112 protein-coding genes (2 of these 112 cut by a window edge) are annotated in these 113843 nt (G+C 59.3%); 54 read left to right on the top strand and 58 right to left on the bottom strand.

The annotated features are described in order from the left end of the window. Both carB and TRM7615_RS09310 read left to right on the top strand, forming a co-directional pair. Positions 1-643, top strand: partial view of a carbamoyl-phosphate synthase large subunit gene (carB, locus tag TRM7615_RS09315; RefSeq protein WP_108786769.1) — the 3' portion only. 2702 nt of this gene lie to the left of the window's left edge; the window shows 643 of its 3345 coding nt (coding positions 2703-3345); the start codon falls outside the window, past its left edge; the stop codon is at positions 641-643. 132 nt (positions 644-775) lie between these two features. Beyond that, positions 776-2521: a tetratricopeptide repeat-containing sulfotransferase family protein gene (locus tag TRM7615_RS09310; RefSeq protein WP_108786767.1), complete on the top strand. Its 1746-nt coding sequence runs from the start codon at positions 776-778 to the stop codon at positions 2519-2521. Positions 2522-2636: 115 nt separating this feature from the next. Here the strand turns inward: TRM7615_RS09310 and TRM7615_RS09305 are convergent, their stop codons facing one another. From TRM7615_RS09305 to TRM7615_RS09295, 3 genes are read right to left on the bottom strand one after another with little or no spacing between them, the layout of a single operon-like run. After that, positions 2637-5678 (bottom strand): efflux RND transporter permease subunit, encoded by a 3042-nt coding sequence (locus TRM7615_RS09305; protein ID WP_108786765.1) that lies wholly within the window; start codon positions 5676-5678, stop codon positions 2637-2639. Between the two features lie 12 nt (positions 5679-5690). After that, on the bottom strand, positions 5691-6728 hold the full coding sequence (locus tag TRM7615_RS09300) for an efflux RND transporter periplasmic adaptor subunit (protein ID WP_108786763.1): 1038 nt from the start codon (positions 6726-6728) through the stop codon (positions 5691-5693). After that, positions 6725-7195: a MarR family winged helix-turn-helix transcriptional regulator gene (locus TRM7615_RS09295; RefSeq protein WP_306417723.1), complete on the bottom strand. Its 471-nt coding sequence runs from the start codon at positions 7193-7195 to the stop codon at positions 6725-6727. Before TRM7615_RS09295 ends, TRM7615_RS09300 begins: the two co-directional genes overlap by 4 nt. A 164-nt stretch (positions 7196-7359) precedes the next feature. On the opposite strand from TRM7615_RS09295, the gene TRM7615_RS09290 reads away from it, so the two are divergent. Then, positions 7360-8484, top strand: coding sequence for a beta-ketoacyl-ACP synthase III (locus tag TRM7615_RS09290; RefSeq protein WP_108787265.1), 1125 nt, complete (start codon positions 7360-7362; stop codon positions 8482-8484). Between the two features lie 141 nt (positions 8485-8625). On the opposite strand, the gene arsH is transcribed toward TRM7615_RS09290, so the two are convergent. Genes arsH through TRM7615_RS09275 form a run of 3 tightly spaced genes read right to left on the bottom strand, consistent with a single transcriptional unit; the run spans position 8626 to position 10142 of the window. Then, positions 8626-9342, bottom strand: coding sequence for an arsenical resistance protein ArsH (arsH, locus tag TRM7615_RS09285; RefSeq protein WP_268877552.1), 717 nt, complete (start codon positions 9340-9342; stop codon positions 8626-8628). 4 nt (positions 9343-9346) lie between these two features. After that, on the bottom strand, positions 9347-9805 hold the full coding sequence (locus TRM7615_RS09280; protein WP_108786759.1) for a hypothetical protein: 459 nt from the start codon (positions 9803-9805) through the stop codon (positions 9347-9349). Between the two features lie 40 nt (positions 9806-9845). Continuing rightward, positions 9846-10142: a hypothetical protein gene (locus TRM7615_RS09275; RefSeq protein ID WP_125133663.1), complete on the bottom strand. Its 297-nt coding sequence runs from the start codon at positions 10140-10142 to the stop codon at positions 9846-9848. 37 nt (positions 10143-10179) lie between these two features. On the opposite strand from TRM7615_RS09275, the gene TRM7615_RS09270 reads away from it, so the two are divergent. Further along, positions 10180-10785 (top strand): thymidine kinase, encoded by a 606-nt coding sequence (locus TRM7615_RS09270; RefSeq protein ID WP_108786755.1) that lies wholly within the window; start codon positions 10180-10182, stop codon positions 10783-10785. A gap of 110 nt (positions 10786-10895) precedes the next feature. On the opposite strand, the gene TRM7615_RS09265 is transcribed toward TRM7615_RS09270, so the two are convergent. The 5 genes from TRM7615_RS09265 to TRM7615_RS09245 all read right to left on the bottom strand — a co-directional run bounded on the left by TRM7615_RS09265 (position 10896) and on the right by TRM7615_RS09245 (position 14120). Beyond that, complete coding sequence (locus TRM7615_RS09265; RefSeq protein ID WP_108786753.1) at positions 10896-11849, bottom strand: 2-hydroxyacid dehydrogenase; 954 nt, start codon at positions 11847-11849, stop codon at positions 10896-10898. Beyond that, positions 11849-12187, bottom strand: a complete 339-nt coding sequence (locus tag TRM7615_RS09260; protein WP_108786751.1) for a tRNA-binding protein — start codon at positions 12185-12187, stop codon at positions 11849-11851. The genes TRM7615_RS09265 and TRM7615_RS09260 overlap by 1 nt, the downstream gene beginning before the upstream one ends. Beyond that, positions 12180-12995 (bottom strand): pyrroline-5-carboxylate reductase, encoded by an 816-nt coding sequence (gene proC / locus TRM7615_RS09255; RefSeq protein WP_108786749.1) that lies wholly within the window; start codon positions 12993-12995, stop codon positions 12180-12182. Before proC ends, TRM7615_RS09260 begins: the two co-directional genes overlap by 8 nt. A gap of 40 nt (positions 12996-13035) precedes the next feature. Next, the gene (locus TRM7615_RS09250; RefSeq protein WP_108786747.1) at positions 13036-13536 is read right to left on the bottom strand and encodes a type III secretion system chaperone family protein; all 501 of its coding nucleotides are present in this window, start codon (positions 13534-13536) and stop codon (positions 13036-13038) included. Between the two features lie 335 nt (positions 13537-13871). Beyond that, positions 13872-14120 carry an accessory factor UbiK family protein gene (locus TRM7615_RS09245; RefSeq protein WP_108786745.1) on the bottom strand — a complete coding sequence of 83 codons (249 nt, stop codon included), beginning with the start codon at positions 14118-14120 and terminating at the stop codon, positions 13872-13874. Between the two features lie 96 nt (positions 14121-14216). On the opposite strand from TRM7615_RS09245, the gene lgt reads away from it, so the two are divergent. From lgt to TRM7615_RS09225, 5 genes are all read left to right on the top strand, one after another. Continuing rightward, positions 14217-15119, top strand: a complete 903-nt coding sequence (gene lgt, locus TRM7615_RS09240; RefSeq protein ID WP_108786743.1) for a prolipoprotein diacylglyceryl transferase — start codon at positions 14217-14219, stop codon at positions 15117-15119. Beyond that, on the top strand, positions 15116-16186 hold the full coding sequence (locus TRM7615_RS09235) for a class I SAM-dependent methyltransferase (RefSeq protein WP_108786741.1): 1071 nt from the start codon (positions 15116-15118) through the stop codon (positions 16184-16186). The genes lgt and TRM7615_RS09235 overlap by 4 nt, the downstream gene beginning before the upstream one ends. Beyond that, positions 16183-16938 (top strand): peptidoglycan editing factor PgeF, encoded by a 756-nt coding sequence (gene pgeF, locus TRM7615_RS09230; RefSeq protein ID WP_108786739.1) that lies wholly within the window; start codon positions 16183-16185, stop codon positions 16936-16938. Before TRM7615_RS09235 ends, pgeF begins: the two co-directional genes overlap by 4 nt. A gap of 280 nt (positions 16939-17218) precedes the next feature. Next, entirely contained in the window at positions 17219-17368 is a 150-nt protein-coding gene (locus TRM7615_RS25530) for a hypothetical protein (RefSeq protein ID WP_165821402.1), read from the top strand. Positions 17369-17685: 317 nt separating this feature from the next. Beyond that, a complete protein-coding gene (locus TRM7615_RS09225) occupies positions 17686-18468 on the top strand; it encodes a Hint domain-containing protein (RefSeq protein WP_108786737.1) in 783 nt (260 codons plus the stop codon). Between the two features lie 97 nt (positions 18469-18565). On the opposite strand, the gene TRM7615_RS09220 is transcribed toward TRM7615_RS09225, so the two are convergent. Further along, on the bottom strand, positions 18566-19066 hold the full coding sequence (locus TRM7615_RS09220; protein ID WP_108786735.1) for an Lrp/AsnC family transcriptional regulator: 501 nt from the start codon (positions 19064-19066) through the stop codon (positions 18566-18568). 249 nt (positions 19067-19315) lie between these two features. On the opposite strand from TRM7615_RS09220, the gene trxB reads away from it, so the two are divergent. The 5 genes from trxB to TRM7615_RS09195 all read left to right on the top strand — a co-directional run bounded on the left by trxB (position 19316) and on the right by TRM7615_RS09195 (position 24879). Further along, positions 19316-20257, top strand: a complete 942-nt coding sequence (gene trxB, locus TRM7615_RS09215; RefSeq protein WP_085796263.1) for a thioredoxin-disulfide reductase — start codon at positions 19316-19318, stop codon at positions 20255-20257. Continuing rightward, positions 20254-20769, top strand: a complete 516-nt coding sequence (locus tag TRM7615_RS26210) for an RES family NAD+ phosphorylase (protein ID WP_108786733.1) — start codon at positions 20254-20256, stop codon at positions 20767-20769. Before trxB ends, TRM7615_RS26210 begins: the two co-directional genes overlap by 4 nt. Positions 20770-20833: 64 nt before the next feature. After that, positions 20834-21181: a ribonuclease E inhibitor RraB gene (locus TRM7615_RS09205; protein ID WP_108786731.1), complete on the top strand. Its 348-nt coding sequence runs from the start codon at positions 20834-20836 to the stop codon at positions 21179-21181. A gap of 97 nt (positions 21182-21278) precedes the next feature. Beyond that, entirely contained in the window at positions 21279-22976 is a 1698-nt protein-coding gene (locus TRM7615_RS09200) for an adenylate/guanylate cyclase domain-containing protein (protein ID WP_108786729.1), read from the top strand. Between the two features lie 187 nt (positions 22977-23163). Next, a complete protein-coding gene (locus tag TRM7615_RS09195; RefSeq protein ID WP_108786727.1) occupies positions 23164-24879 on the top strand; it encodes a bifunctional sulfate adenylyltransferase/adenylylsulfate kinase in 1716 nt (571 codons plus the stop codon). A 56-nt stretch (positions 24880-24935) separates the two neighbouring features. Here TRM7615_RS09195 and TRM7615_RS09190 read toward each other — a convergent pair whose 3' ends face one another. The 4 genes from TRM7615_RS09190 to TRM7615_RS09175 all read right to left on the bottom strand — a co-directional run bounded on the left by TRM7615_RS09190 (position 24936) and on the right by TRM7615_RS09175 (position 27462). Then, positions 24936-25802 carry a glycosyltransferase family 10 domain-containing protein gene (locus TRM7615_RS09190; RefSeq protein ID WP_108786725.1) on the bottom strand — a complete coding sequence of 289 codons (867 nt, stop codon included), beginning with the start codon at positions 25800-25802 and terminating at the stop codon, positions 24936-24938. Next, positions 25799-26677, bottom strand: coding sequence for a PhzF family phenazine biosynthesis protein (locus tag TRM7615_RS09185; protein WP_108786724.1), 879 nt, complete (start codon positions 26675-26677; stop codon positions 25799-25801). The genes TRM7615_RS09190 and TRM7615_RS09185 overlap by 4 nt, the downstream gene beginning before the upstream one ends. Before the next feature lie 143 nt (positions 26678-26820). Beyond that, entirely contained in the window at positions 26821-27045 is a 225-nt protein-coding gene (locus TRM7615_RS09180) for a DUF1150 family protein (protein ID WP_108786722.1), read from the bottom strand. Between the two features lie 3 nt (positions 27046-27048). Then, the gene (locus TRM7615_RS09175) at positions 27049-27462 is read right to left on the bottom strand and encodes an Hsp20 family protein (RefSeq protein WP_181893022.1); all 414 of its coding nucleotides are present in this window, start codon (positions 27460-27462) and stop codon (positions 27049-27051) included. A gap of 164 nt (positions 27463-27626) precedes the next feature. On the opposite strand from TRM7615_RS09175, the gene TRM7615_RS09170 reads away from it, so the two are divergent. From TRM7615_RS09170 to TRM7615_RS09160, 3 genes are all read left to right on the top strand, one after another. Continuing rightward, on the top strand, positions 27627-27851 hold the full coding sequence (locus tag TRM7615_RS09170; protein WP_108786718.1) for a YdcH family protein: 225 nt from the start codon (positions 27627-27629) through the stop codon (positions 27849-27851). Positions 27852-27961: 110 nt separating this feature from the next. Then, complete coding sequence (purE, locus tag TRM7615_RS09165; protein ID WP_108786716.1) at positions 27962-28450, top strand: 5-(carboxyamino)imidazole ribonucleotide mutase; 489 nt, start codon at positions 27962-27964, stop codon at positions 28448-28450. Continuing rightward, complete coding sequence (locus tag TRM7615_RS09160; protein ID WP_108786714.1) at positions 28443-29516, top strand: 5-(carboxyamino)imidazole ribonucleotide synthase; 1074 nt, start codon at positions 28443-28445, stop codon at positions 29514-29516. The genes purE and TRM7615_RS09160 overlap by 8 nt, the downstream gene beginning before the upstream one ends. A gap of 78 nt (positions 29517-29594) precedes the next feature. Here TRM7615_RS09160 and TRM7615_RS09155 read toward each other — a convergent pair whose 3' ends face one another. The 7 genes from TRM7615_RS09155 to TRM7615_RS09125 all read right to left on the bottom strand — a co-directional run bounded on the left by TRM7615_RS09155 (position 29595) and on the right by TRM7615_RS09125 (position 35807). After that, positions 29595-30746 (bottom strand): alpha-D-ribose 1-methylphosphonate 5-triphosphate diphosphatase, encoded by a 1152-nt coding sequence (locus tag TRM7615_RS09155; RefSeq protein ID WP_108786712.1) that lies wholly within the window; start codon positions 30744-30746, stop codon positions 29595-29597. Continuing rightward, positions 30743-31513: an esterase/lipase family protein gene (locus tag TRM7615_RS09150; protein WP_108786710.1), complete on the bottom strand. Its 771-nt coding sequence runs from the start codon at positions 31511-31513 to the stop codon at positions 30743-30745. Before TRM7615_RS09150 ends, TRM7615_RS09155 begins: the two co-directional genes overlap by 4 nt. A gap of 39 nt (positions 31514-31552) precedes the next feature. After that, on the bottom strand, positions 31553-32392 hold the full coding sequence (locus TRM7615_RS09145; protein ID WP_108786708.1) for a DMT family transporter: 840 nt from the start codon (positions 32390-32392) through the stop codon (positions 31553-31555). Positions 32393-32446: 54 nt separating this feature from the next. After that, the gene (locus TRM7615_RS09140) at positions 32447-32914 is read right to left on the bottom strand and encodes a GNAT family N-acetyltransferase (RefSeq protein ID WP_108786706.1); all 468 of its coding nucleotides are present in this window, start codon (positions 32912-32914) and stop codon (positions 32447-32449) included. A gap of 79 nt (positions 32915-32993) precedes the next feature. Continuing rightward, positions 32994-34643: a chaperonin GroEL gene (groL, locus tag TRM7615_RS09135; protein ID WP_108786704.1), complete on the bottom strand. Its 1650-nt coding sequence runs from the start codon at positions 34641-34643 to the stop codon at positions 32994-32996. Positions 34644-34694: 51 nt separating this feature from the next. Beyond that, a complete protein-coding gene (locus tag TRM7615_RS09130) occupies positions 34695-34982 on the bottom strand; it encodes a co-chaperone GroES (RefSeq protein WP_108786702.1) in 288 nt (95 codons plus the stop codon). Between the two features lie 153 nt (positions 34983-35135). Then, positions 35136-35807 (bottom strand): DUF2161 domain-containing phosphodiesterase, encoded by a 672-nt coding sequence (locus tag TRM7615_RS09125; protein WP_108786700.1) that lies wholly within the window; start codon positions 35805-35807, stop codon positions 35136-35138. A 114-nt stretch (positions 35808-35921) separates the two neighbouring features. On the opposite strand from TRM7615_RS09125, the gene TRM7615_RS09120 reads away from it, so the two are divergent. Together TRM7615_RS09120 and TRM7615_RS09115 are read left to right on the top strand one after the other, a co-directional pair. Then, entirely contained in the window at positions 35922-36908 is a 987-nt protein-coding gene (locus tag TRM7615_RS09120; protein WP_108786698.1) for a TraB/GumN family protein, read from the top strand. Between the two features lie 99 nt (positions 36909-37007). Next, positions 37008-37928, top strand: a complete 921-nt coding sequence (locus TRM7615_RS09115; protein WP_108786696.1) for a manganese-dependent inorganic pyrophosphatase — start codon at positions 37008-37010, stop codon at positions 37926-37928. A gap of 71 nt (positions 37929-37999) precedes the next feature. On the opposite strand, the gene TRM7615_RS09110 is transcribed toward TRM7615_RS09115, so the two are convergent. Further along, positions 38000-38410 carry a GFA family protein gene (locus tag TRM7615_RS09110; RefSeq protein ID WP_108786694.1) on the bottom strand — a complete coding sequence of 137 codons (411 nt, stop codon included), beginning with the start codon at positions 38408-38410 and terminating at the stop codon, positions 38000-38002. A gap of 98 nt (positions 38411-38508) precedes the next feature. Between TRM7615_RS09110 and TRM7615_RS09105 the strand changes: the two genes are divergently transcribed. Next, positions 38509-39432, top strand: a complete 924-nt coding sequence (locus tag TRM7615_RS09105; protein ID WP_108786692.1) for a GlxA family transcriptional regulator — start codon at positions 38509-38511, stop codon at positions 39430-39432. Between the two features lie 41 nt (positions 39433-39473). Here the strand turns inward: TRM7615_RS09105 and TRM7615_RS09100 are convergent, their stop codons facing one another. Beyond that, positions 39474-40289 carry a M48 family metalloprotease gene (locus TRM7615_RS09100; protein WP_108786690.1) on the bottom strand — a complete coding sequence of 272 codons (816 nt, stop codon included), beginning with the start codon at positions 40287-40289 and terminating at the stop codon, positions 39474-39476. 279 nt (positions 40290-40568) lie between these two features. On the opposite strand from TRM7615_RS09100, the gene TRM7615_RS09095 reads away from it, so the two are divergent. From TRM7615_RS09095 to TRM7615_RS09075, 5 genes are all read left to right on the top strand, one after another. Continuing rightward, the gene (locus TRM7615_RS09095) at positions 40569-41444 is read left to right on the top strand and encodes a TIGR01459 family HAD-type hydrolase (protein WP_108786688.1); all 876 of its coding nucleotides are present in this window, start codon (positions 40569-40571) and stop codon (positions 41442-41444) included. A gap of 102 nt (positions 41445-41546) precedes the next feature. Continuing rightward, on the top strand, positions 41547-41990 hold the full coding sequence (locus TRM7615_RS09090) for a MaoC family dehydratase (RefSeq protein WP_108786686.1): 444 nt from the start codon (positions 41547-41549) through the stop codon (positions 41988-41990). A 253-nt stretch (positions 41991-42243) separates the two neighbouring features. Further along, positions 42244-43176, top strand: coding sequence for a bifunctional riboflavin kinase/FAD synthetase (locus tag TRM7615_RS09085; protein WP_108786684.1), 933 nt, complete (start codon positions 42244-42246; stop codon positions 43174-43176). After that, positions 43173-43643, top strand: a complete 471-nt coding sequence (locus TRM7615_RS09080) for a YcgN family cysteine cluster protein (RefSeq protein ID WP_108786682.1) — start codon at positions 43173-43175, stop codon at positions 43641-43643. Before TRM7615_RS09085 ends, TRM7615_RS09080 begins: the two co-directional genes overlap by 4 nt. Next, entirely contained in the window at positions 43643-44677 is a 1035-nt protein-coding gene (locus tag TRM7615_RS09075; RefSeq protein WP_108786680.1) for a threonine aldolase family protein, read from the top strand. The genes TRM7615_RS09080 and TRM7615_RS09075 overlap by 1 nt, the downstream gene beginning before the upstream one ends. 127 nt (positions 44678-44804) lie before the next feature. Here the strand turns inward: TRM7615_RS09075 and TRM7615_RS09070 are convergent, their stop codons facing one another. Beyond that, positions 44805-45602, bottom strand: coding sequence for an alpha/beta fold hydrolase (locus tag TRM7615_RS09070; RefSeq protein ID WP_108786678.1), 798 nt, complete (start codon positions 45600-45602; stop codon positions 44805-44807). Then, a complete protein-coding gene (locus TRM7615_RS09065) occupies positions 45602-46195 on the bottom strand; it encodes a 2-hydroxychromene-2-carboxylate isomerase (RefSeq protein ID WP_108786676.1) in 594 nt (197 codons plus the stop codon). Before TRM7615_RS09065 ends, TRM7615_RS09070 begins: the two co-directional genes overlap by 1 nt. A gap of 107 nt (positions 46196-46302) precedes the next feature. On the opposite strand from TRM7615_RS09065, the gene TRM7615_RS09060 reads away from it, so the two are divergent. Continuing rightward, positions 46303-47322 (top strand): ribose-phosphate pyrophosphokinase, encoded by a 1020-nt coding sequence (locus TRM7615_RS09060; RefSeq protein ID WP_108786674.1) that lies wholly within the window; start codon positions 46303-46305, stop codon positions 47320-47322. 151 nt (positions 47323-47473) lie between these two features. On the opposite strand, the gene TRM7615_RS09055 is transcribed toward TRM7615_RS09060, so the two are convergent. From TRM7615_RS09055 to TRM7615_RS09025, 7 genes are all read right to left on the bottom strand, one after another. Continuing rightward, complete coding sequence (locus tag TRM7615_RS09055) at positions 47474-50368, bottom strand: calcium-binding protein (RefSeq protein WP_108786672.1); 2895 nt, start codon at positions 50366-50368, stop codon at positions 47474-47476. A gap of 446 nt (positions 50369-50814) precedes the next feature. Then, a complete protein-coding gene (locus TRM7615_RS09050) occupies positions 50815-51165 on the bottom strand; it encodes an H-type lectin domain-containing protein (protein WP_108786670.1) in 351 nt (116 codons plus the stop codon). Positions 51166-51278: 113 nt separating this feature from the next. Next, positions 51279-51683 carry a F0F1 ATP synthase subunit epsilon gene (locus tag TRM7615_RS09045; RefSeq protein WP_108786668.1) on the bottom strand — a complete coding sequence of 135 codons (405 nt, stop codon included), beginning with the start codon at positions 51681-51683 and terminating at the stop codon, positions 51279-51281. A 12-nt stretch (positions 51684-51695) separates the two neighbouring features. Next, positions 51696-53120: a F0F1 ATP synthase subunit beta gene (gene atpD, locus TRM7615_RS09040; protein WP_108786666.1), complete on the bottom strand. Its 1425-nt coding sequence runs from the start codon at positions 53118-53120 to the stop codon at positions 51696-51698. A gap of 17 nt (positions 53121-53137) precedes the next feature. Then, positions 53138-54016, bottom strand: coding sequence for a F0F1 ATP synthase subunit gamma (locus tag TRM7615_RS09035; protein WP_108786664.1), 879 nt, complete (start codon positions 54014-54016; stop codon positions 53138-53140). Positions 54017-54028: 12 nt separating this feature from the next. Continuing rightward, a complete protein-coding gene (gene atpA, locus TRM7615_RS09030; RefSeq protein ID WP_108786662.1) occupies positions 54029-55567 on the bottom strand; it encodes a F0F1 ATP synthase subunit alpha in 1539 nt (512 codons plus the stop codon). Continuing rightward, positions 55568-56128: a F0F1 ATP synthase subunit delta gene (locus TRM7615_RS09025; protein WP_108786660.1), complete on the bottom strand. Its 561-nt coding sequence runs from the start codon at positions 56126-56128 to the stop codon at positions 55568-55570. Positions 56129-56566: 438 nt separating this feature from the next. On the opposite strand from TRM7615_RS09025, the gene TRM7615_RS09020 reads away from it, so the two are divergent. From TRM7615_RS09020 to TRM7615_RS09010, 3 genes are all read left to right on the top strand, one after another. After that, positions 56567-58342, top strand: a complete 1776-nt coding sequence (locus tag TRM7615_RS09020; RefSeq protein WP_108786658.1) for a calcium-binding protein — start codon at positions 56567-56569, stop codon at positions 58340-58342. 178 nt (positions 58343-58520) lie between these two features. Continuing rightward, positions 58521-59123 (top strand): calcium-binding protein, encoded by a 603-nt coding sequence (locus TRM7615_RS09015; protein ID WP_108786656.1) that lies wholly within the window; start codon positions 58521-58523, stop codon positions 59121-59123. A 153-nt stretch (positions 59124-59276) separates the two neighbouring features. After that, positions 59277-60395: a calcium-binding protein gene (locus TRM7615_RS09010; protein WP_108786654.1), complete on the top strand. Its 1119-nt coding sequence runs from the start codon at positions 59277-59279 to the stop codon at positions 60393-60395. Positions 60396-60480: 85 nt separating this feature from the next. Here the strand turns inward: TRM7615_RS09010 and TRM7615_RS09005 are convergent, their stop codons facing one another. Continuing rightward, positions 60481-61227 (bottom strand): methyltransferase domain-containing protein, encoded by a 747-nt coding sequence (locus tag TRM7615_RS09005; RefSeq protein WP_108786652.1) that lies wholly within the window; start codon positions 61225-61227, stop codon positions 60481-60483. A 62-nt stretch (positions 61228-61289) separates the two neighbouring features. On the opposite strand from TRM7615_RS09005, the gene gloB reads away from it, so the two are divergent. The 4 genes from gloB (at position 61290) to TRM7615_RS08985 (ending at position 66059) form a co-directional block, all read left to right on the top strand. Next, positions 61290-62057: a hydroxyacylglutathione hydrolase gene (gene gloB / locus TRM7615_RS09000; protein ID WP_108786650.1), complete on the top strand. Its 768-nt coding sequence runs from the start codon at positions 61290-61292 to the stop codon at positions 62055-62057. A gap of 174 nt (positions 62058-62231) precedes the next feature. Then, complete coding sequence (gene clpA, locus TRM7615_RS08995; protein ID WP_108786648.1) at positions 62232-64556, top strand: ATP-dependent Clp protease ATP-binding subunit ClpA; 2325 nt, start codon at positions 62232-62234, stop codon at positions 64554-64556. Beyond that, entirely contained in the window at positions 64556-65515 is a 960-nt protein-coding gene (locus tag TRM7615_RS08990) for a M23 family metallopeptidase (RefSeq protein WP_108786646.1), read from the top strand. Before clpA ends, TRM7615_RS08990 begins: the two co-directional genes overlap by 1 nt. A 28-nt stretch (positions 65516-65543) precedes the next feature. Continuing rightward, positions 65544-66059, top strand: a complete 516-nt coding sequence (locus tag TRM7615_RS08985; protein ID WP_108786644.1) for a DinB family protein — start codon at positions 65544-65546, stop codon at positions 66057-66059. A 3-nt stretch (positions 66060-66062) separates the two neighbouring features. On the opposite strand, the gene TRM7615_RS08980 is transcribed toward TRM7615_RS08985, so the two are convergent. The 3 genes from TRM7615_RS08980 to TRM7615_RS08970 all read right to left on the bottom strand — a co-directional run bounded on the left by TRM7615_RS08980 (position 66063) and on the right by TRM7615_RS08970 (position 70230). Further along, entirely contained in the window at positions 66063-68438 is a 2376-nt protein-coding gene (locus TRM7615_RS08980; RefSeq protein ID WP_108786642.1) for a peptidoglycan -binding protein, read from the bottom strand. A 4-nt stretch (positions 68439-68442) separates the two neighbouring features. Then, a complete protein-coding gene (locus tag TRM7615_RS08975; protein WP_108786640.1) occupies positions 68443-69627 on the bottom strand; it encodes a biopolymer transporter ExbB in 1185 nt (394 codons plus the stop codon). A gap of 72 nt (positions 69628-69699) precedes the next feature. Then, complete coding sequence (locus tag TRM7615_RS08970) at positions 69700-70230, bottom strand: gamma-glutamylcyclotransferase (RefSeq protein WP_108786638.1); 531 nt, start codon at positions 70228-70230, stop codon at positions 69700-69702. Positions 70231-70298: 68 nt separating this feature from the next. On the opposite strand from TRM7615_RS08970, the gene TRM7615_RS08965 reads away from it, so the two are divergent. Then, positions 70299-71300, top strand: a complete 1002-nt coding sequence (locus TRM7615_RS08965; RefSeq protein WP_181893014.1) for a DUF2125 domain-containing protein — start codon at positions 70299-70301, stop codon at positions 71298-71300. Here the strand turns inward: TRM7615_RS08965 and TRM7615_RS08960 are convergent. From TRM7615_RS08960 to TRM7615_RS08945, 4 genes are all read right to left on the bottom strand, one after another. After that, positions 71297-72166, bottom strand: a complete 870-nt coding sequence (locus tag TRM7615_RS08960) for an extensin-like domain-containing protein (RefSeq protein ID WP_108786636.1) — start codon at positions 72164-72166, stop codon at positions 71297-71299. The genes TRM7615_RS08965 and TRM7615_RS08960 overlap by 4 nt on opposite strands. Then, positions 72166-73086: a prephenate/arogenate dehydrogenase family protein gene (locus TRM7615_RS08955; RefSeq protein ID WP_108786634.1), complete on the bottom strand. Its 921-nt coding sequence runs from the start codon at positions 73084-73086 to the stop codon at positions 72166-72168. The genes TRM7615_RS08960 and TRM7615_RS08955 overlap by 1 nt, the downstream gene beginning before the upstream one ends. Continuing rightward, positions 73083-74168 (bottom strand): histidinol-phosphate transaminase, encoded by a 1086-nt coding sequence (hisC, locus tag TRM7615_RS08950; RefSeq protein WP_108786632.1) that lies wholly within the window; start codon positions 74166-74168, stop codon positions 73083-73085. The genes TRM7615_RS08955 and hisC overlap by 4 nt, the downstream gene beginning before the upstream one ends. A 65-nt stretch (positions 74169-74233) precedes the next feature. After that, positions 74234-75649: an aminotransferase class V-fold PLP-dependent enzyme gene (locus TRM7615_RS08945; RefSeq protein ID WP_108786630.1), complete on the bottom strand. Its 1416-nt coding sequence runs from the start codon at positions 75647-75649 to the stop codon at positions 74234-74236. 102 nt (positions 75650-75751) lie between these two features. On the opposite strand from TRM7615_RS08945, the gene TRM7615_RS08940 reads away from it, so the two are divergent. Next, positions 75752-76213 (top strand): Lrp/AsnC family transcriptional regulator, encoded by a 462-nt coding sequence (locus TRM7615_RS08940; RefSeq protein WP_108786628.1) that lies wholly within the window; start codon positions 75752-75754, stop codon positions 76211-76213. Between the two features lie 3 nt (positions 76214-76216). Here the strand turns inward: TRM7615_RS08940 and TRM7615_RS08935 are convergent, their stop codons facing one another. The 6 genes from TRM7615_RS08935 to TRM7615_RS08910 form a co-directional block, all read right to left on the bottom strand. Beyond that, entirely contained in the window at positions 76217-76549 is a 333-nt protein-coding gene (locus TRM7615_RS08935; protein ID WP_108786627.1) for a TraR/DksA family transcriptional regulator, read from the bottom strand. A gap of 191 nt (positions 76550-76740) precedes the next feature. Further along, positions 76741-77361 (bottom strand): 30S ribosomal protein S4, encoded by a 621-nt coding sequence (gene rpsD, locus TRM7615_RS08930; RefSeq protein ID WP_108786625.1) that lies wholly within the window; start codon positions 77359-77361, stop codon positions 76741-76743. A gap of 187 nt (positions 77362-77548) precedes the next feature. Next, positions 77549-78613 carry a Hint domain-containing protein gene (locus tag TRM7615_RS08925; RefSeq protein ID WP_108786623.1) on the bottom strand — a complete coding sequence of 355 codons (1065 nt, stop codon included), beginning with the start codon at positions 78611-78613 and terminating at the stop codon, positions 77549-77551. A 163-nt stretch (positions 78614-78776) separates the two neighbouring features. Continuing rightward, positions 78777-79961 carry a carbohydrate porin gene (locus TRM7615_RS08920; RefSeq protein ID WP_108786621.1) on the bottom strand — a complete coding sequence of 395 codons (1185 nt, stop codon included), beginning with the start codon at positions 79959-79961 and terminating at the stop codon, positions 78777-78779. Next, entirely contained in the window at positions 79951-80700 is a 750-nt protein-coding gene (locus TRM7615_RS08915) for a DUF3299 domain-containing protein (RefSeq protein WP_108786619.1), read from the bottom strand. The genes TRM7615_RS08920 and TRM7615_RS08915 overlap by 11 nt, the downstream gene beginning before the upstream one ends. Before the next feature lie 88 nt (positions 80701-80788). After that, entirely contained in the window at positions 80789-82024 is a 1236-nt protein-coding gene (locus TRM7615_RS08910; RefSeq protein ID WP_235824051.1) for a metal-dependent hydrolase family protein, read from the bottom strand. A gap of 311 nt (positions 82025-82335) precedes the next feature. Here TRM7615_RS08910 and TRM7615_RS08905 point away from each other — a divergent pair, with 311 nt between their 5' ends. Next, positions 82336-83340: an AraC family transcriptional regulator gene (locus TRM7615_RS08905; RefSeq protein WP_108786615.1), complete on the top strand. Its 1005-nt coding sequence runs from the start codon at positions 82336-82338 to the stop codon at positions 83338-83340. A 4-nt stretch (positions 83341-83344) separates the two neighbouring features. Here TRM7615_RS08905 and TRM7615_RS08900 read toward each other — a convergent pair whose 3' ends face one another. Continuing rightward, on the bottom strand, positions 83345-84244 hold the full coding sequence (locus TRM7615_RS08900) for a LysR substrate-binding domain-containing protein (RefSeq protein ID WP_235824050.1): 900 nt from the start codon (positions 84242-84244) through the stop codon (positions 83345-83347). Positions 84245-84740: 496 nt separating this feature from the next. Here TRM7615_RS08900 and TRM7615_RS08890 point away from each other — a divergent pair, with 496 nt between their 5' ends. Beyond that, the gene (locus TRM7615_RS08890) at positions 84741-85184 is read left to right on the top strand and encodes a cupin domain-containing protein (RefSeq protein ID WP_165821401.1); all 444 of its coding nucleotides are present in this window, start codon (positions 84741-84743) and stop codon (positions 85182-85184) included. A 19-nt stretch (positions 85185-85203) separates the two neighbouring features. On the opposite strand, the gene hisG is transcribed toward TRM7615_RS08890, so the two are convergent. The 4 genes from hisG to TRM7615_RS08870 all read right to left on the bottom strand — a co-directional run bounded on the left by hisG (position 85204) and on the right by TRM7615_RS08870 (position 89554). Then, complete coding sequence (hisG, locus tag TRM7615_RS08885; RefSeq protein WP_108786609.1) at positions 85204-85902, bottom strand: ATP phosphoribosyltransferase; 699 nt, start codon at positions 85900-85902, stop codon at positions 85204-85206. Continuing rightward, positions 85899-86987 carry an ATP phosphoribosyltransferase regulatory subunit gene (locus tag TRM7615_RS08880; protein ID WP_108786607.1) on the bottom strand — a complete coding sequence of 363 codons (1089 nt, stop codon included), beginning with the start codon at positions 86985-86987 and terminating at the stop codon, positions 85899-85901. The genes hisG and TRM7615_RS08880 overlap by 4 nt, the downstream gene beginning before the upstream one ends. 3 nt (positions 86988-86990) lie before the next feature. Next, the gene (gene hisS / locus TRM7615_RS08875) at positions 86991-88478 is read right to left on the bottom strand and encodes a histidine--tRNA ligase (RefSeq protein ID WP_108786605.1); all 1488 of its coding nucleotides are present in this window, start codon (positions 88476-88478) and stop codon (positions 86991-86993) included. 107 nt (positions 88479-88585) lie between these two features. Beyond that, complete coding sequence (locus tag TRM7615_RS08870; protein WP_108786603.1) at positions 88586-89554, bottom strand: sodium-dependent bicarbonate transport family permease; 969 nt, start codon at positions 89552-89554, stop codon at positions 88586-88588. A 98-nt stretch (positions 89555-89652) separates the two neighbouring features. On the opposite strand from TRM7615_RS08870, the gene TRM7615_RS08865 reads away from it, so the two are divergent. Continuing rightward, positions 89653-90558 (top strand): hydrogen peroxide-inducible genes activator, encoded by a 906-nt coding sequence (locus TRM7615_RS08865; protein ID WP_108786601.1) that lies wholly within the window; start codon positions 89653-89655, stop codon positions 90556-90558. On the opposite strand, the gene TRM7615_RS08860 is transcribed toward TRM7615_RS08865, so the two are convergent. Continuing rightward, positions 90555-91358: a crotonase/enoyl-CoA hydratase family protein gene (locus TRM7615_RS08860; RefSeq protein WP_108786599.1), complete on the bottom strand. Its 804-nt coding sequence runs from the start codon at positions 91356-91358 to the stop codon at positions 90555-90557. The two genes, TRM7615_RS08865 and TRM7615_RS08860, sit on opposite strands and share 4 nt — an antisense overlap. Positions 91359-91462: 104 nt before the next feature. On the opposite strand from TRM7615_RS08860, the gene TRM7615_RS08855 reads away from it, so the two are divergent. Further along, the gene (locus tag TRM7615_RS08855; RefSeq protein ID WP_108786597.1) at positions 91463-91657 is read left to right on the top strand and encodes a SlyX family protein; all 195 of its coding nucleotides are present in this window, start codon (positions 91463-91465) and stop codon (positions 91655-91657) included. Positions 91658-91811: 154 nt separating this feature from the next. After that, positions 91812-93761 (top strand): DUF3604 domain-containing protein, encoded by a 1950-nt coding sequence (locus TRM7615_RS08850; protein ID WP_235824049.1) that lies wholly within the window; start codon positions 91812-91814, stop codon positions 93759-93761. A gap of 45 nt (positions 93762-93806) precedes the next feature. Here TRM7615_RS08850 and dnaE read toward each other — a convergent pair whose 3' ends face one another. Beyond that, the gene (dnaE, locus tag TRM7615_RS08845; protein ID WP_108786595.1) at positions 93807-97310 is read right to left on the bottom strand and encodes a DNA polymerase III subunit alpha; all 3504 of its coding nucleotides are present in this window, start codon (positions 97308-97310) and stop codon (positions 93807-93809) included. 346 nt (positions 97311-97656) lie between these two features. Between dnaE and xdhA the strand changes: the two genes are divergently transcribed. The 9 genes from xdhA (at position 97657) to TRM7615_RS08800 (ending at position 107816) form a co-directional block, all read left to right on the top strand. Further along, complete coding sequence (xdhA, locus tag TRM7615_RS08840) at positions 97657-99042, top strand: xanthine dehydrogenase small subunit (RefSeq protein WP_108786593.1); 1386 nt, start codon at positions 97657-97659, stop codon at positions 99040-99042. Further along, positions 99039-101339 (top strand): xanthine dehydrogenase molybdopterin binding subunit, encoded by a 2301-nt coding sequence (xdhB, locus tag TRM7615_RS08835; RefSeq protein WP_108786591.1) that lies wholly within the window; start codon positions 99039-99041, stop codon positions 101337-101339. The genes xdhA and xdhB overlap by 4 nt, the downstream gene beginning before the upstream one ends. Further along, positions 101329-102264, top strand: coding sequence for a xanthine dehydrogenase accessory protein XdhC (gene xdhC / locus TRM7615_RS08830; RefSeq protein WP_108786589.1), 936 nt, complete (start codon positions 101329-101331; stop codon positions 102262-102264). The genes xdhB and xdhC overlap by 11 nt, the downstream gene beginning before the upstream one ends. Continuing rightward, the gene (locus TRM7615_RS08825; protein WP_108786587.1) at positions 102261-103778 is read left to right on the top strand and encodes an ABC transporter ATP-binding protein; all 1518 of its coding nucleotides are present in this window, start codon (positions 102261-102263) and stop codon (positions 103776-103778) included. The genes xdhC and TRM7615_RS08825 overlap by 4 nt, the downstream gene beginning before the upstream one ends. 69 nt (positions 103779-103847) lie before the next feature. Next, entirely contained in the window at positions 103848-104930 is a 1083-nt protein-coding gene (locus TRM7615_RS08820; protein WP_108786585.1) for an ABC transporter permease, read from the top strand. Positions 104931-104933: 3 nt separating this feature from the next. Further along, the gene (locus tag TRM7615_RS08815) at positions 104934-105854 is read left to right on the top strand and encodes an ABC transporter permease (RefSeq protein WP_085794690.1); all 921 of its coding nucleotides are present in this window, start codon (positions 104934-104936) and stop codon (positions 105852-105854) included. Between the two features lie 64 nt (positions 105855-105918). After that, positions 105919-106992 (top strand): BMP family ABC transporter substrate-binding protein, encoded by a 1074-nt coding sequence (locus tag TRM7615_RS08810; RefSeq protein WP_108786583.1) that lies wholly within the window; start codon positions 105919-105921, stop codon positions 106990-106992. Between the two features lie 189 nt (positions 106993-107181). Continuing rightward, on the top strand, positions 107182-107415 hold the full coding sequence (locus tag TRM7615_RS08805) for a hypothetical protein (RefSeq protein ID WP_108786581.1): 234 nt from the start codon (positions 107182-107184) through the stop codon (positions 107413-107415). Positions 107416-107522: 107 nt separating this feature from the next. Further along, positions 107523-107816 carry a hypothetical protein gene (locus tag TRM7615_RS08800; protein ID WP_125133662.1) on the top strand — a complete coding sequence of 98 codons (294 nt, stop codon included), beginning with the start codon at positions 107523-107525 and terminating at the stop codon, positions 107814-107816. A gap of 59 nt (positions 107817-107875) precedes the next feature. Here TRM7615_RS08800 and TRM7615_RS08795 read toward each other — a convergent pair whose 3' ends face one another. The 3 genes from TRM7615_RS08795 to TRM7615_RS08785 form a co-directional block, all read right to left on the bottom strand. Next, complete coding sequence (locus tag TRM7615_RS08795) at positions 107876-108616, bottom strand: sulfite exporter TauE/SafE family protein (protein WP_108786577.1); 741 nt, start codon at positions 108614-108616, stop codon at positions 107876-107878. Positions 108617-108682: 66 nt separating this feature from the next. Then, on the bottom strand, positions 108683-109921 hold the full coding sequence (locus tag TRM7615_RS08790; protein ID WP_108786575.1) for an HlyD family secretion protein: 1239 nt from the start codon (positions 109919-109921) through the stop codon (positions 108683-108685). Between the two features lie 3 nt (positions 109922-109924). After that, on the bottom strand, positions 109925-110359 hold the full coding sequence (locus tag TRM7615_RS08785) for a hypothetical protein (RefSeq protein ID WP_370739790.1): 435 nt from the start codon (positions 110357-110359) through the stop codon (positions 109925-109927). Positions 110360-110481: 122 nt separating this feature from the next. Here TRM7615_RS08785 and TRM7615_RS08780 point away from each other — a divergent pair, with 122 nt between their 5' ends. From TRM7615_RS08780 to TRM7615_RS08760, 5 genes are all read left to right on the top strand, one after another. After that, a complete protein-coding gene (locus TRM7615_RS08780; RefSeq protein WP_108786573.1) occupies positions 110482-111420 on the top strand; it encodes an aldo/keto reductase in 939 nt (312 codons plus the stop codon). Next, entirely contained in the window at positions 111417-112493 is a 1077-nt protein-coding gene (locus tag TRM7615_RS08775; protein WP_108786571.1) for an NAD(P)/FAD-dependent oxidoreductase, read from the top strand. The genes TRM7615_RS08780 and TRM7615_RS08775 overlap by 4 nt, the downstream gene beginning before the upstream one ends. Then, on the top strand, positions 112490-113143 hold the full coding sequence (locus TRM7615_RS08770) for a DUF938 domain-containing protein (RefSeq protein ID WP_108786569.1): 654 nt from the start codon (positions 112490-112492) through the stop codon (positions 113141-113143). The genes TRM7615_RS08775 and TRM7615_RS08770 overlap by 4 nt, the downstream gene beginning before the upstream one ends. Before the next feature lie 70 nt (positions 113144-113213). Continuing rightward, entirely contained in the window at positions 113214-113549 is a 336-nt protein-coding gene (locus TRM7615_RS08765; RefSeq protein WP_108786567.1) for a carboxymuconolactone decarboxylase family protein, read from the top strand. A gap of 124 nt (positions 113550-113673) precedes the next feature. Continuing rightward, positions 113674-113843, top strand: the beginning of a protein-coding gene (locus TRM7615_RS08760; RefSeq protein ID WP_108786565.1) for a hypothetical protein. The gene runs 358 nt beyond the window's last position; the window shows 170 of its 528 coding nt (coding positions 1-170); its start codon is at positions 113674-113676; the stop codon falls past the right edge of the window.

Raw genomic sequence — 113843 nt, 5'->3', positions numbered from 1 at the left:
TTCGAACTTCCCCAAACGCCCCGCGTACAAGGAAGGTCAGGACACCAAGATTGCCGACCAGATGACGCTGGCCGACCCGAACATGCCGTGGTTCTCGGTCAAAGAGGCTGTGATGCCTTTTGCCCGCTTCCCCGGTGTCGATACGATCCTGGGCCCCGAAATGCGCTCGACCGGCGAGGTCATGGGTTGGGACCGCGACTTCCCGCGCGCCTTCCTCAAGGCACAGATGGGCGCGGGCATGGTGCTGCCGTCCGAAGGCCGTGCCTTCATCTCGATCAAGGACGCCGACAAAGGCGCGCTGATGCTCGAGGCGGCGCAAGTGCTGGTGGCGCAGGGCTTTACCCTGGTCGCAACCCGCGGCACGCAAAGCTGGCTGGCGGAACAGGGTGTGCCCTGTGACACCGTCAACAAGGTCTATGAGGGGCGCCCGGACGTGGTCGACATGCTCAAAGACGGTCAGGTGCAACTGCTGATGAACACCACCGAGGGTGCGCAAGCGGTCGAGGACAGCAAGGCCATCCGCTCCATCGCGCTCTATGACAAGATCCCCTATTTCACCACGGCTGCTGGGGCCAATGCCGCCGCCCTGGCGATCAAGGCGCAGGCCGAGGGCGACGTTGAAGTAAAATCGCTACAAGGCTGACCCCGGTCTGACCACAAGCCCTGGCAAGAGATTGCCGGGGCTTTTTTCTTTCGAGCTCCCAATGGCCCAGACGCACCTTGTCAAGCGCATTGCTCGCAGGCAGGTTCAAAGCAGACAGCAAAAGGAGCCGCCATGTCCCTGCAAAATGAACTGAACCGTTTGTTCAGCATGGTGAGTCAGGGAAAGTCCAAAAAGGCGCTTGCTCAAGCAAAGGCGGCCATACGCCGATACGGTCAGCATCCTGCCCTCTTTCATGTTTCCGCTCTTGCTCAATGCGCAGCAGGAAAACAAAGAGAGGCCATACCAAATTTCCAGAAAGCGTTGAAACTTGACCCGGACTTTCATGATGCGGCAAAGGCGTATGCCACCGCCCTGATAAAACTTGGTCAAGCAAAACAGGCTGCTAGCGTGTTGCGCCGCGCATCTGAAGCCTTACCCGATGATCCTGCAATTGCAAAACTCACGGCCTTGACCAAATTTTCCGAACGCCAACTTGACGCGGCGTCCGAGGCAGCAACGCACTTTTTGCAACTGCAACCCGATGATGTGCAGGGTTATTTACTTCGCGCTGACATACTTGAAGCAGGCAATCACCTGAAAGAAGCTGCAGAAGATGTCATGCACGCAATTGCGAAGGTGCCCAACGACCCTGAACTTTGGATCAGGCTGAGTATGCTGAACGCTGAGCGTGGTGAACACGATGCTGCATTGCAGACCGCAGAGCAGGCCGTGAGCATTGCTCCAGACTATCCGCGCGCCATCATGCAACAGGCAAATCTATTGCTGGGCGCCGGGTTTCGCAGCGAAGCCATCCAAGGGTATCGCCGGGCACTGACTCTCAATCCCGGTGAACCGGAAACCATTGATCAACTGGCAAAACTTCAGACCTCCGAAGAGAACGCAGGCCTGGAGTCTTCTGTGGCGAACCTTTTCAAAAGTGCAAAGGGTCGAAACCGGGCCATTCTTGGGTTTGCACTCACGGCTATTGCCGAGCAAAAGGGCGACAACGCAGCAGCACAGTCTTACCTCTCGACAGCCAATCGTGAAATGGCAAAGCTCACCCCCTACTCGCGCAAATCCGAACAGACAGTCAATGACAAGATCATGGGTCGGTATGCCGATGTCAAACCCCCTGAGCAAAGTGAGAGCCACAAGGGCCCCTGCCCCATCTTCATCCTTGGCCTACCTCGTTCAGGGACGACGCTGATCGAAACGATTTTGGGCAACCATCCCGACATATCCCCATTGGGTGAAAGAGACAGTTGCGACTTACTGTATCCAGTTATTGACGGCAATCTTGTCTTCGACAAAACGGCGGCGGACGAATTTGTCAGACGTGACCGAGCTGAGTTGTCAGAAGAGGCCAAGGGCAGCAAGTTCTATACCGACAAGATGCCCGAGAACCATCGCATGATCGGCTTTCTAAAGACCGCATATCCCGACTGCCGTATCATACACGTCAAAAGAGACCCACGCGACACCGCTTTGTCGATGTGGCGCGCTCGTTTCGCGGATGGGGCGTTGGCCTATACCTATGATTTTTCAGATATGGCGCATCGCTTCAATTTGTACGCAGAGATGATGCAAATGTGGCAGCGCCTGTATCCCAACGAGATCCATGTTGTGCACTACGAAGACGTGGTCTCTGACCCCGTATCTGTCAGCAAAAGGTTGGCAGATTTATGTGATGTGACCTGGTTGGACGCGATGGCGCATCCCGAAACAAGCGCAAACACGGTAAGAACATTGACAGCGTACCAACTGCGCCAACCCGTGCACAGTCGATCAGTTGGAAAGTGGCCAGGCAAGGAGGATCTGCTGAAACCTTTCCTCGATGGTCTTGACCCCAAATTCTGGCCGGAATTGGCTGCAGTCTGAGTGGAGGTCAGTGATGTCATCATCTTTTGCTCCAAGACTGTTGCAGACGTGATGGACACCTAAATGACCAAATGCATAACGGTTAGCCCTCCACGCTAGCGGAGGGCCTTCCTAATCATGACGCTCCCATCTCGCGCTTCTCGTCCCGTGCAAAGAACACCAGATAGAACACCGGTGCTGCGATCAGGGTCAGGATGGTGGCAAAGGCAAGACCACCCATGATCGTCACCGCCATCGAGACAAAGAAGGCGTCCGTTAGCAGCGGGGCCATGCCCAGAATGGTGGTCACCGCCGCCAGCATCACCGGGCGCAGACGTGAGACCGAAGCCTCGACAATCGCCTCACGCAAGGGTTTGCCCTCGGCGCGGACCAGGTCGATCTCCTCGACCAGCACGATGCCGTTCTTGATCAACATGCCCGACAGGCTCAAGAGACCCAGAAGCGCGGTGAAGGTGAACGGTAGGCCGGTGCCCAGCAGACCGATGACCACACCATTGACCGACATCGGAACAAGCAACCAGATGATCACCGGCTGGCGGATCGCATTGAACAACAGGACCGAGATCAGCACCATGATGATCAGGCTGAGCGGCAATTGCCCGGCCAGGCTTTCCTGCGCATCACGCGAGCTTTCAAACTCGCCACCCCATTCCAGCTTGTAGCCCGGCGGCCGTTCCATCGCCTCAATCGTTTCACGCACTTCGGCATGGACCTGCGCCGCTGTCAGATCGGGGGGGATGTCGGCACCCACAGTGATGGTCGGCACCCGGTCGCGGCGATGGACAAGCGTGTTCTCGACCTCGTAACGAAAGCCATCGACCATCTGTTCGACCGGCACGAACTTCTCGGCCTGGGTGGAATAGACCACCTGATCCACAACGCTGTAATCCCCATCCGCCGGGCGGCGGACGATGATGGGGATCAGGCGTTCACGTTCACGGAACACACCACCCTGCGAGCCATCGGTTGAAAACAGCAGCATGTCGGCGATGTCATCGCGGGTGACCCCTGCGGTCTGGGCACGGTCCGTGGCATAGATCGGCCGCAACGCCAGTTCCTGCTCGCGCCAGTCGGTGCGAATGCCGATCAGGTTGTCCGAGGCCGCCGCCATCCGCGTGCTGGCCTCGGCCGCCAGTTCCCGCAGCACCTGCGGGTCACTGCCTGAGAACCGCGCCTGGATCGGGTCACCGCCACCTGGACCAAAGACCAGCCGTTTGGTGCGGAACTCGCCCTCGGGGAATTTTGCAACGCCAAAGGCCTCGAGATCCGCTTGCAACGCCGGGATGTCATCCAGTGTTTCGGTGCGGATGATCATGTGGCCATAACTTGGGTTCGGTTTTTCCGCAGAATAGGTCAACATGAAGCGCGTCGCGCCCTGCCCCACAAAGGTTGCCACGGACACCACATCATCGCGGGTCGCAAGCCAATCCTCGATCTCGGCCAGGTGCTCGGACGTGAGATCAATAGGCGTGCCTTGCGGCAGCTTGTAGTGGACAAAGAACAGCGGCGTGTTCGAGTTCGGGAAGAACTGTTGTTTCATCAGGCCAAAGCCCATGAAACAGGCTGCCGTGATCGCCACAAGTCCCGGGATCACCAGCCACCGCAGTTTCAGCGCCGCACGCAGAGTTGCGCCATAGGCCCGGAAGATCAGCCCGCCATAGGCGTCGCCCTCGTCCCCTTTGCCCTGCTTGAAGAAGTAGTGCCCCAAAAGCGGCGTTACCGTCAGCGCCAGCACCCAGCTAAGCAGCAGCGAAATGCCGATCACCGCAAAGAGCGAGAACAGAAACTCGCCCGTTGCATCCGGGCTGAGCCCGATCCCGGCAAAGGCCATGATGCCAATGACAGTCGCCCCCAACAGGGGGATTTGCGTCTTGCCCGCTGCCTCATCCGCGGCCTCGACCGAGGTCTTGCCGCGTCGCATGGCGATCTGCATCCCTTCGGCCACAACGATGGCATTGTCGACCAGCATCCCCATGGCGATGATCAGCGCGCCCAGCGAAATCCGCTCCATTTCGATCGAAAAGATCGCCATGAACAGCAGCGTTCCGACAACGGTCAGCAACAGGGTGGAGCCCACAACAATGGCCGCTCGCCAACCCATGAAAATCGCCAGCACGGCAACCACGATGGCAACGGACATCGCCAAGTTCACCAGAAAGTCGTTCGAGGCCTCTTCGACCACGACATGCTGCTGATAGATCGGCAGAACCTCGACCCCATAGGGGATATCGGCGTCCAGCTCGGCCATCTTGGCATCAACGCGTTTGCCCACTTCGACGATATTTTCGGTGGCAAGGCCCGCAACGCCCAAGGTAAAGGCCTCGGCCCCGTCGAACCGCACGATCAGTTCGGGGTCGGTCTGGCGGCCCCGGTAGACATTGGCCATGTCGAAAAGGTTGATGACCTTGCCTTGGGTGCCCACCGACAGCCCGGCAATGGCCGACACGGTGTCCGACCCTTCGGCGGCCAAGATGCGGGTCTTGCCCGTTTCCGAGCGGACGATGCCGGAATCCTTGACCGAATCCGACGTGGCAATCGCGTTGGCAATCGCGTTGAGTGGCACGTTCTGGTTCACCGACAGCGCCAGGTCAGGTTCGACAAAAATCGCCTCGGCAGGCAGACCCGCGACCTCGACGTCTGCGACACCGTCAACGGTCAGCAACTCGCGCCGCAGGAATGTCGCCAATTCGTGCCTTTCAGCATCCGTGTAGCCGTCTGCCGTCACCGCATAGAACAGGCCGAACACATCACCGAAAGCGTCGTTCACAAAAGGCTGGCTGACACCTTGCGGCAATTGCCGCGCCGCATCCCGGACACGGGCGCGCAGCTTGGTCCAGATCTCGGGCAGCTCTGTTCCGTCATAGGTCGACTTGATCTCGACCTCGATCAGCGAGCTTCCTGGCTGATTGACCGATGTGATCTTATCCACTTCACCCATTTTCTGGATCGCGGATTCCAGCGGCTCGGACACCTCCAACGCCACCTGCTCGGCCGTGGCGCCGGGGTATTGCGTGGCGATGACCGCCTGTTTGATGGTAAAGGCCGGATCTTCAAGACGACCCAGGGACGAGAACCCCCAGATCCCACCCAGTAGCGAGATCAGGATGATCAGCCACGTATAAAGCGGCTTTTCGATTGACGCGCGTGCGATTTTCATCAGCCCCGATCCTTAGTTTGCAAAGCCGGTGAACCGGCGCACCGATTGCCCGTCGGTCAGGGAATTGCCGCCCGTGACCACGATCTCTTGGCCATCGGACAACCCTTTGGTCACGCGCACATCACCGCTGACGGTGGGTTCGATCCCGACCTGGGTCCGGGTTACAGTGCCTTCATCGCCCCCAACAGGGTCGAACACCATGACGCCGATGTCCCCGTCGGGCGTTGTGACAACGGCGGTCGGCGGGATCACGATCCCGGTGCGCCCATCCTTGACCTGAACCGAAACCGTCACCGACGAACCAGGCAGGATCTGACGCCCCTCGGGCGGGGTCAGACCAAAGTTGATACGAAACGTTTGCCCGACGCTGGATGTTTCGGCGTCAAATTCGCGGATTTCCAGCGGAAAGACCTCATCACTGAACGGGAACTTGGCAGTGATGGTGACATCATCCTGCTGGCCCGCGCGCTGGAACAGGATCTCGGGCACATCAACCTCGATCCGCAATTCGGACATGTCGTGGATGCGGACGATGGGTGTACCGGTCGAAACGGTGGTAAAGGCCGCGACACTGCGGCGCGACACCAGCGCGTCGAACGGCGCGTTCAAAGTGGCGTGCTCCAAAGCATATTCCGCATCGCGCAACGCAATGGCAGCCAGGGCCGCGTTTGTCCCGGCGTCGTCCAGCGACACCTGACTGACGGTCGTGCCCTTCAGACGGCTGAGGCGCGCGACGGTCCGATCTGCCTGTTCTTTTTGCAGGCGCGCGCGGTTGAGTTGCAGCTCAAACGGCTCTTGATCCAACTGCGCAATCAGGCTCCCTTTGGGAACGACATTGCCCTCTGTCACCGGAAAATCGACGATTTGACCTGCAACCTGAAATGCCAGATCAACGGTTTGGCGCGCGGCAACCTGCCCATAGAACTGACGGGAAAATCCAGGGGCCGTTTCGGACACCTGCATCAGCTTGACGGGCTTGGGCGTCTCTTGCGCGGCCAAAGGCAAAGCCAAAAGGCCCATGGCAAAGGCAAATGTCTGGAGGAATTTCATTTCTTCAGTCCTTCGGGAATACCTGTTTTCAGGATGTTGTCACGGATCTTGCGCGACAATTGGGCAAAGATCTCTGTCTCTTGTGTGTTCAGGCCAGAGGCATGGCGAAACAGCTCTCCCACCTTGGCCACCAGATCGTTACGGGCGGCTTCGCCCTGCTCGGTCAACACCAACAGCCAGGCGCGCCGATCTTCGGGATCGCGTTGCCGCGTGACGTGACCGGCCTGTTCCAACGCATCCGCTGATGCGGTCACACTGGAGGGAGCCATCATCATGTCGCAGGCCAGAACACCCATCCGCTTGGGCCGATCCAGCTTGATTAGCATATGACTTTCTTGCCGTGTCAGGTCCGGCCGAATGGCGTCAATGTTTTCATCAACTTTCCAATAGAGCGCATAGACCCCCATCATCGCCTGGATCTCGGGACTGAGCCCATCCAGGACAAAGGGTTCGTCGTCTGCCATCATTTTTGTCCCATAATTTCCGCGCGATATACTTCAGATTTCGAAACATTCAAGACCCGAAGGTAAATTTCAAACCCCAACACTGGGTGCCGCAGGGTCACCTCCCCTTGATCATGGCACATTATGCACGCATTTTGGGCGAATCCGGCAGTTTTCAGGAGTCTGCAATGTACACACCCGCCATCACCGGGACCGGCGTCTATACGCCAGAGCACGTCATCACCAACGCCGAACTCGTCGAGGCGTTCAACGCCTATGCCGACAAGATGAACACCCAGAACGCCGACGCCATTGCCGCCGGAGAGATGGAGCCGATGGACCATTCGTCCGAAGAGTTCATCGTCAAAGCCTCAGGCATCCAGCGTCGGTTCGTGATGGACAAGACCGGTGTGCTGGATCCGGATGTGATGCACCCACTCCTGCGGCAGCGGTCCGACGATGAGCCGGGCATCATGACTGAAATGGCCGTGGACGCCGCGAAGAAGGCACTAGCGCAGGCTGGAAAGACAGCTGCGGATGTCGATGCAGTGATCTGCGCAGCCTCAAATCTGGAACGCGCCTATCCGGCCGTGGCCATTGAAATCCAGCAGGCGCTTGGGATCGAAGGCTTTGCCTTTGACATGAACGTCGCCTGCTCCTCGGCCACCTTTGGCATTCAGGCCGCTGCCGACATGGTGCGGTCCGGCTCCATCCGCTCGGCGCTGGTGGTCAACCCCGAGATTTGCTCGGCCCACCTGGAATGGCGCGACCGGGATTGCCACTTCATCTTTGGCGATGTGGCCACGGCCACGCTGATCGAACGGATCGAAGATGCCAATGGGCCCCACTTTGAAATCCTGTCGACCCGCTGCGCCACGCAGTTTTCCAACAACATCCGAAACAACAACGGCTTCCTGCGCCGCTCGCGCCCCGACGGGGTGAAAGACCGCCGCGACATGCAATTCATGCAAAACGGTCGCAAGGTGTTCAAGGAAGTGCTGCCCATGGTTTCACAGCACATTGCAGAGCATATGGGTGACAATGACGTGGCCAACACCGATCTGAAACGGATCTGGCTGCATCAGGCCAACAAAACCATGAACGACTTCATCGGCAAAAAGGTCCTGGGGCGCACACCGGAAGACGGCGAACAGCCCAACATCCTGCAGGATTACGCCAACACGTCGTCGGCCGGCTCGATCATCGCGTTCTCGCAAAACTCCGACGACCTGGATGAGGGCGACATCGGCCTGATTTGCTCTTTCGGGGCGGGCTATTCAGTGGGCTCCGTCATCCTGCGCCGCCACGCTTAATCATCGCGCAATCTGGTCCGAGAACCCGTTCCAATTCTTAGGATTGCGCGCGGAGCCGCTGCTTTGGTGAGCTCCGACGCGCCAATCTCCAAAAAGAGAGCGCGCTGCCCAAGGCGCGCATAATTTGACAACTCCCGGGGCTTAGGCTTTGACAGATACCCGTTCGTGGACCTGGTCGACGTTTTCCACGCGTTCGGAGTAGCGATCCACCAGATAGTCCTTGCGGCCGCGCACCATGTAGGTGAACTTTACCAATTCCTCCATCACATCCACGATGCGACGATAGAACGGGCCATCGGGCAACCGATCGCCTTCCGCAAACTCCAACCAAGCTTTTGGAATTGAGCTTTGGTTAGGGATCGTCACCATCCGCATCCAGCGGCCCAGAATGCGCATCTGATTGACCGCGTTGAATGACTGCGACCCTCCCGACACCTGCATGACTGCCAAGGTCTTGCCTTGAGTGGTGCGAATGCCCCCTTTCAGCGACAAAGGAAGCCAGTCGATCTGCAGCTTCATGATCCCGGTCATGGCCCCGTGCCGTTCAGGCGAGGACCACACCATCCCTTCGGACCAAACCGCCAACTCGCGCAATTCGGCAACTTTGGGGTGATCGGCATCCGCATCATCCGTCAAAGGCAACCCTGAAGGATCGAAAATCCGCGTTTCACAGCCCAAGGCCTGCAGAATGCGAGCGGACTCCTCAACCGCTTTGCGCGAATAACTGACCTCGCGCAGCGACCCGTAGAGCAGCAATATGCGCGGCGCATGACCATCATCACTTGCATCCGCCAAACCCTCGGGCGCAATGGGATACAGCGCGCCGGGCACGATTTCAGGAAGATCACTCAAGTCCACGAGGTCAGGCGCTTTCTTCTTCCAGATGCAATTTCATGTCGATCAACACCTGTTGCAGCGCAACGGTTTCGCGCAGCAGGCGCTTGGCCTCGTTCACCGTGATGATGCCATCCTCGATCGAGACCTGATACTCGCTCATCAACATGGCAAACCGCTGGCTCAGCGCAATGACATCCGAGTTCACGCCGCCTTCACGGTCGTGGTTGGGATGGCGATCATCATACGACAAGGTGATGTTGCGCAGTTCCGCCAGTGCGGAGGTGACATGAGGATAGGATGAAGCTGCCTCCAACCGGGCCACCGAATCCACCGGCATGAACCGGTCCGAATGCTCTGCGTTTTCCGAATAGTATCTGCCCAGTGTTGCCTTGGACTTTCCCGTCAACTCACAAGCCGCTTCTATACCCACATCCTTGACCAAGGCCTCGGTGTGTTTCTTGAGGTACGCCCCGATATCGGCCATTTGCACCCTTTCCCAAACCATCGCGCCTGTCGTCCCATGCTTAGGGGAAAGGCCCGAAATATTTCCCATTCATGAGTTCTAATCCAAATGTCATATCTTGGCTATCCCTCAGGTTTTCTGGGATTTTGTGAGTGAGTGAACGGCGATTTTTTGGCCGGTAACAAGTTGATGCATAGGCAATAGACTCAGCATCTGTTTTGTCATCGCATTGCGATGCACAAGTGTCATCACCGGGCTCTAGCGTGTCGTCCATCCCCAGCAAGCTCAGCTTGCGGACAGTCCCGCCTCCGGTGATGGCATCTTGTGCCAATTTTTCCTCTAACGGGGTTGATGTCATCTTGTCCCCTGAAGGGTCGCCCCTTAGACGAAGGGGCATGGCAAAGCTCTACTTCAACTACTCGACCATGAACGCCGGCAAATCGACCGTTTTGCTGCAGGCGTCGCACAACTACCGCGAACGCGGGATGGACACTTATCTGATGACAGCTGCGCTTGATGGGCGATCCGGCGTTGGACGGATTGCCTCGCGCATTGGCATCGGGGCCGAGGCGGATGTGTTTGGCGCAGCCGATGATGTCTTTGCCATGATCGAGGCGCGATTGGCGCAAGAAAAAGTCGCTTGCGTCTTTGTCGATGAAGCGCAGTTTCTGAGCGAGGATCAGGTTTGGCAATTGGCGCGCGCGGTCGATGATCTGAAGGTGCCCGTGCTGTGTTACGGCCTGCGCGTGGACTTTCAGGGCAAGCTCTTTCCAGGATCTGCCACTCTGCTGGCCCTGGCCGATGAAATGCGCGAAGTCCGCACCATTTGTGAATGCGGTGGCAAGGCCACGATGGTGATTCGACAGGACGAAAACGGCAAGGTTCTGCTGGACGGGGATCAGGTGCAGATCGGCGGGAACGAAACTTACGTCTCACTGTGTCGCAAACACTGGCGCGAGGCGGTTGGCGACCTGGCCAAGACCACTGCCCCCTCAGACTAGACGCACCAGACCCGCCACAGGTGCCCGCAGCGCGCCAAAGGCGCGCTGCCCGGCCCAACAGGATATGTTGCATCTTCGATGCGACGTCTCCTGGCGGGAGCGCCCCCCCTTTAGTTCACCGGGTTCGGCAGATCCTGACCCGCCACAAAAGCCGCCACGTTGTCGAGCGCCATATGTCCCATGCTGGAACGCACCTCTTCGGTCGCGGTCCCCAGATGCGGCAGCAAGCTCACGTTTTCCAACTGGATCAGACGCGCAGGGATACGCGGCTCGAACTCGTAGACATCAAGGCCCGCACCCGCGATATCACCGCTTTCGAGGGCTGCAATCAACGCCGTCTCGTCTACCACCTCGCCCCGGGCGATGTTGATCAACATCGCAGTTGGTTGCATGGCGCTCAGAATAGGCGCGTCGATCAGATGCTGCGTCTCCGGCCCGCCAGGCACGGCAACCACAAGAAAATCGACCTGCCCTGCCAAGCTTTCCAGACTACCTGCCCGTGTTGCCGTGAACTCCAGAGACTTTTCGCTGCGGGCAATATAGGCAACCTTCATACCGAAGCCGAAATGACACCGGCGCGCGATGGCTTGGCCGATGCGGCCCATGCCCAAGATGCCAACGGTTTTGCCGGTCACATGGGTTCCCAACATCTGGGTCGGGTGCCACCCTTTCCAGCCACCGGACCGAACCAATCGCTCGCCTTCCCCGGCGCGCCGCGCCGTCATCAAGATCAGCGTCATGGCAATGTCTGCCGTGGCATCGGTGACGGCGCCTGGCGTATTCGTCACACGAATTCCGGCTGCCTTCGCTGCCTGAACGTCGATGTGGTTATAGCCCACAGCGAAATTGGCCAGCAAACGACAGCGCGGCTTGAGCTCCGCTGCAAACACCTCGGCCGAAAACAGATCCCCCAGCGTGGGCACTACCACATCGAAATCGTTCAACGCGCGCTGCATCTCTTCGCGGGTCAAAGGCAGGGTGCTCTCGCGAATCTCTACGTCAAAGTCGCGCCGTGCGCGGGCCTCGACCTCGGCTGTCATGGGCCGTGTGATCCAAAGCTTCATCAGTGCATCCGCCCGCCGAGCGGTACCTTGCCGTCCGGGCCGATCAGCACGATCTCGCCCTTTTCATCCGGCAGCCCCAGCACCAGCACCTCGGACATGAACTTGCCGATCTGGCGCGGAGGGAAGTTCACCACCGCCATCACCTGTTTGCCCACAAGACTGGCAGGATCATAATGCGCCGTAACCTGAGCCGAGGTCTTGCGCTCGCCGATCTCGCCACCGAAATCGATCCACACCTTGATCGCGGGCTTGCGCGCCTCGGGGTAGTCTTCGGCCCGGATCACTTCGCCCACGCGGATGTCCACCTTCATGAAGTCGTCAAAACTGATCTCAGCCACCCGACAGCTCCTTTGATCGGTTGGTCGCCGCTGCGACCGCTCGGTTCAACAGCGCCGGGAAGCCGTCGCTCTCGCTCATCAAAACCTCCAACGCAGCCTGCGTTGTCCCGTTTGGAGAGGTCACGTTCACCCGCAATTGGCTGGGATCTTCCTCTGCCGCCTCAGCCAAAGCGCCAGCCCCTGCGACCGTGGCTTTGGCCAGTTGCATCGCCATCGCTTCGGGCAGGCCCTGCGCCACGCCTGCGGCGGCCAGAGTTTCGATCAGGTGGAACACATAAGCCGGACCCGAACCGCTGACGCCGGTGACAGCATCCATCTGTGCCTCGCTCTCCAGCCGCACGGTCTGACCCACGGCGGACAAAAGCTTATCAGCCAGATCCAACTGGGCCTCGGCCACTTCGGAATTGCCGATAAGAGCCGTGATACCACGCCCAACGGCGGCGGGCGTGTTGGGCATCGCCCGAACGATCGGGGTTTGTGCACCCAAGACCTCTTCGAATGTGCCAAGTGTCGTGCCCGCGGCGACCGAGACAAAGAGCGTCTCGCCATTGCCCATGGCCTGCATAGACGGCAGCGCCTCTCCCATCATCTGCGGTTTGACGGCGATCAGCACGATGGCGGGGGCGGCAGGCAATTCTGCATTCACGTGCACGCCCTGTGCCTGGACCCAGTCCGACGGATACGGGTCGATCACCCAAACAGATGATGCGGGCAAGCCCCCGTCGAGCCAACCCGCCAACATTGCCGAGCCCATTTTGCCGCAGCCCAGAAGCACAAGCCCCCGGTCCGCCACATAAGACATATCCATGAAAAGTGCCCCTCGCCTGATATCGGTTCAGGGCACAGCTTTACGCCCGGCCATAGGCCTCTGCAATGGCGACCTGCATCGCCTCGGACGGGGAACGACCACCGTAAACCATCAACTGGATTGCCGGGTAGTACCGCTCGGCGCTCAGCACGGCCGCATTGATCATCGTGTCGATCTGTTCCGGGCTTGCCACCTGACCACCTGCCAGAACCAGACCGTATTTATAGACCATCAACTGCTGTGCTGCCCAATATGTGAACCCACCGGCCCAGCACTGGTCATTCATCGCATTGAGCAGCTCATAAATCTGCGGCAGCGCCTCTTCTGGCGGCTCCATCTCGAATGTGCAGACCATGCGCAGGGTTTCATCATACCCGGACCAGGCCAGAGTGATGGAATATGTGCGCCATTGCCCCTCGACCGCCATTGCGATCTGATCATCGCCGATACGGTCGAATTCCCAATCGTGATGCTCGGCCAGATGCTCGACAATGTCGATCGGGTGAATGTCTTCTTCCAGATACTGCTCGGAAAGTGCCATGGTGCCACCTCATTCATCTCTAGCTGTTTGGGGCTGGCAGCGCCCCCAATGCTAGGTGTCTGCTCTAGAAGCCGGGGCGATCCCCCGTGCCTCTACTAGATATGGTGCGGTGTAGGTGAGACTCTGACAACCCCTATTTTTGGGGATAAAGCCAATAAGTTGTGGGCAACTCGACACGACGCCCAAAATATCGACAGTTTTGTCAGCTTTTTCTTGCGAATGTCACAGTTCTTGGCAAGATACACCCCGACGCGACAGCTGTGATGGCTCTCGCGGCAGGGTTTCTTTCGTCAAATTTTGGACATTTGCGCGTCTGATCGACTGATCCGGCGGGATCAGTCGTTCTGCTTGGCTTCCAGAGCGGCGATACGCGCGGCCAGAGCTTCGTTTTCTTCGCGTGCTTTTTGGGCCATGGCGCGCACCGCGTCGAACTCTTCGCGGGTGACGAAATCGCGGTCAGCCAGCCAACGGTCCATCAGCGACTTCATCGCCGTTTCCGCCTCGTCCTTGGCGCCTTGTGCCACGCCCATGGCATTGGTCATCAGTTGCGAAATATCGTCGAGCATCTTGTTGCGGGTCTGCATCTGTCTTCTCCGTGTCGAAGTTGTTCCCTATATGGGCAACAACAAGGTCGGCCACAAGGTTGACTTGCCCCCTTAGGCACAGGCATTGAGACGCACATGCAGGCAGTACTGACTTTCCCCGACTTTTCCCCCGAACTGTTTTCGATCTCGCTATTCGGGTTCGATTTCGCACTGCGCTGGTATGCGCTGGCCTATATCGCGGGCATCCTGATTGCCTGGCGGCTTGGGGTTGCAGCGCTGCAGCGCCCCGCGCTTTGGCCCGGAGACACCCCACCACTGACCACCCAACAGCTGGAGGATCTGCTGACCTGGATCATCCTGGGTGTCATTCTGGGTGGGCGCCTTGGTTTTGTCCTGTTCTATCAACCTGCCTATTACCTGGCGAACCCGGCCGAGATCCTAATGGTCTGGCAGGGTGGCATGTCATTTCATGGTGGCCTTTTGGGTGTGGTCATTGCCAGTTGGATCTATGCCCTGCGCCACAATATACCCAAACTCAGCCTGGCCGATCTTGTGGCACATGCGGTGCCGCCGGGGCTGCTGTTGGGACGGCTTTCGAACTTTATCAATGCCGAGTTGTGGGGCCGCCCCAGCGACGTGCCGTGGGCTTTTGTCTTTCCCGGCCCTGCCGCGCAGAATTGTCCTGACGTGGTCGGCCTGTGCGCCCGCCACCCCTCGCAACTCTATGAAGCAGCGATGGAGGGGCTGATCCTGGGTGTCGTCTTGCTGTGGCTGGTATACCGTCGCGGCGCGTTCAAGATGCCTGGTTTCGCCGTGGGCTTGTTCCTGAGCGGCTATGGCCTGGCCCGTTTCCTGGTCGAGTTCGTGCGCCAGCCGGACGCGCAGTTCATCTCGCCCGGCAACCCCTTGGGGCTGGCCTGGCATGTGGGCGGGTATGGCCTGACGATGGGTCAAATCCTGTGCCTGCCGATGATGGCGCTTGGGCTGTGGCTGATCTGGTCGGCCAGAACCCGAGCTGCCCAGGTGCCCGCGCAATGACACTCAAACGCGTGTTGCTGGAGCGTATCGCCCATTCCGGGCCGATGACGGTTGCAGATTACATGCAAGACTGCCTGCTGCATCCCGAGCACGGATATTACGCCAAGCATGAGCCGTTTGGCACCAAAGGGGATTTCATTACCGCGCCAGAAATCAGCCAGATGTTTGGCGAGCTGTTGGGCCTGTCACTGGCCCAAAGCTGGCTGGATCAAGGGCGCCCTACCCCCTTCACGCTCGCGGAACTGGGGCCGGGTCGCGGGACATTGATGGCAGATATGTTGCGGGCCACGCGCGGTGTATCGGGGTTTCTTGAGGCCGCGCAAATCGTTCTTCTCGAAGCTTCGCCCCGGTTGCGCGAAGTTCAAGCCAAGGCACTGGCGGATTTTGCCCCCAAGTGGATCAACGACACCTCGGAACTGCCCGATCGTCCCCTGTTTCTGGTCGCCAACGAGTTTTTTGACGCGCTGCCGATCCGGCAGTTTCTGCGCTCTGGCACAGGCTGGTCCGAGCGCATGATTGGTGCCTCGGATTCAGACGACCTGATGTTCGGCCTGGGAACCGAAACACCGCAACCCGCGCTGGAGCATCGTCTGGGCGACACAAAAGACGGCGATCTGGTCGAGCTGTGTGAGGCTGCTCCGCGCATCATTCAAGACACCGCTACGCGAATCGCACAGCACGGAGGCGCGGCCTTGGTGATCGACTATGGCGATTGGCGCTCGCTTGGGGACACGTTGCAAGCCTTGCAGGCCCATGCCCCAGTTGATCCGCTGGACGACCCCGGCCGGGCCGACCTGACCGCACATGTCGATTTCGAAGTGATCGCCGGTTCTGCTGCCATAGCAAAGTGCAGGCACAGCCGCTTGACCCCGCAAGGCGTGTTTCTGGAACGCCTTGGCATCACTGCACGGGCCCAGTCCTTGGCCAAGGAACTCGGCGGAGCCCAGCTTGATGCACTGATCAGCGCGCATCGACGGTTGACGCACCCCGAAGAAATGGGAAACCTGTTCAAAGTGCTGGGTCTCTTCCCCCCCCAGGCAACGCCTCCACCAGGACTGGAACCATGACGCTGGAAATTCTCACTTCGGATCTCCTCTCGCCGGTACACCACGGCTTCTTCACCCGTCGTGGCGGTGCATCATCTGGCATTTTCGCAGGATTGAACTGCGGCACGGGCTCCAGCGATCAGAGAGAGGCGGTTGTTATCAACCGGGCCCGTGTGGCCGAGGCCATGGGGGTTGAGCCGGATGGGTTGGCAGGCGTTCATCAGGTGCATTCTGCGGACGTCGTCACCCTGCACGCCGCGTCGGACGAACGCCCAAAGGCGGATGGGGTGGTGACAGCTACCCCCGGCGTGGTGCTGTCGATTCTTACAGCGGATTGCCAACCGGTGTTGTTTTCCGATCCCCAGGCAGGCGTCATCGGGGCAGCCCATGCCGGGTGGAAGGGCGCGATGGACGGCGTGCTTGAAGCGACGCTGGATGCGATGGAAAATCTGGGCGCCAACCGGACCGACGTAATTGCCGTCATTGGCCCCACCATCTCGCAACGCGCCTATGAGGTCGGACCCGAGTTTTTGGACAGATTCCTGGACGCTGATGCGGACAACGGTCGTTTTTTTGCCAATGGCGACGGGGATCGGATGCTGTTTGATCTGCCTGGCTATGGCTTGCACCGATTGCGCGCAGCAGGTGTGCAACACGCCGAATGGACGCGGCATTGCACCTATTCTGATCCGGATCGATTCTACTCGTACCGGCGCACGACACATGCCAAGGAAGCCGATTATGGTCGGTTGATTTCAACCATAAGGTTGTAAGCTCTGGTAGGATTGTGACCAAATCTGCTCCAGTTTGGTCACAATTGCCCACCCAAGAGTCACACCCCTTGACGCCAAATCGCGTCCACAAACGTGTTTGTCCCATAGTTACAGAACCTTACCACAATTAGGACATCACTAAAATTGCGTTAACCGCGTTTTCCTCGCTCCCCTGATTTTTCCCCGGATCAGCCAAATCCCTGCCGCAATGCGCGTCGATATTGGGTTCAACCAAGGAAACACGGACCGAATGGCCCGGACCATAGGCAGGAGCAGCCCCATGAAACCCAAAGCACGTTTTCTGAATTCAGTCGTCGACACCGCAAACAAATGTGACGTGCAGATGCCTTGGGCCCGTGGTGCGCGTCGCGCGGCGATGATTGCCCGCCGCGACGGTCAGACAAAGCTGCGTCTGGTCAAATCGGCCTGAGCCGAAGAAATACCGCCCGATGCCGGACGCTGCCCCTGACCGGCCGGGCAAAAAACCGACCTCGCCCCTGAGGCGAGGTCGGTTTGGGGCAAACTGTAGCAAAACCGGCGGATTACCCGTCAAACTGGAAACAAAACTCGAAGGTCAGCCTGACTGTCTGCAAACAGCGCCCCAAAACCAGAAGGTTTTTTGACAAATTTAATCAACGCTCGGCATATTCTCAGCCGATTCAGATGTGGACTAAGAACTCAGTCCATCTGACGTTGTCGGTGGGGGCCGACGCAGATGCGACCCGAACAGAAAGGGCCGAATACGCTATGACGATCCCCCACTCCCTTACCCGGGCTGCGCGGAATGCTGTCGAAACCAGCACTATTCTGCAAGATCCCGCGGCCCTGCGCGCACCCGCCCGTCCGCAGTTGCGCCGCTATCAGATCACCAGCTTGCTGGACAACGGCAATATCGTGGAAACACGTCAGATCGCACCCGCCCTACCCCTGTTTGAAAACGCCTTTTGCGCCTTTAGCCGGGGATCTCTGGTAGAAACGGATTGTGGTCCGATGGCGATCCAGGACCTGTTGCCCGGAGACCGCGTGATCACGCATGACGGCTCGGCCCAGGAGGTCGTCTGGAAAGGCTCGACCACGCTGATTCCCGGCAAGCCCGATTTACGTGGCCGCACCCATCACCTGACCCGTTTCATGGCCGACACCTTTGGCATGCAAAAGCCGATGTCCGGCGTGATCGCGGGCCCGGCCGCCCGGCTGCTGTCCACCCCAGGCCATCTGCGCGCAATTGCCGACGGCCAGCCCATTCTGACACCGGTGCAGGAATTCATCGACGGCATGAACGTGATTGAAACCGCTCCGCCCACGCCGGTCGAACTGTTCCACATCTGCCTGCGCAAGCACGCGGTCATCAACGTCGATGGCCTGCAATTCGAAACCTATCATCCCGGGGTCAACGCTGTGCGCGTGATCAGCCACGCGATGCGCAGCCTTTACCTGAACCTGTTTGCACACATCGATAAATTAACCGATTTCGGCCCGCAGATATTCCCACGTGCGGGTGAAGGGCAAATCGACAGCCTATCTGCCTGAGGAGTTCACATGGACATTTTGATTTGGTGGGTCGGTTGCATCCTGGCAGCCACCCTGCTGCCAACTGCACGATCACCCGAGTTGTCTGTTCAGCCGGTCAAGCCGTCCGGTTCAGACGCTCCTCAAGGATGTCAAAAGGAACGCCGGGCTCGTCCTTCGCACCGCGAATGACAAGCGAGGTCTTTACGCTCGCCACGTTCGGCGTGCTCAACAGTTCGCCGGTCAGAAAGCTCTGAAAGCTGCTCAGGTCGGGTGCCACGCATTTCAGGATGAAGTCCACTTCGCCATTGAGCATGTGGCACTCGCGCACCAGCGGCCATTGGCGACAGCGTTCTTCAAAGGCAACCAGCTCTGATTCGGCCTGACTGTCCAGACCGACCATCGCGAACACCTGAACCTCAAACCCCAGTTCGCGCGCATTCACGTCCGCGTGATAGCCTCGGATCAAACCCGCCTCTTCAAGCGTACGCACGCGCCGCAGACAAGGTGGGGCAGATATACCCACGCGTTTGGCCAATTCCACATTGGTCATCCGCCCGTCAGCTTGCAGTTCTGACAGTATCTTGCGATCAATCGGATCCAGTCGTGTTGCGACCATGAAAAGCTCCCTCACATTGCGTTTCTTATAGCAGCGCCCCAAGCGGGCGCAATAATGTTTCGCCGCAGTATCGTCACGATAATTTTCGACTACGGAATTTATGTGCGGGCGCCTTGCTCCGCTTGCGTTGCCGTTCTGCAACCCTGCGTGTTTGGGGGTTTAAGAGGCCCCCTGCCGTCGCTATATCCATCCCCCGACGGATGGCGCTGCTGCCATCACACGCATTCGAGCAGATCATAGGGGGTCATGATGGCCGAAACACGTCACACCAAAGTTCTGATCATCGGTTCAGGGCCTGCAGGCTACACCGCTGGTGTTTATGCCAGCCGCGCCATGCTGGAACCGATTCTGGTTCAGGGTATTGAGCCCGGCGGTCAGCTGACCACCACGACCGAGGTCGAGAACTACCCCGGTTTCACCGAGGTCCAGGGCCCCGACCTGATGATCAAGATGCAGGAGCATGCCCAGGCCATGGGGTGCGAGATCATCGGCGACATCATCACCGATCTGGACCTGTCGAAACGTCCCTTCACCGCCAAGGGCGACAGCGGCTCGGTCTACACCGCTGACGCTGTCATTCTAGCCACTGGCGCGCGCGCCAAATGGCTGGGGATGGAGAGCGAAGAGAAATTCAAGGGCTTTGGCGTTTCGGCCTGTGCCACCTGCGACGGCTTTTTCTATCGCGGACAAGAGATCGTGGTTGTAGGCGGCGGCAACACCGCTGTTGAAGAGGCGCTGTTCCTCACGAACTTTGCATCCAAAGTGACGCTGATCCACCGCCGCGACGAGCTGCGCGCCGAAAAGATCCTGCAGGACCGCCTGTTCAAGAACGAAAAGATCGAGACCCTGTGGTTCAACCAGCTGGACGAGGTCTATGGCACCGACGCGCCGCTTGGCGTCGAAGGCGTCAAGGTCAAGAACGTGCAAACCGGCGAGATCACCGACATCCCCTGCAAGGGCGTCTTTATCGCCATCGGCCATGCCCCGGCCAACGAGCTGGTCAAAGACTCGCTTGAGACCCACATGGGCGGTTATGTGGTGACCGAGCCCGGCACCACACGCACGTCGGTGCCCGGGGTTTTTGCCGCCGGCGACCTGACCGACCACGTGTATCGCCAAGCCGTCACAAGCGCCGGCATGGGCTGCATGGCGGCGCTTGATGCCGAACGGTTCCTGGCCGAACAGGAATGACAGACACCGCCCGCCACATCGCCCGAATTCAGGGGCGGTTTTGGCGGGCGGGTTTTCTGGGGCAAGAGCATGACCTGCTCAGTCCCGCCCGCGCACCGCGAGGACGCTGGCATCATAGTGGTCAAAAAGCGCTTTATCTGTCTCAAACACCCGAAGGCTGCCAAGTCGCGTTACGGGTATATGTTCAACCCCAAGATCCACCACGCGCGATTTTTCCATTTGCTGTCGAAAACGCAACTGTCGCCGACCTTCGGTCCCATCAGGCTCGCGAACTTTGGAGTGTCTCGTTGGACGACATTCATGCTTTCTGGGCAGAGCGTCATGCAAAAGGAGAGGTTTCACCCACGTGGCACCTTGGCGACCGGTTGCGGGCCCAGGGACTGGACGGGTTGCTGACCCCCTCGCGCTCGCGGCCGGACCTGACCCATCTTTCACTCTTTCGCTGGAACGCTGCGGACGGACCAAAGATCAGAAGAGATGGCCCGTCACAGGCTTTTGACCCGCACTATTAACCTAGGCAAACAGGACAAAACCCTATAGGCCAGCTTTCTCGCATACATATGAGGACCGGCCCGAATGTCCCAGAACACTGCCAGCCACGATTTCGCCGCCCAGCAGGCTGAAACCTTTGCGGTTTATGCTGACCTCCAGTCCAAACATGGGCTGCCCGAAGTGGCGGATGTGGATTACTTTTTCGTCCCCACCTCGGACGAGGCTGACTGGCGCCCCCTGGCAGATGTGCTCAGCCGCCAGGATTATGTCTGCCAGTACATCGAAGACGATGAGGGCGAAGGTCCCTATCTGATGGCGACCCTGCCCGAACAGGTCGTGTCAGCCTCCAGCATCTGGATCGGCGAAGAAGTCGCGACCCAGGCCGCGCTTGAACATGGGTTCGCCCCTGACGGCTGGGGTCTTGAAGCCTAAGATCCGGACGCAAAAACAAACATCACCTGCGCCTTGACCACGCTCGGGCCCTGCCGTCACAGTGGTCCGAGTTGGGAGCAAGCTCGGGAGGCCCCCCTTGGCAAGCGCACTCTGGCGCGGAAATTGGCAGACGCGGGCCCGGATCGTCACCGGCCTGATCCTGTTCATCTACGCCTTCTTTCATTTCATCAACATTGGCATGGGCCTGATCTCGACCGACCTGATGGACGGGATGGAGGAAGTCATGCGCAGCATCATCCGCAACCCTGTGGGTAGCGGTGTACTCTATACAGCGCTGGTCCTGCATGCGGGTTTGGCTCTGGCCAAGGTGGCCGGGCGCCGAACCCTGCGGATGCCCATCAGCGAGGCGTTGCAGGTTGTTCTGGGTCTGGTCATACCCCTGCAATTGATCGCGCATCTGGTACAGACGCGGTATGCCCACGAGCTTTTCGATGTGAATGACGAAATGAGTTATCTCATCATCCTGATGTGGCCATCATCGGCGATCTGGAAGCAAAGCGGGCTGATGCTGGTTGTCTGGATTCACGGCTGCATTGGCCTTCATTTCTGGCTGCGACTGCATCCCCTTTGGCAAAAGTTCAGTCCTTATCTGATTGGTGCCGCGGTTCTGGTACCCGCCTTTGGTTTGGCCGGGGTGCTGACCGAAGGGCGCCGGATGTATGACATCTTCATCGATAATGACCTGCGCCCCGAATATATGGAGTATTTCAACTGGCCGTCGCGCGAGACATTCCAGGCGCTTTTTGTGGCGACAGAACAAGGAACAATAGTGTTCTGGTCGTTGCTTGGCCTGACTGCGGCGGTCTATCTGGGCCGCAAGCTTTTAGCGCGCCGCCGGTCGGTAAGAATCTCATACGTCCAAGGACCCCGCATCACATCCGAAAAAGGCATGACACTTCTCGAGATGTCGCAAGCCAACGGTGTGCCCCACACGGCGCTTTGCGGTGGCAAGGGGCGCTGCACCACCTGCCGCGTTGTGGTTGAAGAAGGCATCGACCTGTTGGAACCGCCGTCCGAGGCCGAAGCGCGCAGCCTGCGCGCTGTCAAAGCCGCGCCCAACACGCGGCTGGCCTGTCAGATCCGCCCAACCAACCCTGCGACCGTGTTCCGGGTGTTCCGCCCCGACGGGCAACGCAATCGGGCGCACAAAAGCCAGGGGCAGGAACGACAACTGGCGATTCTGTTTCTGGACATGCGCGGCTTTACCGCCCGCACCACCGGACAACTGCCTTATGATGTGGTGTTTCTGCTCAACCGGTTCTTTGACGCGATTGTTCCATCCATCGTGCAAGCGGGCGGCACAGTGGACAAATACCTGGGCGACGGGTTGCTGGCCGTTTTTGAAACCACCGACACGCCAAGCTCGGCCAGGGCAGCCTTGAAAGCCGCCGCTGAAGTTGGTCGCGCGCTAGAGGCGTTCAATCAGACGCTCGACACAGAAGGCGACCCAAGCGTGCGGATCGGGATCGGTGTGCACCTGGGCAATCTGGTGCTGGGAGAGATCGGTTCGGCCGGACATGCGCCACGCACGATCATCGGCGACACCGTCAATGCGGCAAGCCGATTGGAGGGGCAGACCAAGGAATTAGGCGTCGAACTGCTGGTGTCCGAGGCCGTCCTGAACGAAGCCGGGGTCGATGTGACATCACTGGAGTTGCAGAGCTTTGAGCTGCGGGGGGTCTCGGAATCGTTGCGCGCCCTGCCGGTCAAACGCGCTGTTGAGCTGGATGACCTGCCGGAATTGTTCTCTGGCCAGACGACAGCCCCCCGTTGAAGCATCGTTCTGACAAACAGGCATCCGGGTTCAAACGCATACACCCCGAATTCTTCCCATTATGTGCGATTCCATCACACACCGTCCTTAGTTTGTGTTGACCTTATGGACTTTACCCGCGTCACGGGGATAGTACCCGTTTTTGAGGCATTCACACATACGAACAGGACTCAAAGAGAGAATTTCAATGACGATGCACAGCAACCTTGCACCCATTCCGGAACTCTACGTTTCCTACGATTCCGCACTTAAACTCAAGGTCGAAGCGGCCGACCTGAAAAGCTGGGATCTGACCCCGCGCCAGATCTGTGATCTGGAACTGCTTATGAACGGCGGGTTCAATCCGCTAAAAGGTTTCCTCAGCGAAGAGGATTACAATGGCGTGGTCGAAAACATGCGCCTGGCCGACGGAACGCTCTGGCCGATGCCGATCACGCTCGACGTCTCCGAAGACTTTGCGGCTTCGCTTGAGGTCGGCGAAGACATCGCCCTACGCGACCAGGAAGGCGTCATTCTGGGCACTATGACGATCAGTGACCGCTGGACCCCGAACAAGGCTCGCGAAGCTGAAAAAGTGTTTGGTGCTGATGATGACGCCCACCCGGCCGTCAACTATCTGCACAACACAGCAGGACCGGTCTATTTGGGCGGTCCGATCACCGGCATCCAGCAACCTGTGCACTATGATTTCCGCGCCCGCCGCGACACGCCCAATGAGCTGCGCGCGTTTTTCCGCAAGGTCGGCTGGCGCCGTGTGGTGGCGTTCCAGACCCGTAACCCGCTGCACCGTGCGCACCAGGAACTGACCTTTCGCGCCGCCAAGGAAGCGCAGGCCAACCTGCTGATCCACCCGGTTGTGGGCATGACCAAGCCGGGCGACGTCGATCATTTTACCCGCGTGCGCTGCTACGAGGCGGTTTTGGACAAATACCCTGCCGCCACCACTGGTATGAGCCTTCTGAATCTGGCCATGCGTATGGCTGGTCCGCGCGAGGCAGTCTGGCACGGGCTGATCCGCGCCAACCACGGCTGCACCCACTTCATCGTGGGCCGTGATCACGCAGGACCGGGCAAAAACTCGGCCGGCGAGGATTTCTATGGCCCTTATGACGCTCAGGATCTGTTCCGTGAGCATCAGCACGAGATGGGCATCGAAATGGTCGACTTCAAGCACATGGTCTATGTGCAGGAGCGCGCCCAATACGAACCCAACGACGAAATCGCCGACAAGGATGACGTCACCATCCTGAACATTTCGGGCACCGAATTGCGTCGCCGCCTGCAAGAAGGTCTGGAAATCCCCGAGTGGTTCTCGTTCCCCGAAGTGGTGACCGAACTGCGTAAGACCCGCCCGCCGCGCTCAAAACAGGGTTTCACTGTTTTCTTCACCGGTTTCTCCGGCTCGGGCAAATCGACCATCGCCAATGCTTTGATGGTCAAGCTGATGGAAATGGGCGGCCGTCCTGTGACGCTGCTGGATGGCGATATCGTGCGTAAGAACCTGTCTTCGGAACTGGGGTTCTCGAAAGAGCATCGTGACCTCAACATCCGTCGCATCGGATATGTTGCGTCCGAGATCACCAAGAACGGCGGCATCGCCATCTGTGCGCCAATCGCGCCCTATGCCACCACCCGCCGCGCCGTGCGCGAAGACGTCGAAGCCTTTGGCGCCTTTGTCGAGGTGCATGTTGCGACCTCGATCGAGGAGTGCGAACGCCGCGACCGCAAGGGGCTGTACAAGCTCGCACGCGAGGGCAAGATCAAGGAATTCACCGGGATTTCTGACCCTTATGACGTGCCAGAAAACCCAGAGCTGAGCGTCGAGACCGAAAACGTCGAAGTCGACAACTGTGCCCATCAGGTGTTGTTGAAACTCGAAAGCATGGGTTTGGTTTCGGCCTAAATCGGCTGACTTGGAAACGTAGAAAGGCCTGCCATCTGGCGGGCCTTTTTTCTTAATTAGGTTGCGAGCGCGTCCTGAATGGCCTGCGCCGCGCGACGTTCAAGATCAGCGTAGGGTTCCAATTCACCTTGCAGGCGTTTCAGATCGGGCAACCGGCTCTCGAAATCCTCGACCGACATGGCAGCAATGGCGGCGCGCACCTCGGCCTCGGAGTTGCATCGAATGATACCTGTGGGATCAACAAACCGCTCGATATTGGGGCAGCCCCAATAGATCGGCACCGTGTTACAGAACACCGCATCCAGCAGCTTTTCCGAAAAGTAGTTGTCTTCCTGCACGTTCTCGATCACGACCGAATAGCGGTAAGGCGCCAACCCCTCTGACTTCTCATCAAACGGGGTATAGCCGCGCCCCATGATCTGGACATCCTGATCGGTGTCCCGCACCCAATCGACAATGGCATGACGCAATTGATGCCCCGCGCTGTCCCGCTTGGCAGATGCAATCAACGAACACATGGCCGTCTTGTTGAGTGGCAATTCCTTCCACTCCGGCACCCAGGTTGTGCCAAAGGCAAAGAACTGTGCGTTGGGGATATGACCGAGCAAACTGTCATGAAACGTCAGCACCCGAAAGAACCGGCGCCAGGTAAAGCGCAGCAACTTCAGATGCTTGGCATGAATGACCGAAGGTTCCCCCATGACCAGCGAAATCTGCGCGCGCGTTCCGCGCCGCAACCGGAAATGCGTGGCCGTCTTGGGATAGACAATCAGGTGATCTGTGGGCAGCAGATCGCCCACTGTCTTGCCGCTCAGCCGCTCGGGGCAACCCAGCGGCCAAAGCAGCTCTGTCACAGACACCGACGCAAGCTTGGGTCCAAGTCCCATCCCATATGGCAGAATTGCAATTGCTGCGTTGCTCATTCCGGCAGATCCACTTGACCCCGCATCAGGACAAATCCCAGCCCCGCAACCTTGACCCCCGAGATATCGTCAGACGGCCCCACGCGCGTCACAGTGGCCTGACCAGGGCGCCCCATCCCATGGCCTTGCTCAGCCGTGAATGTCTCTTTCTCCATCAATCCATGTCGCCACAGATAAGCGGCCATCGCGCCCGTAGCAGAACCCGTGAATGGATCCTCAGACGGACTGGGAGGTGCCATCAAAAGGCGAGAATACGTATCGCCGACCTCGGTTGCGCCCTGCAAGGTGACCAGAAACGGCTCCAGCATGTCGGTGCCTGCGTATCCCTGGCTGGCCGCCATCTTGCGCATCGCATCAACATTCAACTTGGCCTGTTTCAGTGCGTCGTGATCGCGCAGTACCGTGATACAGAACGGCAGGCCGGTCGAGACCATCTGAGGCTGCGCCACGATCGCTTCGGTCGGCAACGAGACAGTACGGGCCACCAATTCGACCGGCACCGTGTCGCCAAACTGCGGCGCCACTTGCGTCATCTCGATCTCGCCGCCATTCAGATGGATCGAAACCAGCCCCGCGCCGGTTTCCAGCACCAACTCATCGCCCTCGATCATCCCCCGTGATCGCATGGCGGCCACCGTGGCAATTGTCGGATGCCCAGCAAAGGGGATCTCACGGCTGGCCAGGAAATAGCGCACTTTGACGTCAGCCACATCAGAAGGGCCTGTGAATGTGCATTCCACCAAAGACGTCTCGCGCACATAGGCAGTGCAGATCTCTTCGGATAGGTGAGCGCCGCCATGCACCACAGCACACCCATTGCCGCCAAAGGCCTGATCGGTGAAGGCATCCACCCAGTCAAACTCAAACCAGCTCATCATCAGCCTCCCTTTGGCGCGATCGGGATCAAGGGGTACTCCCTCAATCCCAGAGTGTCACCTCCAAAAGCACGCAAAACCAGATACCAAAAAGGCGCAACAAAATGCTGCGCCTTTCACCAAATTCTCTGAATTCGTTACACTCAGTGCACGGCAACCGGCGCAAAATCATGCTCGCGAGCCAACATGAAGGCCAGCTTGCGGTCAGCGACCAGGGCCAATTGCTGCCCTTCTTCATCGTGCACGGCATAAAGCTGTTCGTGATCCCCGGCCTCGGCCCGGATCTGATCGGGCAGGTCAGCAACCTCTACGGTTTTGACATAGACGATACGGCTGCCGTTTTCATTGAAATCATATGGCGTTTCCATCTCTTACCCTTTCTTGATGTTGATCTTTTGCACCACGGTTTCCGGACGCGCGCGCGTCAGATCCACATGGAGCAATCCGTTTTCCATCACTGCCTCGCCGACCTCTACCCCGTCGGCCAGTACAAACATGCGCTGAAACTGGCGCGCGGCAATGCCACGATGCAGGAAAACCCGCCCCTCGCTGTCGTCGCTTTGACGGCCCCGGATCACCAGTTGACGGTCCTCGATGGTGATCGACAGATCCTCTTCGGCAAAACCGGCCACCGCCAGCGTAATGCGATAGGAATAATCCGAGGTCTGTTCGATGTTGTACGGGGGATACCCTTCGTTGCCCGATTTGGCCGAACGTTCCAGAAGGCGTTCCAACTGCTCGAACCCGAGCATGTGCGGGTATGAGCCAAGAGTAAGTTTTGACACGTCTTGTCGTCCTTTATTGTCAAAGCGACGGTGCGCACGGTCCCGGATTCGGCAACCGCACTTGTTGAATATGGGAAGAAATTCCCCCCTTAACAAGGTCTAGGCGAAAACATCGTGAACGCGTATCCTGTGCCCAGAAAGACCACAAAGACCCGAGTCGCCATATGAACGCTCCCACAGATCTATCGATGAAAACCGACGACGTCCTGCGGGTGGAGTTGGAAGTCTTCAAGCGGCAACATCGGGATCTGGACGAGGCCATCATGGCTCTGGTTGATCGCGGCACGGGTGATCAGTTCACCATCAAGCGCCTAAAAAAACAAAAGCTGCGGGTCAAGGACATGATCGCCGTGATCGAGGATCGCCTGACCCCCGATATCATCGCGTGACGCGGGCCTTTGCCGCGACGAAACACCTCTGACAAACCCGTCTCATTCACATTGCTTAACAAAGTGATTTGGCTATAGTGCGCGCTCTTTCGCAAGCAGGGGCGGATCGGATGAGCGAGATCAAAGTTGGGATCATCATGGGCAGCCAGTCGGATTGGCCCACGATGAAAGGGGCAGCAGATATTCTGGACGAATTGGGCGTTGCCTATGAAACCCGGATCGTCTCGGCACACAGAACACCGGACCGTCTTTGGGACTATGGCAAGACCGCCGTTGACCGTGGTCTGCATGTGATCATCGCAGGGGCCGGCGGCGCGGCGCATCTGCCAGGCATGATGGCGTCTAAAACCCGTGTGCCGGTGATCGGCATCCCGGTGCAGACACGCGCCCTTTCTGGCGTCGACTCGCTCTATTCCATCGTGCAGATGCCCAAGGGGTTCCCGGTTGCGACCATGGCCATCGGAGCGGCCGGCGCTGCAAACGGTGGTTTGATGGCGGCTGGTATCCTGGCCATCAACGACCCTGATCTCGCCGCGCGGCTTGATAAATGGCGCGACGACCTGTCGGCTTCGATCCCCGAGGTGCCCAGCGATGACTGAAGCCCTGACAACAGGCGCAACCATCGGCATTCTCGGTGGCGGCCAACTGGGCCGCATGCTCTCGGTCGCGGCGTCACGCCTTGGGTTCAAGACCCATGTTTTCGAACCCGGCGCCAACCCACCCGCAGGCCACGTGTCCGATCAGGTGACCACCGCAGCCTACGACGATGCCGAGGCGCTCGAGCGGTTTGCCCAAGCCGTAGATGTCATCACCTATGAGTTCGAGAACATCCCGACCGAAGCATTGGATCTGCTCGAGGCGCACAAACCCATCCGTCCGGGCCGCGAAGCCCTGCGCGTAAGTCAGGACCGGCTGACCGAAAAGACTTTCCTGCAAGGCCTGGGCCTCAAGACAGCGCCTTTCGCAGACATCACCGACCTCGACAGCTTGACTGCCGCAATCGCCGAGATTGGCACACCCGCGATCCTGAAAACCCGCCGCTTCGGCTATGACGGCAAAGGCCAATCGCGCCTGAAATCGCCTGAGGATGCTGAAACCGCGCTGGCGGATATGGCCGGTGCGCCCGCGATTCTCGAAGGTTTTGTCGACTTCAGCCACGAGGTTTCGGTCATCGCCGCCCGAAGCCCATCCGGAGAGGTCGCCTGCTTTGATCCGGGCGAAAACGTCCATCGCGATGGCATCCTGCACACCACCACCGTACCCGCGCGGCTGAGTGCGGCACAGCGCATGGACGCGGTGCTGCTGGCAGCCAACATCCTCAACGCTCTGGATTATGTCGGCGTGATGGGGGTCGAGCTGTTCGTGACCTCCCAAGGGCTGATTGTGAACGAAATCGCACCGCGCGTGCACAACTCCGGCCACTGGACGCAGAACGGGTGCGCAGTAGATCAGTTCGAGCAGCACATTCGCGCGGTTGCGGGATGGGCCCTGGGTGATGGTCAGCGTCATTCGGATGTGGTGATGGAGAACCTGATTGGCGACGACGTGAACCGCATCCCCGAGTTGGCAAAAGATCGCGACACCGCGATCCATCTTTATGGCAAGGCCGAGACCAAGGCGGGTCGCAAGATGGGTCACGTCAACCGGATCCAACGCCAGGGTTGAAACGGCGCGGTGCCGGAAAATCCCCGATTTTTCGGGCGCGCTGCCGATGGCCCCAAAGGGGCCTGAGGGAGCGCGCTGCTAGCCCACGAACCGCGCTGCAATGTCCCCGCTCATGTAACTCACGACACCACCTGAACAGGTGGCCGCCACGCGATGGGTGTCTGCGTCCAAAATCACCAGATCCGCGCGGAGCCCCGGGCTCAACCGCCCTCGGTCCGACAACCCCAACACCCGCGCGGGTCCGGCGGACACCAAGTCCCAGGCTCCGGCAAGATCCAACACGCCCGACTTGGCCAACATCACGGCTGCCCGGCGCGGGCTGGGATAGTGGTAGTCCGACGCCAAGGCATCACAAAGCCCCATGGTGATCAGATCCAAGGCCGAAGCATTGCCTTTGTGCGACCCGCCCCGCACCACATTGGGCGAACCCAGAATGACCGGGTCACCCGCCGCCCGCGCCGCCTCGGCTGCCTCTGCGGTTTCGGGAAACTCGCAGATCGACACCCCACGTGCTTTCCAGGTTTTGCGATCTTCAGCCGAGTGATCATCATGGCTGCCTAACCGCACCCCGCGGGCCGCCAGCTCCGCCGCCAAACCCGTCACCGCTTGGGGCACCTCATCTGCCCGCGCGTGCATGTCTTTCAGCATCTGCCTATGAACATCCGGATTCCGCCCCGCCTTGAGCGCCTGTCCCGTGAGTCGTGGCGGTTTCTTGCCCGCTGCCAACCGGTCATGCGGCAGGTGGTCGTTAAACACGACATATGACACCTCCCATTCGCTGATCCGGTCGGCTAGCCCGTCGTAATCGTCCAGCATATGGGTCTCGAACCGCAGTTGCGGGATCAGGTCGGTTACCACGCGGCCGCGCACCGCCTTCATCGCCGCAAAGACCTGACCGGCATACTCCGGCGCCCGCAAGCCGCCCTCCCAGCTGAAAAACTGCGCCATCACAGCCGTGGTAATTCCGTTGGCGGCAAACTCTGCCTCGGCCGAGATCACACCCTCGTCCATCTGCTTCATCGCCCCACGACGCGGTGCCAAATGGCGCTCAAAACCGTCGCCATGCAAATCTACAATTCCAGGGAGCACCAGATAGCCCGACAGATCGACTTGACGCCCCTGTTCCGACGCCTGAACGACACCGCCTCCGATGCTCAGGGGGGCGTCGCACAAACCCGCGCCTGGCATCAGGACACGGGCACCGGTCAAGGTCAGGTCTAGTGGGGTCATTTGGTACTCAGAGAGTCAGGAATTTCACATCCCAGCCCTTCGCACACCTGCTCGATCGGGCCAAGCACGGAATCGATCCAAGTGAGCTCTGGATCAAACCGCCCGAACCGCAAGAAATGGATTGTCTGCGCGATCACCAGCGGGTTGTTCATCATGAACGTATGCGTCACCGGCATCTGGATGTGATCCGCCATGCCCGTCACTCGTGTCGAGTCGACCGACACCTTGCCATCATCCGGACCGGGGATGATCGAGGAAAACAACGGGTTGATCGAGTTCGTTCCGGCGATAACACCCAACGGGAAATCCACCGGACCAAGGCCGCGCGGCACGCTTTCTTCTCCCGTCCCAAGCGCCAGGCCTGCGGGTCCGTTCAACATGCCAAACACCTCATAGGCGCCCAACTCGTCCACCAACTCGCTGCCCTGATTGGGCGGGCCCAGCATCACCACACGTCCCAGGTTTTCGGGTTTGTGTTCCTGGAACCAATGGCGCACCAAGATGCCGCCCATCGAATGTGTCACGAAATGCACCGTCTGATCGCCGCATTCGGAAATGGCCACCGGAATGGTCTGCGCCGCCAGATCAGGGATCGGCAGATCGGTCGAGGGGTATCCTGGCCGAACCGTGTCATATTCGTAGAGGTCCAGAACCTCTTCCATCACACTCAACGAGGCTTCGGTCCGGGCCAGACCATGCAACAAGACCACACAATCTGCCATCGCAGGGAGGGGCCAAAGCAGTAGGAAAACAAGAAATCGGCGCATAAACTCCCATACCCCGGATTGGCGGGCGGGAAAAGCAGATCACCGTTTGGGCTTTGTACTGGCCAGCGCAATCCCACCCAGAACCAGCATGGCGCCCAGCAACAGATCAAAGGACAAGGCCTCGCCCAGCAAAAGCGCGCCAGACAGAAGCGCGATGATCGGCACACTCAACTGCACGGTACCCGCCACCGCTGCCGCCAGATGCGGCAAGACCCGATACCACAGAGCATATCCCAAACCGGACGTCACCGCGCCTGAGAGGATCGCCAATGCAATGCCTTTGGCAGACAGTGTCCAGACGTCCGATATGACCAATATGCACGCCAGCGTAAGTGGCAGGGCCACCACAAAATTGGCCGCCGTTCCCGACAGCGCGTCTTGTTCCTGCCGACCAACAAGTGTGTAAAAGCCCCAGCCGACCCCCGCCGCCGTCATCAAGGCAGCCCCCGAAAGATCGACCAAAGCGCCTTCGCTTGGCCACAAAACCCAGGACAATCCAGCAAAAGCGACACCCGCGCCGGTTAACTGTCGCGCCGTGGGTGGTGTCCCGGTCAGGGCCGTCACTGCAAACATGGTCATCTGCACCACGCCGAATAAGATGAGCGCACCGACCCCTGCATCGAGCGTCAGGTAAGCCAGCGAGAAACCAACCAGATAGAGCGAGAGTGCCCCACCCCCGGTCAGTCGCCTGCCAGAGAAGAACTCCATCTGCCCCCGCCGCAGCAAAACCAGCAGCACCAGCGTCACCGCACCAGCAAGCACCCGGACGATGGCAAAGCTGCCCGGGTCAATCGATCCACTGTCCACCGCAAAGCGGTTGAGGATGGAGTTGGACGCAAAGGCAACCATGGTCAGACATGTAAGCAGAAATAGACGCATACCCCCGCTTACAGTGCGGGCGCGCCGGGGAACACTCAAAACTGTGTCAGGGGGTCATCCGTCGAAGGCAGGTGGGTAGACAAGCGTCTCTTTCGGGGCGCCTTTGCCGGGACCTGCCAAAAGCGTGTGTTCTACCGGATAGGGCGAAGTAAGGTTCTGGGCCCGCGCAGTTGAGAAACCCCGTTTGCCGTAATAGCTTGGATCGCCCAGCACGACGGCAGTCAGATCGCGCTCTGTCAGCCAGTTTTGAACCGCCTTCATCAGCTTTCCACCGATGCCGCGCCGTTGCAGGGATGGCTCCACCGCGACAGGGGCAAGACACACCCATCCAGACGGGCGCTTCATCCACGACAGCGCGGCATAGCCCACCAGCCGGTCATCTTCGCTGATGGTCAATTCGGCCGCCATGTCCCGGTCCGCACGCAGTGCATGAACCAAGGTGGCTTCGTCTTCGGTGTCGAACGCCGCGCGCAGCAGCGAATCAACATGTTGGGGAAATGCGGCGGACGACAGAGGAGGCATGTTGCAAGGCCTTGATACTAGAACCAAAAAAGGGACCACCTATTGGCGGCCCCTTCTTTTAACATACTGCTTGGGCAGATTACATCATGCCGCCCATGCCGCCCATGCCGCCCATGTCGGGCATGCCGCCACCGGCCGCGCCGTCTTTGGCGGGCTTGTCGGCAACCATGGCTTCGGTAGTGATCAGCAGACCAGCAACCGATGCGGCGTCTTCCAGAGCGGTACGAACCACTTTGGCCGGGTCGATAACGCCGAACGAGAACATGTCGCCATATTCTTCGGTCTGAGCGTTAAAGCCGAACGATGCATCGTCGCTCTCGCGGACTTTGCCGGCAACAACTGCACCGTCAACGCCTGCGTTCTCAGCGATCTGGCGCAGCGGCGCTTCGATTGCTTTACGCACGATCACGATACCAGCGTTCTGGTCCGAGTTTGCGCCTTCCAGCTCGGCAAGTGCTTTGCCGGCCTGAACCAGAGCAACACCACCACCAACGATTACACCTTCTTGAACCGCTGCGCGGGTCGCGTTCAGTGCATCGTCAACGCGGTCTTTACGCTCTTTGACTTCAACTTCGGTCATGCCGCCGACGCGGATAACAGCAACACCGCCTGCCAGTTTGGCAACGCGCTCTTGCAGCTTCTCACGGTCGTAGTCCGACGAGGTTTCTTCGATCTGAGCGCGGATCTGGCCAACACGGGCTTCGATCTCGGCTTTTTCGCCAGCACCGTCGACGATGGTGGTTTCGTCTTTGGTGATTTCGACCTTCTTGGCGGTGCCCAGCATGTCCATGGTCACGGACTCGAGCTTCATGCCCAGATCTTCCGAGATCACCTGACCGCCGGTCAGAATTGCCAGGTCCTGCAGCATTGCTTTGCGGCGATCGCCGAAGCCCGGTGCTTTGACAGCAGCAATTTTCAGGCCGCCGCGCAGTTTGTTGACAACCAGAGTTGCCAGCGCTTCGCCTTCGACGTCTTCAGCAATGATCAGCAGCGGCTTTTGCGACTGGATCACCTGCTCGAGCAGCGGAACCATCGGCTGCAGCGACGAGAGTTTTTTCTCGTGCAGCAGGATCATGCAGTCGTCCAGATCTGCGATCATTTTGTCAGCGTTGGTCACGAAGTAAGGCGACAGGTAGCCGCGGTCGAACTGCATGCCTTCGACAACATCGGTCTCTGTTTCCAGACCTTTGTTCTCTTCAACGGTGATGACGCCTTCGTTGCCAACTTTTTGCATCGCATCTGCGATCTGCTGGCCGATTGCTGCTTCGCCGTTGGCCGAGATGGTGCCGACCTGAGCAACTTCGTCGCTGTCTTTGACTTCGCGAGCCGATGCAACGATGCCTTCAACCACTTTCGAGGTCGCCAGGTCGATGCCGCGCTTCAGGTCCATCGGGTTCAGACCAGCAGCAACCTGCTTCAGGCCTTCGCGAACGATCGCTTGTGCCAGAACGGTTGCAGTGGTGGTGCCGTCGCCTGCTTCGTCGTTGGTGCGCGAAGCAACTTCTTTCACCATCTGTGCGCCCATGTTCTCGAACTTATCTTCCAGCTCGATCTCTTTGGCAACAGATACACCGTCTTTGGTGATGCGCGGTGCGCCGAACGATTTGTCCAGAACAACGTTGCGGCCTTTGGGCCCCAGAGTCACTTTGACGGCGTCGGCGAGGATGTTCACGCCAGCCAGCATACGGTTACGGGCATCGGTGTCGAATTTGACGTCCTTAGCAGCCATGTTCTTTTCTCCTTGAAAAGTCTTGGAATGGGGTCAGAGAAGCCGGGTGGCTTACTCGATGATCCCCATGATGTCGCTTTCTTTCATCATCAGCAGCTCTTCGCCGTCGACCTGAACCTCGGTGCCCGACCATTTGCCGAACAGGATTTTGTCGCCAGCCGAAACAGCCATCGAGATCAGCTCGCCGCTGTCTTTGCGCGCGCCTTCACCGGTCGACACAACAACGCCTTCGCTGGGCTTTTCTTTTGCGGATTCGGGGATGATCAGGCCGCCCGAGGTTTTTTCTTCGCTTTCGGTACGGCGAACCAGTACCCGGTCATGAAGCGGTTTCAATGCCATCTTTGCAGCTCCTTAAGCTCAAAGTTCGTTTCTTTTACGGCCCCCGCGCTCCCTTGCACGTGGCCGTTATCACTCACCCTAGTTGAGTGCTAACGACGCATAGCTAGGCACATGAAATTTCTGAGTCAACGGCTGGATGCTTTTTTTTTGAATTTATTCCGCTTCCCAGCTGTAAGCCCAATGGATCAGCCCCTCGGACCCTTGCGAGCTAAGCGCGTATACGCCGGTTTCAACTTTTTCGAACCAGCCGTAGTGATTGTCCCGCATCAGCGTTGTCGCCTTGGTCACGCCAGTGGATTTGGCCACCACAGCGCCTTTGGCCGGGCCGTTTTCAGCCAGATAGGCCGCACAGCGCAGCGCGTCCTGACGGTACGCCGTGACGATCCCGTGCCGTGTGGCGCCACCAGCGTTGGGGTCCCCTTCCAGGCGATTGAACTCGCGCAGCAGCCGCTCGGTCCGCTTCTTGGACTTGCGTGGCGCGTATGGTCCCGGATCACAGTGCACCTCGGCCCGGCCGTCGGCGCGCACCGTGATCAGACCAAGCCCCAAGCGACGGCACATCGCCAAATTGTCCTTGAGCGCGCGCCGGGCCGTTCGCCCGGTTGGCCGCGCGACAGCGACGTAGACCAGATCCGTCACCGCCAGACGGGTGATCGCCTGGTGAAACAAGCTGAGTGAAAAGCGCAACTTCAACTCGACAATGACCGGTGGTTCCTCTCCGCGACAGGCCATGACATCGGCGGCGCCGACCTCGCCCTTGACCTCATACCCCTGCCCTTCGAGCAGTGCCTTGATCGGTGGATAGAGTTCCTGTTCGCGCTCCATTGTTTCATTCTAGGGACAGCCTCCGGCCTTCACAATCTCCTTTGGCAGCTGGCACTTGCCTCGCCCGCCCGTCCGCCTACAGTTGATCGAAATGTCTGGATTGAGAGTCCGCCGATGCTGCGTCTGATCATCTTTGTGCTGTTCTGCCTGACGTCGGCCACTGTCGCCGCCGCCCAATGCCGGGGCACCGATTTGCGGGACAGGTTGACGCCCTCGGCGCAAGAGCGTCTGAAGCGTGAGATCGCCAAGGTTCCTTTTGCTTATGGCAACCACTGGATCGCCACCAAAGGCAAACAGCGCATTCATGTCATCGGAACCCAGCACACCGGCGACAGTCGGATGCGTTCCATAATGCGCACGCTACGCCCCGTGATTGAAAAGGCTGACGCTGTCCTGCTTGAGGTGACGCGGCTTGAACTCGCCAAGATGGAAAATGTGTTACGCGACAATCGCTCTCTCATTCTGATCACCAAGGGTCCGACGCTTCCGCAAATGATGTCGGCAGCAACCTGGTCGCAATTGAGTGTGCTCATGAAGTTGCAGGGCTATGCCCCGGAACAAACCGCCCTTATCCAACCTTGGTATCTGTCTCTATCCTTGGCCCAAAGCGGCTGCGGTGGGCGTGGCTTTGCCTCATATTCCGGCCTGGACGATCGGATTGAAGATGTCGCCATTCGCAACCGAGTGCCGATCGGGTCACTGGAACGGTCGATGGACGGCGTAAGCTCGCTGGCCAAGCAACCCATCCGTGATCAGGCCAAGCTGCTTGAGCTGGATCTGGCCAGCGATCTGAACATCGACGATCAGGTCGTCACGCAACGCAACGCCTATTTCAGCGAAACCCTGGCCGAAGCGCTGCTGATCAAGGAATGGACCATGTATCGGGACATCGACATTCCACGATCCGAAGTGGTGCGCCTGTTGCGGCAGTTCGACAATCTGCTGTTGGACCGGCGCAACAAGGCTTGGATGCCGGTCATTTTGCGCACCAAGGGGAACACTCTGGTGGTGGCCGTCGGGGCCGCGCATCTGCCGGGACGCAATGGGATCCTCAACCTGCTGCACAAGCGTGGCTATTCAATGTCTCGGGCCTCCTTCTGAATGCCATAGACCATGTGCCGCAGGGCGTCTCTGGCTGCGTGACATCATCACCTGCTCGGCCTATAAGGCCGCAAAATTCGCTAAACGCAGGACGCAGTCATGACCACCCTTGTATTTGGACACAAATCCCCCGACACGGATTCCACCGGATCACCCATCGTCTGGGCCTGGTATCTGAACGAAGTCAAAGGCGTCGACGCCAAGCCGGTCCTGCTTGGTGAGCCCAACACCGAAGCGGCCTTCATGCTGGAGCGCTGGAACCTGGACAAGCCCGAGATCATCGCGGATGTGGCCGATGGTCAGGCCTGTGTCGTTGTCGACACCAACAACCCCGCCGAACTGCCGGAAAACATCAATGGCGCCGACGTGCAGGCGATTATCGACCACCACGCGCTGGTCGGCGGCCTGAAAACCAAGGGCCCGATCCACATCACCATCCGGCAGCTGGCCTGCACCGCCACCATCATGATCGATCTGATGGGTGACGACGCCGCCAAGATGCCCGAGGCCATCAAAGGCGCCGCGCTGACCTGCATCTTGTCCGATACGCTGGAATTCCGTTCGCCCACCACCACCGATCACGACCGTGCGGTCGCTGAAAAGCTGGCTGCCGATCTGGGCTTGGATATCTCGGCTTATGCCGCCGACATGTTCGCCGCCAAGTCGGATGTCTCGTCGTTCTCGGATGCCGAGCTGCTCCGCATGGACAGCAAGGAATACGAAGTCGACAGCACCAAGTTCCGCGTTTCGGTTCTGGAAACCACTGCGCCGGGCGTCGTGCTGGACCGCAAGGCCTCGCTGATGGACTCGATGACATCGGTCGCGGGCGAAGATGGCGTGGACCAGGTTCTGCTGTTCGTCGTCGACATCCTGAACGAAGAGGCCACGTTGCTGGTCCCCAACGATCTGGTCAAAGGCGTTGCGGAGAAGAGCTTTGGTGCATCGGTTGATGGCGACGCGGTTGTCCTGCCCGGCATCATGAGCCGCAAGAAACAGATCATTCCAAACCTCAAGGTCTGATCGGTTTCATTTCGACTGTTTCGAAGGCGTCCCATTGGGGCGCCTTTTTTCTTGGCCGACAAAGGTCTGGATCACCCCATCTGCGGGTAGCCATCAAAGGCGGGCAGATCGTCGGGGATGTGATGAAACGCCTGCGCCTCGGCCACATAGATCGACATCTTGGGCGCTTTGTAGGTACTTGGATCGTCCAATGTCCCGATCTTGAGGATCACGGCCTCCAGCCCCGGGCGACGTGATGTCAGATGCGTCCCGCAGGCTCCGCAAAACTCTCTGGTAACGCGGGCTTCGTGGTCCGGGCGTTGGTACGTGCTGGGGCTGCCTTGGGTGTAGCGAAACCCATCCTTGGGCAGAACCATGAAGAGATTGGGCGCACCGCCAGTGAAATGCTGGCACGCGCGGCAATGGCATTGCGCCTTGAGCATGGGTTTGTCCGTTACCTCGTACCGGATCGCGCCGCAAAAACAGCCGCCTGAATGTGTCATCGTGTCGTGTCTCCTGTCTGTTCTGACTGGGGAGTATGGACAATGGGCTGGGAATTGCGCAGTGTCACATTTGACATTTATCATGCCGATCTAGACAGATGCCCATTCAAACCCTGATCCTTCATCCGATGCCTTGCCAGCTTTCAAGCTTGGCGATCGCGCAAGAGATGCTGGACACCGCCAACCGGATTTCTGGGTTTGCCGGTGGGCAGCCGGTGTTTGACCACCAAACACTCTCACCGGATGAAGCTCTGGCACAGGCATGCAATGCGGATTTGGTCATTTTGCCGGGCCTGGGTCTGGCAACGCCGAGTGAGCTGCAACATGTAATGGCCGGAAAGGACTTTGTGACCTTGACCCAATGCCTGACGGCCCTCGCCCGCCCGGGCGTCACCGTCGCAGGCGCCTGCTCAGGCTGTTTTGCCCTTGGCGCTGCGGGGCTGTTGGACGGTCGCGTCGTCACCACGACCTGGTGGTTGGCGCCTTTCCTCAAATCCCTGTTTCCAAAGGTGCGGCTGGACCCCTCACAAATTGTACGGCGCGACGGGGATCTGATCACCGCGGGCGCGGCCTTTGCCCAAATCGACCTGATGCTGGCACTGATCGAACAGCTCGGCGGTTTTGCTATGGCCGAGGATTGCCGCCGGTTCACCATGGCCGACAGCCGCCCCAGCCAGTTGCCTTATCTTTCGGTCGCTACATTGGTTGCTGGGGACCCACAGCTCCAACGCGCCGAGATCTACCTGCGCCGCAACATCACGCGCCAGGTGGACCTGGCCGAATTGGCAGAAGCGGCGGGATTGGGGGCGCGCACCTTTGCCCGGCGATTGGCGCAAAAAGCGGCGATGACCCCCACCGAATTTTCCCAAACCCTGCGCGTCACCGAAGCCATCCGACTGGCACGCACGGGTGACGTGCCTCAAAGCGAAATTGCGCACCGGGTTGGCTATGGCGATGCAACTGCGCTGCGGCGGGTCATGCGAAAGCGGACCGGTCAGACGCTGGAACACTTCAAGACATGACGCGGGGCTTGATCCCGGCGTCATATCTGGTGAGCGTAGGGTTATTGGACCTGCTGCAAGGCCACACCGGAATCGATCCGGTCCTTGGTGGCCAGGACGATGGCCACGCGCCTTTCGTCCGGAGGATGCGTGCCCCAGAATGACAGCTTGCCTGCCTGCGTACGCGCCGCTTCGGGCCGAGCAAAATACTTCACCCCTTTCACCGGATCGTATCCAGCCGCATCTGCGATATAGGTGCCCAAGGTATCGCTTTCGAGTTCATAGGTCTGAGAGTAAGCGAACGTACCCGCAGCCGCGCCGATCCCGACACCGGCAGTGATCAAGGAGCTGTCGATGATATCAGCCTGCGCCGTGGCTGCAGCTGCGATCACACCGACCAGAATGGCCCCGGCCAACGCCTGCTGTTTGGCTTTGTCAACGTGTTGCCCCAAGAGATGCCCGTATTCATGGGACATGACAAAAGCCACCTCGTCATCATTCCTGCTGTCCCGCAGCAAAGGCATCGAAAGGCGGATCACCGGGCCGGATTCCTCGTGGGTGAAATAGGCGTTGCGCTGTTCCATCTTGCGGTCGATTTCGATCTTCACGGCGCAATCAACATTTTTGCCTTGCTCGGCCAGCTTCTTGCAATAGCCATGCCCCACCGGGTTCACCCGCCGTGCCACGCGGTTAAAACGTTGTTCCGCCGCGGCCTTGGAGATCGGACTGCGCGCCGGTTCAGCTTGGGCTTCGGCGAACATACGCGACGCCCTGGCCGTGTGGCTGTCGGCCACCTCGGGCACTTGATAGGTCGTTCCGCAGGCTGCGAGGGTCGCCATTCCCGCCAAGAACCCAATGATCTTTATTGATTGCCGCATAATCTCCCTCACTAATTTTTATGCCCGTCTAGGAAGATGAGAATTGCAGGTCAACTGCGAAAGAGTGAATGAGATGATCGGTGTTTTCTGTTGTTTATCAATCAGCATTGACCAGATGCCTGCAAGTCTTCAAACCCAGAGGTTGTGTTGGCATGGCGCAATCAAATCGCTCTTTCCATGTAATCCGGTATGCCACAATCGGCGGTGCACAAGCGTCATGGTCAATTCGCCCGGACTCGTGCATAAGCCCATGAACCCACAAAAAAACCAGGTGCTTTCATGAGCCAGATCATTTCCGCGCTGTCCGAAGTTTCCAGCCGTTACCAAGCGTTGTTCGTCGATCTTTGGGGCTGCGTCCACAATGGCGTGACCGCCTACCCGGAGGCTGTTGCCGCCCTGCAGCAATACCGAGCCACGGGCGGCACCGTGGTTCTGGTCACCAACTCTCCGAAACCGCGCGCGGGTGTGGCCAGCCAATTGGGCCAGTTCAACGTGCCCGATGACGCCTATGACATCATCGCCACCAGCGGCGACAGCGCGCGCTCGGCCATGTTTCGGGGCACCGTGGGCAACAAGGTCTATTTCATGGGGGAATGGGAGCGGGATGCCGGGTTCTTTGAGCCACTGCATCTGTTGGAAAACCCGGTCGAGATCGAACGCGTGCCCCTGCAAGAAGCCGAAGGGATCGTCTGTTGTGGTCCGTTCGATCCGATGGCCGACCCCGAGGTAAACCGCGCCGATTTCCTGTACGCCAAGACCAAAGGCATGAAACTCTTGTGTGCCAACCCTGATATCGTGGTCGATCGCGGCGAAATTCGCGAATGGTGCGCGGGCGCTCTGGCGCGGCTCTATACTGAAATGGGCGGTGAGAGCCTGTACTTTGGCAAGCCACATCCGCCGATCTATGATCTGGCACGGCGACGTCTGACAAGCTTGGGCAAGGATGTGCCCGATTCCGAAATTCTGGCGATCGGCGACGGCGTGTTGACCGACATTGCAGGCGGCATGGGGGAAGGGATCGATTCCCTTTTCATCTCGGGTGGTCTGGCCGCACAGGAAACAAAAACTGGCTTCAGCCCGGACGCTGACGCGCTAACCACCTATCTGGAAAAGGAAAAGTCCAACCCGACCTACACAATCGGGCGGTTGCGCTGACGAAAAAAGAGCTTGATTTTCTGCACCTGCAAAGTAATAAAGTTGCCTTATCCAGATGGGGCGTGACGTTTTATTGCTGCGCCAATCAGAAAAGAGGACATCATGTTGGACAATCTGCCTCGCGGAACGATCTGCATTGAAGACATCGAAATGGGTATGACCCGGTACCTGCGCAAAGTGGTGACCGATGAGGACATCGAGATGTTTGCCCAAGTGTCCACGGACCGGAACCCGGTGCATCTGGACGATGACTATGCCCGTGACACGATCTTTGAAGGCCGCATTGCACACGGAATGCTGACCGCCGGCCTGATCTCGGCCGTGATCGGAGAGCAGCTGCCCGGACATGGCACGGTCTACATGGGCCAGTCGCTCAAGTTTCTGGCCCCCGTACGCCCCGGTGACATGGTCTATGCCGAGGTCAAGGTGGTGGACATCGAGATGTCCAAGCGCCGCGTAAAGCTGGATTGCCACTGCTCGGTTGATGGCAAAAAGGTCCTGATCGGTGAGGCGATGGTGCTGGCGCCGTCGCGCAAGTTCGACTGAGCTGATCTGCGATACAAGGACACCAAGCCGCCCCATCCGGGCGGCTTTTTCTTTGTCAGCGCATGTTGTGCACGCAGCTCGGGGGGGCTCCCGCCCGTCGGGACATGCATCAAAAGATGCACGCCCTCCCGTTGGGCTGGGCCGCGCCCCCTGCGGGCGCGCGGCGGTCGCGCATGTGGGAAAGTCGGCTTCCCACACGTCGCAGATATCATGTGGTCTTGCACCGGATCGGACATGACGCTAACTCAGCCACATGCGGATCATCCGGGATTATCATTTTGTCGAGCCAGAAGATCGCGGCGCCTGCGCTGCGATCGGCAATTTCGATGGCGTACACATTGGCCATCAATCGGTCATCAACCTGGCACGCGACGTGGCCCCCGACGCCCCATTGGGGGTTCTGACGTTTGAGCCACATCCGCGCGAGTTCTTTGCGCCAGCCGCCCCGCCCTTTCGCCTGATGCGCGCCGTTGCGCGCGCCCATCGGCTTGAGAAACTTGGGGTCGAAAAACTGTATGAGCTGAACTTCAACGTGTCGCTTTCGAACCTGACGCCCGAAGAGTTCGCCCGCAATGTCATCGCCGACGGGCTCGGCCTGAAACACGTGATCGTCGGCGCCGATTTCTGTTTTGGCCAGGGGCGCAAAGGCACCGCGCAGGACCTGCAACGGTTCGGCCAAGAAATGGGGTTTGGTGTCACCATCGCCCCGCTTCTTGAACGGTCCGAGGATATCGTGTCATCCACAGCCATCCGCAAGGCCCTGTCCGACGGGCGCCCCCGTGATGCCGCTGATATGCTGGGCCACTGGCACCGCATCGAAGGCGAGGTTATCGGCGGCGAGCAGCGTGGGCGCGAATTGGGTTATCCCACGGCCAACATGTCCATCGACGGTCTTCACCCGCCCAAGTTCGGCGTCTACGCCGTGCTGGTCGATGTTCTGGATGGCCCCCATGTCGGCAGCTATCACGGCGCGGCCTCGGTTGGGACACGACCGATGTTCAACGGTGAGCATCCCAACATCGAAACCTTCCTGTTCGATTTCTCGGGCGATTTGTATGGGGCGACCCTTTCAGTGGGGCTTGTTGATTATCTGCGGCCCGAACTGAAGTTCGACGGGCTTGACGCCCTGATCACTCAGATGGACGCCGATTGTGATCAGGCCCGCGACATTCTGGCCGCCGTATGAGCGAGCCCATTGATCGCAGCGGGTTGGCCAAGCGGTTTTGGGAACGCAAACCGCTGAGCAAGTTGTCCGACAAAGAGTGGGAAGCGCTCTGCGATGGCTGCGGCAAATGCTGCCTCAACAAGCTGGAAGACGAAGACAGCGGCGAAGTTGCCCTGACCCGTGTGGCTTGCCGATTGCTGGATGACGAAACCTGCCGCTGTGCGCAATATCCGATCCGCCATCAGTTCGTGCCGGAATGCATCGTTTTGAAGCCAGACAACCTGGACACCCATGCTTATTGGATGCCAAAAACCTGCGCTTATCGCTTGTTGTGGCAGGGAAAACCTCTTTACGATTGGCACCCGTTGATATCAGGTGATCCCAACAGCGTGCACAAAGCCGGAGTGTCGGTTCAGGGATGGACTGTGTCCGAGTTTGAAACGCCCGAGGAAGAGTGGGAAGACCACATTATCGAGGAACCGATCTGATGTATTTTGCCTCTGACAACTCAGGGCCCGTTCACCCCCAGGTGCTTGATGCCTTGGCGCGGGCGAACGATGGCTATCAGATGGCCTATGGCGCCGACACTGTGATGAACGACGTGCGCGACAAGATCCGTGGGCTGTTCGAGGCGCCGGGCGCCGCCGTTTACCTGGTGGCCACCGGTACGGCTGCCAATTCGCTGGCCCTGGCAACGCTGTCCGAACCTTGGCAAACCATCTTTTGCTCGCCCCGGTCCCATATCCACGAGGACGAGTGCAACGCGCCCGAATTCTACAGCGGCGCCAAACTGACGCTTGTTCCGGGTGATGAAAAGATGACGCCCCAGGCCTTGCGCCAGAGCATCGCTGGCGAAGAGACGCGCGGCGTGCACGGGCCTCAACGTGGACCGGTGTCGATCACCCAGGTGACCGAGCGTGGCACGATTTACTCACTCGACGAGCTGCGCGCGCTCTGTACCGTGGCCAAAGACTACAACCTGCCCGTCCATCTGGATGGAGCGCGGTTTACAAATGCCATGGTTGCGCTCGGCTGCACCCCGGCCGAGATGACATGGAAAGCTGGAGTGGATGCGGTCAGCTTTGGCGGCACCAAGAACGGGTTGATGGGCGTCGAGGCGGTCGTGTTCTTTGACGAGAGCAAAGCCTGGGAGTTCGAGCTGCGCCGCAAACGCGGGGCACATCTGTTCTCCAAACACCGCTATCTGTCGGCGCAGATGGACGCCTATCTGACGGACGATCTGTGGCTGACCTCGGCGCGCCAGGCCAACGCCAATTGCGCACGTCTGGCCGAAGGCCTGCGCGCGGCTGGGGCACATTTTCTGCACGAGCCGCAAGCCAACATGATCTTTGCCAGCTTCCCACGTGGGGTGCACAAGGCGCTGCATCAGGCGGGGGCCGTCTATCACCTCTGGGGTGCCACCCTCGAGGGTGAAGATGATGAAGAGATGCTGGCCTGCCGTCTGGTCTGCGACTGGTCGATTTCAAACGAGCAGATCGACGTTTTCCTGGCTCTGCTCTAGCACCTACGCCAAAATCGAAGACGCTCGGCAACGGTCGGCACTGCGCCGCGCATAGCGCGGCGCCCGGCCCAACGGGAGGGTGTGCATCTTTGATGCATATCCCGACGGGCGGGAGCACCCCTGTTCGTCAGCGCCAGAACGCCTTTAGATGCAGCGCCACGTCTTGTGGATGCGAGATCGGCACCATGTGCCCAGCGCCCTCAACGACATGACCGATCGCGCCTGGTATGCGCCGCACCAGACCATCGTTGATGCTGCCGATCACGGCTTGAGTTTGCCCACCCCGCAGCAGCATCACGGGCATGTTCAACCCCTGCAGAACACCCGACGTCAACATCCCTGCACGATCATCAAACAGCGCCGCGTCGCAGGCTGGCACCACCGGGATGCCCCGGATCATGGCCGCGCGCGTCGCCTCGGGCAATTGCGGCCAGCGCGGGCCGTCGTCCGTGCTCCACATCCGATTGAACAGCCGGGCCGCTAACGGCCAATCCCCTGCCTGCATGGCCTCCAGATACGGCCGCGCGATCCGGTCATGTTCGGCCACCAACTCAGGCGTGTCTTGCAGGGCAACCGCAAAGAAGACGGGCTCGATCAGGGTCAGGCTGCGCACCAGGTCGGGGCGTTCCACCGCCACGCGCAGTGCAACAGTAGCCCCAAAAGAATGGCCCACCACATCCATAGGTCGGTCGAGCACCATCAGCGCAGCCTCGACATTGCGATCCTGAAAATCTCCCTGTCCATCCCAATCGGCACTTTGGCCATGAGACAGCATGTCAAAGGCGTGGAACGTGGCCTCATCACTCACAAGGGACGCCAGTCGTTTCCACGCACCGGAATGCGCGATGGTGCAATGAATGGCCAAAACGTCACGCGCGCCCTCTCCCATCAGGCGCACGTGGATCGGTTGCGACAGGTCGCGCATCAGCGACTCAAATGCGCGTCCAGATCGGCCAGGCGGTCCTGACCCCAGAACCGTTGCCCGTCTTCCGTCACATAGAAGGGCGAGCCAAAGACACCGCGCTCAATAGCCTCTTCGAGGTTGGCGGCATATGTTTCTGCGCCGACAAGCATGCCGCTGTCGGCCAAGGCCGGATCAAACCCCGCCGCCGCCAGGCACTCACGCACCACAACATCCTCGGCAATGTCCTTCTCTTCGGCCCAACAGGCCCGAAGGATCAGGCGCACCAGCTGCCCCACGTCGCCACCGCCCGCTTTGGCGGCCGCAATGATCGCATAAGACGACGGCGCCGCATTGGTCGGCCAGTGGGCGGGTTTGAGGTTGAAGTCCACTCTCAGGTTCGCTGACCGCCGCAGCAGATCCTGCGCCCGGTATTCGATGCGCGAGGGATGGCGATCCTTGGGCGGTGTGCCTCCGGTGCGGCTGAACAGCGTCATGATATCCACGGGTCTATACGTGATAGACGCGCCATGTTTGGCCGCAATCTGTTCCAGTCCGTCCCCGGCCAGGTAGGCATAGGGTGAAAGTGTCGCAAAATAGTAGTCGATATGGGCCATCTGTCGTTTTCTCCGCGGCGTTACCTTTGCGGGACGGTAAGCCCATGCTAAGCGGTGTCAACATCACGAATCTGTCACATAGCCATTGCTGCCGGGGATATCAGCCAATGCCGACCCTCAACGAACCCAAGCTCATCTCTGGGAACGCCAACCTTCCACTCGCCAAAGCCATTTCACGCCGCATGAGCCTTTATCGGGGGGTCGACCAAGGTTTGGTCGATGCCCGCGTAGAGCGTTTCAACGACGGCGAGATCTTTGTCGAAGTCTTCGAGAACGTCCGTGGCGAGGATATGTTCATCATCCAGCCGACCTCGAACCCGGCCAACGACAACCTGATGGAGCTGCTGATCATCTGCGACGCGCTGCGTCGCTCGTCAGCGCAACGGATCACCGCCGTGATCCCCTACTTCGGCTATGCCCGCCAGGACCGCCGCACCAAGGCGCGCACACCCATCAGTGCCAAACTGGTCGCCAACATGATGGTCGAGGCCGGGGTTGAGCGGGTTTTGACCATGGACTTGCACGCAGCTCAGATTCAGGGTTTCTTCGATATTCCGGTGGACAACCTTTACGCCAGCCCGATCTTTGCGCTGGACGTCAAGAACCAGTTCAAGGGCCGCATGGACGAACTGATGGTCGTTTCGCCTGACGTGGGCGGCGTGGCCCGCGCACGTGAGTTGGCCAAACGGATCAATGCCCCCCTGTCCATCGTGGACAAGCGTCGCGAAAAACCGGGCGAAGTGGCAGAGATGACTGTCATCGGTGACGTCACCGACAAGATCTGCCTGATCGTCGACGACATGTGCGACACGGCTGGAACGCTCTGTAAGGCAGCGCAGGTGCTCCTGGACAACGGCGCGAAAGAGGTCCACTCCTACATCAGCCACGGCGTCATGAGCGGCCCTGCGGTCGAACGTGTGACCAATTCGGTGATGAAATCGCTGGTGATTACGGATTCGATCCAACCGACCGAGGCGATTCTCAACACGCCCAACATCCGCGTGGTCCCGACCGCCCCGATCTTTACCCAGGCCATCCTGAACATCTGGAACGGCACTTCGGTCTCATCGTTGTTTGAGGACAAGACCCTGACCCCGATCTACGAGTCGCTCTATCACATGGATTGAGCAACCGCTCATTCCTGGAAAAACAATGGGCGCCTCAAGGGGCGCCCTTTTTCTTGTTTTGGTGTTTCGACACGATCAAACCGGCGTCTCACTCCTAGAAAATTGTGCCCCGCTCCGCGCACCGATTGGGCGCGCGGAGCGTTGATGCATATCAGAAAACGAAATCGTCAACACTCAAGCTGCCCACAACAACATTCGTGAGCGTTATGGTGTTGTCGGCCCCGACGGTGATAACCGCATCGGAACCCAGTTGGCTAAGGTGATTGTTCGACAAGTCCGAAAAGTCTGTGATGCCCGAGACGTTCGCAAGATTTATCTGTTCCCCAACCTGTGAAACGTCGAAGTCATCGATTGTGTCTTCACCAAAGTTGTTTTCGAATACAAAGACATCACTCCCACTGCCGCCAACCAGCCGGTCATCCCCCAGACCACCGACAAGCGTGTCGTTGCCCGCCTCGCCGTACAAATGATCCACTACGTCCTGGTAGTTCTGATGCGGTGTAATGTCTTGGCCAGATGTCAGCAGATCATCGCCCGATCCACCATAAAGCGTATCCGCATCTGCCGTGGACCAATCCTGCCCGCCGTTCAGCGTGTCGTTCCCAGCGTCGCCATACAGCAGGTCGGTTCCGTTCGACCCCAGGATACTGTCGTTGCCAATACCACCGTAAACCGTATCGCTTCCATAATGATCGCCGTTGTTTTCGGTGCCGGTAAAGATGGTGTCATCGCCATCCCCACCCGAAATATCATCGTTGTTGTGCCCACCTGAGAGGTAGTCGTCCCCTCGCCCACCAACAAGCGTGTCGTTGCCCGCCTCACCATACAACCGATCCACGACGTCCTGGTAGTTCTGGTGGACCGTAATGTCTTGGCCGGATGTCAGCAGATCATCGCCCGATCCACCATAAAGCGTATCGGCATCTGCCGTGGACCAATCCTGCCCGCCGTTCAACGTGTCGTTACCGTCGCCGCCATTCAGCAGGTCGGTTCCGTTCGACCCCATGATACTGTCGCTTCCGTTGCCGCCATGGGCCGTGTCGCTGCCATAATGCCCGCTGTTGTTCTCGGTCCCGGTAAAGATGGTGTCATTGCCAGCCCCACCCGAAACTTCATCGTTGTTGTGCCCGCCTGAGAGGTAGTCACCCCACCCCCCACCAACAAGCGTGTCGTTGCCTGCCTCACCGTACAAACGATCCACGACAGCTTGGTAGTCCGTATGCGGTTTAATGTCTTGGCCCGAAGACAGCAGATCATCGCCCGTTCCACCATACAGCGTGTCGGCATCCGCCGTGGACCAATCCTGCCCGCCGTTCAACGTGTCGTTTCCCAAACCACCATAGAGCAGATCTGTTCCGTTCGATCCGACTATGCTGTCATTGCCATTGCCACCGTCTGCGGTATCGCTTCCATAGTGGGCATCGTTGTTTTCGGTGCCGGTAAATATGGTGTCGTTGCCACTCCCACCAGAAACACTGTCATTGTTGTCTCCACCCGAGAGATAGTCGTTGCCTGCTTCCCCAATCAGCGTGTCGTTGCCTGCGTTCCCCTCGATTGTGTCGGCATTTATCGTGCCATAAAGCCTGTCGCTCTGGTCATTCTGATCATCTCCATAAAGATGAACACCAGCCCCGGTGGATTGATCGGTAATCACGACTTGAGCCAGCTCATATGCGCCAAGATCTATGCGCAGCGTATCGCCGGTTCGGGTCAATTCTGCCGCGCTCAATTGCGTCAATTCCCCCTCACCGTAATAAGCAGTGTTGTCCGTGCCAACCATGCCCAGGCGGGTGACATGAATATGAGAGTTGCTGTCCAGCAGACCTGTCAGATCAGCATCGATGTTCAGATTACTGTCGGTGCCTGAGGTGAAATAGAGCACCGTGCGACCATCGCCCTCAAAAGCCATGACGTAGGCATTGTTTTCATTGTTCAGTTTGAAGTCAGAGATATCGGTCTGCAAATTCGTGCCGATCACATTCTCGGACAGCATGCGATATAGGTACCCGGTCGGCGTTAGATGGGCCCCGTTGTACATGTCCGCCAGAACTGTAGATTTCCGAGCCAAGGATTCAGCCCCGGGTCCTGGAGCAACGGCAGTCCAAAATGTCGCCAGATCCACTCCATTTTCGATCATCTCGGCAAAGGTCCGCATAAGGGGCGCATTGCGTTTCAAGCCGGACAACGCGGTATTGCCTGGCCCATCACCCCCAACGTTCCATTCGGATATTAGCACGAGAAGGTCTTCGCTTGTGTCAGGGTCCCCCCAAGCTTCCTCGATATCTTTCAACCGGCTCTGCAATCCGCCGCCAGCCCCCATTGGATTGCCATTGCCATTCACTGCATAAAAGTGCGTGACGACGCCATCCACAGCAGCATAGGCATCGTCGTCAAATTGACTGCGGACAACCTTATTGCGCTCATCATATTGACTTGCTTGCATGAAGATCATCGGATCCTGCGCCGCGGAAGTCTGCGCCGCGTCGATACCACTCTCGATTTCCTGCGCAATCTTGCCAGCCAACTTGCCAAAATCTATATCGGACCAATTGAAATTGTCCTGATACCATTCATTGCCGATTTCGAAGCCCGCAATTTTGACGGTTCCATCGGCAACCTTGGCATTCTCCATTACTGCCGTAACAAAAGTTCGAATCTCTAGTTTGCTGGCACCAGATATTTTATCACCCTGGGTCGCATCGAAATAGCGCCATGTCGGGACGACAATCACAAGCTCGGCCCCAGTTTCTTCGGCGTAGGCGATCACGTCGCTCAGCGGTGTCAGCTCTTTTTCATTGCTGGAATCCAGATAATCCGTGCCCAACGTTGCGTCAGGGTTCGCCGGATCAAAGAACTGTTCTGTCACTGTCCCGCCGGGATATCGGATGATGTTGTTTTGGACCACGTTCACCAGATCTTCGTAAACTGTATCGGACGTATCGCTCACACGATCCGCATGGATCAATAAGTTCGTGCCAAAGTGAGAGTTGGTTACAGGCGCGGTTTCAGTCGGATTGGCATTAAACGCGAAAGTTTTGATTGTCATCTATTCGATCTCATTTCTGTACTGAAGGGAAACTCGTCAAGAGCTGCACGAACAACCTGAAAATATACAATATCGCCGCTATTAAAAGACTTAATAACCCTTAAGTAGTATAAAATTATCCTAGGAGTGTAACGTAAAATTACAGAAACTACGACGACCACCAACGTCCATATTCTGGGCTTAGTGTTTGTCGACAATCAGAGGGCAGGAATGCGAATAGGTAACTGCTTGAGTAAATAGTCGATCTTGAGGGAATTCGGTCCGTGGGGATAGGCCTGTGCAAAACTATCGCGCGCCGCATCACACGTTCAATATCAAGCCCCCGCAAGGGATGGCTGCGACGCGTTTCAACGTTGTGATCGAACGACACATCCCAGACCAGTATCAGTGTCTACGAGACTGTCACTCATCCCATATAAACAAGGGACACCCCGCCTGCACTTCGACTAGGGCACATCCCAGTCATCATCCGTCGTGACATCCCCGATCGCCATCCAGGCGACGCGGGCGCGGGCAACGCGACTGTCGGCCCAAGTGCGGAACACGATGTCAAAGCCATCGGGTGTGATGCTTTCCGCGACCACTTCGGCCCGGACCGCGGCAGAGGTGTCTACATCCCACAGCGATATTCCCACCTGCACGGCGGGCGTTGATCGAAACGGCTGATCAAAGGTGACAGCGTGTCGGCGCTCTCGTGTGCCCGAGCCTGTCCACATCTCTCCGTCGTTTTCAAAATCTGCAAAAATCTGCGCGTCGCCTTGGGCGATGCCGATGGGATGGGTTTTGAAAGTCTTCATGCGTGTGTCTAATCAATTGCCTGTCGCCATTGTCCGAAAAAAATGGGCAACAACAAGGCACAAAAAAACCGGCCCTCTCTCAAAGGCCGGCTTTGTGATCATTTCACAAGCGCTTACAGGCTCATGTGGTCGCCCAAGGCCTCCATGTCGGCGAGCAGCTTAGCTGCGTCGTCGACAAGCGAGGGGTGTTCCCCTGCCGCCTCATGGGCGCCACGGGCCTCTGCGATCAGCTCGTCCAGATGTGTGCGGGTCACCTCGTCCACCGGGATGGCCTTTTCAGCCAGAACCGACAGACCGTCGCCGTTGATCTGGGCAAAGCCGCCGGTCACAAGATACTCGGTGGTACCTTCGGGACCTTCAGCCTTGAGCACACCAGGGCGCAAGGTGGTGATGGTCGGAGCATGATCGGGCATAGCCGTCATGTCCCCGTCCGCACCCGGGATCTGGACCGCGCTGACCTGAAGCGAAGCAAGGCTCCGCTCCGGGCTGACGAGGTCGAATTGCATCGTGTTTGCCATCAGGGATACTCCTTAGGCAGCTTCTGCGGCCATCTTTTCGGCTTTAGCGATCACTTCGTCGATGCCGCCAACCATCAGGAAGGCTGCTTCGGGCAGGTGGTCGTATTCACCGGCCACAACCGCTTTGAACGACGAAATGGTGACATCCAGGGGAACCTGAACACCCGGCGAACCGGTGAACACCTGAGCAACGTCGAACGGCTGCGACATGAAACGCTCGATCTTACGAGCGCGCGAAACGGTCATCTTATCCTCTTCGGACAGTTCGTCCATGCCGAGGATGGCGATGATGTCCTGCAGCGACTTGTAGCGCTGGAGGATCTGCTGAACGTCGGTCGCAACCTTGTAGTGCTCTTCACCAACGATGGCCGGGTCAAGCAGACGCGAGGTCGAGTCGAGCGGGTCAACAGCCGGGTAGATACCTTTTTCCGAGATCGCACGGTTCAGAACGGTTGTCGCGTCCAGGTGTGCAAACGAGGTTGCAGGCGCAGGGTCGGTCAAGTCATCCGCAGGAACGTAAACGGCCTGAACGGAGGTGATCGAACCGGACTTGGTCGAGGTGATGCGTTCCTGCATCGCGCCCATGTCGGTCGCCAGCGTCGGCTGATAGCCCACAGCCGAAGGAATACGGCCCAGCAGAGCCGAAACTTCGGAACCGGCCTGAGTGAAACGGAAGATGTTGTCGACAAAGAACAGAACGTCAGCACCGGTCGCATCACGGAACTGTTCCGCCAGGGTCAGACCCGACAGAGCAATACGCATACGCGCACCCGGAGGCTCGTTCATCTGGCCGTAAACTAGGGCGATTTTGGATTCGCTCAGGTTTTCGGGAACGATAACGCCGGATTCGATCATCTCGTGGTACAGGTCGTTACCTTCACGAGTACGCTCACCAACACCCGCGAACACGGACACACCCGAGTGCACTTTTGCGATGTTGTTGATCAGTTCCATGATCAGAACGGTTTTACCAACGCCGGCACCGCCGAACAGGCCGATTTTACCGCCTTTGGCGTAGGGCGCCAGCAGGTCGACGACCTTGATGCCGGTGACCAGAACTTCGGATTCAGTTGCCTGATCCGCGAAATCCGGTGCGTCCTGGTGGATCGCGCGGGTTTCGTCGGTTTCAACGGGGCCCTTTTCGTCGATGGGCTCGCCCACAACGTTCAGAATACGGCCCAGGGTCGCGTTGCCGACCGGAACCGCGATCGGTGCGCCGGTGTCGGTCACGGCTGCGCCGCGAACCAGACCTTCGGTCGCGTCCATCGCAATGGTACGGACAGTGTTTTCGCCCAGGTGCTGTGCAACCTCCAAAACCAGCTTCTTGCCGTTGTTGGTGGTGTCCAGCGCGTTCAGAATTTCAGGCAGTGCGTCATCGAATTGGACGTCAACGACGGCCCCGATGATCTGTGTGACTTTGCCTTGTGCATTCGCCATTTTGTGTCTCCGGTTTCTTACAGCGCTTCGGCGCCGGAAATAATTTCAATCAGCTCGTTGGTGATCACGGCCTGACGCGAACGGTTGAACTGGATCGTCAGCTTGTCGATCATTTCACCCGCGTTGCGTGTCGCGTTGTCCATTGCGGACATCCGTGCACCTTGTTCCGAGGCCCCGTTTTCGAGCAGAGCCGAGAAGATCGCGGTCGCAACCCCCTTGGGCAGCAAGTCAGCCAGGATGGCCTCTTCGCTGGGCTCGTAATCGAAGATCGCGCCGCTGTCCTCTCCACCTTCGGTCTCATCGAACGAGGCAGGGATGATTTGCTGCGCTGTTGGGATTTGCGAGACGACATTTTCGAACTTCGAGAAGAAGATCGTCGCGACGTCAAAGTCCCCGGCATCGAAACGGGCCAACACGTCCTTTGCGATGTCCTGCGCGTTGGCATAACCAAGACGCTTGACGTCGCTCAGGTCGACGTGACCCACGAACATATCGCCATAATCGCGCTTGATCGCATCGCGACCTTTTTTGCCGACCGTCAGGATTTTCACCGTCTTGCCTTTTGCGCGCAGCTCGTCCGCTTTGGCGCGGGCAAGTTTGGCGATGTTGCCGTTAAAGCCGCCGCAGAGACCGCGTTCGGCTGTCATTACGACCAGCAGGTGCACATCATCACTGCCCGTACCACGGAGCAGCTTGGGAGCGCTGTCGCTACCCCCGACCGAAGCCGCCAGCCCCGCCATCACGGTGTTGAACCGTTCGGCATAGGGACGGGCACTTTCGGCAGATTCCTGGGCGCGGCGCAGTTTTGCGGCCGCGACCATCTGCATGGCCTTTGTGATCTTGCGGGTCGATTTGACCGACTCGATCCTGTTCTTAAGATCCTTAAGATTTGGCATTGCCGCGTCTCCTTAAGCGAAGGTTGCGGCGTATTCGTCCAGCGCAGCCTTGATCTTGTCGGACGCATCACCCTTGATCTTAGGATCTTCGTTGGTGATCCATTCCAACAGGTCAGCGTGCTTGCCGCGCAGGTGCGCCAGCAGGCCAGCCTCATAGCGACCAACATCGGTCACTTCGATCTTGTCGAGGTAGCCGTTGGTGCCTGCGAAGATGACGCAAACGATTTCCGCGTTGGTCAGCGGCGAATACTGCGGCTGTTTCATCAGCTCGGTCAGACGCGCACCACGGTTCAGTAGCTGCTGAGTTGCGGCGTCAAGGTCGGAACCAAACTGCGCAAACGCAGCCATTTCGCGGTACTGAGCCAGTTCCAGTTTAACCGGACCCGCAACCGACTTCATCGAGTTGGTCTGAGCCGAGGAGCCCACGCGCGAAACCGACAGACCGGTGTTCACAGCAGGACGGATGCCCTGATAGAACAGTTCGGTTTCCAGGAAGATCTGGCCGTCGGTGATCGAGATCACGTTGGTCGGAATAAACGCCGAAACGTCGCCGCCCTGGGTTTCGATGACGGGCAGAGCTGTCAGCGAACCGGCACCGAAGTCTTCGTTCAGCTTGGCCGAACGCTCCAGCAGGCGCGAGTGGAGGTAGAAAACGTCGCCAGGATAAGCTTCACGTCCGGGCGGACGACGCAGCAGCAGCGACATCTGACGATACGAAACGGCCTGTTTGGACAAGTCATCATAGATGATCAGGGCGTGCTTGCCGTTGTCACGGAAGAATTCGGCCATCGCGGTCGCAGCGTAAGGCGCCAGGAACTGCATTGGGGCCGGGTCGGACGCGGTCGCAGCAACAACGATCGAGTAGTCGATTGCGCCGGACTCTTCCAGTTTCTTCACCAGCTGAGCAACAGTCGAACGCTTCTGACCAACAGCAACGTACACGCAGTACAGTTTCTTGCTCTCATCATCGCCAGCGGCGTCGTTGACCGACTTCTGGTTCAGGATGGTGTCGAGGGCAACAGCGGTTTTACCGGTCTGACGGTCACCAATGATCAGCTCACGCTGGCCACGGCCGATCGGGATCATCGCGTCGACCGATTTCAGGCCGGTTGCCATCGGCTCGTGCACCGATTTACGCGGAATGATGCCCGGCGCTTTGACGTCTGCAACGCCGCGCTCGGTGGATTCGATGGGGCCTTTGCCGTCCAGCGGGTTGCCCAGGCCGTCAACAACACGACCCAGCAGACCGGTGCCGATCGGCACGTCCACGATCGAGTTGGTACGCTTGACGGTGTCGCCTTCTTTGATGTCACGGTCGGAACCGAAGATAACCACACCAACGTTGTCGCTTTCCAGGTTCAGCGCCATGCCCATGATGCCGCCGGGGAATTCGACCATTTCACCAGCCTGAACGTTGTCGAGGCCGTACACGCGGGCGATACCGTCGCCGACGCTCAGCACGCGACCGATTTCGGCCACTTCTGCGTCCTGACCAAAGTTCTTGATCTGGTCCTTCAGGATTGCAGAAATCTCTGCAGCTTGGATACCCATTTATCCGACCTCTTTCATTGCATTCTGGAGGGAGTTGAGCTTGGAGCGGATCGAGGTGTCGATCATCTTCGAGCCCACTTTAACGACAAGACCGCCGATGAGATCTTCATCAACGGTCGCATTGATAGTCACGGTTTTGCCCACGCGCTCGGACAGCGTCTTGGACAGTTTTTCCAATTGAGTCTTGGTCAGTGCCTTGGCGGATGCGACGTCTGCGGTCACTTCGCCACGGGCCTCTGCCAGTGCCTCGTGCAGCGCGGTCAGCAGCTGCGGCACGACGAACAGGCGACGCTTCTGTGCCATCAAACCCAGCGAGTTCTTCAGAACCGGATCCAGGCCCATCTTGTCTGCAACAGCAGCGATGGCCGCCTCTTGCTCGGCGCGCGATACGACGGGCGAGGACAGCAGGTCGCGCAGATCAGCGCTGTCTGCCAGGGCAGCAACCAGATCGTTGATGCCGGTTTCCAGACCGTCGAGGTTGTTGTTCTCTTTCGCGATCTCAAAAATCGCTGTGGCATAGCGCTCGGCAATGCCTGCGGAAATCGAAGCTGGTTCGGACACGTCCACCCTTCCGATACGTTGGCCCCGAAATCACCAGATCAGGCAACACGGGGGCGTGAAGAAACCCCACCGTGGCGGCAGGGCATCAAATTCTTGGGGGATGTAGCAGAGCGTTTGCGACCTAGCAATAACCTATAGCGGTAACGGATTTATCCACATATTGTTTATTTTCAACACCTTACCGAAACTGCGACCGTTTGTGTCGGGTCGAGGGGTTGAAAAATGTTACCAAATTGCAGGTTTTTGCGATTCCTGTGACGGATTTCCGTCAGGTTGCCGCATAACTGGCCTCATCAATAGGTCCAGATTCCGCAGATCGGGAAGCCACTCGCCCCAAACCAGATCAGAACCACACATGGTCCCGCAGGGGTTGCCATTTCCTTTGACGCCACTTAGCGTCCAGCGCAGTAATTTCATGTGCCAGATTAGGAACTTACCGTGCTTTTGATAGGATTGTTTGCGTTGATGGGGGTCGCGGCAACGGTTGCTGTTGTCGACTTGGTTCAAGATGACGACGCCGACAGCGAGCAGATCCCACAGGATGATACCCCGGAGGAATCGGACAATAGCCGCGGAACTGCAGGCGACGACGACGTGTACATCGGGAGCAACGCGGCCTTTGACGGACTTCTTGGAGACGACACAATTGAGGCGTCGGATGGCGCAACCATCTCGGGTGGCGCAGGTGATGACAGCATCAGCGTTGCTGACGAAGGGAGAGTTTATGGCGGCGCCGGAGATGACACTATTTTTGGCGAGCATCGCTCTACCCTGTTCGGAGGTGAAGGCAGCGACCGGATTACCGCACACAGCTACAGCGGAGTTTTCGGCGGAGATGGCGACGACAGCCTGGGCAACACTTCGGGTACGTCCAACACGACCTTACGCGGCGAAGACGGGGATGACCGCTTATGGGTCACCTCAAGCTCGGTTGCTTTTGGAGGAGACGGCAATGATACTCTCTATGGGTTGAACGGGAGCACGTTGCACGGTGGCGCCGGCGATGACGAGATCGAGACAGCTTGGTATATCCCCGATCAGAAGCACTTGTCCGCCTTCGGTAACGACGGCAACGACACGCTAACCATATGGGCTGGATTGGGCCACGGGGGGGCGGGCGATGACGTGCTCATGGCCGAAGTCGACGATGACCTGTTAGACCGTACTGATCTGATCACGCTGACCGGCGGAGAAGGAACCGACAGTTTCACTGTATCTTTTGGTTCCGCTGAACGTGGTTGGGCAGGTCCGGATCCGCTTACCTCACCCCCACTGGTCACGATCACCGATTTCGACCCCGAGACCGAGCAGCTCTTGATCGAAGATCACGACAGTGCCCCCTTAGAGTCGCTGGAAATCCAACCGGCTGCTGACGGCAGCTATACCGATGTCATTGCTCAATTCGAAGAGGATTTGATTAAGGGCCGTCATAGAGACGATTACCACCCATCTTTCGCAATTCGCCTCGACGGCGTCTCGTCCCTCAGCGAAGAGGACATCAGGGTTGTCAACTCGTCCGATGGAACCACACTGGCCTTGCAAAGTGGCACCCAAGGTGATGACACCCTTGTTGCTGCATCAGACACGTATGTGTTGACCGGTTCAGGTGACGACCAGGTAATGACGTCCCAGGACAACTCTACCGTCCACGCAGGAGGCGGCAACGACACTGTCTTGGCCACAGCGCGCACCGTCAGCATCTATGGTGGCATGGGGGATGACTCGATCTCGCTGTCTGGAGAGGGCTCATACGCTTATGGTGGAAACGGTAGTGATACCATCACCGCCCACGGCGAGAATGTGACTGTCCATGGCGGTACCGGCGATGACACACTCGTCTCGGAACGCGGCACCGAGGCAAGCGTTTTCTATGGTGGCTCAGGCTTCAACACATTCGAAATCGGTCTTGGGGATACGGTTAACCTTGCGACAGATGGAAACTATACGCTGAACGTCTATCCCGAGGATCTTGAGGGTTCCCCAGCCCTCATTGACGGCGTGTATTTGCCTGAGGCCGATGTGATTTTGAACCTCCCTCCAGACGTGACAGGGGATCTTTCGCTCCGGTCCGTGATGGTTGAAGGGGAACGGTTCCCGTTTCAAGCGATCACCGTTACTACGCAAAGCAGTCAGGATCTGCTGACGGTGAACACGAAACAAGACGTCGAGGCCTCGCTTGACCTGTTCACCATCAACCGCGATGTGGTGTTCTAGGGTCAGGCCAGCTTTGGCAGCGCTTGGACACTGCGCTCGAAAAAATCACCCGCGCGGTTTCGCAGGGAACTGGCCGACTGATGCCCGCGAAACATCAATCTGTTTCTCGCCATATGGCTGCAGTCCCACTTGAATCGCTTTAGCGTCAATTTCCAGATTAGCATTTCAGGACGCATTTATGATTGCAGCCATTCTAGCGACCGTTGTTGGGGCAATTGCCATTGGATCCATGGTCGATTCTTCGAACCAATCCGACGACGAGCTGCTGCCTATGGACGACACTCCAGACGAGCCGGATGCACCTGTTCCGCCAGAGTTTCCACTTGGCACCGCTGGTGAAGACCAAATATCCGTTGAGGACGGTGGATCCTTTGACGCCCTGGGCGGTGATGACACATTGGATGTGGGCGACAATGCCTCGGTACGAGGTGGAAGCGGCAATGACAGCATTAAGGCCGACGACGGCGGCCGGTCATATGGCGGAGACGGTGACGATACAATCTCGGGCGGTGATGAAGCCACTATTTACGGTGAAGCGGGTAATGACCGCCTCTCGGGTTTCAGCCGGAGTGAATTAAGCGGTGGCGAGGGTGATGATACCATCCGCGGGGATGAAAGCCTGTTATACGGAGGTGCAGGAAATGACGTTCTTTCCATCAGCTCAGGGCGTGCGAGTGGTGGCGATGGAAACGATACTCTCTTTGGCGCAGACGGCTCCAGATTGTCCGGAGGCGCAGGTGACGATGTTCTGACCAGTGCACCGGCGGACGGCGGCACCTAAAGCACCAACGCCTCTGGCGGAGAGGGCAACGACCGCATACTTGCCTACAGCGGAAAGGCTGACGGGGGTGCGGGAGAAGATACCCTTTTTGCCAGCGTTGCAGAAAACTTCGCCGACGAAATAGGACGGATCACCCTGACAGGTGGGGACGGCGTGGATCGGTTTGGCTTCAAAACGAGCATTTACCCTGATGAGCAATCGGGAAGGAATGCCTACGACGCCCCGCCTCCATCTGATGACCCTGCGGACACGTCAGACGCCGAGCCCGCCGACACAGCAGACGAGGATTACGAACGTAATATACTACAGACCGTTACAATCACCGATTTCGACCCCCAAACCGAGCAGCTGGCCATCGAAGAGGAGGAGCACATAACTCTGTCAGAAATCGAGATTGAACCAGCAGAGGACGGCAGCCATACGGATGTGATTGCGCATTACCTCTTCAACTCTCCCGCGGGATGGGCGCGATCCGACGAGCCACTTTCGTTCTTGATCCGGCTCGAGGGCGTGCCGACCTTGAGTGACGACCAAATTGTCATCAACGGATACCCCGAGGGCACACCCCTTACCTTGGAAGTCGGCACAGACGAGAATGACGTTCTGGTCGCTGATGCAGGCGAAGCCGTGGTAACCGGCGCGGGCGATGACCAGGTCACGTCAGACAGCGACAATGCAATTGTTCGCCTTGGTGATGGCAATGACAGCTTTGTAGCCATTGGCGAAAACATCAACGTCGATGGCGGCGCAGGCAATGATGTGCTCACCCTGCCCGGTGACACATCCTATGCCTATGGCGGCAACGGTGATGATACTATCGTCGCGCGCGCGGGCGATGTGTCGGCCGACGGCGGGTACGGCGATGACAGCTTTGTGGCCGAACGCGGCTCGGGCACCAACAGCTTTGCCGGCGGGCCCGGGTTCGATAGCTATGTGATCGGCCCAGGGGACACAATCGCCGACTTTGGCGATGGGCAGTACACGCTGAACGTCTATCCCGAAGACCTGGCCCAGGGTCCGGCACTGCTGGATGGCCCGTATTTCCCCAACAGCGAGGTGGTCCTGAACCTGCCACCCGAGGTGACCGGTGATCTGTCAATCACAGCCACCCAGGTGGACGCCCCTCGATCACCCTATCAGCTGATCACAATCAGCACGCAAAGCGGTCAGGATCTGCTGGAGGTGCGGACAGCCCCCCAACTTGAGGCCTCAATTGATCTTTTCACCATCAACCGTGATGTGGTGTTCCAAAGTGTTTCAGGCTTTACCTGAATCATTCAACGGCACGAATGTCCCGAGAATGCCAAAGGCGCAGCAGGGTATTCGTGCCTCACTTCAAAACCGAAACGCTATAGGGTCAGGCCGGTTTTGGCAGCGGGTTGGACAGGCCTTCGAGGATGCGGATGCGGCTTGGCACCTTGTCCTTGATCCCCGCGCCCCGTGGCGGATGCAGACGTTTGGACACTTCGACCAAAAAGACGCCGCCTGCCATGATCGTCGGGATACGTGTTCCGGTGCGCTCCAACAGCGGGCCGGATTTCAGCCAGAAGCGTTTGAAGGACGGCGGGTGATACAGTGCCGAGCAGTGGAACTCGGGCTCGAACTCATGCTTTCGCAACTGCGCCTCAAGCTGGGTGAGCGTATAGGGGCGGCCGTAGCCGAACGGTGTCTTGTCCGACCGCGACCATAGGCCCGCCCGGTTTGGCACCACAAACAGCGCCCTGCCTCCCGGGCCCAGAACCCGCCAGCATTCATCCAGCAAGTCCGAAGGCCGTTCGGACGTTTCCAGCCCGTGCATCACGATCAGCCGGTCGATATGTCCCGTCTCGATCGGCCAAAGCGTCTCTTCGACCAGGACCGAGACATTGGGTTGCCCCGCAGGCCAGGCCATCACCCCCTGTGGCCCAGGCATCAGCCCGATCACCCGACGCGCATCGCCCAGATAGGGGCGCAGCAACGGCACGGCAAAGCCGAACCCCGCGATGGTCTGCCCGGTGGCTTGCGGCCAGATCGCTTGCACACGACCGCGCACAGCTGCCTGCGCCGCACGTCCCAATGTGCTGCGGTAGTAAAAATTCCTAAGATCCTGCACATCAAGATGCATTGCGGACGCCCGTATGATCAGCCAAGCTGCGGATCAGTTTAGCAACGAAAGGTCAAAAGGCCATGCCTCTCGAGATCGTCACCATTCCCTGCCTCTCAGACAACTATGCCTTTCTGGCCCATGATGACGCAAGCGGAGAAACCGCGCTTGTGGACGCCCCCGAAGCCGGGCCCATCCTGGCCGAGCTTGAGGCGCGCGGATGGTCGCTCAGCCACGTGTTACTGACGCATCACCATTGGGACCATGTGGACGGTTTGGGCGGCATTCTGGCCAAACACCCCGCAAAGGTCATCGGGGCCGCCGCAGACGCGCACCGCCTGCCTGCCCTGGATGCCCAAGTGAAGGACGGGGACACATTCGAATTTGGCGGCGAAGCCGTGCATGTCATGGACGTTTCGGGCCACACTGTCGGCCACATCGCCTTTCACATGCCTGCAAGCTCGGTTCTGTTCACCGCCGACAGCCTGATGGCACTGGGCTGTGGCCGCCTGTTCGAGGGCACCCCGGACCAAATGTGGGCCTCGCTGTGCAAAATGGCCGCCCTGCCCCCCGAAACTACAGTATGTTCGGGCCACGAATACACCCAATCCAATGGCGCCTTTGCGGTTACAATCGAGCCTGAGAATGCCGATCTACAAACCCGCGTGGCCGATATCGCCCAAGCCCGCGCCGCTGGTAAACCCACCGTTCCATCGTCTTTGGCACTGGAATTGGCAACTAACCCCTTTCTGCGCGCCGCAGAGCCGGGTATTGCAGCCAATCTGGGCATGTTTGGCGCCGATCCGGCGGCTGTGTTCACCGAAATCCGGTCGCGCAAGGACAAATTCTGATCCCTTCGCAGCCCGGTTCACAACAACAGTCACAACAAATGTGACCGCTAAATGAAAGAAAACCCTTGAAGCCGGGCAAACATCAACCAAACTCTAATACTATGAGGACATGGTTGGCTGTTGGGGGTGCCTCCATCCCACGCCCCGCCCGACCCAAGACAGAGGAGCACCCGCGTGCCTTCATTCTCGAGCACACTTGAACAAGCCATTCACGCAGCCCTGGCGGCGGCAAACGAACGGCGTCACGAATTTGCCACGCTGGAGCATCTGCTTCTGGCGCTTCTGGACGAGCCTGATGCAGTGCGCGTCATGAAGGCCTGTAGCGTGGACTTAAGCGAGCTTCGCGGCACCCTGGTCGAGTTCATCGACGAGGATTTGTCGAACCTTGTCACGGACATAGACGGATCCGAGGCGGTTCCGACGGCCGCCTTCCAGCGTGTGATCCAGCGCGCTGCGATCCATGTACAGTCATCTGGCCGCACCGAGGTGACCGGCGCCAACGTGCTTGTCGCGATCTTTGCCGAACGCGAAAGCAACGCCGCCTATTTCCTGCAAGAGCAGGACATGACCCGCTATGACGCGGTGAATTTCATCGCCCATGGTGTCGCCAAGGACCCCGAATTCGGCGAAAGCCGCCCTGTCTCCGGTGCCACCGACGCCGAAGAAGAGGTGCACACCGCCACGACCGAGGGCGAGCAAAAAGAAAGCGCGCTGGCCAAATACTGTGTCGACCTGAATGCCAAATCGCGCGAAGGCGACATTGACCCGCTGATCGGCCGCGATTCCGAGGTCGAGCGCTGTATTCAGGTGCTGTGCCGCCGCCGCAAGAACAATCCACTGTTGGTGGGGGATCCAGGCGTGGGTAAAACGGCGATCGCCGAGGGTCTGGCCCGCAAGATCGTCAACGGCAACACGCCCGAGGTTCTGTCGAACACAACAATCTATTCGCTCGACATGGGTGCACTGCTGGCCGGTACGCGATATCGCGGTGACTTTGAGGAGCGTCTGAAAGCGGTTGTGACCGAGCTTGAAGATCACCCCGACGCCGTGCTGTTCATCGACGAGATCCACACTGTCATCGGCGCGGGTGCCACCTCGGGTGGTGCCATGGATGCCTCGAACCTGCTGAAACCTGCCTTGCAGGGCGGCAAGTTGCGCACCATGGGGTCGACCACCTACAAGGAATTCCGCCAGCATTTCGAAAAGGACCGCGCGCTGAGCCGCCGGTTCCAGAAAATCGACGTGAACGAACCCACGGTTGAAGACAGCGTGAAAATCCTGAAGGGTCTGAAGCCCTACTTCGAAGAGCACCACGACATCAAGTACACCGCGGATGCGATCAAGACCGCGGTTGAACTGTCGGCACGCTACATCAACGACCGCAAACTGCCCGACAAGGCCATCGACGTCATTGACGAGGCCGGAGCCGCGCAGCATCTGGTGGCCGAAAGCAAGCGTCGCAAGACGATCGGCGTGAAAGAGATCGAGGCCGTTGTGGCCAAGATCGCCCGCATTCCGCCCAAGAACGTCACCAAGGACGACGCCGAGGTGCTCAAGGATCTTGAGGCCAGCCTGAAACGTGTGGTGTTTGGTCAGGACAACGCCATCGAGGCCCTGTCGAGCGCCATCAAACTGGCCCGTGCCGGTCTGCGAGAGCCTGAAAAGCCCATCGGCAACTACCTGTTTGCCGGCCCAACAGGCGTCGGCAAGACCGAGGTCGCCAAGCAATTGGCCGATACGCTGGGTGTGGAGTTGCTGCGCTTTGACATGTCGGAATACATGGAGAAGCACGCGGTGTCCCGTCTGATCGGTGCCCCTCCGGGCTATGTCGGGTTCGACCAGGGTGGCATGCTGACCGACGGCGTCGACCAGCATCCACACTGTGTGTTGCTACTGGACGAGATCGAAAAGGCGCACCCGGATGTGTTCAACATCTTGCTCCAGGTTATGGACCACGGCGAGTTGACCGATCACAACGGTCGGACGGTGAATTTCCGCAACGTGGTGCTGATCATGACGTCGAACGCGGGCGCGCAGGAACAAGCCAAGGCCGCCATCGGCTTTGCCCGTGATCGCCGCGAGGGTGAAGATACCGCCGCCATCGAGCGGACATTCACGCCCGAATTCCGCAACCGTCTGGATGCCGTGATCTCCTTTGCGCCGCTGCCGAAAGAAGTCATCTTGCAGGTGGTCGAAAAGTTCGTGTTGCAGCTTGAAGCGCAGTTGATGGACCGCAACGTGTCCATTGAGCTGACGCGCCCCGCAGCCGCATGGCTTGCTGACAAAGGGTATGACGACAAAATGGGCGCCCGCCCGCTTGGTCGTGTGATCCAGGAACACATCAAGAAGCCGCTCGCCGAGGAGTTGCTGTTTGGCAAACTGGCCAAGGGTGGCGTCGTTCGTGTCGGCGTCAAGGATGGTGAGCTGGATCTGCAGATCGACGGTCCTGACAAGCCGCGCATTTCGGGTGACAAGCCTCCGCTTTTGACCGCAGACTAATGCGTGCGGCGCTGATCGCACTTATCTCGCTCGCCGCATTCCCTGCGGCGAGCGAACCTGTTTTGACCCTGCCCGTTGATTGTATCCTTGGTGAAACCTGCCACATCCAGCAATATGTCGACCGCGACGCCGGGGATGGCTATCGCGATTATCAATGCGGTAACCTGGCCTATGACGGTCACAAGGGCACCGATTTCTCTCTTCCCACCCTGCAAGCGATGCGGGATGGCGTGAATGTCATTGCCGCCGCGCCCGGTGTGGTGCGCGGCGTACGTGATGGGATGGATGATCGGCTCTACACCATCGACAATGCCAAGGACGTCAAGGGCAAGGAATGCGGCAATGGCGTTGTCGTGCGGCACGACGATGGTTGGGAAACGCAGTATTGCCATATGAAAAAGGGCTCGGTCCGGGTGCGCACCGGATACAAGGTCAAGCGCGGCACGGTGCTGGGTGAGATCGGCCTGAGCGGCAAAACCCAATTCCCTCACCTGCATTTGTCCGTGCGCCACAATGGTAGTGTTGTTGATCCATTCAACACAGGCGATGTGGCCGCTTGCAATGTCGAGGGCGGCAACCTTTGGCGCTCTGTCCCCGAATACCTCCCCGGCGCCCTGATCGAAGCCGGGTTCGCCGACCGTGTGCCGGACTATGAAGAGGTTCACACAGGCGACGCAAAACAAACCCAGATGTCACCAAAATCGGGTGCGTTGGTTCTGTATGGGTTCGCCTATGGCGGTCGCAAAGGCGACGTTGTCCGGATCGAAATCCACGGCCCTGAAGGGTTGATGGCCAGCTATGACTCGGTTCTGGAAAAGAACCTGGCCCGGTTTTTTCGCGCCTATGGCAAGCGGTTGAAAACATCACGCTGGCCAAGTGGCGAATATGATGGCATCGTGACCATGATCCGCGATGGTGAGGTGTTGAGCCGCGCCACAACCCAAGCGACGATCGACTGATCCCCCAACAACCAGACAGGTGCATCCAATGCCCAACCCCGCCTATTGCCAGGCCATGGCGCGATACAATCTTTGGCAAAACGACAATCTGATCACCGCAGCGAACACTCTGTCCGAGGCCGAGCGCCATAAAGATCGCGGCGCTTTTTTCGGTTCGATCCAACGGACGTTCTCCCACCTCGCCTGGGGCGATACGATCTGGTTCAGTCGTTTTGCGGACATCCAGCCGCCCGATCTGGCAATCGCGGATTCCGCCCAGTATCTGCCAGAGTGGGAGGCATATTGCCTCCGTCGCAAGGATCTGGACCGGCAGATCCTGGCCTGGGCCAAAGAGGTGCCGGAAGCCTGGTTCAACGGCGATCTGAGTTGGTACTCCGGGGCGATTGAACGCGATGTGACCAAACCGAAATTCCTGCTGGTGATGCAGTTCTTCAATCACCAAACCCACCACCGGGGCCAGATCCACGCCATGTTGACAGCCGCAGGTGCACGCCCAGGGGACACCGACATCCCCTTTATGCCGGAAAGCTACGCCGTACTCTGAGCGTTATTTTTCCGTCAACTTCAACTCGATGCGTCGGTTTTGTGCCCGCGCTTCGGGCGTGTCTGCAGTGTTCAACGGCTGGTATTCACCAAATCCGTTTGCCGACAGGCGATCCGGTGGGATGGCAAGAAACTCGACCATATATCGCACCACCGACAGAGCCCGGCCCTGGCTAAGCTCCCAGTTGTCAGCGTATTTACCGGTTCCAAACAGCGGCACGTTGTCGGTGTGGCCGTCCACGCGGATCACCCAATCGATTTCAGCCGGGATTTCCCTGGCAATCGACCGCAGGATGCGGGCCACCTTGGCGATCTCGAATTCACCTTCGATCGACAATTCGGCACTGCCGGGGGCAAACAGAACCTCGGACGAAAACACAAACCGGTCGCCTTCGATCCGAACGCCCTCTTGATCGCCCAACAGCCCGCGCAAGCGCCCAAAGAACTCAGAGCGGTATTGCTCCAGATCCTTGGTCTGCGCTTCGAGCGCGCGGGCCTCTTCGGCCAGTTTGGCGGCCTCGGCCTCCAACCGCTGACGCTCGGCCTCTTCCAGCAGGCGACGTTTGCGTTCTTCGGAGGCGGCACGGGCCAGGGCAGCGTTCAAATCCTGCCCCAGGGTCTGCAGCTGCACCTGTGCGGCCGCGTCCCGATCCTTGAAATCATCCAGCAACGCCTGCAACCCGCCCAATTGGGTGCGCAGGGCGGCCACCTGCTGGTTCAGCAGGGCCGTCTGGCGCTGTGCCTCAGCCGAGATCTCTTGCTCCTCGGCCAGAGTTTCGCGCGCCTTGGCCAGCAGGGCCGCGCGTTCTTCGGCCAGGCTGCGTTGTTCGGCGGCCGCTTGGCTTGCACTGTCCTGCGCGTTCAAGGCGGCAAGCAGTCGGGCCTGCAACACATCCTGATCCGAGGCGGCCGCCTGCGCGCGCTCCAGTGTTTCGAGCGCCTGCAAAAGCCGCGCTTCGACCGAGGCGCGGCTTTCCGAGGTGCTGACCACCCGCTCACGCGCCGACGCCAGGTCGGATTGGGCCTGCGCCAACTGAGTTTCCAGCCCCGCGATGCGTGTCTCGGATTCAGTACGCACCCGGGTCAACTCGTCCTGCACGGCGCGCAATGCCGTTTCGGCCTGCGCCTCGGCCTCGCTGAGTTGCGTTTCAAGACGGGCGCGGTTTGCGGCATTTTCGGCCTGCAGCCGCTCCAACTCTTCTTGGTATTGGGTCTGGGTCTGCACATTTGCCGCCCGCTGGCTGGCCAGTTCAGCCTCGAGCGCATCGCGGGTTTCGTCAGCACGTGTACGGGCCTCGGTCAACTCGGCCGTCAGCGTCGCTCGGGTTTCTGAGCTCTCAGTACGCAGACGGTTTAATTCCGCCTCAAGCGCGCTGACGCGCGCCGCGTTTTCCGACTGCGTAACCTCCATCTGGGCCAGAACACGCGTCAGGCGTTCGGCCAATTCGTCTCGTTCGCGCCCTTGGGCCTGCGCCGCTTCGATCGCCTCCAGGGCCTGCGCCAGCTCTTGCTGCAAGGCGTCCCGCGCCGCATCGGCTGCAGCCAGCAAGGTCAGGGTATCCTCGGCCTCTTGCCGCTGCTGTTCCAAGGCCAGCGTCATTGCGGTCAGTTCCGCATCGGCATTTTGCAGCCGTTCGCGCAACGCCTCGGCCGCAGCGGATTCGGCAAGCCGCGCGGCCTCTTCGTCGGTCAGTTGCTGCTCCAACGAGGTGATGCGGCCAGCGTTCTCCTCACCCTCTTTCTGCAGGTCTGCCACCAGCGCCTCAAGCGCTTCGCGCCGCGCCGCGGCCAGACGCGCGGCTTCGGTTTGGGCGTCGATCTCGCTGCGTGATTGAGCAAGCGCCAGATTCAATGCCTCTTGTTCGGTCAGCAGATCAACCCGCGCTTGATCCAGCGCATCGCGTTCTTGCTGCAAGGTCGCGATGTCCGACAAGGCCCGATCGCGATCCGCCAAAAGCGCGGCGACTTGTGCTTCAAACCCGGTGATCCGGGTTTCGGCTTCGGTCAACTCGGTGCGCTGCGCGTCCCGTTCTGCCGTGAGCGAGGCGATGATCGAGGCGCGTTCTGCAAGTTCCGCCTGCGCGGCATCCAGATTGTCCTGCGCCTGATTGAGGGTCGAATTCAACGCCCCAAGTCGGGCCTCAAGTTGGTTGCTTTCACGCTCTTCCAGCCCAAGCGCCAAGGCCAGCGCGGACACTTCGGCCGACAGGGCGTCCAGCTCGGTTTCCTGGCCTGAAATCGTCTCGCGCAGAACAAATTGCACCACCATAAAGATGGTCAGGACAAACATCAGAACCAGCAATAGGCCCGTCATTGCGTCCACAAAGCCGGGCCAAATCGACCCTTGGAACCTTTGACCCGTGCGGCGTGACAGGGCCATGGGATCAGTCCCCGCTGCCCGGTTTCGGACCCCGGCCCGCCGACATTGCAGTCACGAGCAACTCGATATCTTTGCGCAGTTCGGTCATGCTTTCCTGACGGCCGGCGGAAATCTCTTCGAGGATACGCAGCATCTGCACGTCGATCGAGCGCAAGCGCATCCGGCTTTCCGCATCGAGCCCCTCGTGTTGGCCTTGGGTGCGCATGATCTCGACCAGGGCATCCTGCCCTGCGGCCACGCGATCAAGCGCCGCGATTGTGCCTTCGGTCTGCCGATCGCGGTCGCTCATTGCGCTGATGGCGTCGACAAGATGGCCAAGACGGGCGTTCACTTCGGCTTGCGATTTGTCCGATGCTTCGAACATTGCACGCAGGCCCTCCATCTGCTCGGCCATGTGATCCATCACGTTAGTGATGGCCCCGGTGTCAACGCCACTCCCGTCACCGTCTCCGTCGCCCGAGCTAAAGCCCACGCGGGTGATGGACGACAGCCATTCCTCCAGCTCGCGGTAGAAACGGTTCTGGCCGTGGCCCGCAAAAAGTTCCAGCAGGCCCACGATCAGCGACCCGGCCAGACCCAACAGGGACGAGGCAAAGGCCACGCCCATGCCGCCCAACTGCGCCTCAAGCCCGGTCATCAGGCGATTGAAGACGGTAATTCCTTCTTCGCCCTCTTGCGGCGCAAGGCTGCGGATGGTGTCGACAACAGCCGGAACCGTTGTTGCCAGACCATAAAAGGTCCCCAGAAGGCCAAGGAAAATCAGAAGGTTGACGATATAGCGCGTAATTTCCCGCGCCTCATCAATCCGCTGCGCCACCGAATCCAGGATCGAGCGCGTGGACGACGACCCCAGCTGCATCCGAGCGCCACGCGACCGAAGCAGCGAGGCCAGTGGGGCCAGCAATTGCGGCGGTACGACATTGGCGTTGTGCTCGCCGACGGCAAAAGCTTCGATCCAGCGGACCGAGCCGATGAGCTGCAGCACTTGCCAGAAACAGGCCAGCACCCCGATGATGAAGACAAAGACGATGAACCCATTCAGATAGGGGTTCGCCTCGAACACCGGCAGAACGCGTGGCAGCGCCAGAAACGCACCCGCGCCTGACAAGCCCAGAACGATCAGCATGGTGACGATCTGTTGGATCGGTTGCGAGAATTGTGGTCTCGTCTCTAGTTCTTGTTGCGCCATGCGCGGTCTTCCTGACATGGGTTGTCTGCTCTGGCCTGAACCTAGCGAAGAATTGACCGCTGCGCCAAGGATTTATGCCGAAAGCACACGCACGCGGTCGGACAGCCAATCCAGATCTGGGTCGCTCAGGCCGATTTCGGTCAGATGTTGGGCAGTGTTGTAAAGATATTCGGTGTTTGGCCCGCGGCCCCCTACAGCCTGCGCGATGATCTGAGCTTGCCGCTCCAACTCCATTCCGCCGCAATACTGCACGTGGTCCGGGTCAATGACATAGGTGACGGCATTCACGACACTGCCGTCGTCCAGCTCTACATCCAGCATCCGCTCCAGATAGGCCGACGACACCAACTCGCGTTCGCGCAGCTCGGCAAGGGTCTTGTCCTCGTGGCCCGGCTCCACCGCCAGCGCCAACCCCTGGCAATGCGCATCCATCACTTCGTCCAGCGCCAGCACAAGGCCAGGCTTGTCCTCGGTGCCGCGATGGTGGATCGAGCTCATGCAAAACGAGCGTGCATATCCATGCAGTGTCGCCAGTTTGCTGTGCGCCACGGGAAAGCCCGGGTTCCACAAAAGCGATCCGTATCCGAATACCCACATCGTCATGGTGCTGGTCCTTGCCTGTTTCGGCCTATAAACATCAAAACACGAGCAGGAAAAAGGGGCCTTTGCACATGTTGCGGCTGATACGGGTTGTCATTGTTCTGGGTTTGCTGTGGTCAGCCTATTGGTACATCGCGGGGTTTGGCCTGCGGTCCGGCATCGAAGGGTGGTTTATCACGCAAAGCGAACGCGGCTGGCAGGCGGATTATGCCACGATCGAAACCTCGGGCTATCCCACGCGGCACCGCACGATGCTGACCAGTCCTGCCCTGGCCGACCCTGCCACCGGCACCGCCTGGCAAGGCGATTGGTTGGAACTGGACAGTCCCGCAATCTGGCCGGGGCGTCAAACGCTGAGGTTTGCTGCAACGCCGCAACGCCTGTCCTATTTCGACCGCACGCTAGTGATCGAAGCGCAGGACATGCAGGCGGATTTTCATCTGCATCCTGGTATTGCTTTGGCATTGGATCGTTTGGCGTTGACTGCGGGCGCATGGTCGATCTCTGGCCCCAAGGGGCCGGTCGCCAATGCCGATGATCTGACCTTGTCGATGGTGCAAACCGAGCAGGCGGAAACCTATGAGATCACGATCAATGCCGCGGATTTCACACCGGGCGAGGAAATTCGCCGCATCCTGGCAAGCTCGACCGTGTTGCCGCGCAGCTTTGATGCACTGAAACTGGATACCGCCATTCAGTTCGACAAACAGTGGGACCGCAGCGCGCTCGAGGAAAAGCGCCCACAGCCGGTGGCGATTGATCTGAAACTGGCGGAACTGCATTGGGGTGAGCTGCGCCTGTTTGCGGCAGGCAAGCTGGATGTGGATGCGCAGGGCATTCCAACCGGTGAAATCGCACTCAAGGCTGAAAACTGGCGCGAGATGCTGGCCATGGCCGAAGCCGCAGGCGCAATCCCACGACAAGCGGTTGATCCGGCCGAACGTGTTCTGAACATGTTGGCCAGCCTGGGTGGCAATCCAAGTGCGCTGGATGTGCAGTTGAATTTTCGGGACGGTTTTGTTGCGCTAGGTCCATTGCCCATCGGTCCAGCCCCGCGGCTGATCCTGCGTTAGCGGCAATACTTCCCGCTACGATGTTTGGCGGTGTCGAAATGGAAATGATCCTGATGATATCGATCGGCATCTGGCCCCAGAACCGTACCAAAGGGTCCGCATGCCCCTTTCCACACCCGTCGCAACAACTTGCGGGATGAGCCGCGTTTCCACCCGTCAAGCACGGTAATTTCTTCGCCGTCTTTCATCCGGAACGCGGAAATGTCGATCGCCCGCCCCTTGCCATGTTCCGAGATTTTGGCACCGGGCCGATTGTTGCGGGTCCGGCAGGCATAATGCGCGGCAACTTTCAATTCGACAACCGGACCACGACGTCGGAACGTCGGGATCACGCTACGCTCGACCCATGTGTTCAGGCTGCGTGCCGTGTCACAGGTCATCAGCGATGCCCGGCTCAACCGCACCCCGGAAACCGAGGTCACCCGAACGGCATCGTCAATGCCGCAGCCTCGGATCTTACCCGGAACGTCCCCAGCGGCCTGCCCCTGGATTTCGATGTTGCCGCAAACCGATCCCTTGCGTTTTTTGCGCCGCTTGAAAAACGCCTCTTCCTCGACTGCCTTGGGTCGCATGTAGGGCCGCAACGAGACGTCGGGGCCCAATGACGGCAAATCCGCCGGGCGGGCCGCAACCTGCACAAGTTGATCGGACACAGGGCGAGACACCGGTCGGGCCCGACTGCCGACGACAAAAGCGGCGGCCTCGGCTGCAGCAGCCTGGACCGATGCTTCCTGAACGGCGGCGGTCACGGCCACGGATTGTGGGGCCCGCGCTTGCGGCCTGAGCGATGTTTCGGGCGCTGTCGCCGCAACCGGCAGGGCGCAAAGCACCACTGCCAGAGTTGCGGGGAGAAGCGCCCGAGCCATCACTGTGCCGTTTTCCCGCGGCCAAAGTCAGGCGCGTCGGTGTCCTGCCCTGCCTCGATGATGCCCCGCCGGATCGCGCGAGTACGGGTGAAATAGTCGAACAATTGCTCCCCATCCCCCGTCCGAATGGCCCGCTGCAAGGCAAAAAGCTCTTCGGTAAAGCGTCCCAGAATTTCCAGCGTCGCGTCCTTGTTGGTCAGGAACACGTCCCGCCACATGGTCGGATCGGACGCGGCAATCCGGGTAAAGTCACGGAAACCGGCGGCCGAATACTTGATGACTTCGCTGTCTGTCACGCGCCGCAGGTCGTCAGCCACCCCCACCATCGTATAAGCAATCAGGTGCGGCGCATGGGATGTCACGGCCAGCACCAGATCATGGTGGTCAGCGTCCATCTCTTCGACATTGGCACCCATCCCCTCCCACAAGGCGCGCAAATTGGCCACGGCCTGTGGATCGCTGCCCTCGGCTGGGACCAGCAGACACCAACGGTTGTCATAAAGCTCTGCAAAGCCACTTTCGGGGCCAGAGTGCTCGGTCCCGGCCAGCGGGTGGGCTGGCACGAAATGAACACCTTCGGGGATGTGGGGGGAAACGGATTCGATGACATGTCGCTTGACCGATCCCACGTCTGATACGGTTGCACCGGGTTTCAGCACAGGTCCGATTTCTTGCGCGACTTTGCCCATGGCACCCACAGGAACGCACAAAACGACAAGGTCAGCGCCCTCAGCGGCCTCGGCCGCACTGTCGCAAATCCGATCGCACAGACCAATGCGACGCGCCGTATCACGGGTTTCAGGCGAACGCGCATATCCTGTCACCTCGCCCGCCAAGCCCGCACGCTTGATCGCCCAGAACATCGACGACGCGATCAGGCCCAGGCCGATTAGCGCGACGCGGTCGTATACCTGGTTCATTGGTGGCGCTCCTTGAAGTCCGTGATGGCCTTTGCCACGCGATGACAGGCCGTTTCATCCCCTACGGTGATCCGCAAAGCATTTGGCAGGTTGTATCCAGCCACACGCCGAACGATCAACCCCTGCTGCTGCAAATAAGCGTCACAGGCCTCGGCCTCGGCCTGATCGGCAAAGCGGGCAAGGATGAAGTTCGTGTTTGACGGATCCGACGGCACGCCAAGCTTGGCCAGTTCTTCTGCCAGCCAAGCGCCCAGGCGCGTGTTTTCCGATCGGCAGTGTTCAACATACCCCTGATCGCGCACCGCGGCCTCGGCCGCAGCCAGAGCGGTTGCAGACAGGTTGAACGGTTGGCGGACCCGGTTCAGCACATCAATGATCGCCCTTGGCGCATAACCCCAACCGACACGCATCCCCCCCAAGCCATAGATCTTGGAGAATGTGCGCGTCATGATCACATTGTCATGGGCATCTACGACCGACGCGCCGCCGTCAAAGCCATCGACGTATTCTGTATAGGCCCCATCCACCACCAGGATCACGTGCCCCGGCAAGCCAGAAGCCAGGCGCATCACCTCTGCCTCGGGGATCATGGTTGAGGTCGGATTGCCCGGATTGGTCAGGAACACCACACGCGTACGGTCGGTGCATGCCGACAGGATAGCGTCCACATCCACCATGCGATCGCGCTCGGGCACCTGCACCGGAACCGCTCCGGCGGCGCGGGCCAGGATCGGATACATGGAAAACCCGTGCTCGGTATAGATCACTTCGTCGCCGACACCGGCGTAACACTGCACGACGAACTGCAGAACCTCATCACTGCCTACACCGCAGATGATGCGATCGGGATCGAGCCCATGCTGCACACCAATGGCCGCCCGCAACGGGCCATGGTCGGTGCTGGGATATCGATGCAGATCTGCCGCACTGTCGCGCACGGCGTCAATCGCCTTTGGGCTTGGCCCGAACGGGTTCTCGTTCGAGCTGAGCTTGATGACATTCTCGACGCCTTTCACATGGGCCGCGCCCCCTTGGTACAGGGCGATGTCCATGATGCCAGGCTGCGGGGTGAGTTCGTTCATGTCAGGGCTCCCTTGGATAGCCCCGTCATATCGCTCTCACCTCCGCTAGAAAAGCGGCAAAACCGTCACGCCGCCTTGAACCGAGCCGTAGCGGGGTCGACGTTGTAGAACGGCGCATACTCTTCGGTCCGGTGGGACAGGTCGGTGACGCTGTCAATGATGAACTGAACTGTTTCTTCGCTCATCAGATAAGAAAAATTAAGACGCACCCAGCCCGGTTTCTGCAACTCTCGGCCAGCTTCCAGATCGGCATGCAGCGCCATCGACATCTCGCGGTCGATGCCGAGCAGGCGGTGTGCATAAGGCCCCGCACAGGCGCAGCCGCCGCGGGCCTGAATACCGTAGATGTCGCTCAGCATCCGGGTGAACAGCTGCTGGTGTACCGGCGCGCCAGATGTGTCCTGCACCAGAAACGAAAAGATCGGCAAGCGATGCGCAGCGTCCGTGCCCAAAAGCGTCAGATGCGGGTTGTCGGCCCAGCCGTCCAGCGCCATCTGGTTGTATTTCGCCTCGCGTACAGCGATCGCATCGGCCCCCACCGCGTCTTTGACAATAAAGGCCAACGCTGCCCGGATGTCGCCGACGACATTGGGCGTGCCCGCCTCTTCACGCACGGAAAGGTCGTCGGAATAGTCATGCCGCCAGGGCGAGACAAAGGACACCGTCCCGCCACCCGGCCAACTTGGGCAGTCGCGCTTGACCGCGCCCTTGTTCACGACCAACACGCCCGAGGCCCCCGGACCACCCGGGAACTTGTGCGGAGAGACCACGATCGCGTCCTTGCGCACAGCACCCTGCCCCATGGACATGGGCAGGTACGGTCCTCCACCGGCATAATCCCAAACCGACAGGGCGCCATAGCGTTTCAGCAACCGGGTCACAGGATCGGGATCGGTGATGATGCCGGTCACGTTCGACGCGGCCGAGAAGCTGCCGATGATCAGATCCGCAGCTGCGTGTTCGATCAATGCTGCCTCAAGCGCAGCCAGATCCGGCCCGCCGCCGTCGCCTTCGGGGATTTCGACCACCTGCGCCTTGCTTTCACGCCAGGGCAGGATGTTGGAATGATGCTCATACGGCCCGATCAATACAACCGGCCGGTCGGCCCTCTCAACTCCCATCAAGCTGACCAGCCGGTTGAGACCCGCGGTGGCACCAGACCCGGCAAAGATCACCGCGTCCTCTTCCGTGGCACCAACAAGGCGGGCAATCTCGGCGCGCGCGTCACGACGCAACCGAGTCATGTAGGATCCGCAATAGGAGGCTTCGGTGTGGCTGTTGGCATAAAACGGCAACACATGCGTGGCCACATAGTCTTCGACCTGGCGCAACGCGCGCCCCGAAGCAACGTAATCCGCATAAACAAGCGGCACGTCCCCATGCAGACCCGGGATCAGAACATTCTCTCCGATCAGCCCATCCGCGAGGGTGTTATCGTGAGTGGCGGCTTCGATGGTTTCGCGGAAATGGGTCAGGGTCATGAGGTGGGCTCCTATTACAAGGACCAATGTGATATTGTCAGCCCGAGGAAACATACTCAGATTTTGCTTGAAGCTCGGTTTTTTTGGGTCATATGATTTGAAATGCAAAAAACACTCGATCAGATTGACATCAAGCTGCTGCGCGAACTGCAAAAGGACGGCAGCCTGTCTCAACGAGAGCTGGCCGATCGCGTCGGCCTGTCGCAGAACGCCTGCTGGCGTCGCCTGAAGGCGCTGAATGACAGTGGCCTGCTGCAAGGGTCCACCGCGCGGATCGACCGGCAACAGCTGGGCCTGAACCTAGTGGTCTTTGTGATGCTGCGCACAAGGCACCATTCGGCCGAGTGGCTACAGGCCTTTCGCAGCCATGTGCTGACTATCCCCGAGGTGGTCGATTTTCACCGCATCGGGGGCGATTATGACTATCAGCTCAAAGTCGTGACCGAAGACATGGCGTCCTACGACAAGGTCTACCAACGGCTGATCGAGAAAGTCGAGCTGGACAGTGTCACGTCGTACTTCGCGATGGAGGCAATTGCGGAGGGGCGGCCTCTGCCCTTGTAGGCCTTAGGCCCCGCGGGTGCACTCTGCGCAGCGCGCAATGCCGGGGTCAGCCTCAAGGCGTAGTACAGGGATGTCTTCACCGCAATCGGTGCAATATCCGAACTCATCACACTCGATCCGGTCGAGCGCCGCTTTCAGACGCATCCGCTCCGCCTCGCGTCTGCGGGCGGTGGCCTGCGCCATGGCTTGATGTTGCAAGGCATCCATCCGGCTGAGGCGTCCGACGCTGGTCTGATCAAGCTTGACGATGGCTTGACCCTGCTTACCAGCCTCGTCGTCGGCATCCAGTGCGGCCAGTCTTTCCAGGATCAGGGAACGGAAGTGCTCGGGGTTCATGACCAAAGGGTGTCATGACGCATCCCGCAAAGGCAAGAGCACAAAAAAAGACCGCGCCAAAAGCGCGGTCTTTCTGAAATCTGTCTGTCGGCGAAGACAGTCGTTGTACGCTTGGCTCGTATCGAACGGCGCTGCCTCTCCCTTCGGTCGAACGCGCCCTTCGATGCTTTCCTGTATGAAGCGTAAACGCCTTAGTTCTTTGCGTAGAATTCGACGACCAGGTTCGGTTCCATCAGAACCGGGTACGGCACGTCGCCCAGACCGGGGGTGCGCACGAAGGTGGCGGTCATCTTCGAGTGGTCGGCTTCGATGTAGTCCGGAACGTCACGCTCGGCCAGGCCTGCTGCTTCCATCACAAAAGCCAACTGCTTGGATTTGTCACGCACTTCGATCACGTCGCCTTCTTTGACGCGGTACGAGGGGATGTTGACCTTTTTGCCGTTCACCTTGACGTGGCCGTGGTTCACGAACTGACGTGCGGCGAAAACGGTTGCAACGAACTTGGCGCGGTAAACAACCGCGTCCAGGCGGCGCTCCAGCAGACCGATGAGGTTTTCACCGGTGTCGCCGTTCACACGAACAGCTTCGGCATAGATGCGGCGGAACTGCTTTTCGGTCAGGTCGCCGTAGTAGCCTTTGAGCTTCTGCTTGGCGCGCAGCTGGATACCGAAGTCGGACAGTTTGCCCTTGCGGCGCTGACCGTGCTGGCCGGGGCCATATTCGCGACGGTTAACTGGGGACTTCGGACGGCCCCAGATGTTTTCGCCCATGCGGCGGTCGATTTTGTACTTGGCAGACGTGCGTTTGGTCACGGCTGATCTCCTTCGTTAGGGTCGCGGCCCGGATGGGCTGCTATGAAGGGCGTTGTCCTCTTGCCTTTGCAGACATGACAGGGATCCCCTTGCGAGGGCCACCAACACCAATGAAGCCGCGCTTATATCCGCGCGGCCCCCAGAGTCAACACGCTAGTCAACAACAGTTGGCAAGTTTTCTGATGGCTCAGGCGGCCTCGTGCCGCAACAGGGCGGATTCGGTGTCCGTCAGGTTGCGACGCGCAAATGCGCCATAGCTGTAGGGGTCAGCATCAAGCCCTGGCATCTGCCCCAGCAGGCGCGCCCGGTCCTCATCCGTCAAAGAGGTCAGAGCCGCATTTGCCGGGTGGAAACTTTCGGTTTCCACGCCATTGGCCCACAAGATCTGATGGCTGGGCAACAGCAGGTGAATATAGGTCACCTGGCGCACCGTCAGATCGACCGAGATGGTCGAGCCATTGATCAGCTCCCGTGCGGGCACCAAAACCTCGGACGTGTTGAACAACGCCTGCGCAGCTGCCCCTTTCACCAACATCCGGTGTTCGGGGGAAACCAGCAATTCAGCATCAGGACGGTCGATCCCCAAGGCGCCCATCCGCAATCGCACCGGGCGCAGTTTAGGCATTACAAACAGCCGCGCGCCGCTCATGCGACGGTGACCGATCCACTGGATCTGCTGCGGACCGCTATCGCGGGTCTGGACCTTGTCGCCTTCGCGCAGTTCCTCAACCAAACGCGGGCCGGTGGGCGTCGCGATCCGGGTGCCGGGTGTGAAACAGATGACCCCGCGCCCGCTTGTGTCCACATGTGCGGGTTCCGAACGGGACAGGGAATGATGCACCACCCACAGATCAGTGTTGCGCGGCGGGATCTGATCCAGAAACATCAACAGCGGCGCCGCGCCGTTTTCGGGATCTATGACCGTGACCGTGTAGCTCTGAGCCCCATTGGTGACGACAAAGCTCTGATCTGCCAGAGGTTCGTCGAACTCGATTTCTTCGATGTCCGATCTGTGTTGTACCGCTGCGCCCACCAGTCGCCGCACTTTGCGTGCAGCCCGTTTCCGGAGCGCATCTTCACCGTCCGCATGATCCAATCGCAACAGCCCCGTGGGTCCATCCACGCGCACCGCCTCACCGTGCCACGACCATACCGCACCCACCGAAAGCGAATCCAGCGGAGCGGCCTCAAGGCCGTCGAGATCTGTTTGCGACCAGGAAATGACGAACGTGCCACGAAAGCCCGTTTTCATCTGCCTGTATGCCTGCCTTTGTATTTTTTTATTGAGGAACCGTTAACAATTTAGGTGCCTCAAAGGAAGTCACATAATTACAGAATACTAGAGCGTGTTCTTAATACCGCAGTGTCAGCCTGAGAGCTTTCGAAAATCAAAGAAGCCTTGACTCTGAGCAGCGTCAAAAAACGACACGGGCGCGCAGCCCCAGAATGGCGAACCCGCTCTGCGCAGAGGTCAAAGGGTTGTCGATGTATTGCAACGACGGCGTGATTTGGAAATTCGGAGAGATCGAGAACCGGTAGAACAGCTCGGTCGTGAACTGCGTCCCCGGAACGCCCCGTGCCTCGGCCCAGTTGAGCCCCACACCCGCCAAGTCGGTGTTACGCCCATAATATCCGATCCCGGTGGAAAACGAGCGCTCATAGAGCGCAGCCGTGCCCTTGGCCCAACCAGCCCGCACAAACGGCATCCACTGATTGTCGAGGAACCAGGCGGCGGAAAAGGCCGCGCCATAGTCCTCGGGCCGACTGCCATCATCTGCGGCGTCGGCATGCCACAGAGTCACATGCACATTGTCGAAGTAGATCCGATCAAAGCCCGAGGTATAGCCGATCTCGAGGCTCTTGAAGAGATTACCGTGGCTGAAGACTTCAAAGTCCGGGTTGGTGGGGTCGGCATTGGCATCGGCCACGCTGGCCACGGCGTAGAAATTCGAACCCAGCTTGACGCCGCCCGCGATCCCCAGCCCCGGGTTCGGCGCATTGATCGTCGGGTTGGTGTTGAACGCCAGATTTTGAAATCCGGTGTAGGGGCTAACCAGGCCATAGACATCCACAAAGTCAGTGACGTCGATCTGACCAAATTGCAGCGTCCAATTTCCACTGGCAGCCCGCTGCGTCCAGAACAGGTTCGTTAACATGGTGCCATTGTCATTGAACGCCGTGCCCGTGATCGACAAGGCGCCGCCGTTCAGGCCCAAAAACTGAGGAGCGACTGTGCCATAGGCGTGGCGATGCTCTACCTTGAAGGTCAGTGATCCCTGTTCCGTCGCCTGCCAGGCCCCATAGAACCGCGCGATACCGCCGCCCGCACGACCGTTGCCCACATTTGAATCCGACGACTGCCCAAGGGTCAAATAGTCAATGCTGAAGCGAAACCCGTTTTCCGCCAGGCTGTCTTTCCAGGCAAACCACCCCGGTGCCACATTCTTGGGAAAGGCCGAGCGATACTGTGGGTCTGTCAGCCCATCCCCATCCAGCTCGGCCCCGACCGAGGATGGACCGTTCAACCCACCGCTTTGCGCGGCAGCCGGCACCGCCGACCACAAGAGCAAAGCTGCAAGGGCAAAGATCCTAGTCCTCATTCAGGCCATCCCCCTCTTTATCCCGCAATTGCTGCGTCATCTTCTCGACCCAAGCTTTGCCACCTGCGGACATCGCGCCGGCAAACGCCAGCGGTTCAACTTTGGTTGCCTCCATCGTGAACGCAGCTTGCATGCGTACAGGCCCGTCAACAACAACGACTTCTCGCTCGGTCGGTACAACAGCAATCTGCCCCGTCAGCCGCACAGGTTCGTAAATGGTCTGAGGTCGCCAATCGCTGTTCAGGCGAACGCGCACCATCTGGTTCGGAGGTGGCGGAGGAACGTGGCTGCACATGCCGCGCTCGGGGACCAGATACACCGTGGCAACCCCATCCTGATCCGCAGGCGCGGGGATAACATACCCCCCCAAGGTCACGATTTGACCGTCCACATCCGCATCACCGGCCCAGGCCGCATTCCGTCGACGTTCTGCCGCAACCCAACGCTGCGAGATGAGCCAGTCCGCATCAACTCCATCCTCGGCAAGCGCAGTTTTTGCGTCGGACAGGCGCTGACCAAGCTCGCTCCGCTGATCATCGTCCGAGGTTGCCGTCAACTGTGATTGCATGCGCGCAACCTCTACCAAAGCGGTGAGCTGTTCGGCGCTCAGGTCCCGATAAGGATCCTCATAGCTTTGGGCCGCCTCATCAATCAGATCCGCCCAATCCAGCATCCCGCGTTCAGCATGGGCAACGGTCGCGCCAAGCAGCAGCACACTCAGGGAAAGAAACTTAAGCATATCTCACGTCCTGTCAGTGGCGCGGCGCAGACATCGAAATGCCCACGCCGCACCGAGGGATTGGGTCAGCGGTATTAGATCAGCGGGATCAGTTCAGCGTGTTCTTGTAGACCACGCCGTCTTTCATGATCAGCCGGATGGTTTCAGGGCTTTCGGGACGCGGGTCTGCACCGAACCATTTGTCGCCTGTCCCCACCACTGTGAAGTCCTCAAGAGGATTGCCGTCGATCAGCAAAATATCGGCATAAGCACCCTCTTCGATGACACCGAGTTTCGCGTCAGGATATGGGTTCATAAAGTTGCCGCTAAGCTGCGCAATTTCACCGCCGATTGATGTCAAAGTAATCATCGACTGAAACGGGCCAAAAAACTCGTTATTGAGATGCTTTTCGTAGGCGATTTGGATATTGCAGGCCTCAACCGAACCGACACAGTCTGTTTGGAAACCTCGCGGTACAGGGCACTTCTTCATGTTGGGAATGTAATTCGCGAACGTGGCAGAAGCCGATTTTGCTTTTGCCAAGCTGGACGGCTGATTCTTGACGGCGGGGACATCCAAAAGACCGGGATCGAAAGCGGTCAAATTGGTCGTGATATAAGCGCCTTTTTCAACCATCACTTCCGCGATGTCACAATCGAATGAAAACCCGTGTTCAATCGACATGACGCCCGCGTTGAGCGCATTCATAATCGCTTCCTTGCGATAGGCATGGGCCATCACATAGCTCTCGTATTCGCTGGCAACTTGCACGGCCGCCGCGATTTCCTCAGGAGCACCGGCCAATAGCTGCCAGGGATCAAATGCTGACACCACGCCGCCCGAAATCATGAACTTCAGCTGGGTGGCCCCCATGCGGAAGTTGTTGCGCCCATAGACGTACACGTCATCAACACCAGTAATTTCCTGTGACAAATTCAGGCGACCAAAATTCGTAGACCCACCCGGCGGTGAGGTGAAGGTTGCAAAGTCGGCATGACCGCCACGCGTTCCGAGAAAAGCTCCCGAAGGGTAAAACCTAGGTCCTGCGATCTGACCCGAGTCAATTGCACGGCGAAGGCCACCATTTGCACCTCCGGCATCCCTCACGGTTGTAAACCCTTGCATCAGGTACATCTCGGCCATACGCGTGCCGTGAATACCGAAGTCTTCCCAGGTCGTGTTGGCCTCCATTGCTGACAATGACGGCCCCATCAGCATCAGATGTGCGTGGTTCTCGATGAAACCCGGTGTCAACGTGCGCCCTTCTCCGTCAATGATCGTGGCGTTTGGTGCATCAATCGCCTCGGTTGAAACGGATTTGATCAGGTTCCCTTCGACCAGCACGCTGGCGTTTTCGATCCGGGCCTCGTTCACGCCGTCAAAAACATGCACGTTGGTGAACAGGGTTTGGGCGGGCGCGTCATCCTGCGCTTGCACGGAAACAGCGGAAAACGAGAGTGCAACGGACATCGCGGCACAGGCCAATCTACGAATCATACTTCCCTCCAAGTCATTAAATTAGACGAATATTAGCACTTATGAATTCGATTCGTCGGCCAGTTTCACTGATCCTGAAAATGAAAGTCAGAAAAATGGCCGACACTTTCGGCAACTCTGTGCAATAATGGCCAACGACTTTTGAACGGACATCTGGCATGCCACGCACTCAAGACGGGTTCATTCGTTTGGTCCTGGTTCAACCGTTTGTTGAGCACATAGAACGATCGGGAGCTGATCCAAGACCCGCGCTGGCGACCCTTGGTCTAAGCAAGCAGATGCTGAGGAACCCGAACGCCACAGTGCATGCGGAAATCATCTATGGCCTCTGCAATGCCTTGGCCGAGCAGTCCGAAATCCCGCATCTGGGGTGCGAGGTCGGGCAGCAATTTGACTTGAGCATCTGGCCCCCCATTGCCGCTGCGGCCAAGGCCTCGGGCAAGGTCGGCGGATTTCTGGCCAACTATCTGATGCAGGTGCCCCAGGAATCGAGCTCGGTGAAACATACGCTGATCGTCGAAGCGGATCGCGCCAGCTATGGTGTAAGCCGTTTGGTGCGCACGGAAAACCCGCCCCGTCAGGTCGACGGGTTTGGCATAGCCATGCATCTGAGGTTGTTGAAAACGGCCATGGGGCCGACTTGGATGGCGCAGGACGTCTTGGTCGAAACCGCTTACCCCGAGGCGGTGCCTCGCGGGTTCATGGGGGTGCGCTTGGCGCGCGTCGAAAATCCGACGCTTACGATTTCATTTCCGCCCGAATGGCTGAATACCGACTTGAAGCTGCGCGCCAAGGCGGAAACCTCGCCCCCTGCAACAGACGAACCCGACATGTCGATCGTGGCCGCCCTGCGCAGCGCCGCCCGTCCCTTGTTGTGGAAGGGCAAGCTGACCTCTCAGGACCTGGCCCGTGCTCTGGGATTGGGGCAACGGCGGCTTGAAGCAGCGTTGCGACTGCACCGGACAACCCCCGCACGCGAGGTCAAGCGGTTGAAGATCGAGGTCGCGCAAGAGGCTCTGGCGGACGAAGAGCTTTCCATTGGGGATGTTGGGCTTCGCCTTGGCTATTCCGACCAGTCCCATTTCGCGCGGTTCTTTCGGTCTCAGACCGGCCAGTCCCCACAAGAATTCCGCCGGTCCCTTGACCCATCTGACGACGCATGATCCGCTACTTGTTCACTGGTGCGGGGACGTTCTCGACTGCCCAGTCTCGAAAGGCACGCATATTTGGGCTGTCCCACTTGTCTTGTGACCCGATCACCGCATAGCCGCCGTACTGCGTGCCACAGACCATGTCCGGGAACGGGCAAACCAACAACCCCCGTTCCAGTTCTTCGGCACATAGCAAGGGATCGACCATCGCCACGCCCGCCCCCAAAACGGCCGCTTTGGTGGCCATGTCGAGGTTCGGGAATGCCTCGCCGCTTTGCACGTCAAGCCCATCGACTTGAAAAGTGTCGATCCAAGTCGTCCAATCCTCGCGCTTTGTGCTTTCGTGCAACAGCGGGCGGTGGCGCAAATCGGATGGCTCGACCAACGGTGGCCCCTGATCCAACAGCGACGGAGCACAGGCGGGGACCAAAGACATGGGAAACAGGAACTGCGCCTTGATGTCAGCCGACCGACCCGGCCAATGCTCTAGCGAAATGCCCACGTCCTGCTCTGCCGGATCAAATCCGCGATCCCCGTAGAACTCAGTCGTCAGGCGCACCCGGATATCCGGGTGCTGATCTCGAAACCCCTGCAAACGCGGAAACAGCCAGCGGATGGAAAGCCCCGGCGGACAGATGATCCGCAACTCGGACGCTGATGCAGATGCCCGACGCGTGGCGCGCTCAATCCGGGCAAAGGCCTCGGTGAGTTCCGGCAACAGCGCCTGCCCGACCTGCGTCAGCTCGACCCCACGGTGATTGCGCCTAAAGAGGGTCACGCCCAGGTGTTCCTCCAGCAGCTTCACGTGGCGGCTGACCGCGCCGCGTGTCACGCATAACTCGTCGGCGGCATCAATGTATCCGCCATGGCGCGCGGCCGCTTCAAAGGCACGCAGAGCGTTCAGAGGTGGAAGCATGATTCCCTTTGGGTGATTTTTCCTAATCCAATCTATGAGAAAGCCTGGTTTGAAATCAACCCTGGTGCGGCAGTAGAACTGTTCGAAACGCAAAGGGATCAGCCATGATTACTATAAACAAGACCAACAACCGACGCTTGACGTTCAACCCCACGCCCTTGCTCGTAGGCTTGTTTCGATGGATGCAATTTTCAATCCCAAAGTGGCACTCACAGGCAGAGATACCGGTTGAGCAGGACCTGCTCCGCCTGGCACAAACCTCGCCGCATCTGTTGTCTGACCTGGGCTTAACGCGCGACCCAGAACGGCAGGATGCAGGCATGGAAGTTTGGGTGTCCGACCGGGCTCCTTATGAGGTGCACCTGACCTCTACCAAATGTGAACCGCACATCCCTTGTGCGCGCGCGCAGGGGTTTCGGTCCTGACAGGTCGGACTGTTTCGCTATGCTCTAGTCCCGTTCGCAACAGCCAGACCGAGAGCGCAATGACCCCCGCCGTGAGCCCTTATTCAAACAACGAGACGCTAGACTTTCCCGGTGCGATCACCCTGCGCATCCTGCTTACGGGGGATCAGACGGGCGGCACGATGGAAGTGTTCGAGGACATTGTCCAACCGGGCGTCGGCCCTGGCCGTCACATCCATCACAACCAGGACGAAACGTTCTTTTTCCTAGAAGGTACATTCGACGTCGAAATCGACGGCGAGATGCATCGCATGATATCTGGCGACGTAGCCTTTGTGCCGCGCGGCACCGTTCATGCCTTCAAGAACGTGGGCGATACGCCGGGGCGGTTGCACTATGTCTTTTCGCCTGCGCTGCAGGCCGAGGCGATGTTCCGCGCCTTTCACGCTGCCTTGTCAAAGGACGCCTTGACGCCGGACGAAATGGCCCGGATCGCAAAAGCCCATTGTCAGGAGTTTGTGGGGCCGCCGCTGTAACGGCGACCTCACGCATGGTTCAACGGGCGCTGTCGAACATGTCGAGCAGAGTTTCCAGCGTCACCTTGTCGTGAGCGGAATACTGCGCCTCACGGCTGCGCCACAGAGTCGCCTGAGAGCGCAGGATCAAGCCATCCGACAGGATCTTGAGGTGGTTGGCCCGCAAGGTCTCACCGGTTGATGTGATGTCGGCGATGCCCTCAGCGGTTTCATTGGCAACCGTCCCCTCGGTCGCGCCCTGGCTGTCAACGAGGGCAAAATCGGCCACACCGCTGTCCGTCAGAAACTCGCGCACAAGGCGGTGATACTTGGTGGCGATCCGCATTCGGTGGCCGTGCACCTCACGAAAGGCTGAGGCGGCCGCATCCAAATCGTCGAGCGTGTCCACATCAACCCAGCAATTGGGGACGGCGATGATCAAATCGGCCTGCCCAAAGCCAAGCGGTGCGATCTCTTCGACTTGTTGCTCCCAACGGGGTAGCTTTTCGTGCACGAGATCTGCGCCGGTGACGCCCAAATGAATACGCCCTGCGGCCAGCTCGCGCGGAATTTCCCCTGCCGACAGCAACACCAGCTGGACGTTGTCGATCCCTTCGACCTTCCCTGCATACTCGCGGTCCGATCCGGTGCGCGACAGGCTGACGCCACGCTTTTCGAACCAGGCAAAGGTCTTTTCCATCAGCCGCCCCTTGGACGGCACACCGAGTTTCAGGCTCATTGCGTGGCCTCCTCGATTTCGAGCATCAGGTCAGGGCGCAGCACGCCGCCCACGGCAGGGATTTCGGCACCGTTGCCCAATTGCCGTGTCAGCGCGTCATAGCGTCCACCCGTGGCGATCGGGGGCAGATCAGGACGGCGTTCCGCGTAAAAGCCAAAGACAAAACCGTCATAGTATTCCATCGAAGTGCGGCCATAGGCGGCCTCGAAATCCAGGTCGTGCACGTTGACGCCCCGTGCAGCCAAGGCGGCAATCCGCGCCTCGAGCCTATCCAGCGCGGGCGAGATCTGCGGCAGGTCCACCGCCACATCCCGCAGCTGTTCCAGCGCAAAGGGCATCGTCTCGCGCACGGCGAGCAAGCTGTCGAGGCCGACCATTTCGGTGTCCGAGATCGGACCCGCGGCAGCGTCTTCGCGTAGCGCTTCGATACGCGCCTCAATCTCGGCCGCTTTGCGTTTGCCAATCATAGGCGCGTCGAACCCCATCGGATCCTCGGACGCCAGCAGCGCCTCGCGGCTGGCAGGCACGGGCGAGCGCCCTGCGAAACGATCCAAAAGCGCACGGAACCGACGCGGACGCCACAGGTGGCGCATTAGGGCAGCCTTGCGACGTTCGGTGGTTTTCAGGCCCTGAACGGCGGCGATCAAAATGCCAATGTCACCCGTTGCTGCACGCAGGGACAGGCCACGCAGTTGCAGAGCAAAGAGCGAAAAGACTTCGGCATCCGCCGCTGCAGAATCGTCGCGGTCAAAGACCTCATACCCCACCTGCACATATTCATTGGACCGGTCGGGGTCGTGCTCCTGACGGCGGAACACCTCGCCCGAGTAGGTATAGCGCGCAGGCTCGGCCCCGTCGCGCATATGCATCTGCACGACCGGCACCGTGAAGTCCGGGCGCATCATCTGCTCGCCGCGCAGCGCGTCTGAGGTCACATAAGCGCGGGCACGGATGTCTTCGCCGTACAGATCCAGCAGGGTGCCAGCAGGCTGCAACAAGGGCGGATCGACCACTTGGCCGCCCGCCGCTTCGAACCGCACCCGCATCATCGCGGCGCGGGCCTGAATGTCGGAACGTTTGGCCATGGCTCAGCCCTGCCCGTCCAGAATTTCGCGCACCTTAGCGACCAGATCGCCGCGTGGCACTTCAAACTGGCTGGGGCGTTCTTTCCATTCCTCAAGCGTGGCGCTTTCAGCAATCTTGGCGCCCAGGATCAGGTCCTTGATCTGGATGACGCCCGCCTCTTTCTCACTACCGCCTTCGATGACCGCGATGGGAGAGTTACGCTTGTCCGCATATTTCAGCTGGTTGCCGAAATTCTTGGGGTTACCCAGATACACCTCAGCGCGAATGCCTGCATTGCGCAGCTCGGAAACCATCGCCTGATAGTCTGCCATGCGGTCACGGTCCATCACTGTGACCACAACGGGTCCAGTTTCCTGCGCCTGAATACGGCCCTTTTCGCGCAGCGCCGCCAGCAGGCGGTCAACGCCGATGGAGACACCAGTGGCGGGAACCTCTTGGCCGGTGAAGCGTTTGACCAGATCGTCATAGCGTCCGCCGCCCGAGACTGATCCGAATTGCCGCTTGCGGCCTTTCTCGTCAAAGATCTCGAACGTCAGCTCGGCCTCATAGACCGGGCCGGTGTAGTATCCCAGGCCACGCACGACCGAGGGGTCAATCTCGATCCGGTCGGAACCATAGCCGCCAGCAGCCAGCAACTCGCCGATCTGTTCCAGTTCGTTGATACCGTCCGCGCCCACTTTGGACGCACCAACAGCCGCGCGCAGGTTGGCCAGAGTTCCAGCCGCATCCGCAGACTTGGAAGTCAGGAAGGCAATCACCGGCTCGGCCTGATCGTCGCTCAGGCCCACACCGTCGATAAACGCGCCCGAGGCATCAAGGCGGCCCTTGGTCAGCAACTCGCGCACACCGGCCTCGCCCACCTTGTCGAACTTGTCGATGGTGCGCAGTACGTTGTCGCGGGCGGCTTGATCGTCGCCAAGGCCCATCACCTCGAGTACGCCGTTCATGACCTTGCGGTTGTTGACGCGCACCAGATAGTCTCCGCGCGGAATGCCAACAGTTTCCAGCGTGTCCGACAGCATCGCGCAAATCTCGGCATCGGCTGCCATCGAGGCGGTGCCAACGGTATCCGCATCGCACTGATAGAACTGTCGATAGCGCCCCGGTCCCGGCTTTTCGTTACGCCACACCGGCCCCATCGCATAGCGGCGATAGGGCGTCGGCAGGTCATTGCGGTGCTGCGCATAGACGCGGGCCAAAGGCGCGGTCAGGTCATAGCGCAAGGCCATCCAGTCGCCATTGCCGCCTTCGTCAAACTCTTGCCAGGCAAAGACGCCCTCGTTCGGGCGGTCGACGTCAGGCAGGAACTTGCCAAGCGCCTCGACCGTTTCGACCGCACTGCTTTCCAGCGCATCAAAGCCGTACCGATGATACACATGGGCAATCTGCTGCAGCATCTGGGTGCGCTGCGTGACCTCGGAGCCGAAATAGTCGCGGAACCCTTTGGGCGTTGCGGCCTTGGGGCGGGGCTGTTTCTTGGTCTTTGCCATCGAAGTATCCTCAGGGGGCATTACTGTCGCGCGGGGTCTAGCCCATGGTCCGCTGAGGGGCAAGGTAAAGGGGCGCCGCACCCTGGGTGGACGCAGCGCCCAAACGCTCAGACCAGGCTGGCGAGCATGTAGTAGAGCGGCATCCCCAGCGTCAGGTTGAACGGGAACGTCACCCCAAGCGCCAAGGACAGGTAGATGCCGGACTTGGCCTGTGGCAACGCCAAGCGCATCGCCGCGGGCACCGCGATGTACGAGGCGGACGCCGACAGCACCATGAGCAGAAATGTGCCGCCGATTGACAGCCCAACAAGAACCGCGGCCAGCAGGCCAAACAGGCTGCCAATGACCGGCATCACGCACCCAAACACCAGCAACCCGCCCGAGATGTCCTGTTTGTTTTCAATCAGGCTCCGGCCCGCCGACAGGCCCATGTCCAGCAGGAAAATCGCCAGAACGCCTGTAAACGGTACGACAATGAAGGGATGAAGGTCGTTCAGACCCTTTTCGCCGGTGACTGCCCCGATCACGAACGAGCCCACAAGTAGCACGATCGATCCATTGCCCAGGATGTGCCGCATCAACTTGCCGTCCATCTTAGCCGCGCCCGTCTTGCGCGCCGCGATCCACAGCGCCGACATGATCGCAGGTACCTCCATCACCGCTGCGACGGCAACCAGATACCCCTCGGACGTGATCCCGCGCGCCTCGAGCAGGCTGACGGCCGTAACAAAGGTCACGATCGAGATCGAGCCATAGTGCCCCGCCACAGCTGCCGCGTTCAGCCCATCCAGGCGCGTCATCGCCTTGAGCAACCCATAGGCCACAAAGGGCAGAACAAAGGACAACACCATGCCTGCAATCAGCGAGGTCACCAATTGGCCGTCGACCCCGCTTTTGGCCACTGCGGCGCCGCCTTTGAACCCAATGGCGAGCAGCAGGTAGATCGACATGATCTTGGCCGCGCCTTCGGGAATGGACAGATCACTTCGCGCAAAGGCGGCGATCAGGCCAAGCACAAAGAAAAGGATAGTGGGGGCCAGCAAGTTGCTGGTCAGCGCAGCGATAGAAAGTTCCATTGCGGTTCCTGTCAGTCAAATGTCCGCAACCGTATTTCTTGCCGTTAATATAAATACAAATATATGTTAACTGTATTTTGCATAGTTTGGAGCTATGAATGCGCCCTACGCTTCGTCAATTGGAGTATATCGTCGCCGTGGCTGATACCGGCCAGGTCGGCCTGGCCGCCACGCGTCTGAACGTAAGCCAGCCCAGCCTGTCCGCACAGCTGAGCGAAGTTGAGTCCGACCTGGGCACCCAGTTGTTTCAACGCGGCCGTGCGGGCGCCAAGATCACCCCGGTCGGAGAAGAGGTTGTGCGCCGCGCCCGCCTGATTCTGCATGAAATTCAGGATCTTAGGGTCGCAGCACGGGGCGGTGGCATCTTTCAGGGTCGCCTGCGGCTGGGGGTCTTGCCCTCAATCGGTCCGTATCTCTTGCCTGGTGTCGCGCGCCGTTTGCACCGCGAGCACCCCCGATTCCGTCTGATCGTGCGCGAAGAGAGCACACGCGATCTGGACGAAGGGCTGCGCAGCGGACGTTTGGACATGATCATCTCGACCCCCGAAGATCACCCAGGCGCGCGCAGGGCGCATCTGTTCACGGAAAAGCTTTGGGTTGCGGTGGCTCTGGATCATCCCGAGTTTTCCACGCTGACCCGCGTTCCGCTTTCGGCGCTTAAGGGTCAGACCCTTTTGACCCTGGGCGCGGGCCACCGGCTGTCGCATATCGTGGCTGGCTTGGCCGCGCGGGCCGGTGGGCGGGTGTCGGACGAATACGAGGGCACCAGCCTTGACGCGATTCGCCTTATGGCGGCCACCGGGGCAGGTCTGGCCATCCTGCCCAGCATCTATGCCGCAACCGAGTTGCGCCGAGGCACGGATGTGCATCTGATCGCGCTGGATGAAGCAGATGCGATGCGCGATTTGGCCCTAGTTCAACCGCAGTTGCCCGCCCCTCGCCCCGGCAGCGACGTCTTGGCCGAGATTTTGCAAAGCGAAGCCAATCGTCTGCTGACCATCTAGATGTCGCCAAAATCCCCCGACCGACCTTTGCCTGATGCAAAACGCGCGGCACCCGCCTGACCTTCGGCAGCAAAGGCCGCAAAAGACACCCATTCCCATCGCAGTGCTGCGGCCAGATCAGTTGGTGTCATGCGCGCCGACAGGTGATCGGCCAACATGCAGGTCTGCGGGAATCGGATCAGATCGGCGGCAATCGTGCGGGCGACCTTCAGCGCCTCACCTTGTGGACAAGTCCGGTTGGCAAAGCCCAGCGAAAGCGCCTCACTCGCCTCGACCCCGCGGCCCGTCAGGATCAGGTCGTTTGCCCGCCCCTGCCCCAGGATCTGTGGCAAGCGGATCGTGCCCCCGTCGATCAATGGCACACCCCATCGGCGGCAGAACACGCCAGTCACCGCACCCTGCGCCATCACGCGCATGTCGCACCAGGCCGCCAATTCCATGCCGCCGGCCACTGCTGGGCCTTCAATGGCTGCGATTACGGGCTTGGACAGCATCAACCGCGATGGCCCCATCGGGCCTGGAATGGGATGGATCACTGGGTTGTCCCAGCCTTCAGGGATCTGAACCTTGGCCATCCAACCAGTTGCATCCCCCGCGCCTGCCGCTTTGAGATCGAAACCGGCGCAGAAGTATCCACCTGTCCCGGTCAGAATCGCAACGCGTTGAGCCTCGTCTGCCTCAAAATCAAGAAAAGCCTGATACAGCAACCGAGCCGTCTCGGGGTTGACCGCGTTTCGAGCATCGGGCCGGTTGATGGCAATTGTTGTGATGCCGTCTGATTTGTCGATGGTGATGGTCATAGCGATTTCTCCCTCTGATCGCAGCCTCGACCCCATGATATCGGGCTAGCAAGCGTGACGTTGCGCCTGTATGACAGGGCAGAACGCCAAAGGACCCATGCCCCATGCAGAACCTCGAGGAACAGATCGCCCACCTGACCCGCACGGTCGAAGAGATGAGCGACGTGGTGGCCCGACAAGAGACCGAGATCGCCCTTCTGACCCGGCGCGTGCAGATGTTGATGGAGCGTGAGGCCGAGCGCGAACAAGCCGGCGCCGGTGGCATCGTTCTGGGCGACGAACGTCCGCCACATTACTGATCACCCTGATCACGTCAAAGCTGACTGTTGACAAGTATCTGTTTCAAAACAGATACTCGATCCATACTGCCAATTGAATACTTGAATACCCAAACGAGACGGCCTGCCGCTGCCAATAGCGTACGGTCCCCAAAATCTGTTCAGGGAGATCAGTATGAAGACCCAAAGACGTTCCACCGCGTTCCTGTCCTCTGTTGCGATGACCGCTGCACTGATGTTGCCTGGCGCGGGACAGGCCCAGATCAAGACCACCGAAGAAGCCGCCGCCAGCGCCTTCCCGCCAGAGGCCTTTTCGCCCTACGCTAACCGATCCATACCGATTCAGCCCTTGTGGGGCGAAACGCATCTTCACACCAGCCTGTCGTTGGACGCCGGTGCATTCGGTAACATTCTGGGCCCCGACGATGCCTGGGCCTTTGCCAAGGGCCAGCAAGTCACATCTTCGACTGGCCTGCCTGTGAAACTCAGTCGTCCGCTGGATTGGATGGTTCTGACCGATCACACTGACCTGATGGGCTTTGCGCCCGACCTGCAAGCAGGAAAACCCGGCGTGCTGGCCGACCCCAAGGGTCGCGAATGGTACGAAGGTTACACCAAGGGCGGAGAGGCCGCAGGCAAATCCGCCTTTGACCTGATCACAAACTTCTCGCAAGGCACCTTGCCTGAAATGCTGTTGGAATCCTACAGCCCCGGCGCGGACGCCTTTGCCTTTGTCTGGGAAAAGATCGTGCAAGCGGCTGAGGACGCCAACGAACCTGGCGAATTCACTGCCTTTATCGGGTTCGAGTGGACCTCAGTGCCCAAAGGTTTCAACCTGCACCGCAATGTGATGCTACGCGATGGCCCAACCCGCGCAAAACAGGTCGTCCCGCCAGTAACGCAAGCCCCTTACGGCGACACCGACCCCAACTATCTCTATGAGTGGCTGGAGATGTATCAGGAGAAGACTGGCGGTCGCGCGGTCGCGTTTGCGCACAACGGCAACCTGTCGAATGGCTGGATGTTCCCGACCAAAGACACCTATCACGGCGGCGTGGTGGACGAGGATTACGTCAAACAGCGCGCCAAGTGGGAACCGCATTATGAGATCACCCAGATCAAAGGCGACGGAGAAGCGCATCCTTTCCTAAGCCCGGATGATGAATTTGCCGACTATGAGAACTGGGATGTCGGCAACCTTGATCTGACCGAGATCAAGACAGACGAAATGCTCAAAGGCGAGTATGCCCGCGAGGCGCTAAAACAGGGTTTGGCGCTAGAAGCGAAACTGGGCACTAACCCCTACAAGTTCGGCCTTGGCGGCGCAACGGACAGCCACACGTCGCTGGCGACAGCGGAAGAAGACAACTTCTTTGGCAAATCCACCAGCGTTGAACCCTCGCCCACACGGATCGAACACCCCTTCATCGCCAGCGATCTGGGCCGGATCGAAGGGTATCAATTGGTCGCATCGGGTTACACAGCTGTCTGGGCCGAGGAAAACACCCGCAGCGCCATCTTTGACGCTTTCAAACGACGCGAGACCTATGCCACAACAGGTCCCCGCATCGGGTTGCGGTTCTTTGGTGGGTGGGAGTTCACTGGCGATGATCTGAAATCACGCTCGCCTGCGCTGATCGGATATAACAAGGGTGTGCCCATGGGCGGCGACATGCGCCCGCGTGACAGTGATGCAGCGCCCAGCTTCCTGATCTTTGCCCTGCGCGATCCGATCGGGGCCAATCTGGACCGCGTTCAAGTGGTCAAAGGTTGGATGGATGCGGAGGGAGAGCTGCACGAAAAGGTCTTTGATGTTGCCTGGTCCGATGACCGCGAGATCGACGGCGACGGCAAACTGCCCGAGGTTGGCAATACTGTTGACCTTGAAACCGCAAGCTGGACCAACACAATTGGTGCAGCTGAGCTGGCGACAGTCTGGACCGATCCCGAATTCGACGCGGGTGAGCGTGCGTTCTATTATGTACGCGTACTTGAAATCCCGACACCGCGTTGGGTGGTCTACGACAAGATCCGCTTTGGCATCGAACTGCCGGAAGAGGCGCAGTTGATCCATCAGGAACGCGCCTACTCCTCGCCCATCTGGTACACACCCGCCGAAGGGTAAGGGTTCAAGAAAATGTAAGCGCCGCCCCAAGGGCGGCGCATGTACTTAGAGCTCCTCGACGGCCATCACACCATCCAGTGACTTGAGCGCGCCCTTGATCTGTGGGCTGATCGGGAAATCACGACCCAGATCCATCTCTACATCCCCCGGCAAACCAGCAGCAATCAAACACACCTGGATCGGCCCGCGTGAGGCCCCCTTGGCGGCTTCGGCTGCATCGGCCAACACCTTGGCCACCGTGGGCACCGCCTCGGGTGCTTCCAAAAACACCTTGAGCCCACTGGTTCCTGTCGACGAAGAAATCGCCGCATCGATCGGCCCAACCGAACGGCCCAACAACTTCAGCTGATCGGCTTCCATCGTCGCCTCGGCCTGGACCACCACATGGGCGCCCGTTTCCAGGTGCTCGCGACACTTTTCCAAGGCTTCCGAAAACAGCGTCACCTCATAGGCCCCTGTCGGGTCTGAAAGCTGGGCAAAGGCAAAGCGGTTGCCGCGCGCCGATTTCCGCTCTTGCCGCCCGGCCACGACGCCCGCAATCTTGGCAATCAGCGGGCTGGAGCGAGCCTTTTCCATCACCTCGTCCAGCGTCAGAACGCCCTTGCGTTTGAGCGCGGGCATGTAATCATCCAGCGGGTGACCGGACAGGTAAAAGCCGATGGCTTTGAACTCTTCGCTCAGGCGTTCAGCCGCCAGCCAATCGGGCGAGTTTGACAGGCGCGGTTCGGGCAGGTCATCGCCCGCTTCACCAAACAGCGAGACTTGGTTCGAGTTCTTCTGCTCCTGAATGGCCGCCGAATAATTCACCAACGGCTCGAGGCTTTCGAACACGCGGCGGCGGTTGGGATCGAGCTGATCGAACGCGCCCGCGCGCGCCATCATCTCCAGCGGGCGCTTGCCAACCCGCTTCAAATCCACCCGACGGGCAAAATCGAACAGGTTCACAAACGGTTTGTCACCTCTCCCTTGCACCACCAGGTTCATCGCTTCGACGCCCACGTTTTTAAGCGCGCCCAGCGCATAGACCAATTCGCCGTTCACCACGTCAAAGGTGGCCAGCGAGCGGTTCACGCAAGGCGGCACATAAGGCAGCTTCAACCCCTTGCGGACCTCTTCGAAATAGATCGCAAGCTTGTCGGTCAGATGGATGTCGCAGTTCATGACGCCGCCCATGAACTCGACCGGGTGGTTCGCCTTTAGCCAACCCGTCTGATAAGACACCACCGCATAGGCCGCCGCGTGGGATTTGTTGAACCCGTAGTTGGCGAATTTTTCCAAAAGGTCGAAAACCTCGGATGCCTTTTTCTTGTCGACCCCGTTTTCGCCCGCGCCCTTTTCGAACTTGGGGCGTTCGGCGTCCATCGCCTCTTTGATCTTTTTACCCATCGCACGGCGCAGCAGGTCAGCACCGCCAAGCGAGTAACCTGCCATGACCTGCGCGATCTGCATCACCTGTTCCTGGTAAACGATGATGCCCTGTGTTTCGGCCAGGATGTGGTCGATCAGCGGGTGAACAGATTCAATTTCCTTGAGCCCGTTCTTGACCTCGCAATAGGTCGGGATGTTCTCCATCGGACCCGGACGATACAGCGCCACAAGGGCAACAATGTCCTCGATACAGGTCGGTTTCATGCGCTTGAGCGCATCCATCATGCCGGTGGATTCCACCTGAAACACCGCCACCGTCTTGGCAGCCGAATAAAGCTTATAGGTCGGCTCGTCATCAAGCGGGATGGCGTTGATCTCGTTCGCCGCGCCCTCGGCGGGTTCATAAAGCTGCGTGCCATCGGCAGCGACATGCAGATCGCGACCGGATTTAAAGATCAGGTCCATGGCGTTCTGAATGACTGTCAGCGTTTTCAGACCCAGAAAGTCGAACTTGACCAACCCGGCCTGTTCCACCCATTTCATGTTGAACTGGGTCGCAGGCATATCCGAGCGCGGATCCTGATAGAGCGGCACCAGCGCATCCAGTGGCCGGTCGCCAATCACCACACCGGCGGCGTGGGTCGAGGCGTTCCTGAGCAACCCCTCGACCTGCTGGCCATAGGTCAGCAGCCGGTCCACGACCTCTTCGTTGCGGGCCTCTTCGGCCAGTCGCGGCTCATCCTGCAGGGCCTTTTCGATGCTGACGGGTTTCACGCCCTCAACCGGGATCATCTTGGACAGGCGGTCGACCTGGCCATAGGGCATCTGCAACACCCGGCCCACGTCACGCACGGCAGCCTTGGACAGAAGCGCACCAAAGGTGATGATCTGGCCCACCTTGTCGCGACCATATTTCTCTTGCACGTAGCGGATCACCTCTTCGCGGCGATCCATGCAAAAGTCGATGTCGAAGTCGGGCATCGAAACCCGTTCCGGGTTGAGGAACCGTTCAAACAGCAATGAATAACGCAACGGATCAAGGTCGGTGATGGTCAGCGCATAGGCCACCAGCGAACCCGCACCCGAGCCCCGCCCCGGCCCAACCGGGATATCATGATCCTTGGACCATTGGATAAAGTCTGCCACGATCAGGAAGTAGCCCGGGAACCCCATTCCCTCGATGATGCCCAGCTCAAAATCCAGCCGTTCCTGGTACTCCTCGACGCTCACAGCATGCGGGATCACTGCCAGACGTTTTTGCAGACCGTCGTTGGCGATACGGCGCAGTTCGGCAACCTCGTCGTCGGCGAATTTGGGCAGGATCGGATCACGGCGATAGGCCATAAAGGCGCAGCGCTTGGCGATCTCAACCGTGTTCTCAATCGCCTCGGGCAGATCGGCAAACAACGTCACCATCTCTTGTTGCGACTTGAAGTAGTGCTGCGCTGTCAGACGCCGCCGCCCTTCTTGCTGGTCGACATAGGCCCCCTCGGAAATACAGATCAACGCGTCATGCGCTTCGTACATCTTGGTGGTTGGGAAATAGGCGTCGTTGGTGGCCACAAGCGGCAGGTTCTTGGAATAGGCCATTTCCACATGAGCGCGTTCGGTCAGGCGCTCGGACTCTGGTTGACCATCCTCGCCGGGATGGCGCTGCAACTCGACATAGAGCCTATCTGGATAGATTGCGGCCAACCGGTCCATCAGTTCCTCGGCCGCGGGTCGCTGGCCCGCCTGCAAGAGTCGCCCAATCGGCCCCTCGGGACCGCCCGACAGGCAAATCAAGCCATCAGAATACGCCTCAAGCTCGTCCAGCGTGACTTGTGGCAACTGCCCCCCCTTGTCTATGTACAGACATGAGTTCAGCTTCATCAGGTTCTCATACCCGCGCTCGGTCTGGGCCAACAGCACCACGCCCGCCGGGTCCTTTGGCTTCTCCCCTGGCTGCGGCGTCAGATAGGCCAGATCGACCTGACAGCCGATAATGGGCTGGACACCCGCGCCTGCTGCACCGACCGAAAATTCAAGCGCGGAAAACAGGTTGTTGGTGTCGGTCACGGCCACCGCCGGCATGTCCATCTGGACACAAAGCCCGGGCAACTTTTTCAGTCGCATGGCCCCCTCGAGAAGAGAGTATTCGGTGTGGACGCGGAGGTGAATGAATCGGGGATCGCTGCTCATCCGCCCAAGCTAGCGCAGCCCGCGAAGGGGGGAAAGACGCAAGCGACCGCTCTTCGGAATGTCGAAATAATAGGCATTACTTTTCGGGGATTCTTGAAGGTGTTTCAACCCTCGCACCTGCCGAAAAACAGGCAAGACAGTGCGTTTTCAGCACCTTAAGCGCAAAACCCCCCCCTGAACACCTCGCAAATTGATGCAAAATGTTGCATCGCAGAATGACTTTTTCTTGCCAGAACTTGCGCCCCCTTTCTAATCTGGGACGCAATTATATGCCTGCGCTCTTTTTACGTCGCATCGAAGGGGCGCACTGACAGGCACAACGGGGTAACGCGACGGGTTTTCGAATATGGACATCACGTTTCTTCTGAACGGAGAGACTGTGGAGCTGGAGGGCGTGTCGCCCACGGCCACGCTGCTGGATTGGCTGCGCGAGGAACGACATCTGCGCGGCACCAAAGAGGGCTGCAACGAGGGCGACTGCGGCGCTTGCACAGTCATGGTCAGTGACGCAGAGGGCGCAAAGGCGCTGAACTCTTGCATCCTGTTTCTGCCGCAACTGCACGGCAAAGCGATCCGCACAGTCGAAGGTGTTGGCGAGGCTGACGGCACATTGCACCCAGTTCAGGACGCCATGATCGAGCATCACGGCTCGCAATGCGGGTTCTGCACGCCCGGTTTCATAATGTCGATGACAGCTTCTCATGCCAACGGCGCCACCGATCACGACACGCAACTCGCTGGCAACCTATGCCGCTGCACCGGATACGCCCCGATCATCCGTGCGGCTGAAGCCTGCAAAGACAAACCAGTCCCCACTTGGGTGAACAATGACCGCGCGTTTGTTCTGCTTGAAGCCTCTGAGGTGGCCACTGATGGCCCGGCCCACGCGCCTACATCCTCGGATGAACTGGCAGAGGTCTATGCATCCAATCCCGATGCCACCATTATCGCCGGTGCAACGGACGTGGGCCTTTGGGTCACCAAACAGCTGCGCGATCTGGCCTCGGTCATTTTCCTGAACCGCTGCGATGATCTGAAGACTGTTGAAGTCACGGACACCCAGGTCCGCTTTGGTGCCATGGTCGACATGAACACCGTCGGCGACACCTTGAGCGACCTGCATCCCTCCTATGCGGAAATGGTCCGTCGCTACGCATCCGTTCAGGTGCGCCACGCCGCCACCATCGGCGGCAACATCGCCAATGGTTCGCCCATCGGGGACAACCCGCCCGCACTGATCGCCCTTGGTGCGACCTTGCACCTGCGCAAGGGCGACACGCGCCGCGATCTGCTGCTCGAGGATTTCTTCATCGACTATGGCAAGCAGGACCGTCAGCCGGGTGAGTTTGTCGACGCGGTGAGCTTCCCCCGACAGCCCGACACGCTGAAATGCTACAAGCTGAGCAAACGGTTCGATCAGGACATTTCGGCTGTCTGTGGGTGCTTCAACATCACGGTTGCAGATGGGGTCGTTGCCGATGCCCGCATCGCATTTGGCGGCATGGCCGGCATCCCGAAACGCGCAACCACGGTCGAAGCGGCTTTGATCGGTCACCCCTGGACGGCCACGACCATCGCAACAGCCAAAACCAAATTCGACGCAGACTTCACACCACTCACGGACATGCGCGCCTCGGCCGAATACCGGCTCGAGACAGCCCGCACCTTGCTGGAGCGTTACTTTGCCGAAAGCCAGGGTCAGACCACCAATGTGCTGGAGGTGTCGGCATGAGCGTGACCAAACCTCTCCCGCACGACGCGGCGCGCCTGCATGTGACCGGTACGGCCCGCTACGTGGATGACATCCCGACGCCAGCTGGTAGCCTGCATCTGGCCTTTGGTCAGTCCCCGATTGCAAAGGGTCGCATCACCGCGATGAACCTGGACGCCGTCAAATCCGCTCCCGGCGTTGTAGCTGTGATGGTGGCCAAGGATCTGCCCTTTGCCAATGACGTCTCGCCCTCGATCCACGACGAACCGCTGTTGTCGGATGGAACCGTGAACTACGTGGGCCAGCCTGTGTTTCTGGTGATTGCCGAAAGCCACCTGGCCGCGCGCAAGGCGGCACGGCTGGGCCAGATCGACTATGCCGAGGAAACGCCCTTGCTAACGGTCGACGAGGCTCTGGCCGCGGACAGCCGGTTCGAAGAAGGCCCCCGCATCTACGAAAAGGGCGATGCCGAGGCTGCCATTGATGCCGCGCCGCGACAGATCGAAGCCACGTTCGAAATTGGCGGGCAGGAGCATTTCTACCTCGAAGGACAAGCCGCCATGGCCGTACCCAACGAGGGTGTCGATATGCTGGTTCACAGCTCGACCCAGCACCCCACCGAAATCCAGCACAAAGTGGCCGAGGCGCTTGGCGTACCGATGCACGCCGTTCGCGTTGAAACTCGGCGCATGGGTGGCGGTTTTGGCGGCAAGGAAAGCCAGGGCAACGCTTTGGCCGTGTCCTGTGCCGTGGCCGCGCGCCTGACAGGCCGCGCCTGCAAGATGCGTTATGACCGCGATGACGACATGGTGATCACCGGCAAGCGCCATGAGTTCCGTATCAGCTATCGCGTGGGCTTTGATGACGATGGCCGTGTGCAGGGTGTCTCGTTCAAGCATTACACCCGCTGTGGCTGGGCGCAGGATCTCTCGCTACCCGTGGCGGACCGCGCCATGCTGCATTCGGACAACGCCTATCTGCTGCCCAACGCGTGCATCGAAAGCCACCGCCTGAAAACCAACACCCAATCCGCCACCGCCTATCGCGGCTTTGGCGGGCCGCAAGGCATGGTCGGGATTGAGCGGGTGATGGACCACATCGCCCATGATCTGGGCCTCGACCCAGTCGAGGTGCGCAAGCGGAACTACTATGCTGCCAACATCGACACCTCGGGGACGGAGGACAATTCCACCCCATATGGCATGCAGGTTGAAGATTTCGAGCTGCACGGCATGACCGAGCGGCTGTTGGAAACCAGCGATTATGCCGCCCGCAAAGCGGCGATAGAGAAGTGGAATGCCCAAAACCCCATAGTGAAAAAGGGCATCGCCTTTGCCCCGGTGAAATTCGGGATCTCCTTTACGCTGACCCACCTCAATCAGGCCGGCGCTTTGGTGCATGTCTATCAGGACGGCTCGGTTCACCTGAACCACGGCGGCACCGAAATGGGCCAGGGCCTGTTCCAGAAGGTGGCACAGGTCGCAGCCAGCCGTTTCGGCATCCCACTGGAGCTGGTCAAAATCACCGCAACCGACACGGCCAAGGTGCCCAACACCTCGGCCACGGCGGCCTCTTCCGGGTCTGACCTGAACGGTATGGCCGTCAAAGCTGCCTGTGACACCATCCGCGATCGGATGGCCGAGTTCCTGGCCGAACGCCATCAGGCCGAAGTCAGCGACGTCACCTTCAGCGATGGTCATGTCGAGGTTAGCGAGGCGCGCTATACCTTCCAAGAGGCTGCGGCGATGGCCTATCAGGGGCGCATCAGCCTGTCGGCGACCGGTTTCTACAAGACCCCCAAGATCGAATGGGACCGGATCAAGGGACGCGGGCGGCCATTCTTCTACTTTGCTTATGGCGCGTCGATCACCGAAGTGGCGATTGACACCCTGACCGGAGAGAACCGCATCCTGCGCACTGACATCCTGCACGACGCAGGTGCCTCGCTGAATCCGGCACTGGACATCGGTCAGGTCGAAGGTGGCTATGTCCAAGGCGCAGGCTGGCTGACGACCGAGGAACTGGTCTGGGACGATCAGGGCCGTCTGCGCACTCATGCGCCGTCGACCTACAAGATCCCGGCCTGTTCTGACCGACCCGATGTGTTCAACGTCGCCCTGTGGGACGAACAGAACCGCGAAGATACGATCTATCGCTCCAAAGCGGTGGGGGAACCGCCCTTCATGCTCGGCATCTCTGCCTGGCTGGCGCTGTCGAACGCGGTTGCCGCCTGCGGCGACGCCTATCCGGCCATCGATGCCCCCGCTACAGCCGAAGAGGTCTGGGCCGGGGTACGGAGGGTTCGCGATGGGATTTGATCTGGAGGCTTTGAGGGAGGCCGTCAAATCCCACGGACGCGTCACCCGCGTCGTGATCGCCGCAATCAAGGGGTCATCCCCGCGAGAGGTCGGCGCATCCATGCTGGTCTGGCCCGGTGGCCAGTCCGGCACCATCGGCGGCGGAACGCTGGAGTTCGAAGCGGCTGAGGCCGCACGGCGCCAGACGTCCGAGCGCGTGCTCAGCCATCACGCCCTTGGCCCCGACATGGGTCAATGCTGTGGCGGGGCAGTATCACTGCTGAGCGAAGTGTATGACGTAGACACCGTCAACACGCTCGACGACGAAATCATCTGCCGCGCTACCGATGAGCGCACCATGCCGTTGACCGTCAAGCGCGTGTTGAACGAGGCGCGCGGACAAGGCACCCGGCCTGAGGCGCAGTTGATTGATGGCTGGATGATCGAGCCGGTGCACAAACCCGCGCGCCAGCTTTGGATCTGGGGCGCGGGTCATGTGGGCCGCGCGCTGGTCGATGTGCTGTCCCCCCTGCCCGATCTGGCGATCACTTGGGTGGACACCGGACCAGAGCGGTTTCCCGAAACCATCCCGGCAGGCGTGACGACTTTGCCAGCGGCCAAACCGGCAGAACTGGTGCGTTATGCCCCGACAGACGCCGAGCATCTGGTGCTGACATATTCGCACACGCTTGACCTGGAACTGTGCAACCGCCTGTTAAATCACGATTTCGCCTTTGCCGGACTGATCGGCTCGGCTACCAAGTGGGCGCGATTCCGTTCCCGACTGGGCAAATTGGGGCACACCCCAGACCGCATCAGCCGGATCACCTGCCCAATCGGCGATCCGAGCTTGGGCAAACACCCGCAGATGATCGCCGTGGGCGTTGCAGCTGACATGCTGCGCCCGGCCCTGACAGAGACACGAAAAAAGGACCTGAGCGCGTGACAACTCCACTTCTGAGCCTGCAAGGGCTGACCAAGGCATACCCAGGCGTAGTGGCCAACGACACCGTCTCGTTCGATATCGGACAGGGCGAGGTTCACGCACTACTTGGGGAAAACGGCGCGGGGAAATCCACGCTGGTGAAAATGATCTATGGGCTGGTGAAGCCTGATAGCGGGAAAATGGTGCTGAATGGCCAGCCCTTTGCCCCGGCTGAACCTCGCGCCGCACGGGCTGACGGGATCGCAATGGTGTTCCAGCACTTCTCGCTCTTTGATGCGTTGAACGTGGCCGAGAACATCGCATTGGGCATGGAAAACCCGCCCAAGATGGGCGATCTGGCTGCGCGTATCCGCGAAGTGTCGGAAACATATGGCTTGCCTTTGGACCCCTATCGCACGGTCGGCGATCTGTCCGCAGGCGAACGCCAGAGGGTCGAGATCATTCGCTGCCTTCTGCAGGACCCCAAGCTGCTGATCATGGACGAACCCACATCGGTTCTGACCCCGCAAGAGGTCGATATCCTGTTCGAAACACTGCAGAAACTGCGGTCCGAGGGCACCTCGATCCTCTATATCTCGCACAAGCTGGAAGAAATCCGCACGCTTTGCGACCACGCCACGATCCTGCGATTGGGCAAGAACGTGGGGGAGTGTATCCCCGCTGAAACCTCAGCCCGTGACATGGCCGAGATGATGGTGGGTTCGACCCTGCAAACACCCGAACGTGGAGGCCGCGACTTTGGCGAGGTTGCACTCGACATTTCCGGACTTTCGGTTCCATCGCCCTCCGAATTTGGCACAGCGCTGCGCAATCTGCATCTGACCGTGCGTCGGGGTGAGGTCTTGGGCGTTGGCGGTGTCGCCGGGAACGGACAGGACGAACTGTTGGGCGTGTTGTCGGGTGAGATCACCACCGCACCGGATGCGGTCAAGATGAACGGCCAGCCGATTGGCAAACTGGGGCCCACAGCGCGGCGCAAATTGGGTCTGCTGTCCGCGCCCGAGGAGCGCCTGGGCCACGCGGCGGCACCGGACATGAGCCTGACCGAGAATGCCCTGCTTACTGGGTCGGTTCGCGAAGGGTTGGAAAGCAACGGCTTCTTGAAATGGGGCGAAACGCAAAGCTTTGCGGAACGCATCATCGAAGAGTTCGATGTGCGCACCCCTGGCCCTGACAACGCGGCGCGGTCGCTGTCGGGCGGGAACCTGCAAAAGTTCGTCATTGGTCGCGAGGTTCTGCAAAACCCCGACGTGCTGGTGGTGAACCAGCCGACCTGGGGCGTGGACGCTGCTGCGGCTGCATCGATCCGGCAGGCCATTCTGGATTTGGCGGCCAAGGGCACCGCTGTTGTCTGCATCAGCCAGGATCTGGATGAGCTGATGGAAATCTCGGACAGTTTTGCCGCCCTGAACGAAGGGCGCCTGAGCGCCCCGCGCGAGACCACCGGCCTGACGGTTGACGAGATCGGCCTGATGATGGGCGGCGCACATGGGATGGAGGTGGCGCATGTCTAAGCCAGCCACACTCAACACAACACCTGCCAGCACGGCAGCCAACAACAAGAAATCAGGGGGACAGAGCAAATGATCGTGCTGGAGAAACGACCACAGCCATCACAGACCTGGTCCATGGCCACGCCTGTCGTGGCGGTACTTGCAACAATGTTCTTTGGCGGGGTCCTGTTCGCAGCCCTTGGAAAGAACCCGGTTGAGGCCATCATGACCATCTTTTGGGAGCCGCTCTTTGGCGAGTTCTCGTTTTACTATCGCCCGCAATTGCTGATCAAGGGCGCGCCCTTGGTGTTGATCGCGATCGGCCTATCGCTGGGTTTTCGCGCCGGTATCTGGAATATCGGCGCCGAAGGGCAATACATCATGGGTGCCATAGTGGGTGCCGGTGTGGGCCTGGCCTTCTACCCGCTTGAGGCGTGGTACATCTTTCCGCTGATGGTGATCGGTGGTGCCTTTGGCGGTTGGATCTGGGCGATGATCCCGGCCATCCTCAAGGTGCGGTTCGGCACCAACGAGATCCTCGTGTCACTGATGCTGGTCTATGTGGCCGAGCAGATGTTGGCTTCGGTCTCTCTGGGCCTGCTGAAAAACCCCGAAGGTTACGGCTTTCCCGGCTCGCGCAACCTGCAATCCTGGGACAGCGCGCATAACGCCGAGCTATTCGCAGGCTCGGGCATGCACTGGGGCGTGGTGACCGCGCTGATCGCGGTGATCTTTGCCTATGTGCTGCTCAACCGTCACATGCTGGGCTTTCACATCCGTCTGACGGGTGAGGCACCTCGCGCGGCCAAGTTTGCTGGCGTGAACCCGGCGCGGTTGATCCTGTTCTGTCTGGGTGCCTCGGGTGTTCTGGCAGGCCTTGCCGGAATGTTTGAAGTGGCAGGCCCCGCGGGTCAGATCACCATCGACTTCAACGTGGGCTACGGCTTTACCGCGATCATCGTGGCCTTTTTGGGCCGGTTGCATCCAGTGGGCATTGTTCTGGCCGGCGGCGTCATGGCGCTGACTTATATCGGCGGCGACATCGCACAGTCCAACCTGGGCCTGCCGTCGGCCGCCATCCAGGTCTTCCAGGGAATGCTTTTGTTCTTCCTGCTGGCGCTGGACCTGCTCACCAACTACCGCATTCGACTTGCCAGCAAAGAGGTGGCGTGAACCATGGATCTTTCTGCAATCAATCCCGTCCTGCTGATCGCCTCGCTTATGGTGGCAGCAACCCCGATCCTGCTGGCCGCCATTGGTGAGCTGGTGGTGGAAAAGGCTGGCGTTCTGAACCTCGGCGTCGAAGGCATGATGATCGTCGGTGCAATCTCGGGCTTTGCGATCACGGTCGAAAGCGGCTCGCCTTGGTTGGGTTTCCTGGCCTCGGCCATTGGTGGCGCGCTGTTGTCGCTGCTGTTCGTCGTGCTGACGCAAGTGGCACTGGCCAATCAGGTCGCCTCGGGCCTGGCGCTGACCCTGTTCGGCTTGGGTCTCAGCTCGCTCATGGGGCAAAGCTATGTAGGGATCAAACCGCCGCAGATGGGCAAGCTGGACATTCCCGTCCTGACCGATCTGCCCGTCATTGGCCCGATCCTGTTTGGCCACGACCCGATCCTGTACCTTGGCATCGCATTGACCGCCGCGGTTTGGGCGCTGCTCAAATACACCCGCGTGGGTCTGGTGCTGCGCGCGGTGGGTGAAAACCACGACGCCGCTCATGCGCTTGGATATAAAGTTGTGCGCATCCGCATCATGGCGATCATGTTCGGTGGGGCCTGTGCCGGTCTGGGTGGGGCATACATCAGCCTGATCCGGGTGCCGCAATGGACCGAGGGCATGACCGCCGGTGTTGGTTGGATCGCGCTTGCGCTGGTGGTCTTTGCCAGCTGGAAGCCATGGCGCGCGCTTTTGGGTGCCTATCTTTTCGGCGGTGTTACGGTTGTGCAGCTGAATCTGCAGGCCGCAGGCGTTGCCATCCCGGTCGAGTATCTGGCAATGTCGCCCTATCTGATCACCATCTTTGTGCTGGTGCTTCTGTCACGGGACAAAAGCGGCGCGCCTGCATCGCTGGGTCGCATCTTCCACGCCACACATTGATGTGGCAAAATCAAACCAAAGCCCTGATAAAAGGGCAAAACATACCAACCTGGGGAGTAACCTAATGAAACTCACTTCACTTCTTGCCACTGCGGCGCTTGGCCTTGGCTTGGCCACCGCAGCGGTCGCGGCAGACAAGACCAAAGTCGGCTTTGTCTATGTCGGCCCCGTGGGCGATGGCGGCTGGACCTATGAGCACGATCAGGGCCGCAAGGCCGTCGTGGCCGAGTTCGGCGACAAGGTCGAAACCGTGTATGTTGAAAACGTGGCCGAAGGTCCCGACAGCGAACGCGTGATGACCCAGATGGCGCTGGACGGTGCCGATCTGATCTTTACCACCTCGTTTGGCTACATGGATCCGACCATCAACGTTGCCAAGAAGTTCCCGAACGTGAAGTTCGAGCACGCCACCGGCTACAAGCGCGCTGACAACGTGTCGACCTATTCGGCTCGTTTCTACGAAGGCCGCGCCGTTCAGGGCACCATCGCCGGTCACATGACCAAGTCGAACGTCGTGGGCTACATCGGGTCGTTCCCGATCCCCGAAGTGATCCGTGGCATCAACTCGGCCTTTGTCCACGCCCGCAAGGTGAACCCGGACGTCCAGTTCAAGATCGTCTGGGCCTTTACCTGGTTTGACCCGGCCAAAGAGGCCGACGCTGCCAAGGTTCTGATCGAACAAGGCGCGGACGTGATCCTGCAGCACACCGACTCGACCGCGCCGCAGGCTGCCGCTCAGGCCGCCGGCAACGTGATCACCTTTGGTCAGGCATCCGACATGAGCGAGTATGCACCGCACCCGCGCGTCAGCTCGATCATCGACGACTGGGCGCCCTACTACATCGCGCGCACCAAGGCCGTGATGGACGGCACCTGGGAGAGCAAGGACACATGGGACGGCATCGGTGCCGGCATGGTTGGCATCGGCGAGATTTCGGACGCGGTTCCGGCCGAAGTGAAAGCCGAAGCGCTGGCGATCAAGGATGCACTGGCGGACGGTTCGTACCACGCCTTTACCGGCCCGATCAAAAAGCAGGATGGCAGCGACTGGCTGGGTGAGGGTGAGACCGCAGATGACGGCACACTCGCTGGCATGAATTTCTATGTCGAAGGCATCGAAGGCGACATCCCGCAGTAAGCTGCCTTATCTAGGTCAACAACAAGGCTCGCCTTTTGGCGGGCCTTTTTTATTTCAAACGGCTTCGGCGGCATGCCGCCAACATCCACCTCTCGTACTGGTTGCGCTTAGAAAGTGCATCGTTTCGTGTTAGGCTACCGGTGTCCCGTTCGTATTTTCAGGGACATACATTTTGAAAAGGAGACTATTATGGCACGTTTTGTTGTCGATACCGGCGATCTTGATATGGATCGGAATTCGGAACTGGAACTTCAAAGTGACATTCAGAAACTGGTCTTGGGGCACGTGGCCCGGACGGGGTTTGAGAAACCCTGGATCACCAAGTTCCCCCATGAATGGTACGGGATCATTTTGAACCCGGAACTCGACCCATTGCTGGGCCGAGAAAAGGAGCTGGGCGGATTGCTGGCCCGGATCGGCTGAAAATGTCATCCACCGACCGGAGTTGCCCGAGCGCGCGATGCACGCCCGGCAACCAACTGTTGGGGGTCAAAGGGTCTGATGGTCATGTTCGGCATATGCGCACGGCCATGACCATCGACGAGGACTTTGTCCAAGCTGCCTCGGAACTGGGTACACCCGAAGCTCGCATGCGGTTCAGTTCACCTTGCGCCACGTCTGGTTGTGCACAATGGACCGGGTCACGTTGCGGCGTGATCGACAAGGTTCTGGACCACCTGGAACACGAGCAAGTGCCGTTGTCGCAGGCTCTCCCCCCCTGCCCGATCCGGTCCACATGCCGGTGGTACGATCAATCCGGCGAAACCGCGTGTCGGGCCTGCAGCATGGTCATCACCGATCAATCCGCCATTGCTGCCGAATAATGAAAGGGGCCGGAAACGGCCCCTTTTTGCGCCCCTGGCTGATGCGACGAGATCATTTTTCAGAGCACCGATTGAACGACGATAACGCAGCCCGAAACAATCAACAGAAGCAGCACAGCCCGCTGAAAGGCTTTCTCGGAAATCGACAGGAACATGTTCGCCCCAACAACCGCGCCCAACAGGCTGAACGGGATGGCGACGCCCGCATAGGCCATCAATTCAGTATCAACCTTGCCAACAACCACCATTGCAATGGCCGACAACATCAGAATGAACAGGTTGAACGGCTGATACCGCGCGCGCTGATCCGCGGGGGAAAGCCGCTTGAGCTGCAACCAGATCAACGGAAGCACACCCGACAGACCGGCAAAGCCGCCAAGCACCCCTCCGACAAAGCCAATGCAGCGGTCCGCAAACCCATCCTGTGGCGCAGCGGACATGGCTGAAGGCAGGCCTTTGAATTGAAACAGAGCGTAAGCAATCAGGAACCAGCCGATGGTGGTCTTGACGACACTTGGATCCAGCACGTTGAGCAGCAGTGCGCCCAGTGGCACCCCCAAGACACCGCCAGAGATCAGATAGGTGGACATGCGAAAGTCCATCTTGCCCGACAATTTCCACAGGCCCACGACCTGACCTGCCAAGGCCGCCAGGATGATCAGCGGTGGCACCACATGCGCAGGCAGCACCAGGAACCAGAAACCTGACGCCACCAGGGCGGTGCCAAATCCGGCGAACCCGTTGATAAAGCCAGCCGTCAGGGCACCGACCACGAGCAATGCAACCGTGATCCAATCCATCCCTTCTCTCCCCCAAAAAAGAAATGCCCCAGCGGGGCACCTCAAAGACCATCGGTATCGAATGGCTCAGTGACCGCCCGAGAACACAAGCGTCTGCACCGGCATCAGGATCATCCTCAGGCGCAGGCCCGCTGCGTGAACCACGCCGATGGTGTCCACCACGTGCAGGAAGATGCGCTCGCCCGTCCCCAGGTCTTCGTCATGTTCCAGGCGCTCGTGGTTGTTGGTATAGAGGTTCGCCAGACAGTTGCTCCCTGGTGGCAGGTCCGGCGCATTGTCGGAATAGAGCGGTTCGAGGAACACCATGATACTGCCCGGCACCGGGTTGTTCTGCGGATCGAATATTCGGTCAGATGGGCGAACCTGTCCTGACGGGATCACGTCTTGCACGGCAACCACAACCATCGGATAGACGGTAAAAGGCTGCGTCATACAGCCGATCTCGGCCACCATTCCAGGCTTTGCAACCTGCGCGGCCATCTGGTTGAACGCCGCCTGAAAGCGCTTGTGGCCAGTGCTGTCAGGTACAAGGATGCCGGCCGGACGCAAGATCGGATTGACAAAATCGCCCACCTGCAAGCTGAGTTGTTCAATCGTCCCGTCAACCCCCGCCACGATCAACGTTTTGTCCAGTTCGGCCTGTGCCTGCGCCAGCTGTGCCTCGGCACTATCGCGCTGCGCCGGAATGACCACACTTATGCGCTGTTCAACCGCGGCCAGTTGCGCTTCGGCTGCATCGACCAACGCAACACGTTCATCGACCAGGTTTTGCAGGCGCTCGATTTCGGTCAACTTGACCGCACTTGATCCTTGCTCCAGCAGGGTTTGGTTCCGGGCCAGATCCTCGTTTGATTGTGTCAAAGCTGCATTGGCCTGAACGATGCCTGCCTTGGCTGCCGCCAAGTCGGTCTGCGCCACGGAAACAGAGGCGTCGACCTCGGCGATTGCGGCCTTGGCCGCCTGAACGGATGCCTCTTGCGAAACGGCATCCAGCCGGAAGATTGGATCACCCGCTTTGACCTTTTGGTTGTTCTTTACATAGATCTCGGACACGCGCCCGCCGAACTGCGGCAAAAGGGTCAGGGTTCGATAGTAAGAGGCGACCGACGAGGTGGCCGGGTGATAGTAGAACAGAACAGTAATCACCGAAATCGCAGCAATGGCACAGGCAGTCAGGCCAATGCGTAGTTCGTACCACATAGAAAACAGGGTGATTTCATGCCCGATACGTTTACCCTGAACATAGCGGCGGAACAGATAGTCGGGCAGGATGGTGAACAAGGCGCAGAGCAGTGTTTCAAGCATGGCTTATCCCTCCTGCTTCGGTGCGGGTTCGACGTCGGCAACGACAGGACTGTCTTCCACTGGTTCTGTTGCGTAGTCACTCTCAGCAGGTTTGAAACCGGCTAGGCGAGCCAAGGATTGGGCGATGGATTCAATCGGACTCAGATAATCAGGAAAGCGGAAACCGGCAACCAAAACAGCGAGAACCCAAAACATATTGTTGTGTGTGAACAAGGCCAGCAGGGCCAGAATACCCACAATTTGAAACTGCGAGTGGTTCGATTCATGTGCCATTTTTTCCGGGATCGCATGCAAGGTGAAATACCCGATACCGATCAGCAAGATCAGGCCAACGGTAAAGAACACCATGAAGGTGAACAAAAAATCACTGCCGTCTGCGGCCACGACATAATCGGGTATGTGCCCGGTCGCCATGGGATGAAGCGTCCCGTGTTCCACGATAATATCCTTTGAAAACAACTCCTACCTTCTGTGCATTGCACGCATCCGGAATCTGTGCAACGTCAAATACAGGGCCCGTGTGTCTGGGCCATAGCCTTTCACAAAACAGGACTTGCAGCATGCTCCGCCCCCTTCGCACCCGCAGCGGCCACGTCGTCAGCCGGTTCGCCTTTGGCACGATGCAGTTCGGCGGACGCGCCGATGCGGCACAGTCCCACGCCATGTTTGACGCTGCACGCGCCGCAGGGATCACCCATTTCGACACCGCCTATCTGTACACTGATGGCGCGTCCGAGACCCTGCTTGGAGAGATGATCGCAAAGGATGCCGAGGATCTGTTCATCGCCACCAAGGTTGCCTATGCCGGTGGCATGGGGGCCGACAACATCCGCACCCAGTTCGATGTATGCCGTCAGCGATTGAAGCAGGACATTGTTGATCTGCTTTATCTGCACCGCTTTGACCCCTCCAGTGATCTGGCCGAGGCGATGGCCTGTTTGGCCGAATTGAAACAGGCCGGACAGATCCGTCATGTGGGCCTGTCCAACGCAGCTGCCTGGCAGGTTATGAAAACCGTCGCCGTGGCGCAGACCTTTGATCTGACCATCGACGTGCTGCAACCGATGTACAATCTGGTCAAACGTCAGGCCGAGGTTGAAATCCTGCCGATGTGCGCTGATCAGGGCATCACCGTTGCTCCCTATTCCCCTTTGGGTGGTGGGCTTTTGACCGGAAAATATGCCCAAGGCGGCAGCGGTCGTTTGGATGAGGATGCAGGCTATGCCACACGCTATGGTTTGGATTGGATGCCCGGCGCCGTCGCTGGATTGGTGCAAATTGCACAAGAGCTGGAAGTCAATCCCGCAACGCTGGCCGTGGCCTGGGTTGCAGCCAATCCAAACGCGCTCTGCCCCATCATCTCGGCCCGCACGGCGGATCAGTTGCGCCCGTCGCTGGATGCCATCGACTATCCATTGAGTGCCGAAGTCTATGCCCGCCTAAGCGCTCTGGCCCCAACGCCACAGCCCGCAACCGACCGGACCGAAGAACTGTCATGATCGACTTTCTGGTCATTGGTGGAGGCATCGCCGGTCTAAGCGCAGCCGCCCGATTGTCGGCACATGGGTCGGTCTGCGTGCTCGAAGCCGAGGACGCCCTTGGTTATCACAGCTCGGGCCGATCAGCGGCCCTGTTTGAACCCAGCTACGGCGTGGGCGCCACCCTGACACTCAGCCAGGCCAGCGCCGCATTCTTTCAAGATAGTGAAAGTGGCTATCTGTCACCGCGTGGCTTGTTGCTCGTGGGTGGGCACGACCAGCGCGCGACTTACGAGCAGGAATGCCACGACCTGTCCATGACGCCGCTGACGTTTCAACAGGCCCAAGACATGGTGCCGATCCTGAACCCTGACACCGTTGGTTACACGGCATTTCATGGTGAGGCGTGGGACATCGACACCGACCTGCTGCTCCAGGATTTTGCCAAACAGGTTCGCGCCAGCGGCGGACAGGTTCTGCCGCGACATAAGGTCGATGGGATCACCCGTACCAAATCCGGTTGGCAGGTTCACGCAGGCGAAGTATTCGAGGCACGCACCATGCTCAACGCAGCGGGGGCCTGGGTGGACGAGATTGCCGTCTTGGCCGGGATCACGCCCATCGCGATCACCCCCTATTGCCGCTCGATGGCGCGTCTGCCAGCGCCGGGGGGGCTGAATCTGCGCGATTGGCCCATGATGTTTGGTGTTGGTGAAAGCTGGTATGCCAAGCCGGACGCCGGCGCGCTGATCGTGTCCCCGTCCGAGGTTGACCCAACTACCCCGCATGACGCTTATGCCGATGCCATGGTTCTGGCCGAGGGGCTGGCCCGCTATGAAGAGCGTGTGACCGAACCGGTGACGCGGGTCATCAGCAATTGGGCGGGCCTGCGCAGCTTTGTGCCGGACAAGAACCTGGTGTTGGGGCCTGATCCTGCTGACCCCAGCTTTGTTTGGGTCGCCGCGCAGGGTGGCTATGGGTTTCAAACCGCGCCTGCGGCCTCGCAACTGGTTGCCGATCTGGCCTGCGGGCTTAACTCTGATCTGGACCAAGGCACCATTGACGCCCTCAGCCCCGAAAGGCTCCGTACATGAGCAAACGCACCCTGCCCCCCACCGCGAGTATTGCCGAGGCAGGCGAAGGTGCTCGCCTGGTTGCCCCCTCGGCCAGCCGGAACGTTGACGCCATCGGCGCGCTGCTGGAACACGTCGCACCGCCGACAGGCAAGGCGCTGGAAATCGCCAGCGGAACTGGCCAGCATGTGGCCGCCTTTGCGCCACGGATTCCCGGTCTGCTCTGGCAGCCAACGGACGTGGAAGACGAGCGGCTTGCCAGCATCGACGCCTACGCGAAGGGGATCAAAACGATCCTGCCCGCCCGTCGGTTGGACGCAACCCGCCCTGGCTGGGCTGCAGAATACTCCGATCTGTCCTTGGTGACGCTGGCGAACCTCCTCCACCTCATCAGTGGGCCAGAGGCTACGGTACTGATCGAGGAAGCGGCCAAAACACTCGGTCCCCAAGGGCGCCTGGTTCTGTATGGCCCGTTCATGCGCAATGGCAAGTTGACCAGCGAAGGCGACATCCGCTTTCACAACTCTCTGAGCACACAAGACCCCGAGATCGGTTACAAGAACGATCAAGAGATCATCGCAATCATCGAAGGCACCGGATTGAGCATGATCGATATCGTAGAGATGCCAGCGAATAATCTTGCCTTGATCGCAGAACGCCACATCGCGTGATCTGAATCAAAGTCGTCACATTTATCGCCCGATACACATTCCGCGATCTTAATGTGAATGAGGTATCGACATGTCCTGGACCGACAAGCTGTCCGCCACCCGCGCGGGTCTGCGCAATCTGAATGGGGCCATTCCCGACACGGCCAAAGCCTTTGGCTCATTGGGGAAATCCGTCAAACAAGGCGGCACACTGGACTACAAGACCAAGGAGTTCGTGGCCTTGGGCATCTCGATCGCAGACCGCTGCGAACCTTGCATTTCGCTCCATGTTGAGGCTCTGGCCAAGGCCGGGGCAACCCGCGAAGAGATTGCCGACGTTCTGGGCATGTGCATCCAGATGGGTGGAGGCCCATCGATGATGTATGCGGCAAAAGCACTGGAATGTTTCGACGAATTGACGGCCTGAGGTTGGCCCCAAGTTGGCAGGGCGTTCCGGACGCTCTGTCGCCAAAGTCGCGGGATGGGCCGGTTTCCGTTAGGCAATTACCCCCCAACAGCCTAGCCTGTTGATTGAGACAGGAGGGAAAGATATGCCAGAATTTTCGTTCGACGCCATGGTGAGCTCTATCAAGGACCGCCTGACAACCGCCGACCCCCAGCTCGCGATTCAGACCTATCTGCAGGACCTGGTGCGCGACCCTGCCCCGCTGCTGGCGGCCTCGGATAAACTGAGCGAGCCCGAGACCCTGTTTCACGAGGA

This window comes from Falsiruegeria mediterranea M17, assembly GCF_900302455.1.
Taxonomy (GTDB): Bacteria; Pseudomonadota; Alphaproteobacteria; order Rhodobacterales; family Rhodobacteraceae; genus Falsiruegeria; species Falsiruegeria mediterranea.
The sequence above is the reverse complement of the archived record's forward strand: the minus strand, read 5'-3'. Positions and strand labels throughout refer to the sequence as shown.

What these genes read in the sequence shown, in the direction of transcription:
- TRM7615_RS08775 (WP_108786571.1), top strand. Translation starts at nt 111,417, where the DNA reads ATGATCGACTTTCTGGTCATTGGTGGAGGCATCGCCGGTCTAAGCGCA.
- TRM7615_RS08860 (WP_108786599.1), bottom strand. Translation starts at nt 91,358, where the DNA reads ATGACCATCACCATCGACAAATCAGACGGCATCACAACAATTGCCATC.
- pgeF (WP_108786739.1), top strand. Translation starts at nt 16,183, where the DNA reads ATGACGCTGGAAATTCTCACTTCGGATCTCCTCTCGCCGGTACACCAC.
- gloB (WP_108786650.1), top strand. Translation starts at nt 61,290, where the DNA reads ATGCCTCTCGAGATCGTCACCATTCCCTGCCTCTCAGACAACTATGCC.
- TRM7615_RS08810 (WP_108786583.1), top strand. Translation starts at nt 105,919, where the DNA reads ATGAAACTCACTTCACTTCTTGCCACTGCGGCGCTTGGCCTTGGCTTG.
- TRM7615_RS08945 (WP_108786630.1), bottom strand. Translation starts at nt 75,649, where the DNA reads ATGACCCTGACCCATTTCCGCGAAACCATCGAAGCCGCCACTCACGAT.
- dnaE (WP_108786595.1), bottom strand. Translation starts at nt 97,310, where the DNA reads ATGAGCAGCGATCCCCGATTCATTCACCTCCGCGTCCACACCGAATAC.
- TRM7615_RS09085 (WP_108786684.1), top strand. Translation starts at nt 42,244, where the DNA reads ATGCGGATCATCCGGGATTATCATTTTGTCGAGCCAGAAGATCGCGGC.
- TRM7615_RS09170 (WP_108786718.1), top strand. Translation starts at nt 27,627, where the DNA reads ATGAACGCTCCCACAGATCTATCGATGAAAACCGACGACGTCCTGCGG.
- TRM7615_RS09035 (WP_108786664.1), bottom strand. Translation starts at nt 54,016, where the DNA reads ATGCCAAATCTTAAGGATCTTAAGAACAGGATCGAGTCGGTCAAATCG.
- TRM7615_RS09150 (WP_108786710.1), bottom strand. Translation starts at nt 31,513, where the DNA reads ATGCGCCGATTTCTTGTTTTCCTACTGCTTTGGCCCCTCCCTGCGATG.
- TRM7615_RS08980 (WP_108786642.1), bottom strand. Translation starts at nt 68,438, where the DNA reads ATGGCCCTGTCACGCCGCACGGGTCAAAGGTTCCAAGGGTCGATTTGG.
- TRM7615_RS25530 (WP_165821402.1), top strand. Translation starts at nt 17,219, where the DNA reads ATGAAACCCAAAGCACGTTTTCTGAATTCAGTCGTCGACACCGCAAAC.
- TRM7615_RS09300 (WP_108786763.1), bottom strand. Translation starts at nt 6,728, where the DNA reads ATGAAATTCCTCCAGACATTTGCCTTTGCCATGGGCCTTTTGGCTTTG.
- TRM7615_RS09100 (WP_108786690.1), bottom strand. Translation starts at nt 40,289, where the DNA reads ATGCGGCAATCAATAAAGATCATTGGGTTCTTGGCGGGAATGGCGACC.
- TRM7615_RS08880 (WP_108786607.1), bottom strand. Translation starts at nt 86,987, where the DNA reads ATGGCCAAACGTTCCGACATTCAGGCCCGCGCCGCGATGATGCGGGTG.
- purE (WP_108786716.1), top strand. Translation starts at nt 27,962, where the DNA reads ATGAGCGAGATCAAAGTTGGGATCATCATGGGCAGCCAGTCGGATTGG.
- hisC (WP_108786632.1), bottom strand. Translation starts at nt 74,168, where the DNA reads ATGAACGAACTCACCCCGCAGCCTGGCATCATGGACATCGCCCTGTAC.
- TRM7615_RS09005 (WP_108786652.1), bottom strand. Translation starts at nt 61,227, where the DNA reads ATGCATCTTGATGTGCAGGATCTTAGGAATTTTTACTACCGCAGCACA.
- lgt (WP_108786743.1), top strand. Translation starts at nt 14,217, where the DNA reads ATGCAGGCAGTACTGACTTTCCCCGACTTTTCCCCCGAACTGTTTTCG.
- TRM7615_RS09180 (WP_108786722.1), bottom strand. Translation starts at nt 27,045, where the DNA reads ATGGAAACGCCATATGATTTCAATGAAAACGGCAGCCGTATCGTCTAT.
- atpA (WP_108786662.1), bottom strand. Translation starts at nt 55,567, where the DNA reads ATGGGTATCCAAGCTGCAGAGATTTCTGCAATCCTGAAGGACCAGATC.
- TRM7615_RS09065 (WP_108786676.1), bottom strand. Translation starts at nt 46,195, where the DNA reads ATGGCCCATATCGACTACTATTTTGCGACACTTTCACCCTATGCCTAC.
- TRM7615_RS09055 (WP_108786672.1), bottom strand. Translation starts at nt 50,368, where the DNA reads ATGACAATCAAAACTTTCGCGTTTAATGCCAATCCGACTGAAACCGCG.
- TRM7615_RS09305 (WP_108786765.1), bottom strand. Translation starts at nt 5,678, where the DNA reads ATGAAAATCGCACGCGCGTCAATCGAAAAGCCGCTTTATACGTGGCTG.
- TRM7615_RS08915 (WP_108786619.1), bottom strand. Translation starts at nt 80,700, where the DNA reads ATGCTTAAGTTTCTTTCCCTGAGTGTGCTGCTGCTTGGCGCGACCGTT.
- TRM7615_RS09045 (WP_108786668.1), bottom strand. Translation starts at nt 51,683, where the DNA reads ATGGCAAACACGATGCAATTCGACCTCGTCAGCCCGGAGCGGAGCCTT.
- TRM7615_RS08970 (WP_108786638.1), bottom strand. Translation starts at nt 70,230, where the DNA reads ATGACGATGTGGGTATTCGGATACGGATCGCTTTTGTGGAACCCGGGC.
- TRM7615_RS09095 (WP_108786688.1), top strand. Translation starts at nt 40,569, where the DNA reads ATGAGCCAGATCATTTCCGCGCTGTCCGAAGTTTCCAGCCGTTACCAA.
- TRM7615_RS09070 (WP_108786678.1), bottom strand. Translation starts at nt 45,602, where the DNA reads ATGCGCGACCTGTCGCAACCGATCCACGTGCGCCTGATGGGAGAGGGC.
- TRM7615_RS09160 (WP_108786714.1), top strand. Translation starts at nt 28,443, where the DNA reads ATGACTGAAGCCCTGACAACAGGCGCAACCATCGGCATTCTCGGTGGC.
- TRM7615_RS26210 (WP_108786733.1), top strand. Translation starts at nt 20,254, where the DNA reads ATGACAGACACCGCCCGCCACATCGCCCGAATTCAGGGGCGGTTTTGG.
- TRM7615_RS08855 (WP_108786597.1), top strand. Translation starts at nt 91,463, where the DNA reads ATGCAGAACCTCGAGGAACAGATCGCCCACCTGACCCGCACGGTCGAA.
- TRM7615_RS09075 (WP_108786680.1), top strand. Translation starts at nt 43,643, where the DNA reads ATGTATTTTGCCTCTGACAACTCAGGGCCCGTTCACCCCCAGGTGCTT.
- TRM7615_RS08815 (WP_085794690.1), top strand. Translation starts at nt 104,934, where the DNA reads ATGGATCTTTCTGCAATCAATCCCGTCCTGCTGATCGCCTCGCTTATG.
- TRM7615_RS08985 (WP_108786644.1), top strand. Translation starts at nt 65,544, where the DNA reads ATGCCCAACCCCGCCTATTGCCAGGCCATGGCGCGATACAATCTTTGG.
- TRM7615_RS09105 (WP_108786692.1), top strand. Translation starts at nt 38,509, where the DNA reads ATGCCCATTCAAACCCTGATCCTTCATCCGATGCCTTGCCAGCTTTCA.
- hisS (WP_108786605.1), bottom strand. Translation starts at nt 88,478, where the DNA reads ATGGCAAAGACCAAGAAACAGCCCCGCCCCAAGGCCGCAACGCCCAAA.
- TRM7615_RS09195 (WP_108786727.1), top strand. Translation starts at nt 23,164, where the DNA reads ATGACGATGCACAGCAACCTTGCACCCATTCCGGAACTCTACGTTTCC.
- TRM7615_RS08975 (WP_108786640.1), bottom strand. Translation starts at nt 69,627, where the DNA reads ATGGCGCAACAAGAACTAGAGACGAGACCACAATTCTCGCAACCGATC.
- TRM7615_RS09235 (WP_108786741.1), top strand. Translation starts at nt 15,116, where the DNA reads ATGACACTCAAACGCGTGTTGCTGGAGCGTATCGCCCATTCCGGGCCG.
- TRM7615_RS08925 (WP_108786623.1), bottom strand. Translation starts at nt 78,613, where the DNA reads ATGAAAACGGGCTTTCGTGGCACGTTCGTCATTTCCTGGTCGCAAACA.
- TRM7615_RS08800 (WP_125133662.1), top strand. Translation starts at nt 107,523, where the DNA reads ATGACCATCGACGAGGACTTTGTCCAAGCTGCCTCGGAACTGGGTACA.
- TRM7615_RS09130 (WP_108786702.1), bottom strand. Translation starts at nt 34,982, where the DNA reads ATGGCATTGAAACCGCTTCATGACCGGGTACTGGTTCGCCGTACCGAA.
- TRM7615_RS08790 (WP_108786575.1), bottom strand. Translation starts at nt 109,921, where the DNA reads ATGCTTGAAACACTGCTCTGCGCCTTGTTCACCATCCTGCCCGACTAT.
- TRM7615_RS09140 (WP_108786706.1), bottom strand. Translation starts at nt 32,914, where the DNA reads ATGCCTCCTCTGTCGTCCGCCGCATTTCCCCAACATGTTGATTCGCTG.
- TRM7615_RS09110 (WP_108786694.1), bottom strand. Translation starts at nt 38,410, where the DNA reads ATGACACATTCAGGCGGCTGTTTTTGCGGCGCGATCCGGTACGAGGTA.
- TRM7615_RS09185 (WP_108786724.1), bottom strand. Translation starts at nt 26,677, where the DNA reads ATGAGCTGGTTTGAGTTTGACTGGGTGGATGCCTTCACCGATCAGGCC.
- TRM7615_RS09290 (WP_108787265.1), top strand. Translation starts at nt 7,360, where the DNA reads ATGTACACACCCGCCATCACCGGGACCGGCGTCTATACGCCAGAGCAC.
- TRM7615_RS09250 (WP_108786747.1), bottom strand. Translation starts at nt 13,536, where the DNA reads ATGGCACTTTCCGAGCAGTATCTGGAAGAAGACATTCACCCGATCGAC.
- TRM7615_RS09145 (WP_108786708.1), bottom strand. Translation starts at nt 32,392, where the DNA reads ATGCGTCTATTTCTGCTTACATGTCTGACCATGGTTGCCTTTGCGTCC.
- TRM7615_RS09190 (WP_108786725.1), bottom strand. Translation starts at nt 25,802, where the DNA reads ATGAGCAACGCAGCAATTGCAATTCTGCCATATGGGATGGGACTTGGA.
- TRM7615_RS08795 (WP_108786577.1), bottom strand. Translation starts at nt 108,616, where the DNA reads ATGGATTGGATCACGGTTGCATTGCTCGTGGTCGGTGCCCTGACGGCT.
- TRM7615_RS09245 (WP_108786745.1), bottom strand. Translation starts at nt 14,120, where the DNA reads ATGCAGACCCGCAACAAGATGCTCGACGATATTTCGCAACTGATGACC.
- TRM7615_RS09225 (WP_108786737.1), top strand. Translation starts at nt 17,686, where the DNA reads ATGACGATCCCCCACTCCCTTACCCGGGCTGCGCGGAATGCTGTCGAA.
- TRM7615_RS08850 (WP_235824049.1), top strand. Translation starts at nt 91,812, where the DNA reads ATGAAGACCCAAAGACGTTCCACCGCGTTCCTGTCCTCTGTTGCGATG.
- TRM7615_RS08870 (WP_108786603.1), bottom strand. Translation starts at nt 89,554, where the DNA reads ATGGAACTTTCTATCGCTGCGCTGACCAGCAACTTGCTGGCCCCCACT.
- TRM7615_RS08935 (WP_108786627.1), bottom strand. Translation starts at nt 76,549, where the DNA reads ATGAACCCCGAGCACTTCCGTTCCCTGATCCTGGAAAGACTGGCCGCA.
- TRM7615_RS08780 (WP_108786573.1), top strand. Translation starts at nt 110,482, where the DNA reads ATGCTCCGCCCCCTTCGCACCCGCAGCGGCCACGTCGTCAGCCGGTTC.
- TRM7615_RS08940 (WP_108786628.1), top strand. Translation starts at nt 75,752, where the DNA reads ATGCAAAAAACACTCGATCAGATTGACATCAAGCTGCTGCGCGAACTG.
- TRM7615_RS08920 (WP_108786621.1), bottom strand. Translation starts at nt 79,961, where the DNA reads ATGAGGACTAGGATCTTTGCCCTTGCAGCTTTGCTCTTGTGGTCGGCG.
- TRM7615_RS08770 (WP_108786569.1), top strand. Translation starts at nt 112,490, where the DNA reads ATGAGCAAACGCACCCTGCCCCCCACCGCGAGTATTGCCGAGGCAGGC.
- groL (WP_108786704.1), bottom strand. Translation starts at nt 34,643, where the DNA reads ATGGCTGCTAAGGACGTCAAATTCGACACCGATGCCCGTAACCGTATG.
- TRM7615_RS08960 (WP_108786636.1), bottom strand. Translation starts at nt 72,166, where the DNA reads ATGGCTCGGGCGCTTCTCCCCGCAACTCTGGCAGTGGTGCTTTGCGCC.
- TRM7615_RS08905 (WP_108786615.1), top strand. Translation starts at nt 82,336, where the DNA reads ATGCCACGCACTCAAGACGGGTTCATTCGTTTGGTCCTGGTTCAACCG.
- TRM7615_RS08900 (WP_235824050.1), bottom strand. Translation starts at nt 84,244, where the DNA reads ATGCTTCCACCTCTGAACGCTCTGCGTGCCTTTGAAGCGGCCGCGCGC.
- xdhB (WP_108786591.1), top strand. Translation starts at nt 99,039, where the DNA reads ATGAGCGTGACCAAACCTCTCCCGCACGACGCGGCGCGCCTGCATGTG.
- TRM7615_RS09275 (WP_125133663.1), bottom strand. Translation starts at nt 10,142, where the DNA reads ATGACATCAACCCCGTTAGAGGAAAAATTGGCACAAGATGCCATCACC.
- TRM7615_RS09205 (WP_108786731.1), top strand. Translation starts at nt 20,834, where the DNA reads ATGTCCCAGAACACTGCCAGCCACGATTTCGCCGCCCAGCAGGCTGAA.
- TRM7615_RS09090 (WP_108786686.1), top strand. Translation starts at nt 41,547, where the DNA reads ATGTTGGACAATCTGCCTCGCGGAACGATCTGCATTGAAGACATCGAA.
- TRM7615_RS08765 (WP_108786567.1), top strand. Translation starts at nt 113,214, where the DNA reads ATGTCCTGGACCGACAAGCTGTCCGCCACCCGCGCGGGTCTGCGCAAT.
- xdhA (WP_108786593.1), top strand. Translation starts at nt 97,657, where the DNA reads ATGGACATCACGTTTCTTCTGAACGGAGAGACTGTGGAGCTGGAGGGC.
- atpD (WP_108786666.1), bottom strand. Translation starts at nt 53,120, where the DNA reads ATGGCGAATGCACAAGGCAAAGTCACACAGATCATCGGGGCCGTCGTT.
- TRM7615_RS09050 (WP_108786670.1), bottom strand. Translation starts at nt 51,165, where the DNA reads ATGAAGACTTTCAAAACCCATCCCATCGGCATCGCCCAAGGCGACGCG.
- hisG (WP_108786609.1), bottom strand. Translation starts at nt 85,902, where the DNA reads ATGAGCCTGAAACTCGGTGTGCCGTCCAAGGGGCGGCTGATGGAAAAG.
- TRM7615_RS09270 (WP_108786755.1), top strand. Translation starts at nt 10,180, where the DNA reads ATGGCAAAGCTCTACTTCAACTACTCGACCATGAACGCCGGCAAATCG.
- TRM7615_RS08955 (WP_108786634.1), bottom strand. Translation starts at nt 73,086, where the DNA reads ATGAACCAGGTATACGACCGCGTCGCGCTAATCGGCCTGGGCCTGATC.
- trxB (WP_085796263.1), top strand. Translation starts at nt 19,316, where the DNA reads ATGGCCGAAACACGTCACACCAAAGTTCTGATCATCGGTTCAGGGCCT.
- TRM7615_RS09080 (WP_108786682.1), top strand. Translation starts at nt 43,173, where the DNA reads ATGAGCGAGCCCATTGATCGCAGCGGGTTGGCCAAGCGGTTTTGGGAA.
- TRM7615_RS09125 (WP_108786700.1), bottom strand. Translation starts at nt 35,807, where the DNA reads ATGGAGCGCGAACAGGAACTCTATCCACCGATCAAGGCACTGCTCGAA.
- TRM7615_RS09120 (WP_108786698.1), top strand. Translation starts at nt 35,922, where the DNA reads ATGCTGCGTCTGATCATCTTTGTGCTGTTCTGCCTGACGTCGGCCACT.
- TRM7615_RS09155 (WP_108786712.1), bottom strand. Translation starts at nt 30,746, where the DNA reads ATGACCCCACTAGACCTGACCTTGACCGGTGCCCGTGTCCTGATGCCA.
- TRM7615_RS09220 (WP_108786735.1), bottom strand. Translation starts at nt 19,066, where the DNA reads ATGGTCGCAACACGACTGGATCCGATTGATCGCAAGATACTGTCAGAA.
- proC (WP_108786749.1), bottom strand. Translation starts at nt 12,995, where the DNA reads ATGGATATGTCTTATGTGGCGGACCGGGGGCTTGTGCTTCTGGGCTGC.
- xdhC (WP_108786589.1), top strand. Translation starts at nt 101,329, where the DNA reads ATGGGATTTGATCTGGAGGCTTTGAGGGAGGCCGTCAAATCCCACGGA.
- TRM7615_RS08965 (WP_181893014.1), top strand. Translation starts at nt 70,299, where the DNA reads ATGTTGCGGCTGATACGGGTTGTCATTGTTCTGGGTTTGCTGTGGTCA.
- TRM7615_RS08820 (WP_108786585.1), top strand. Translation starts at nt 103,848, where the DNA reads ATGATCGTGCTGGAGAAACGACCACAGCCATCACAGACCTGGTCCATG.
- TRM7615_RS08805 (WP_108786581.1), top strand. Translation starts at nt 107,182, where the DNA reads ATGGCACGTTTTGTTGTCGATACCGGCGATCTTGATATGGATCGGAAT.
- TRM7615_RS09115 (WP_108786696.1), top strand. Translation starts at nt 37,008, where the DNA reads ATGACCACCCTTGTATTTGGACACAAATCCCCCGACACGGATTCCACC.
- TRM7615_RS09265 (WP_108786753.1), bottom strand. Translation starts at nt 11,849, where the DNA reads ATGAAGCTTTGGATCACACGGCCCATGACAGCCGAGGTCGAGGCCCGC.
- TRM7615_RS08990 (WP_108786646.1), top strand. Translation starts at nt 64,556, where the DNA reads ATGCGTGCGGCGCTGATCGCACTTATCTCGCTCGCCGCATTCCCTGCG.
- TRM7615_RS09280 (WP_108786759.1), bottom strand. Translation starts at nt 9,805, where the DNA reads ATGGCCGATATCGGGGCGTACCTCAAGAAACACACCGAGGCCTTGGTC.
- TRM7615_RS09015 (WP_108786656.1), top strand. Translation starts at nt 58,521, where the DNA reads ATGATTGCAGCCATTCTAGCGACCGTTGTTGGGGCAATTGCCATTGGA.
- TRM7615_RS09310 (WP_108786767.1), top strand. Translation starts at nt 776, where the DNA reads ATGTCCCTGCAAAATGAACTGAACCGTTTGTTCAGCATGGTGAGTCAG.
- TRM7615_RS09295 (WP_306417723.1), bottom strand. Translation starts at nt 7,195, where the DNA reads ATGATGGCAGACGACGAACCCTTTGTCCTGGATGGGCTCAGTCCCGAG.
- TRM7615_RS09060 (WP_108786674.1), top strand. Translation starts at nt 46,303, where the DNA reads ATGCCGACCCTCAACGAACCCAAGCTCATCTCTGGGAACGCCAACCTT.
- TRM7615_RS08865 (WP_108786601.1), top strand. Translation starts at nt 89,653, where the DNA reads ATGCGCCCTACGCTTCGTCAATTGGAGTATATCGTCGCCGTGGCTGAT.